This window comes from Rheinheimera muenzenbergensis (assembly GCF_036984005.1).
Classification (GTDB): domain Bacteria; phylum Pseudomonadota; class Gammaproteobacteria; order Enterobacterales; family Alteromonadaceae; genus Alishewanella; species Alishewanella muenzenbergensis.
The window spans coordinates 57,672-146,440 of record NZ_JALAAR010000011.1; the positions used below are offsets into that span (position 1 = coordinate 57,672).

The 88,769-nt window shown below is 48.8% G+C and carries 90 protein-coding genes, 1 tRNA gene, 1 pseudogene and 2 riboswitches (1 of these 94 only partly in view); of the genes and pseudogenes, 43 read left to right on the forward strand and 49 right to left on the reverse strand.

All coding sequences use genetic code 11. The features are described from left to right. Together MN202_RS13500 and MN202_RS13505 are read right to left on the reverse strand one after the other, a co-directional pair. A protein-coding gene (locus MN202_RS13500) for a thiol:disulfide interchange protein DsbA/DsbL (RefSeq protein WP_335736655.1) crosses the window boundary here: on the reverse strand, nt 1-443 show its 5' portion. It extends 178 nt beyond the left edge of the window; the window shows 443 of its 621 coding nt (coding positions 1-443); it begins with the start codon at nt 441-443; the stop codon falls past the left edge of the window. 38 nt (nt 444-481) lie between these two features. Continuing rightward, nucleotides 482-1,366: a LysR family transcriptional regulator gene (locus MN202_RS13505; protein WP_335736656.1), complete on the reverse strand. Its 885-nt coding sequence runs from the start codon at nt 1,364-1,366 to the stop codon at nt 482-484. Nucleotides 1,367-1,671: 305 nt separating this feature from the next. On the opposite strand from MN202_RS13505, the gene MN202_RS13510 reads away from it, so the two are divergent. The 4 genes from MN202_RS13510 to MN202_RS13525 all read left to right on the forward strand — a co-directional run bounded on the left by MN202_RS13510 (nt 1,672) and on the right by MN202_RS13525 (nt 6,500). Further along, on the forward strand, nt 1,672-2,790 hold the full coding sequence (locus tag MN202_RS13510) for an S-(hydroxymethyl)glutathione dehydrogenase/class III alcohol dehydrogenase (RefSeq protein WP_472511571.1): 1,119 nt from the start codon (nt 1,672-1,674) through the stop codon (nt 2,788-2,790). A gap of 205 nt (nt 2,791-2,995) precedes the next feature. After that, a complete protein-coding gene (gene fghA / locus MN202_RS13515; RefSeq protein ID WP_335736657.1) occupies nt 2,996-3,856 on the forward strand; it encodes an S-formylglutathione hydrolase in 861 nt (286 codons plus the stop codon). Between the two features lie 206 nt (nt 3,857-4,062). Further along, on the forward strand, nt 4,063-4,476 hold the full coding sequence (locus MN202_RS13520; RefSeq protein WP_335736658.1) for an HIT family protein: 414 nt from the start codon (nt 4,063-4,065) through the stop codon (nt 4,474-4,476). Between the two features lie 23 nt (nt 4,477-4,499). Further along, nucleotides 4,500-6,500, forward strand: coding sequence for a bifunctional metallophosphatase/5'-nucleotidase (locus tag MN202_RS13525; RefSeq protein ID WP_335736659.1), 2,001 nt, complete (start codon nt 4,500-4,502; stop codon nt 6,498-6,500). 46 nt (nt 6,501-6,546) lie between these two features. Here the strand turns inward: MN202_RS13525 and MN202_RS13530 are convergent, their stop codons facing one another. From MN202_RS13530 to MN202_RS13550, 5 genes are all read right to left on the reverse strand, one after another. Next, on the reverse strand, nt 6,547-6,909 hold the full coding sequence (locus MN202_RS13530; RefSeq protein WP_335736660.1) for a hypothetical protein: 363 nt from the start codon (nt 6,907-6,909) through the stop codon (nt 6,547-6,549). A gap of 43 nt (nt 6,910-6,952) precedes the next feature. After that, complete coding sequence (locus MN202_RS13535) at nt 6,953-7,327, reverse strand: hypothetical protein (RefSeq protein ID WP_335736661.1); 375 nt, start codon at nt 7,325-7,327, stop codon at nt 6,953-6,955. Nucleotides 7,328-7,362: 35 nt separating this feature from the next. Next, the gene (locus MN202_RS13540) at nt 7,363-7,731 is read right to left on the reverse strand and encodes a hypothetical protein (RefSeq protein ID WP_335736662.1); all 369 of its coding nucleotides are present in this window, start codon (nt 7,729-7,731) and stop codon (nt 7,363-7,365) included. Continuing rightward, nucleotides 7,728-8,786: a hypothetical protein gene (locus MN202_RS13545; protein ID WP_335736663.1), complete on the reverse strand. Its 1,059-nt coding sequence runs from the start codon at nt 8,784-8,786 to the stop codon at nt 7,728-7,730. The genes MN202_RS13540 and MN202_RS13545 overlap by 4 nt, the downstream gene beginning before the upstream one ends. A 104-nt stretch (nt 8,787-8,890) precedes the next feature. Further along, on the reverse strand, nt 8,891-9,319 hold the full coding sequence (locus MN202_RS13550; RefSeq protein WP_173500669.1) for an Lrp/AsnC family transcriptional regulator: 429 nt from the start codon (nt 9,317-9,319) through the stop codon (nt 8,891-8,893). Nucleotides 9,320-9,486: 167 nt separating this feature from the next. Between MN202_RS13550 and MN202_RS13555 the strand changes: the two genes are divergently transcribed. The 4 genes from MN202_RS13555 (at nt 9,487) to MN202_RS13570 (ending at nt 13,469) form a co-directional block, all read left to right on the forward strand. Continuing rightward, on the forward strand, nt 9,487-10,692 hold the full coding sequence (locus MN202_RS13555) for an aspartate aminotransferase family protein (RefSeq protein WP_335736664.1): 1,206 nt from the start codon (nt 9,487-9,489) through the stop codon (nt 10,690-10,692). Between the two features lie 3 nt (nt 10,693-10,695). Then, entirely contained in the window at nt 10,696-11,724 is a 1,029-nt protein-coding gene (gene astA / locus MN202_RS13560; protein ID WP_335736665.1) for an arginine N-succinyltransferase, read from the forward strand. Nucleotides 11,725-11,768: 44 nt separating this feature from the next. After that, nucleotides 11,769-12,572, forward strand: coding sequence for a DUF1338 domain-containing protein (locus MN202_RS13565; protein ID WP_335736666.1), 804 nt, complete (start codon nt 11,769-11,771; stop codon nt 12,570-12,572). A 135-nt stretch (nt 12,573-12,707) separates the two neighbouring features. Next, complete coding sequence (locus tag MN202_RS13570) at nt 12,708-13,469, forward strand: substrate-binding periplasmic protein (protein ID WP_335736667.1); 762 nt, start codon at nt 12,708-12,710, stop codon at nt 13,467-13,469. Nucleotides 13,470-13,474: 5 nt separating this feature from the next. On the opposite strand, the gene MN202_RS13575 is transcribed toward MN202_RS13570, so the two are convergent. Then, nucleotides 13,475-14,149 carry a hypothetical protein gene (locus MN202_RS13575; protein WP_335736668.1) on the reverse strand — a complete coding sequence of 225 codons (675 nt, stop codon included), beginning with the start codon at nt 14,147-14,149 and terminating at the stop codon, nt 13,475-13,477. A 221-nt stretch (nt 14,150-14,370) separates the two neighbouring features. Here MN202_RS13575 and MN202_RS13580 point away from each other — a divergent pair, with 221 nt between their 5' ends. Beyond that, entirely contained in the window at nt 14,371-15,810 is a 1,440-nt protein-coding gene (locus MN202_RS13580; protein WP_335736669.1) for an FG-GAP repeat domain-containing protein, read from the forward strand. A 57-nt stretch (nt 15,811-15,867) separates the two neighbouring features. Here the strand turns inward: MN202_RS13580 and MN202_RS13585 are convergent, their stop codons facing one another. Further along, entirely contained in the window at nt 15,868-19,041 is a 3,174-nt protein-coding gene (locus MN202_RS13585) for an amidohydrolase family protein (RefSeq protein WP_335736670.1), read from the reverse strand. A gap of 147 nt (nt 19,042-19,188) precedes the next feature. On the opposite strand from MN202_RS13585, the gene MN202_RS13590 reads away from it, so the two are divergent. From MN202_RS13590 to MN202_RS20605, 4 genes and pseudogenes are all read left to right on the forward strand, one after another. Continuing rightward, nucleotides 19,189-19,434: a DUF1289 domain-containing protein gene (locus tag MN202_RS13590; RefSeq protein ID WP_335736671.1), complete on the forward strand. Its 246-nt coding sequence runs from the start codon at nt 19,189-19,191 to the stop codon at nt 19,432-19,434. 9 nt (nt 19,435-19,443) lie between these two features. Beyond that, nucleotides 19,444-19,995, forward strand: coding sequence for an MgtC/SapB family protein (locus tag MN202_RS13595; protein WP_335736672.1), 552 nt, complete (start codon nt 19,444-19,446; stop codon nt 19,993-19,995). A 59-nt stretch (nt 19,996-20,054) separates the two neighbouring features. After that, a pseudogene (locus MN202_RS20600) lies at nt 20,055-21,056 on the forward strand (cation:proton antiporter domain-containing protein); the annotation flags it as partial. A gap of 147 nt (nt 21,057-21,203) precedes the next feature. Next, the gene (locus tag MN202_RS20605) at nt 21,204-21,605 is read left to right on the forward strand and encodes an NAD-binding protein (protein WP_418334480.1); all 402 of its coding nucleotides are present in this window, start codon (nt 21,204-21,206) and stop codon (nt 21,603-21,605) included. A gap of 54 nt (nt 21,606-21,659) precedes the next feature. On the opposite strand, the gene MN202_RS13605 is transcribed toward MN202_RS20605, so the two are convergent. Both MN202_RS13605 and glpK read right to left on the reverse strand, forming a co-directional pair. Further along, nucleotides 21,660-22,031 (reverse strand): DUF3718 domain-containing protein, encoded by a 372-nt coding sequence (locus MN202_RS13605; protein WP_335736674.1) that lies wholly within the window; start codon nt 22,029-22,031, stop codon nt 21,660-21,662. A 120-nt stretch (nt 22,032-22,151) separates the two neighbouring features. Continuing rightward, a riboswitch (cyclic di-GMP riboswitch) is annotated at nt 22,152-22,244 on the reverse strand. 110 nt (nt 22,245-22,354) lie between these two features. Beyond that, entirely contained in the window at nt 22,355-23,851 is a 1,497-nt protein-coding gene (gene glpK / locus MN202_RS13610) for a glycerol kinase GlpK (protein WP_335736675.1), read from the reverse strand. 87 nt (nt 23,852-23,938) lie between these two features. Between glpK and MN202_RS13615 the strand changes: the two genes are divergently transcribed. After that, complete coding sequence (locus tag MN202_RS13615) at nt 23,939-24,265, forward strand: DUF1840 domain-containing protein (RefSeq protein WP_335736676.1); 327 nt, start codon at nt 23,939-23,941, stop codon at nt 24,263-24,265. Nucleotides 24,266-24,273: 8 nt separating this feature from the next. Here the strand turns inward: MN202_RS13615 and MN202_RS13620 are convergent, their stop codons facing one another. Genes MN202_RS13620 through MN202_RS13645 form a run of 6 tightly spaced genes read right to left on the reverse strand, consistent with a single transcriptional unit; the run spans nt 24,274 to nt 31,412 of the window. Beyond that, nucleotides 24,274-25,596 (reverse strand): sensor histidine kinase, encoded by a 1,323-nt coding sequence (locus MN202_RS13620; protein ID WP_335736677.1) that lies wholly within the window; start codon nt 25,594-25,596, stop codon nt 24,274-24,276. Continuing rightward, nucleotides 25,577-26,902 (reverse strand): sigma-54-dependent transcriptional regulator, encoded by a 1,326-nt coding sequence (locus MN202_RS13625; protein ID WP_335736678.1) that lies wholly within the window; start codon nt 26,900-26,902, stop codon nt 25,577-25,579. The genes MN202_RS13620 and MN202_RS13625 overlap by 20 nt, the downstream gene beginning before the upstream one ends. Nucleotides 26,903-26,905: 3 nt before the next feature. Beyond that, nucleotides 26,906-28,099: an ABC transporter permease gene (locus MN202_RS13630; protein WP_335736679.1), complete on the reverse strand. Its 1,194-nt coding sequence runs from the start codon at nt 28,097-28,099 to the stop codon at nt 26,906-26,908. A gap of 5 nt (nt 28,100-28,104) precedes the next feature. Beyond that, nucleotides 28,105-29,403 carry an ABC transporter permease gene (locus tag MN202_RS13635; RefSeq protein WP_335736680.1) on the reverse strand — a complete coding sequence of 433 codons (1,299 nt, stop codon included), beginning with the start codon at nt 29,401-29,403 and terminating at the stop codon, nt 28,105-28,107. A gap of 10 nt (nt 29,404-29,413) precedes the next feature. After that, the gene (locus MN202_RS13640) at nt 29,414-30,112 is read right to left on the reverse strand and encodes an ABC transporter ATP-binding protein (protein WP_335736681.1); all 699 of its coding nucleotides are present in this window, start codon (nt 30,110-30,112) and stop codon (nt 29,414-29,416) included. 31 nt (nt 30,113-30,143) lie between these two features. Beyond that, nucleotides 30,144-31,412: an efflux RND transporter periplasmic adaptor subunit gene (locus MN202_RS13645; RefSeq protein ID WP_335736682.1), complete on the reverse strand. Its 1,269-nt coding sequence runs from the start codon at nt 31,410-31,412 to the stop codon at nt 30,144-30,146. A gap of 707 nt (nt 31,413-32,119) precedes the next feature. On the opposite strand from MN202_RS13645, the gene MN202_RS13650 reads away from it, so the two are divergent. Beyond that, entirely contained in the window at nt 32,120-32,554 is a 435-nt protein-coding gene (locus tag MN202_RS13650) for a DUF6491 family protein (protein ID WP_335736683.1), read from the forward strand. Nucleotides 32,555-32,692: 138 nt separating this feature from the next. Here MN202_RS13650 and MN202_RS13655 read toward each other — a convergent pair whose 3' ends face one another. From MN202_RS13655 to MN202_RS13695, 9 genes are all read right to left on the reverse strand, one after another. Continuing rightward, nucleotides 32,693-33,697, reverse strand: coding sequence for an ArsA family ATPase (locus tag MN202_RS13655; RefSeq protein WP_335736684.1), 1,005 nt, complete (start codon nt 33,695-33,697; stop codon nt 32,693-32,695). Continuing rightward, nucleotides 33,688-33,960, reverse strand: coding sequence for a cory-CC-star protein (locus MN202_RS13660; RefSeq protein ID WP_335736685.1), 273 nt, complete (start codon nt 33,958-33,960; stop codon nt 33,688-33,690). The genes MN202_RS13655 and MN202_RS13660 overlap by 10 nt, the downstream gene beginning before the upstream one ends. Further along, nucleotides 33,957-35,642 (reverse strand): carbon starvation CstA family protein, encoded by a 1,686-nt coding sequence (locus tag MN202_RS13665; protein ID WP_335736686.1) that lies wholly within the window; start codon nt 35,640-35,642, stop codon nt 33,957-33,959. Before MN202_RS13665 ends, MN202_RS13660 begins: the two co-directional genes overlap by 4 nt. 95 nt (nt 35,643-35,737) lie before the next feature. Then, entirely contained in the window at nt 35,738-37,615 is a 1,878-nt protein-coding gene (locus MN202_RS13670) for a GGDEF domain-containing protein (protein WP_335736687.1), read from the reverse strand. A gap of 73 nt (nt 37,616-37,688) precedes the next feature. Further along, nucleotides 37,689-38,042, reverse strand: coding sequence for a YdbL family probable chaperone protein (locus MN202_RS13675; protein ID WP_335736688.1), 354 nt, complete (start codon nt 38,040-38,042; stop codon nt 37,689-37,691). A gap of 10 nt (nt 38,043-38,052) precedes the next feature. Next, on the reverse strand, nt 38,053-38,241 hold the full coding sequence (locus tag MN202_RS13680; protein WP_335736689.1) for a YnbE family lipoprotein: 189 nt from the start codon (nt 38,239-38,241) through the stop codon (nt 38,053-38,055). Further along, nucleotides 38,238-40,802 carry an intermembrane phospholipid transport YdbH family protein gene (locus tag MN202_RS13685; protein ID WP_335736690.1) on the reverse strand — a complete coding sequence of 855 codons (2,565 nt, stop codon included), beginning with the start codon at nt 40,800-40,802 and terminating at the stop codon, nt 38,238-38,240. Before MN202_RS13685 ends, MN202_RS13680 begins: the two co-directional genes overlap by 4 nt. 169 nt (nt 40,803-40,971) lie before the next feature. Next, nucleotides 40,972-42,675: a M28 family metallopeptidase gene (locus MN202_RS13690; RefSeq protein WP_335736691.1), complete on the reverse strand. Its 1,704-nt coding sequence runs from the start codon at nt 42,673-42,675 to the stop codon at nt 40,972-40,974. Between the two features lie 123 nt (nt 42,676-42,798). Continuing rightward, nucleotides 42,799-43,401 (reverse strand): hypothetical protein, encoded by a 603-nt coding sequence (locus MN202_RS13695; protein WP_335736692.1) that lies wholly within the window; start codon nt 43,399-43,401, stop codon nt 42,799-42,801. 101 nt (nt 43,402-43,502) lie between these two features. On the opposite strand from MN202_RS13695, the gene MN202_RS13700 reads away from it, so the two are divergent. Together MN202_RS13700 and lysC are read left to right on the forward strand one after the other, a co-directional pair. Continuing rightward, nucleotides 43,503-43,772, forward strand: coding sequence for a DUF3081 family protein (locus MN202_RS13700; RefSeq protein WP_335736693.1), 270 nt, complete (start codon nt 43,503-43,505; stop codon nt 43,770-43,772). A 178-nt stretch (nt 43,773-43,950) separates the two neighbouring features. Continuing rightward, nucleotides 43,951-44,123: riboswitch (Lysine riboswitch) on the forward strand. 105 nt (nt 44,124-44,228) lie between these two features. After that, entirely contained in the window at nt 44,229-45,581 is a 1,353-nt protein-coding gene (lysC, locus tag MN202_RS13705; RefSeq protein WP_335736694.1) for a lysine-sensitive aspartokinase 3, read from the forward strand. 173 nt (nt 45,582-45,754) lie between these two features. Here lysC and queC read toward each other — a convergent pair whose 3' ends face one another. Next, nucleotides 45,755-46,411: a 7-cyano-7-deazaguanine synthase QueC gene (queC, locus tag MN202_RS13710; RefSeq protein ID WP_335736695.1), complete on the reverse strand. Its 657-nt coding sequence runs from the start codon at nt 46,409-46,411 to the stop codon at nt 45,755-45,757. A 112-nt stretch (nt 46,412-46,523) separates the two neighbouring features. Here queC and queE point away from each other — a divergent pair, with 112 nt between their 5' ends. Together queE and MN202_RS13720 are read left to right on the forward strand one after the other, a co-directional pair. Continuing rightward, a complete protein-coding gene (gene queE / locus MN202_RS13715; protein ID WP_335736696.1) occupies nt 46,524-47,189 on the forward strand; it encodes a 7-carboxy-7-deazaguanine synthase QueE in 666 nt (221 codons plus the stop codon). Beyond that, a complete protein-coding gene (locus tag MN202_RS13720; protein WP_335736697.1) occupies nt 47,190-47,600 on the forward strand; it encodes a hypothetical protein in 411 nt (136 codons plus the stop codon). Here the strand turns inward: MN202_RS13720 and MN202_RS13725 are convergent. Further along, nucleotides 47,591-48,169: an LON peptidase substrate-binding domain-containing protein gene (locus MN202_RS13725; RefSeq protein ID WP_335736698.1), complete on the reverse strand. Its 579-nt coding sequence runs from the start codon at nt 48,167-48,169 to the stop codon at nt 47,591-47,593. The genes MN202_RS13720 and MN202_RS13725 overlap by 10 nt on opposite strands. A gap of 76 nt (nt 48,170-48,245) precedes the next feature. On the opposite strand from MN202_RS13725, the gene MN202_RS13730 reads away from it, so the two are divergent. Next, entirely contained in the window at nt 48,246-49,436 is a 1,191-nt protein-coding gene (locus MN202_RS13730) for a DNA recombination protein RmuC (RefSeq protein ID WP_335736699.1), read from the forward strand. Between the two features lie 60 nt (nt 49,437-49,496). Then, the gene (locus MN202_RS13735; protein ID WP_335736700.1) at nt 49,497-50,261 is read left to right on the forward strand and encodes a substrate-binding periplasmic protein; all 765 of its coding nucleotides are present in this window, start codon (nt 49,497-49,499) and stop codon (nt 50,259-50,261) included. Here the strand turns inward: MN202_RS13735 and MN202_RS13740 are convergent. Genes MN202_RS13740 through bepA form a run of 4 tightly spaced genes read right to left on the reverse strand, consistent with a single transcriptional unit; the run spans nt 50,258 to nt 53,082 of the window. After that, nucleotides 50,258-50,677, reverse strand: coding sequence for a DUF2069 domain-containing protein (locus MN202_RS13740; RefSeq protein WP_418334468.1), 420 nt, complete (start codon nt 50,675-50,677; stop codon nt 50,258-50,260). The genes MN202_RS13735 and MN202_RS13740 overlap by 4 nt on opposite strands. A 1-nt stretch (nt 50,678) precedes the next feature. Continuing rightward, complete coding sequence (gene wrbA, locus MN202_RS13745) at nt 50,679-51,257, reverse strand: NAD(P)H:quinone oxidoreductase (RefSeq protein ID WP_335736701.1); 579 nt, start codon at nt 51,255-51,257, stop codon at nt 50,679-50,681. Further along, the gene (gene arsC, locus MN202_RS13750; RefSeq protein WP_335736702.1) at nt 51,257-51,601 is read right to left on the reverse strand and encodes an arsenate reductase (glutaredoxin); all 345 of its coding nucleotides are present in this window, start codon (nt 51,599-51,601) and stop codon (nt 51,257-51,259) included. The genes wrbA and arsC overlap by 1 nt, the downstream gene beginning before the upstream one ends. Before the next feature lie 32 nt (nt 51,602-51,633). After that, complete coding sequence (gene bepA, locus MN202_RS13755) at nt 51,634-53,082, reverse strand: beta-barrel assembly-enhancing protease (protein WP_335736703.1); 1,449 nt, start codon at nt 53,080-53,082, stop codon at nt 51,634-51,636. A 214-nt stretch (nt 53,083-53,296) separates the two neighbouring features. On the opposite strand from bepA, the gene MN202_RS13760 reads away from it, so the two are divergent. Beyond that, the gene (locus MN202_RS13760) at nt 53,297-54,376 is read left to right on the forward strand and encodes an AI-2E family transporter (RefSeq protein WP_335736704.1); all 1,080 of its coding nucleotides are present in this window, start codon (nt 53,297-53,299) and stop codon (nt 54,374-54,376) included. A gap of 7 nt (nt 54,377-54,383) precedes the next feature. Here the strand turns inward: MN202_RS13760 and MN202_RS13765 are convergent, their stop codons facing one another. The 4 genes from MN202_RS13765 to MN202_RS13780 all read right to left on the reverse strand — a co-directional run bounded on the left by MN202_RS13765 (nt 54,384) and on the right by MN202_RS13780 (nt 58,719). After that, entirely contained in the window at nt 54,384-56,432 is a 2,049-nt protein-coding gene (locus MN202_RS13765) for a TonB-dependent receptor family protein (RefSeq protein WP_335736705.1), read from the reverse strand. 4 nt (nt 56,433-56,436) lie between these two features. Beyond that, complete coding sequence (locus tag MN202_RS13770) at nt 56,437-57,540, reverse strand: PQQ-dependent sugar dehydrogenase (RefSeq protein ID WP_335736706.1); 1,104 nt, start codon at nt 57,538-57,540, stop codon at nt 56,437-56,439. 173 nt (nt 57,541-57,713) lie between these two features. After that, nucleotides 57,714-58,178, reverse strand: coding sequence for a thioredoxin-dependent thiol peroxidase (gene bcp, locus MN202_RS13775; protein WP_335736707.1), 465 nt, complete (start codon nt 58,176-58,178; stop codon nt 57,714-57,716). Nucleotides 58,179-58,191: 13 nt separating this feature from the next. Beyond that, nucleotides 58,192-58,719, reverse strand: a complete 528-nt coding sequence (locus MN202_RS13780; RefSeq protein WP_335736708.1) for a glycine cleavage system transcriptional repressor — start codon at nt 58,717-58,719, stop codon at nt 58,192-58,194. Between the two features lie 183 nt (nt 58,720-58,902). On the opposite strand from MN202_RS13780, the gene dapA reads away from it, so the two are divergent. The 13 genes from dapA to MN202_RS13845 all read left to right on the forward strand — a co-directional run bounded on the left by dapA (nt 58,903) and on the right by MN202_RS13845 (nt 72,759). After that, the gene (gene dapA / locus MN202_RS13785; RefSeq protein ID WP_335736709.1) at nt 58,903-59,787 is read left to right on the forward strand and encodes a 4-hydroxy-tetrahydrodipicolinate synthase; all 885 of its coding nucleotides are present in this window, start codon (nt 58,903-58,905) and stop codon (nt 59,785-59,787) included. A gap of 65 nt (nt 59,788-59,852) precedes the next feature. Further along, nucleotides 59,853-60,905, forward strand: a complete 1,053-nt coding sequence (bamC, locus tag MN202_RS13790; RefSeq protein WP_335736710.1) for an outer membrane protein assembly factor BamC — start codon at nt 59,853-59,855, stop codon at nt 60,903-60,905. A 63-nt stretch (nt 60,906-60,968) separates the two neighbouring features. Beyond that, the gene (locus tag MN202_RS13795; RefSeq protein ID WP_335736711.1) at nt 60,969-62,024 is read left to right on the forward strand and encodes a DUF2066 domain-containing protein; all 1,056 of its coding nucleotides are present in this window, start codon (nt 60,969-60,971) and stop codon (nt 62,022-62,024) included. Next, nucleotides 62,024-62,719 (forward strand): DnaA regulatory inactivator Hda, encoded by a 696-nt coding sequence (gene hda, locus MN202_RS13800; RefSeq protein ID WP_335736712.1) that lies wholly within the window; start codon nt 62,024-62,026, stop codon nt 62,717-62,719. Before MN202_RS13795 ends, hda begins: the two co-directional genes overlap by 1 nt. A 112-nt stretch (nt 62,720-62,831) precedes the next feature. Beyond that, on the forward strand, nt 62,832-63,812 hold the full coding sequence (gene pheS, locus MN202_RS13805; RefSeq protein ID WP_335736713.1) for a phenylalanine--tRNA ligase subunit alpha: 981 nt from the start codon (nt 62,832-62,834) through the stop codon (nt 63,810-63,812). Nucleotides 63,813-63,827: 15 nt separating this feature from the next. Beyond that, complete coding sequence (gene pheT / locus MN202_RS13810; RefSeq protein ID WP_335736714.1) at nt 63,828-66,215, forward strand: phenylalanine--tRNA ligase subunit beta; 2,388 nt, start codon at nt 63,828-63,830, stop codon at nt 66,213-66,215. A 2-nt stretch (nt 66,216-66,217) separates the two neighbouring features. After that, nucleotides 66,218-66,514 (forward strand): integration host factor subunit alpha, encoded by a 297-nt coding sequence (locus MN202_RS13815; RefSeq protein ID WP_335736715.1) that lies wholly within the window; start codon nt 66,218-66,220, stop codon nt 66,512-66,514. A gap of 146 nt (nt 66,515-66,660) precedes the next feature. Next, nucleotides 66,661-67,602, forward strand: coding sequence for a YbgA family protein (locus tag MN202_RS13820; protein ID WP_335736716.1), 942 nt, complete (start codon nt 66,661-66,663; stop codon nt 67,600-67,602). A gap of 1 nt (nt 67,603) precedes the next feature. Beyond that, complete coding sequence (gene phrB, locus MN202_RS13825; RefSeq protein ID WP_335736717.1) at nt 67,604-69,046, forward strand: deoxyribodipyrimidine photo-lyase; 1,443 nt, start codon at nt 67,604-67,606, stop codon at nt 69,044-69,046. Further along, nucleotides 69,036-69,482 carry a nuclear transport factor 2 family protein gene (locus MN202_RS13830; protein WP_335736718.1) on the forward strand — a complete coding sequence of 149 codons (447 nt, stop codon included), beginning with the start codon at nt 69,036-69,038 and terminating at the stop codon, nt 69,480-69,482. Before phrB ends, MN202_RS13830 begins: the two co-directional genes overlap by 11 nt. Before the next feature lie 33 nt (nt 69,483-69,515). Then, on the forward strand, nt 69,516-70,772 hold the full coding sequence (locus MN202_RS13835; protein ID WP_335736719.1) for an NAD(P)/FAD-dependent oxidoreductase: 1,257 nt from the start codon (nt 69,516-69,518) through the stop codon (nt 70,770-70,772). Continuing rightward, nucleotides 70,772-71,521, forward strand: a complete 750-nt coding sequence (locus tag MN202_RS13840) for a DUF1365 domain-containing protein (protein WP_335736720.1) — start codon at nt 70,772-70,774, stop codon at nt 71,519-71,521. The genes MN202_RS13835 and MN202_RS13840 overlap by 1 nt, the downstream gene beginning before the upstream one ends. Further along, nucleotides 71,518-72,759, forward strand: a complete 1,242-nt coding sequence (locus tag MN202_RS13845) for a cyclopropane-fatty-acyl-phospholipid synthase family protein (RefSeq protein WP_335736721.1) — start codon at nt 71,518-71,520, stop codon at nt 72,757-72,759. Before MN202_RS13840 ends, MN202_RS13845 begins: the two co-directional genes overlap by 4 nt. 43 nt (nt 72,760-72,802) lie before the next feature. On the opposite strand, the gene MN202_RS13850 is transcribed toward MN202_RS13845, so the two are convergent. Continuing rightward, on the reverse strand, nt 72,803-73,639 hold the full coding sequence (locus MN202_RS13850; RefSeq protein ID WP_335736722.1) for a CvfB family protein: 837 nt from the start codon (nt 73,637-73,639) through the stop codon (nt 72,803-72,805). Between the two features lie 132 nt (nt 73,640-73,771). On the opposite strand from MN202_RS13850, the gene rlmF reads away from it, so the two are divergent. Both rlmF and MN202_RS13860 read left to right on the forward strand, forming a co-directional pair. After that, nucleotides 73,772-74,704, forward strand: coding sequence for a 23S rRNA (adenine(1618)-N(6))-methyltransferase RlmF (gene rlmF, locus MN202_RS13855; RefSeq protein WP_335736723.1), 933 nt, complete (start codon nt 73,772-73,774; stop codon nt 74,702-74,704). 26 nt (nt 74,705-74,730) lie between these two features. Next, nucleotides 74,731-75,018 carry a hypothetical protein gene (locus tag MN202_RS13860; RefSeq protein WP_335736724.1) on the forward strand — a complete coding sequence of 96 codons (288 nt, stop codon included), beginning with the start codon at nt 74,731-74,733 and terminating at the stop codon, nt 75,016-75,018. Nucleotides 75,019-75,034: 16 nt separating this feature from the next. Here the strand turns inward: MN202_RS13860 and MN202_RS13865 are convergent, their stop codons facing one another. Continuing rightward, nucleotides 75,035-76,552: a DUF3413 domain-containing protein gene (locus tag MN202_RS13865; protein ID WP_335736725.1), complete on the reverse strand. Its 1,518-nt coding sequence runs from the start codon at nt 76,550-76,552 to the stop codon at nt 75,035-75,037. A 6-nt stretch (nt 76,553-76,558) separates the two neighbouring features. Then, complete coding sequence (locus tag MN202_RS13870) at nt 76,559-76,783, reverse strand: YejL family protein (protein ID WP_335736726.1); 225 nt, start codon at nt 76,781-76,783, stop codon at nt 76,559-76,561. A 70-nt stretch (nt 76,784-76,853) separates the two neighbouring features. On the opposite strand from MN202_RS13870, the gene yejK reads away from it, so the two are divergent. Next, entirely contained in the window at nt 76,854-77,903 is a 1,050-nt protein-coding gene (yejK, locus tag MN202_RS13875) for a nucleoid-associated protein YejK (protein ID WP_335736727.1), read from the forward strand. Here the strand turns inward: yejK and MN202_RS20610 are convergent. From MN202_RS20610 to MN202_RS13895, 5 genes are read right to left on the reverse strand one after another with little or no spacing between them, the layout of a single operon-like run. Continuing rightward, entirely contained in the window at nt 77,851-78,045 is a 195-nt protein-coding gene (locus MN202_RS20610) for a DUF2897 family protein (RefSeq protein WP_418334475.1), read from the reverse strand. The two genes, yejK and MN202_RS20610, sit on opposite strands and share 53 nt — an antisense overlap. Further along, on the reverse strand, nt 78,042-78,728 hold the full coding sequence (locus tag MN202_RS13880; protein ID WP_335736728.1) for a M15 family metallopeptidase: 687 nt from the start codon (nt 78,726-78,728) through the stop codon (nt 78,042-78,044). Before MN202_RS13880 ends, MN202_RS20610 begins: the two co-directional genes overlap by 4 nt. Then, entirely contained in the window at nt 78,725-79,864 is a 1,140-nt protein-coding gene (dapE, locus tag MN202_RS13885; RefSeq protein ID WP_335736729.1) for a succinyl-diaminopimelate desuccinylase, read from the reverse strand. Before dapE ends, MN202_RS13880 begins: the two co-directional genes overlap by 4 nt. Further along, on the reverse strand, nt 79,861-80,214 hold the full coding sequence (locus tag MN202_RS13890) for an ArsC family reductase (RefSeq protein WP_335736730.1): 354 nt from the start codon (nt 80,212-80,214) through the stop codon (nt 79,861-79,863). Before MN202_RS13890 ends, dapE begins: the two co-directional genes overlap by 4 nt. 22 nt (nt 80,215-80,236) lie before the next feature. Next, complete coding sequence (locus MN202_RS13895; protein WP_335736731.1) at nt 80,237-80,716, reverse strand: PTS glucose transporter subunit IIA; 480 nt, start codon at nt 80,714-80,716, stop codon at nt 80,237-80,239. Between the two features lie 529 nt (nt 80,717-81,245). Between MN202_RS13895 and yfbV the strand changes: the two genes are divergently transcribed. Beyond that, nucleotides 81,246-81,692, forward strand: coding sequence for a terminus macrodomain insulation protein YfbV (gene yfbV, locus MN202_RS13900; RefSeq protein ID WP_335736732.1), 447 nt, complete (start codon nt 81,246-81,248; stop codon nt 81,690-81,692). A 25-nt stretch (nt 81,693-81,717) separates the two neighbouring features. Here yfbV and xthA read toward each other — a convergent pair whose 3' ends face one another. Next, nucleotides 81,718-82,524 (reverse strand): exodeoxyribonuclease III, encoded by an 807-nt coding sequence (xthA, locus tag MN202_RS13905; protein WP_335736733.1) that lies wholly within the window; start codon nt 82,522-82,524, stop codon nt 81,718-81,720. A 121-nt stretch (nt 82,525-82,645) separates the two neighbouring features. Between xthA and MN202_RS13910 the strand changes: the two genes are divergently transcribed. Continuing rightward, nucleotides 82,646-83,350 carry a M48 family metallopeptidase gene (locus MN202_RS13910; protein ID WP_335736734.1) on the forward strand — a complete coding sequence of 235 codons (705 nt, stop codon included), beginning with the start codon at nt 82,646-82,648 and terminating at the stop codon, nt 83,348-83,350. 245 nt (nt 83,351-83,595) lie between these two features. Beyond that, entirely contained in the window at nt 83,596-84,324 is a 729-nt protein-coding gene (gene deoC / locus MN202_RS13915) for a deoxyribose-phosphate aldolase (protein WP_335736735.1), read from the forward strand. Here deoC and MN202_RS13920 read toward each other — a convergent pair. Continuing rightward, nucleotides 84,321-85,952: a response regulator gene (locus MN202_RS13920; RefSeq protein WP_335736736.1), complete on the reverse strand. Its 1,632-nt coding sequence runs from the start codon at nt 85,950-85,952 to the stop codon at nt 84,321-84,323. The two genes, deoC and MN202_RS13920, sit on opposite strands and share 4 nt — an antisense overlap. Before the next feature lie 129 nt (nt 85,953-86,081). Next, nucleotides 86,082-86,166 (reverse strand) — tRNA-Tyr (locus tag MN202_RS13925). Nucleotides 86,167-86,289: 123 nt separating this feature from the next. Between MN202_RS13925 and MN202_RS13930 the strand changes: the two genes are divergently transcribed. Continuing rightward, entirely contained in the window at nt 86,290-86,760 is a 471-nt protein-coding gene (locus MN202_RS13930) for a VC2046/SO_2500 family protein (protein WP_335736737.1), read from the forward strand. Between the two features lie 18 nt (nt 86,761-86,778). Here MN202_RS13930 and MN202_RS13935 read toward each other — a convergent pair whose 3' ends face one another. Then, nucleotides 86,779-87,159, reverse strand: a complete 381-nt coding sequence (locus MN202_RS13935; protein WP_335736738.1) for a YchJ family protein — start codon at nt 87,157-87,159, stop codon at nt 86,779-86,781. A 171-nt stretch (nt 87,160-87,330) separates the two neighbouring features. After that, a complete protein-coding gene (locus MN202_RS13940; protein WP_335736739.1) occupies nt 87,331-87,888 on the reverse strand; it encodes a hypothetical protein in 558 nt (185 codons plus the stop codon). 57 nt (nt 87,889-87,945) lie between these two features. On the opposite strand from MN202_RS13940, the gene MN202_RS13945 reads away from it, so the two are divergent. After that, nucleotides 87,946-88,647: a DUF3581 family protein gene (locus MN202_RS13945; RefSeq protein ID WP_335736740.1), complete on the forward strand. Its 702-nt coding sequence runs from the start codon at nt 87,946-87,948 to the stop codon at nt 88,645-88,647. The last annotated feature ends 122 nt before the right edge of the window (nt 88,648-88,769 follow it).

Here is an 88,769-nt window from a genome sequence, read left to right on the forward strand (position 1 = left end):
ACGATCATACTGTCAAAATGGCCGTCAAATTGCTGTGCTTCTGTGCCGATACTGGTAAACAACTGTTTAATATCTGCGCGGTTTTGCGGTGGCTTACGTTGCTGATGGATCTGGTTGAACAAAGCCGCGGCAAAAGCGTTTTCCACTTTTAATAAAGTGGCTGTAGCGTGAGCGCGTTGCACAGTCGCAGCCATATTTCCGCCTAAAAAAGATACCGGTACTTTGTGCAAGGGGGTGTTAGCCGGCAGTGCCTGTTTTAACTCGGCAACTATGGGCTCAAAATTGTAGCAAAACGGGCAGTAGTACGAAAAATACTCCACCACCTGTGCAGTTTCACTTTTAGCCGTGTTAAGCAGCTGGTAATGCTGGTCTTGTTTAAAGCTGTCGTTGGCAAAACTAAGACTGCTGGCCAGCAGAAGTATGGTTGATATGAAAAACTTCATCGTTTATCCGCTAAAGAGTTATGTTAACTAAAACGCTATCACAGTGCTGCTGCTGAGCCAAGTTTCGCCGCCAGATAATCGACCAGCACCCGCACTTTTGCCGACAAATGCCGGTTTTGCGGATAAAGCGCCCAGATACCGTCATCTGGCTGGCGCAGCTCGTTAAGTACTGCCACCAAGTCGCCGCTTTGTAATTTAGTCCCGACATAATAATCCGGCAGCTGCACCAGACCTAAACCTTTTAATGCGGCGTCCATTAATGCTACGCCGCTATTACAAAGAATACGGCCCTGAGGCTTAAAGTGCACTACTTTGCCGTGCTGCGTAAAACGCCACTGCGCTACGGTGCCGGTTAAGCATTGGTGCCGTGCAAGCTCAGTCAGGTTTTGCGGTGTACCGTTTTGTGCCAGATAAGCCGGTGACGCCACCACATATTGGGTGCGGCTTGCCAGCTTGCGTGCGATCAGGCTGGAGCTTTCCAGTGTGCCCAGGCGGATAGCTAAATCGAAGCCGCCCTGAACTAAATCCAGTTTGTTGTTGGTTAGCTGTAAATCCAGCTCAGTGTCGGGGTATAGCTGCATAAAATTATGCAGCAAAGGGGCAATGCGGGTTTCACCGTAAAATACCGGCGCGGTAAGTTTGATTTGGCCGCGTGGCGTGGCTTTTAAGTTGGCTAAGGTGCGATTGGCTTCTTCTAAACTGGCGACTAAATGCCGGCAATGCTGTAAATACAGCAGGCCTTCTTCGGTTAGGCTAACACTGCGCGTGCTGCGATACAGCAGTTTTATCGCTAAACTGGCTTCAAGTTCGGCAATATTACGGCTTACCTGCGCCACTGAGATGTTTAGTTGCTTTGCGGCTTTGGTAAAGCTTTGCAGCTCCGCCACCGCGACAAATTCGCTAATGCCAATCCACTGTTTCATTTAAACCTTCTTGTATTAAATCGGCTTTGCTGAAGCAAGGCTGCAGTCCCGAAACTGCAGTCTAAGGCAGCGGTTAGAACCCCGTTCTGGTTGCCACAGAGTGTCAGCGCGAACGAGTTGCTGTGGCAAGCAAGGGCGGGCGTTGTAACGCAAGCTGCCGTGCTTTTCGCCTGCATAGTTTTGCAAATATGAAAAACTGATTTGCATTTTAGTGGCATTCATACTGATATGGCAAAAATAAAAATCAGGTTACACTTGCTGGTAACAGATTTTTGCGCTGTACAAACGACAAAAAGGACAACCTGATGCAAATGACCAAAACACGCGCCGCTGTGGCCTGGGGCCCCGGCCAGCCATTATCGATTGAAGAAGTGGATTTAATGCCACCGCAAAAAGGCGAAGTGCTGGTTAAAATTATTGCCACCGGCGTGTGCCACACCGATGCTTTTACGTTGTCGGGTGAAGATCCTGAAGGCATTTTTCCGGCCATTTTGGGCCATGAAGGTGGCGGTATTGTTGAAGCTATAGGCGAGGGCGTAACCTCGGTTGCGGTGGGCGACCATGTTATTCCGTTGTACACCCCGGAATGCGGCAAATGTAAGTTTTGTTTATCCGGTAAAACTAACCTGTGTCAGGCCATTCGTGCCACCCAGGGTAAGGGTTTAATGCCCGACGGCACTACGCGTTTCTCCAAAGACGGCAAGCCGATTTATCACTATATGGGCACCTCGACGTTTTCTGAGTACACCGTGCTGCCGGAAATTTCACTGGCCAAAATTAATAAAGCCGCTCCGCTGGAAAAAGTGTGTTTGCTCGGCTGTGGTGTAACCACCGGTATGGGCGCGGTAATGAACACCGCTAAGGTGAAAGAGGGCGACACCGTAGCTGTTTTTGGCTTAGGCGGTATCGGTTTATCTGCCATTATCGGTGCGGTAATGGCCAAAGCCAGCCGTATTATTGCCATTGATATTAACGAAAGTAAATTTGATATCGCCACCAAACTTGGCGCTACAGACGTTATTAATCCGAAAAAATTCGATAAACCAATTCAGGACGTTATCGTAGAGATGACTGACGGTGGCGTAGACTTCTCGTTTGAGTGTATCGGTAATGTCAACGTTATGCGCTCGGCGCTGGAGTGTTGCCATAAGGGCTGGGGTGAGTCGGTTATTATCGGTGTAGCCGGTGCCGGCCAGGAGATTTCGACCCGGCCATTTCAGCTGGTTACCGGTCGGGTTTGGCGCGGTACCGCCTTTGGTGGCGTAAAAGGCCGCACTGAGTTGCCGGATTATGTTGAGCGTTATTTAAACGGCGAATTTGAGCTGGATACCTTTATTACCCATACCATGCCGTTGGAGCAGATCAACGACGCCTTTGATTTGATGCACGAAGGTAAGTCGATTCGTACGGTAATTCATTTTTGATAGCGTTTGCCGGTAATTAAGCAGAAGAGGTTGGAATCCCGATGGCGCAGCCACAGAGTGTCTGAGCCCTGCCGAAGGTAGTAGGGCGAGTTGCTGTGGCGAGCACAGCGGGAATTGCAACCGTATTCTTGCACAGTGAAAATACTCTGTGGCGACCAGCACGGGGTTCTAATCCTCTCTATTATAAATCTGAAGGAAACCCACTATGTCGGCATCCGGAACAATGAAATTAAACAAAGTGAGTGAACAGCTTTGCTTTGGTGGCAAACAAATCCGCTTTACCCATACATCAACAGCACTTAGCTGTGAAATGCAGTTTTCGGTGTTTTTACCGCCGCAAGCAGAAACACAACCCGTGCCGGCACTGTATTGGCTGTCAGGGTTAACCTGTACGGACGAAAACTTCTCTGCTAAAGCCGGCGCGCAGCGTATTGCCGCAGAGCTTGGTATAGCGCTGATTATGCCCGATACCAGCCCGCGCGGTGAGGGGGTGCCGGATGATGAAAACGGCGCTTACGATTTTGGCCTCGGCGCCGGCTTTTATGTCAATGCCACACGAGAGCCATTTACTAAGCACTACCGCATGTACGACTACATTGTTAACGAACTGCCACAGTTGCTGGAAGCCGAGTTGCCACTGTCGGACAAACGCGCTATCAGTGGCCATTCGATGGGGGGGCATGGCGCTTTAGTCATTGGCTTGCGTAACCCGCAGCGTTATAGCAGCATTTCGGCGTTTTCACCGATTTGTAATCCGGTAAATTGCCCTTGGGGTATTAAAGCTTTTAGCGGCTATTTAGCTGATGATAAAAGCCAATGGCAGCAATATGATGCATCTGTATTGTTAGCTATAGCGCAAGATCCGCTGCCGTTATTAGTTGATCAAGGCAGCGCCGACAGCTTTTATCCTGAGCAATTGCGTACCGACAGTTTAATTGCGGCGGCGAAGCAAAGCGCTGCGCCGGCTGAGATCCGCCTGCAGGCGGGGTATGACCATAGCTATTATTTTATCGCCAGCTTTATTGAGCAGCATCTGCGGTTTCATGCGCGGTATTTGTGCAGTTAAAACGCTTTGCTGCAACACCCGCCCTGGCTCGCCACAGCAACTCGCCCTAATGCCTACGGCAGGGCTCAGACACTCTGTGGCGACCAAAACGGGGTTCCAGCCCGCGTTTGCGTACTAATGCGTTCCGTCAAAAGCTGGTTTAATATCGTCAAGTACTGGCATAATCGGTTAAGTTTGCTGTATTGGCCCGCATTAAGGAGAACTGCATGAGCTACGATAACAACAATATTTTTGCCAAAATTCTGCGCGATGAAATCCCCAGTTTTAAAGTGTACGAAGACGACTACACGTTAGCCTTTATGGACATTATGCCGCAGGCCGACGGCCATACCCTGGTGATCCCGAAATTTCAGGCTGAGACGCTGTTAGATATTCCGGCAGATGAGCTTAGCCATACCATGACCACAGTACAAAAAGTGATGTCGGCGCTCAAATCAACCCTTGGCGTTGAAGGCGTGGTGCTAATGCAGTTAAACGGCGCTGCTGCAGGGCAGACAGTACCGCATTTGCACTTTCACTTAATTCCGGAGCATTTATCTAAATTATCCGGCCATGGTGCTGCAATGGGCGATATGGAAAAAATAAAAGCGCTGGCAGAAAAAATCCGCACGGCACTTTAACCGGCTTTACACAGGTTTTATTTATGCGATTTAGCTCTTCACTACTGTTTTCTGCGCCGTTTTTTTCTGCATTGCTGCTGGCCGGCTGCAGCGCGTTGCCTTCATCATCAACATCAGCAGAGCCAGGCTTAACGCTGAGCCTTATTCATATTAACGACACCCACTCGCAGTTTGATGCCAGCCCAGCCGGTGTAAAGGACGCCGCCGGCAGGCCGATTTACACCTATATTGGCGGCCATCCGCGCTTGTTAACCCAGGCACAGCAATTGCGGCAGCAGGCTGTGCAAGATGGCGTGCCGGCGCTATTTTTACATGGCGGCGATGCCTTTAAAGGCAGTGCCTATTTTGAGCTGTTTGAACAGCGCATTAATATCGATGTGCTAAATCGGATGAATATCGATGCCATGGCGCTGGGCAACCATGAGTTTGATATTGGCCTGACCAAACTGGCAGACTTTGTCGACAAGGTAAACTTTCCTGTGCTGGCCGCTAACGTTGATACCAGCGCTGAGCCGTTGTTGGTAAACAGCCAAAACCTGAAGCCTTACAGCTTATTTGTACTGGATAACAACCAACTGAAAGCTGTGGAGAGTGTTGATGCCGCAGCAGAGCGTGAACTGGTGGCAGTATTTGGCCTGGCGCTGGAAGATATGCGTGCCATAGCGCCCGATACCGGCGCGATAGTATTTAACAATGAAGTGCAAAGTGCACAACAAACCGTAGATATGTTAACTGCAAAGGGTGTTAAGTACATTATTGCGCTAACGCATTTGGGCAATCAGCGTGACCTGACACTGGCCGCTGCGGTTAACGGTATAGATGTTATTGTTGGCGGCCACTCGCACAGCCTGCTGGGTGATTTTCGTCACTGGTATTTAGGCAATCAGCGGCCCTATGCTGAGCTGGTAATAAATTCTGATGGTAAAGGTAAAACCTGTGTGGTGCAGGCAGGGCAGTTTGCTCAGGCCGTGGGTCAGGCAAGGCTTAAGTTTAACACCGGCGGTGAGCTGCTAAGCTGTGCCGGACAAAATACCTTACTGGCTGGTACAGACTATTTCCGCTCGGCACTGCGCAATGAACCCAGCCGTATTGCCGCAGCTGAGCAAGCTGCGACAGAGCGTTATGTTGCCGGTCTGCCGCGCACAGCCATTGTTGCCGAAGATGCGGCGCTGCGCGCTGTGCTGGATAGCACTTATTTGCCGGCGGTACAGCAAGCTTATGGTGCGGTGATCAGCAGCACCGAAACCGAAGTACCCCATGTACGCCTGCCCGGTAGCGGCGGCAGTGATAAGCATGGCTCGGCACTGGCAGGGCATATCGCCGATGCGATGCTTAACTATGTCAACCAAACTGCAGTACAAAACCTGATGAAACGGCCGGTGCAGCTGTCATTAGTTGCAGCCGGTAATATCCGTGCGCCGTTGGCAGCAGGTGAAGTGCGCGAAGGTAATATTCGTCTGGAAGTGCTGCCGTTTGATACGCCGCTTAGTGTGCTGAGCATTAGCGGTGCAGATTTACGCATGTTACTCACCGATATTATCAGCCAGTCGGTAGTTGCCGGGGCCCATACCGGTAAGTTTCCTTATGTTGCCGGTATACGTTATGTGGCAAAACAAACCGGCCCGGCTACCGCAGAGTTAACCACGCTGGATATCAAACAAGACGGCAGCTGGCAAGCCGTTGAGCCGCAACAACGTTATAGTTTGGTCACCACCAGTTATCTGGCCGATGGCAATGACGGCTGGCAGTTGTTACAACAATTGCAAGCAGAGCACAGCGACCGGTTGGATATTATCCTGCGCCAGCAGCACGTAGCGCTGTATCCGGTAACACGGGTTGAAGCTACAAAAGATAGCAGCGGTGGGCGTGCTTTCAGTGCCCGTTATCACAATGTCGCGACTTTGCCTTGTAAAACCGAAAGCGTAGATTGCAAAGTAGCTGCGCAGGCATTTATCGAGTATCTGCAGGCCAAACCAGATCTATGGCAACAAAAGCGCGAGCCAACGGTAACTTTGGAAAGGTGACGAAAATGAGGGCAGAGTAGTCTGCCCTTCAAGTTGCATGTTTTAGTTATAGCAGTTCTATATAAAGCACACTAAATACAGCCAATGTCAGCCAAGATCCCATCATCCAGGCCGCTAATATCCGGTCACGTCTTGTCGAGAGCTGTTTTAACAAAAAGGGGTCAATAAACATAGCATGCTCGCCCCAAATCGAGGCCGGCAAAATAAGCTTTATTGCGTAAGTGGCGACACGCCAGCCGGGGCCATCCCATTCACTGATCGTTTCTTTGTTTAGTGCTCTTAGCTTTTTTTCCAGCGGACGCATGCCAAGCTGTGCGAAGACCAGCCAGGATGCCGCAGCATTGAACATTAGAACAATGCCAAAAATAGTGGCAAAATCTAACGAATTATTTAACTCAGCGTCTGGCACTAGCAGCGACTTCTTGCGCATTGTGGAGTGATGTAACAGTTTCTCATTCAATAAACAACGTAAATCCAATCGCCATTGCAATTGCAGTTATCCAAGACAACCAGAACCATATTGCTCGCTGTTTATCAGCCGAGGTTGCAATTTTATGTAACAGATAGGGGTCTAAAAACATGTTGTAGTTACCCCAAATGTGTGGCGGTAATACAAGTTTTATCGCATAGGTTGCTGTACGCCACCCCGGCCCATCCCAGTCACTGATATTATCACTTTTTAACTCGCGTAATTTTCTCTCCAGCGGTCTCATGCTGCATTGTGCAAAAGCAAGCCATGAAATAGCAGCGTTTAGCAGCACAAAAAGACCAACTAATAAGTACAGTAATTCAAAGTCTGAGTGGTTAATGCCTTCTGCCATCGCCATTTAACTCGTAAGTTGGATAGCTTTCATTGTATAAGTTATGAAAATGTCTCAGCGTACCAAATGCATACAATAACGAACAAAAGACCTGACAAGATTAACCAAAATGCAAGTGTCTTGTCTTTAGTCGTAGCTAACTCTTTAAGTACGTAAGGATCAATCAGCATCGTATTTTTACCCCAAAATGATGCTGGCAGCACCAGCTTAATCGCGTAGGTAACCACGCGCCAGCCCGGCCCGTCCCACTGACTGATCGAATCTTTATTCGCCGCTTTTAACTTCTTCTCTAATGGCCGCATACTCAGGTGCGCGAATATCAGCCAAGAGAGAAAAAAATTGATCATAAATGCAAACATTAAGATGGTCGCTAAGAACAAAATATCGTCAGAGGTGAACTCTGAAATCATCTTCTACCCCTGGTCGAATAATTTGCACTTCGATCGTAAATGACACCAGCGCCTGTTTTTGCTGCCGAATTAACGTATTTAGCTGAGTAGTAACCTGCTGCTAATGCAGTTAAGCCTGCTCCGGCTAGAATAACCCATCCAGCAGGCGTCCAGCCCAATGCAATACCTACTTTTGTCATTGCCGCTGCAGTAGATGCGAAAGCAATTTGTGCTGTATATGCGCCCGCAGCAGTACTGGCACCGAAACCGGTAATTTCTTGTACTGCAACTCGATGATAATCTTGTCCTTGCTGTTTTGCATCTGCAACATTGTAAGCTCTGAGTCCTGCATCAATTAGGATTACACTGTTTCCAAGATATTTTGCTCGTCTGGACATGTTGCGTAAAGTTTTAACATCAGTCGATTTGGTCACTTCAAGTTTGGTAACAGTAGATTGGTTTAACCTGCCAGACATAGCGATATTAGTGCCACGTTTCGCACTAGCGATAGCGCTTCGGGCTCTTGGGGATTTGAAGTTAGCGAGGTGTCGCTTAAGTTGATATTCAAAGGTTTGTTGTAGATTGCCGTGATGAGCTTTCGCAATTTGTTCAAGGCGTCGTATTTCAACATTGGTTGCGCCTTGTTTTCTGGCTTCGTATATCTTCAGTAATGCTTTTTCATACTTAGACATGCTTTCCATCAAGCCATTTCTGCTTGAGGCAAGTGTGCCAGCCAGCGCACCACTTAATGTTGAGCCATCTTCTTTTAAGTATGGATAAATATGCTCGTCGTACATCGCAGCCAGTGCTAGCGTATTGTCTGAACCAATGCTTTCGACGGTATGACCGATAACTTCACGCTGTTGCTGCGGAATAGTGCACATTTGGCTGTAAAAATCGTGGGTGTCCGCCTGACTGCCATTTAGCATATATGGCTGATAGGGCTGTAGAATATCGGCCACTATGCTTCTGTTATTACGATAAAACTGCTGTTGCCAGTCTTTATCGGCAAACGCTGAATTGGCAAACAGCGTATTAGTGTGTTGTGGGCGGGTATTTAACAGAATTTCAGCCATAACCATGTCCTTATCGGTAAATTGAGCTGATTTTAAAACCTGGCTATAACTGCAGCAAGATATATTTTACATATTGTTATCTATATGTTGCTTAATTACTCACGTTAACGTTTAAACTTGGTTTCTAAAATTACCGAGGAATTGGTACGCTCTACGCCGTCTAAATTGCCGATGTCATCCAGAATATGGCTGAGTTGCTCGGTACTTTGCGCCTGCACTATGGCGATAAGATCGTACTCGCCGCTGATAGCATACAGCGCCGAGACCTGGGCAATTTGCTTTAGCTCAACGTTAGTTTTGGCGGTGAGTTTTTGCCGCACTTTAATGCTGACATGGGCCGACACCAGTGAGGCCAGATAGTCCTCGCCATAGTCAACCGAGTAGCCTTTAATCACGCCACTTTGCTCGAGCTTGGCGATGCGGGTTTGTACCGTCGAGCGGGATAAGTCGAGCATCCTGGCCAGGTCAGAAATACTGGCGCGGGCATGGTGTTTTAGTACCGCTAATAGCTTTTCATCTTCCTTGCTTATCATTTTGCTAAGCCTTTACGTTAAATTGCTAAGTTAAGCTTTAAAATTGCTGATAATGATACTGCAATATGACGATAGCGGCCAATATAATAGGGTTAATTTTATCAGGACCTGCCACTGGATATTTTTAATAAAGGCAGGCCATGTCTACAGCAACAGTGAGGTAGTTTATGCAGGTTTCAAGAAGTGTTTTTGATGACGTTATGGTACCAAACTATGCACCATCGAAAATTATCCCGGTAAAAGGTGAAGGATCCCGGGTGTGGGATCAAAACGGCACAGAATTTATCGATTTTGCCGGTGGTATAGCGGTTAACTGTTTAGGCCATTGTCATCCGGCGTTAGTTACTGCACTTAAAGAGCAGGCCGATAAACTGTGGCACTTATCTAACGTCATGACCAATGAGCCAGCCCTGCTGTTAGCCAAAGCGCTGGTGGATGCCACCTTTGCTGAGAAAGTCTATTTTGCCAACTCTGGCGCTGAAGCTAACGAAGCGGCATTAAAATTGGCGCGTCGCTTCGCCAAAGATAAATACGGCGAGCAGAAAAACCAGATTATCGCCTTTAAGCAAGGCTTCCACGGCCGTACTTTCTTTACCGTTACCGTCGGTGGCCAGCCGGCCTATTCAGACGGTTTTGGTCCAAAACCTGAAGCCATTGTACACGGCGAGTTTAATAACCTGGACAGCGTAAAAGCGCTGATCAATGCCAATACCTGTGCGGTTATGGTAGAGCCGGTGCAGGGTGAGGGCGGTGTAATGCCGGCCACGGCTGAATTTATAAAAGGCCTGCGTGAGCTGTGTGATCTGCACAATGCACTGCTGATTTTTGATGAAGTACAAACCGGCGTCGGCCGCACAGGCGAGCTGTATGCCTACATGGGTTATGGCGTCACGCCAGACATTTTAACCACAGCCAAGGCGCTCGGTGGTGGCTTCCCTATCGGTGCCATGTTAACCACCACTGACATTGCTAAGCATCTGGTTGTCGGTACGCACGGTTCAACTTATGGCGGCAACCCGCTGGCTTGCGCCGTTGCCTTAGCGGCAGTTAACACGGTAAATACGCCGGCAGTGCTCTCTGGTGTTAACGCTAAAGCAAAGCTGTTTAAAGACGGCTTAAATAAAATTAATGAAAAATACCATGTGTTTAGCGAAGTGCGCGGTGCTGGTTTATTAATTGGTGCGGTGTTAAACAGTGACTATGCCGGTAAAGCGCGTGACGTTATGTTAGCGGCAGCTGATCAGGGCTTAATGGCACTGGTTGCCGGTACCAGCGTAGTGCGCTTTGCACCGTCACTGGTTATCCCTGATGCTGATATTATCGAAGGCTTAGCCCGCTTTGAGCGCGCAGTAGCTCAAATAGTGCAGGCCTAAGCCATGTTAGTGATCCGGCCGATAACGGCAGCGGATTTTGCTGCACTGAAGCAAATTGCTATTGAATCCGGCGCAGGTTTTACCTCGCTGCCGGTAAACGATGCGCGCTTAAAGCAAAAAATTGACCATGCCGAGCACAGCTTTGCCGCTGACGTAGACGGGCCTGGCGATCAGGGCTATTTATTTGTGCTGGAAGATAGCCAAACCGGTGAAATAGTCGGTACTACCGGCATTGAAGCCGCGGTGGGGTTAAGCACGCCACTGTATCACTTTCAGCAGAACACGGTTATTCACCATAGTGCTGAGCTTAACGTGTTTAACCAGTTAAAAACCCTGACACTGTGCAATGACTACACCGGCGCCTCAGAAATTTGCACCTTGTTTTTGCGCGAAAGCTACCGGCGCAACCACGCTGGCCGGTTTTTATCCAAAGTGCGGTTTTTGTTTATGGCCGAATACCCACAGCGTTTTAGCGACCGGGTAATAGCGGAAATGCGTGGTGCGGCAGACAGCGATGGCCAGCCACCATTTTGGCACTGGCTGCAACAGCTGTTTTTAACCATAGATTTTCCCACTGCCGATCACTTGATTGGTGTGGGTAAAAAAGCCTTTATTGCTGAGCTGATGCCCCGTCATCCGATCTATGTCGGTTTGCTGCCCGATACGGCTCAGCAGGTAATTGGCCAGGTGCACCAAAACACCAAGCCAGCCCTGAAAATGCTGGAAAATGAAGGCTTTGCCCATCGTGGCTATATCGACTTGTTCGATGCAGGTCCAACGGTTGAAGCGCGGCTAAGCCAGATCAAATCGGTGGCAGCCAGTAAGAAAGTTAAAGTTAAAATTGCCGATGTGCAAGGTGAGCAAACGCTGGCAGTGGCCAATACCGAACTGCAAGGCTTTCGTGCCAGCTTTGGTAAGAACGCCCGGTTTGATGCAGAGCAGCAGCTGTTGCTGCTCAGCGCGGAATTTGCCGATACACTGCGCCTGCACGATGGCGATATGGCAAGATTTATAGTGTTGGATAAGGCCTGAGGGCCAAACAAGTATTAACCGGTAAATGTTAAGGCGGATTAAAAATGCATACTGATGTAAAAGTGTTGTTTGCCAACCTGTGGCAAGACTATGTAGCGGTGACCCCTTCTGCCAAACAAGTACACCAGTTACTCGGCAGTTCGCAGCAGGATGATGTGATTAACGATCATATCGCACTGCGTACCTTTAACCTGGAAAAGGTCGGTTTGGAAAAACTGGCAGCACACTTTAAAGCACTGGGCTATGAAGAGTGTGGCGAGTACCATTTTGAAGCGAAAAAACTGTACGCCAAGCACTATGAGCACCCGGATCGTACTTTGCCAAAAGTATTTATTTCTGAATTGCTGTTAGATAAGTGCTCGGCGTATTTGCGCGACACCATCACGGCGCTGGTTGAGCAAATTCCAGCTGAAGCGGTAACGGCTGATAATTTCTTGTACAGCGGCACCCACTGGCAGGTAAGCCAGGCAACATACGAGCAGCTACTGGCCGAAAGCGAATACGCCGCCTGGGTAGCGGCCTGGGGTTACCGTGCTAACCACTTCACGGTAAGTGTAAATGACCTGCAAAGCTTTGCGACATTAGAGCAGGTGAACCATGCGCTGAAAGATGCCGGCTTTTTACTTAATACCTCGGGTGGCGAGATTAAAGGCACACCACAGGTGTATTTAGAACAGTCTTCTACGCTGGCAGATTTACATCAGGTTCAGTTTAGCGATACGGTTGCCACTATCCCCAGCTGCTTTTATGAGTTTGCCCGCCGTTACCCAATGAGCAACGGCATGCTGTACACCGGCTTTGTTGCGGCGTCAGCTGACAAAATATTTGAAAGCACTAATGCCCGTTAATCGGGTCCGTTAGTACGCAGGTTCTGCCATCAAGGTCAGCTTAGTGCTGACCTTTTTTATTACAAAAACTCAGCGCTTGCTGCATTGCAGTGGCAGCGCTATAGTCAAGTTAATTGTTAACAGGAGCAAGAGATAATGCAATTATCCGGCAAAGCTTGCCTGTTAATATTGTTGTGCAGTTTTACCGTATCGGCGCAGCAGGTGCCGTGTCAGCTTAGCGTACGATTGGAATCCGATCAGCAAAGCACAGCTGCAGGCTCACACAATGACACCAGCACCTCCCGGCAATCTTATGCTTTGCTTAGTGCATTACTGGCTAAAAGTGGCTGTCAGGTAAAGATGCAGGCACTGCCGGCAGGCAGAGCAATAAAAATGCTGGAAGATGGCTCATTAGGCGTTATGGTTGGCATGTCAGAAACCGCTGAGCGGGCCCGTTTTAGTTACTTTGTCGGGCCACATCATATAGAGCGCATGGTGGTAGTGGGACGGCGCGAATTGCAGCGCAGTGTCGCTGATTTGTATCAACTGCTTAGTTGGCCCGGGTTGATATCAGTAGCCGAAGGCGCCTATTACGGACCGAAATGGCAACAACTGCTGCAACAACAGGAAGGGCTACAACAGCGCTTATTTTACGCCTCTGGTAATCAGCAAAAACTGGCTATGTTGGCGTCTGACCGGGTTGTGGCAACCCTGGAAGATGAAGCTATTATCGATGAGCTATTACAACAAAAAGACCTGGCGCAGCGCTATGTGAAACTGTTTGTACTACATGAAAACCCGGTGTATTTCGCCATTAGCCGCCAGGCCATTTCCAGTGATTTATACCTGCAACTGCAAAAGCACTGGCAACACATGTTGCAAAGTGGCGAAGTAGACAACATCAAGCAAAACTTTTAATCCGGTTAATTAATTACAATTGCTGCTGTTGCATAGTTGAGGATTACTCTTAACTCCTTAGTACCATTAAACATAACAGGTTGCGCCACTATTGAAATAGCGGGGCCATTTTCAGGAAATGATTTTTTGAGTAAATTTTCAACGTCTACACTATCTTCATATGTAATTGCCGCAGCGCAAACTATATCATTGCAGTTGAAGGCATAGACAGAAGCGTTAAAATTGTTCTGCCTGATTGACTCACTGATACTGTCTTCAAACTGATTGTGGATCGTAAATGATTCAGCATCATTTTTTTCCAACGAATTAATTACATCGTAAAAATCCTTTGTCGCCATTAACGCTGAGGCAGCCTGTTGTGATACCCCATCGACACTGCTAATGCTGGCAATAAGTTTGGCAAGGCGTTCATCTTCATCGGCATAATGATGTCCAAGATTTTGGTTTAAATCTTTTTTATTAGGATTAGTGTGTTGCTGGCTTGCGGTTACTTTTTTATCCGAATTTAACTCAATAGCATTAACGACGTTGGCAGACGTCTGTTGAGATGGATCTTTGACAGGCAGTAAAGTTGTGTCCTGTTGCACTACCTGACTAGCAGAAGGACGATCAAAGGTTTTTATTGCACCAACGGTAACAACGGCGATACAAATCAAGGTGAAGGCCAGCTTTTTAACCATATCTCTAACTCTACAGACTGAAGAAACGTTGCTGCTGCAGTGTGCTGTTATGTTTTTGAAATGTCAACAAAGTGTTTCTTTTTGACGCTTTAATTCTCATTTAGCAGCAAAGTGGCGAAGTAGACAACATCAAGCAAAATCTTTAACCTGCAAAGCAATGAACCAAAAGCGTTAATTGTACGTTAGCTTTGCAATGCGCCTTAAACAGGGAAGTATTTTTAGTGAAGTTCGCAGCCCGTTATCTAGTCTTGTTGTTGTGCAGCCTAGCCTGTGCCGATGCAGCTGAGTTGAAAAAAGTCAGTCTGCAACATCCGCCTAATGGCGATATGCTGCTATTGGCTGAGAGCAAGCAACTGTTGGTGTCTGGTTACAGCCAGTTTGCCCGTTGGCTGAGCCTGGTTGATTTAACCGATTACAGCAGCCGGATGCTGCCGGTTCCTGATGATGCGCAGTTTTTTAGTGCTGCAAGGTTGGCAGGGCAATCTGCAGCGCAACTGGTTTTTCTTGGCCTTGGCGGTGTCAGCCGGTTAGCTGAAGATGGCAGCTATGCTGAGCGCATTGTGGCGGCAGAGTCGTTATATCGGGTATTGGACCAAAACCGCTTGCGCAGTGCAGACTTTGTCATAAATCTTGGCTCTGGCTTAAGTGATTTTATCGTTGCCGATTTTCAGCACACTCATTTATATCGGCAGCAAACTGACGGTAGTTTTGTGCATTATGCCCTGCAGATCCCGGCATTTATGCAAAGCTGGCGCAGCAGCCCGGACTATAGCCCGCGTAAACACTACATTGTGGATGCAAATATGGACGATAAGCAGGATTTGCTGTTCGTCTGGCAAGGTAAGTTTCAGGCCTTTTTACAACAAGCCGATGGCAGCTTCAGTACTCAGCCCTTAGTGCTGCCCTGGCCGGTAACGCTATCTACTGAGCAAGAAGCCGATCAGCGTAATGACGCCGGGCGCAGCTACAGTGGGCAGCATATTGATAGCTTGCGTGAAATTACCGATATTGACGGCGACGGTCTGCCGGATTTGGTGGTTAACCGTGAACAATTGGCCGATGCACTGGAGCGTAACAACAGCTTTAGGGTGCATTTTGGCATCAAATCTGACACTGGGCTGAGCTTTTTGGCAGAGCCCGGCACTGTTATTACCACCGATACTTCGCCGATAGATGTGGTAATAGATGATTTTAACGCCGACGGTCGTAAAGACTTTTATATTCCCAGCACCCATTTTGGTGTCGGCACAATAATCCGGGTGTTATTACGCGGCAGTGCCAACCTGGATATCGATTTTTATTTATTAAATGAGCAACGCCGCTATCCGGACCAGGCCGATTTTCGCCAGCAGGCGACGATAGATGTCAGTATCGGCAACCTGCGCTACGATATGCCGTTGTTTCAACTGGTTGATATTAACGGCAATGGACTTAAAGCTTTATATATAGGCGAGGGGCAAGATCAGCTTAAAGTGTATCAACATGACAAGAAACGTTTGTTCAGCCGGCGCAGTGAAAAACTAAAACTGGATTTACCACGCGATGCGCGTAAGGTCAGAGTGCTGGATCTAACCGGCAATGGCAAAGAGGATTTACTGCTGCCATTTGATACACAAGAGGCCGAGCCGCTGCGTAATCAGTTACACCTGTTGTTGCACTAGTCAATGCTGCTAAAAAGCGGGAGCGAAAGGCCGCTCCCGCTTACAGAGTTTACACTGTTAGCGTGGTTCAAACTCAAAAGGCGCGCGTTTACGTTCACGCAAGCCAATTTCATTCATGCTTTGCGCATCGAATAAACGACCGTTTACCATGGTATGGCTAACTTTGTCGCTAACGCGGATGTCTTCAAGCGGGTTACCGTCTATCACTATTAAGTCGGCCAGTTTACCCACTTCAACAGACCCCAGCTGGTGGTCCATGCCAAAGGTTTTTGCCGGGTTTATGGTGGCGGTTTTTAACGCGTCCAGCGGGCTCATACCGCCCTGAGCAAACATCCATATTTCCCAGTGGGCACCTAAGCCTTCGCGCTGGCCATGGGCGCCGATATTGGCGACGACACCAACTTCACTGAGTTCTTTGGCGGTTTTTACGACATTAAAATGGTTGTAGTGACTGTCCGGCGCCTTAGGGCGGCGCATACTGCGTGGTGCCAGCTCGTCCATAGGCACATAGGTGCGCAGTTTCGGGTGTTTCCATACTTCGGTTTTATCGTACCAGTAGTTTTCGCCCCAGATCCCGCCGTAAGCAACGTTAAGTGTAGGTGTATAAGCCGTTTTGCTGGCTTGCCACAGTTGCTTAATGTCGTCATACACTTTGGCTGCTGGCAGTGCATGCTCAATGGTGGTGTGGCCATCGACGATCATGGTCAGATTGTGCTGCATTAGTGAGCCACCTTCCGGTACCACCATCATATTTAGCTCGCGCGCGGCCTGTATTACCTGTTGGCGCTGGTTACGCCTTGGCTGGTTATAGCTTTTTACGCTAAAGGCGCCGGCTTTCTGTAAGCGTTCAAGGTGAAATTTAGCATCATCCAGGCTGTCGATATGCGAGGTGTAACCGGCACCTTCAGCGCCATACAAAATAGTGCCGGTAGAGAAGATACGCGGCCCGGCAATACGACCGGCCAGTTGCATTTCACTGGCGGCAAATACTTCACGGGTGTCGTTAGACGGGTCGTGAATGGCGGTTACACCAAATGCCAGTGAGGCATAATTTTGCCAGTTTTGTTGTGGTATTAACTGGTTGCTGCCCTGGCTGCCATGCGCGTGAGCGTCAAACAGGCCCGGCATTATCGTTTTACCCGTAATATCAAATACTTTGGCATTGGTTGGCACTGCAACGTCGCCACGTTTACCGACGGCTTTAATTTTGTTGTTTTCTACCAGTACCACGCCATCCTGAATAACTTCGTCGCCGTTCATGGTAATAATCTGGCCGCCAACAAAAGCGACGCTACCACGTGGTATATCAGCCGGGGCGCTAAAGCCCAGGTTTATGCCGTTTTTGGCGGCAAAATCAGTGTTATCGCTAAAGTCGAACAAGCCATTAATGCCGGCATGATACAGCTCCGGGCCCAAGCTCCAGTACAGATGACGGCTATCGCCACTCCAGCTAAGGTATTCACCGGCGCGTACAGATAGCTGTTTTACCGGCAATTGCTTGTCGGTGCCGCTGATATCAATGGCACTGCCGCGTTCAGTAAAAGGCGTAACAAAGACTTTAAAGCGGTCGGCAAATGCCAGGTATTTACCGTCGGGTGACAATTTAAACTCGGTGCCAAATTTGGCGGTGTACAGGGTTTGCTGACTATGTTTGGTTAAATCAATACGAATAAGGCTGGGGGCCTTGCCGTAGTCCATGGCGTATACCGCGTCATTAGCGGCGCCAAACATAGGTGCGCGGCCATTACGGCTGATAAGCTCGGGCGTGCCGCCTTTGCTGCTTATTTTGTACAGGCCGGTGTTTAATGACCATTGCCGCGGCAACAGACTACCTGCACCGGCTTTACGGTAAACCACCGTTTTGCCATCCGGGCTGAAAACCGGCTCGACATATTTTCCCGGCTCGCTGGTGAGTTTATTGATGCGGCCGTTACGTAAATTGAGAATATTTACTGCGCCCTGAGCATTGTCATTCCAGCTGACATACACCAACTCTTTGCCATCGCGGGAAAATTGCGGGTAAAACTCAAAGTCAGTGCTTTGCTTGGTTAAGCGCCGCGGTTTAGGGTTAGTGACATCAGTAATATACAAATGGCCCAGCGCAGTAAATACCGCTTGTTTGCCATCAGGCGATACCTGCACGAAGCGCAGCATTTTGGTATCGAACTGGTCTTTATCGATATCCTGTTTTACCCGCACTGCGGTTTGAATTTGCTTGTCAGTTGTTACGCTAAACGGAATGGCTGCGACTTTTTTATCGGCCAGGCTTATTCGCTTAATCTCGCCGCCGGCCCAAAACAGCAGGCCTTTATTATCCGGTGTCCAGGCGAGGGTTGGGTAAACGCCATGAATGGCCCAGGTTTCCTGCATGTCGCGGTCTAAACCATCATACAATTTAATATGTTCGCCACTGGTTAAATCATATAAAAACAGCGTGCTCTGAAAATCTACCCGGCGGATATAAGCCAGGTATTTGCCATCCGGCGACGGTGTAGGGCGGATGGCGCCACCTGCGCCGTCCAGCACCACTTCCCATTTGCCGCTTTCACGTTCAAAGCGTTTAATCTTATAAATACCGCTTTCGGAGTCTTTGCTGTAGTGAAAGGTTTTGCCTGGCGTGTCATCCTGTGAAAAATAGATATATTTACCGTCGGGCGAAAACGCCGGTTCGCCTAAATCTTTTTGATCATTTGGCCGCTCGGTTAACATAATGCCGTTGCCGCCGGTTTTATGATATTGCCAGATTTCACCGGCACCTAAAGAGCGGCTGGCCGTAAAGTGCTTACGGGCGACAATAAATTCACCATCCGGGCTCCAGGCCGGGCTATTTAACAGGCGGAATGTTTCGTTGGTGACGGCGCGTGGCTCAGTGCCATCGGCATTCATTAACCAGATATTATCGCCACCGCCTTCATCGCTGGTATAGGCAATATATTTGCCGTCCGGGCTAAAAGTTGGTTGCATCTGCCAACCTATGTCGCCGGTCAGTTGTGTTGCTTTGCCGCCGGTTATCGGCATGCTGTAAATATCGCCCAGTAAATCAAAGACAATGGTTTTACCGTCCGGGCTCAACGCCAGGTTCATCCAGCTGCCTTGAGATACATTAATCGTTACCGATTCAAACTGGCCTTGGGGGGCATTTACGTCCCATTTAGCAGTTTTATCTGCTTCTGCCTGCAAAAAAAAGCTGCTAACAGCCAATGCCAGCAAGCCAGGGCTAAAGGTTTTCATATTTGGGTTCCTGTCAGTTATGTTGCTATTTTTATTGTCGTTGGTATGTTTTGCCAGCAGAGTGACATAAACTGGCGGCCGAGTTAAGTTTTTCGCTTTATTGTTGCGTCAGAATTCAGGCAAAAGCCGATAAAACAGGAGAAACGAGTGGTTGAATCACCTTGTGTGGCATGTTGCCGGTTAAATGCCGATAAGCTGTGTGTTGGTTGCTATCGTCATATCAGTGAAATAGTTGACTGGAACAGGCGTACAGATGAGCAAAATGCCGCTATATTACAAAAGGTTGCTAAGCGCAAACAACAGGCCGGGTCGACGGACATCAGCATGACTGACACCAGCCCGATAACTCAGGCAGAGTGGCTAGCGGCCAAGCAGGCAGCGCGCACAAGCTGAGGATCTTTTATGCTGGACTGGCAGGTAATTTTCGACATTCGCCCCTTCGCCTGGACCGAGCTTGGCACGGCGTTATTGTGCGGTTTTATTATCGGGTTGGAGCGGCAATTGCGTGGCAAACCGGCTGGCATTCGAACATCGATTCTTATTGTGATGGGCACCTATGTGTTTATTGCCGCGTCTATGTCGGTTAACAGCAATATGACAGATCCATCGCGGATTATTGGCCAGGTCATTACCGGTGTTGGTTTTCTTGGTGCCGGTGTGATGTTAGCTCGCGATGGTATGGTGCTTGGCGTAACGTCAGCTGCTACCATTTGGGTGTTGGCCGCTGTAGGTGTCTGTATCGGCATTGGCCAGGATCTGGTCGCTATAAAATTGTCTGTACTAGTGGTGTCTGTACTGGTGGGGATCGATATTTTGGAGAACTCATCGTCTGCCATGCGCCGTGGCGTGCATCGTACTTATAACGAATGGCTGCACCGCAACAATGGTAGCTTGTTTGGCCGGCGCAAGAATGATCAACAACAGGTAAAACAAGATATTGATGATCCACATTAATAACAGTACGCAAATTACTGAATAAACTCATAACTCAACACTAACAATGGGATTTGTGAATGCTTGAAGCAGTTTGGATTGGCTTTGCTTTTTCGTTGGGGCTAGTAGTTCGCGCCATTGGTTTACCGCCGTTAGTCGGCTATTTGCTGGCAGGCTTTGTGATCTCGGCTTCGGCGGCTGAACTGAATTTACCGCCAGAGGGGCCGTCAATCATTCATCACGTTGCCCACTTAGGTGTGTTGCTGTTGTTATTTACTGTCGGCTTAAAGCTTAACGTGCGCAGTTTAGGCAAGCCTGAAGTGCTGGGCGGCAGTATGCTGCATTTCGCCTTGTCGATTATATTAACCCTGCCGGCAGTATTGCTTATCTTTGACGTTAGTTGGTATCAGGCCTTGATGCTGGCTGTTGCGCTGGCATTTTCCAGTACCGTGCTGGCAGCGAAAGTGCTGGAAGGAAAGCGCGAAATTCGGGCTTTTCATGGCCGGGTAGCCATAGGGATCCTGATTATGCAGGATTTACTGGCGTTGCTGGTAATGAGTCTGGCCAATGGCACTACACCATCGCCCTGGGCGTTGCTGGTGTTTGCGTTGCCGCTGTTGCGGCCATTGCTGTATAAACTGCTTGATGCCAGCGGCCATGAAGACTTACTGATTTTGTTTGGTTTATTGCTGGCTTTGGTGATAGGGGGCAAGGGCTTTGAATTGGTAGGTCTGAGTTCTGAGCTGGGCGCATTGGTGTTTGGGGCGATGTTGGCTAAGCATGCCCGGGCCGGCGAATTATCAAAATCGTTGTGGAGTATCAAAGAGTTTTTTCTGGTTGGGTTTTTCCTGCAAATTGGTATCGATGGCTTACCGGACGCAAATGCCTGGTTATTTGCCGGCGTGATGTCGTTGTTGTTGCCATTGAAGGCCATACTATTCTTCCTGTTATTGATCCTGTTTAAACTGCGGGCGCGCAGTGCTTTTTTAACCAGTATCAGCCTGACCAATTACAGCGAATTTGGTTTAATTGTCGCCAGTGTGGTGTTACCCGAGTGGCTTATTCCGCTGGCGCTGACGGTGGCTATTTCTTTTGTTATTTCAGCGCCGCTAAATCGCATGGCGCACCCGCTATATGAGCGGTTGTGTAATCGTCTATTAAAATTTGAACGCAATATTCATCATCCGGACGAACAACCGGTATCGCTGGGTGACGCTGAGGTGCTAATTATGGGGATGGGGCGCACTGGCAATGCGGCTTATCGCTATTTAAAAAGTAGCCGCAATATTATTGCTATGGATTCAGATCCGGCCAAAGTACTGGTACACCAGAAAAAGGGCATTAATATTTTTTATGCTGACGCCGAAGATCAGGTGTTTTGGCAGGGGCTGGATTTTGGCAAAGTTGAAGCGGTGATACTGAGCATGAATGATGTCGAAGCCAAGATGATTGCCGCGAAAAAGCTACGGGATGCCGGTTTTAACGGCTTTATCGTCTCGCACAGTATGCATGATGATGAAGCACGTAACATTATCGCCGCCGGCGCCGATCAAACCTACTTAACCATGGCAGAAGCCGGTGTTGGTATAGCCGAGCATGTTAAACAACATTGCTTTACTGTAAAAGCCTGAGCTACAAACAAACAAGGCGCCAAAAGGCGCCTTGATAACGAATTTGCAGCTAACTTAGCTGGCGCTACGCTCTTTGATAGCATTGATGATTGGTGATGCAGCAAAACCATTGCTGGTAGCCCACTCGATGTCGCCTGACGCGGCAACCTGGCTGCCTGGTAACTGGCTGATGATAAAACCAGCAGCGTCTGCAGCATTGTGCTTAATAGCGTGGCGAACTAATGGTAAACCGTCACATACGATACCGTCGTATACGTTACGCAGACGTAAGCGGTTGTCAGACAGGGTTTTACGCAGGCTGTTTTTGCTGTCAGCAGCTACATAAGAACAGATAGACTGAGCTAATTGGTCGTCTGCAGCAGCAGGAGCGCTGATAAATGAAGTGGCGGCAATAACAGTAGCTAAAGTGATTAATTTTGCTTTCATATTCGAGCTCCAAAATGTGAGTTAATTTACAATCATTAATGCAATCAAAATTGCAGAACACGAAAGGACATAAGGCATGTCGTTTAACTCTGACAGAGCAGAATAAACATCGCACTTAGCGACGGCAGCCCAGCTATCGTAGATGCCTTACGGCAACCCTTAGACCTGAAGCTTTGCGTGTACACCCTTTCGGATGACTTGCCTTTCGAGCGTGCGCATTCTAGTTAATGCTGGTTTTTTATGCAAGCTTAATTTTTGCTGAATTAAATATATTTTTAAATTAAGTGGTTAGACCAATGCTGGCATCAGCCGTTATTAGGCTGTCAGTCCAGCGAAAGCTTTATGCTTAGCAGGCTGCTTACCAAATGCTGCCAACGCTGATGCAATTTGTCGGCGTCAGCTTTTGCCAGCACAGGGCTAATTTGATAGTCACTGCGCCACACTGTTTGCATAGCACTGACATCCGGATAAATACCCAGGTGCAGCGCAACCAGAAATGCCGCGCCCATGGCGGTGGCGTCGGTGGTTTGACAACGCAGAACCTGTTTTTGCGTTAAGTCGGCCAGAGCCTGCAAAAACCAGCGGTTGGCTGTCATGCCGCCGTCTACCCTCAGTTGCTGTACCGTAAGACCATCTTGTTGTATGGCCTGTAATAAATCGCAGCTTTGATAGGCCACGCTTCGCAGCGCGGCAGCGGCTATTTCTGACTTACCGCTGTCGCGGCCCATGCCAAACAACGCCGCTTTAACTTCGGGTTGCCAGTAGGGTGCACCTAAGCCGGTAAAGGCTGGTATTAGCAGCTCGGTTTGCTGATAACTGACACCTTGTGCCAGGGTTTCGCTGTCGGCTGCTGTACTAATAATACCCAATTGATCCCGCAACCACTGTACGGTAGCACCCGCCATAAAAATGCTGCCCTCAAGGGCATAGGTGGTGCTGCCGTTTAAGCGCCAGGCTACGGTGCTTAGCAGTTTATGCTGGCTGCTTAATACCGTCGGGCCAGTGTTTACCACAGTAAAACAGCCAGTACCGTAGGTGCTTTTGCTCATACCTGTTTCAGTGCAGGCCTGGCCAAGCAATGCAGCTTGCTGATCGCCTATCATGGCCAGAATGGGCACCTCTGCAGCCAGCACATCAACTGCCGTCACGGCGAAACTGGCAGCATTGTCTTGCACGGTTGGCAATATAGCCGCCGGGATATTAAACATTTTAAGCAGTTCATCGTCCCAGCACTGGCGGTGAATATTAAATAACAGGGTGCGGCTGGCGTTACTGGCATCAGTAGCATGCACTTTTCCGCCACTTAGCTGCCACAATAAATAGCAATCGACAGTACCAAAGCACAGCTCACCACGTTCGGCCTGCTGACGTGCGTTGGGCACGTGCTGCAATATCCAGCTAAGTTTGCTGGCAGAAAAATACGGATCGGCCAACAGGCCGGTTTTTTGTTGCAATAATGGCTCTAAACCGGCATCTTTTAGCTGCTGGCACTGAGCTGCAGTGCGTCTGTCTTGCCAGACAATGGCAGGGTACAGAGCCTTACCGGTAGTTTTATGCCAGACTAAGGTGGTTTCGCGCTGGTTGGTAATGCCAATGCCGGCTAGATCGCTGGCACTGATACCCGCTTTGTACAGTACCTTGCGGATACAGCTAACAACACTTTGCCACAGCTCAGTGGCGTCTTGCTCAACCCAGCCTGAATGAGGATAGCTTAGTGTTAATTCCTGTTGGGCACATGCCAGCTGTTGCAGTGTGGCATCGTAAATAATAGCGCGACTGGATGTGGTGCCCTGATCAATAGCCAGAATATATTTTGCCATGGCGTAAGTTTTTAACGTTATGCTTAAGTTATTGTTCAGCCTAGCAGTAAACTGCAACGCTGCCTATAAGCAAAGAAGGAAGCCGGAATGATTGTCACTTTTAAATCCAAAGCCAGCGGCGATTTAATTTATTTTAAAGATATTGCCTTAAAGCTACTGCAATTGATGGGGCGCGATGACAAAGTGCCCTCAGCGCTGTACGCCGAAGATGTGGGCAGCGCATTAGCATTGTTGCAGCAAGGATTAGCCGCCATTGCCGCTACCGAGCGGGCTAAGGCAGAGCAAGCCAATACTGATATTGCGGACCAACCGCATGCTGGTAAAGAACGGGTTAGTTTGCAGGTGCGCGCTGTGCCTTTGCTGGAGATGCTGCAAAAAGCGCAGAAGAAACACTGTCCGGTGCTGTGGCAATAGCGGTTAAGTTACACGTTAGCAGTTAAGGGCAAGCGCAGGCTAACTTCAAGGCCCGGCGGATTATTTCGCAAGCTGATACTGCCGCCATGGGCTTCAATAATGTCGCGGCATAAGGTTAAGCCGATACCTGAGCCGCCGTTTTTACTGGTGTAAAACGGCACCAGTGCATGTTGTAATTGTTCATCACTCATGCCGCCACCTGCATCTTGCAAGGTGATGATTAACTGCTGCGGGCTTTCGCTAAAGGCTAAGCTGATCAGGTCAGGTGCGGAGCCGGATTCATGGGCATTTTTCAGCAAGTTCAGCAACAACTGTTGCAATTGCTGATTGTCGGCTCGCCAGTCTTGTTGTGGCAGCTCTCCGATAAGTTCAAACTCGTATAAATCCTGCAACTGGTTTACCAGCCGTGGCCAGTTTACCGGGCTGAAGCTGGGGCGGGGTAACTTGGCAAACTGAATATAGGCCTGAACAAACTGATTAAGTGCCAGGCTGCGTTCGCTTAGTGTGCTAAACAAGCCGGCCAGTTCGGTTTGTTGTAACTGTCTGGCACGCTGTTCACCCGAGTATGCCAGCGACGACAGCGGCGCCAGAGTGTTATTTAACTCATGCCCAATGACCCGCAACAGCTTTTTCCAGGCGGTAAGTTCTTCGCGCTGTATTTCGCGCGTCATCGGTTTAAGCAAGTACAAATGGTGCAGCTTTTGGTTTAACTGAAACTGACTGAGGGACAGATGCCAGATACTGTTGTCGCTCAGGTGCAGCAAACCTTGCTGCTGACCATTGATAGCGGTGGCCAGTTCGGGCACCCGGGTACTGACAGTGTCGAGTTTGCTGCCATTCAGCGGCCGGCCGGCATTGAGCAACTGCCGCGCGGCCGGATTGCTCATAAGTACGGTTTCTTTATCATCTGTCAGCAGCAGTGCCGTAGGGCTGCTTTGCAAAACGGTATCCAGCAGCAGTTCACGTTGGTATAGCGTTGCCCGTTCGCTGCGCAGCTGTGCGGACATATGAGTTAAACTGTGTGCCAGCGGTTGCAGTTCGTGCACGGTCAACTGATTCGCACTGGTATTAAAGCTGCCGTCCTGCAGATTTTGCGCATGCAGATTAAGCGCCTGAATTTCTATGATCAGCGGTTTAACAGCCCATTGCAGTAGCATCGCAAGCACTATGCCGGTGCAACAAATCGCCAGGCTGATTGCGGTAGCCGGGCCTGTAAGGCTAAGTTGTACGGCAAGGCCGAATAGGGTTAGCAGCAGGCACAGTAGATTTAACCGGCTTTGGCTGCCCGGTTTAGGCAACGAAAAACGGTGCTTAGGGCGCGTCAATGCCATAGTGCTCCATACGCCGGTATAAGGCCTGGCGGCTGATCCCCAGTTGTTTAGCCGCCCGCGATACTACGCCGCCGGCCTGCAGCAGGGCTTGCTGCAGCGCAGTGCGGTCTATATCGTCCAGTGCTCTTTTAGCTGTTGCTACCGGCTCGGTCAGTCCAAGATCAGCCGTGACGATTTCGTCACCGGTGCTTAATAACAGCGCACGCTGACAGGCATTTTGCAATTGACGCACATTACCCGGCCAGCTGTAATTTTGCAGCACTTGCTCCGCCTGCTGACTTAAAACCTTTTTACCGGCCAGAAAATAACGTGCCAGCGGTAAAATATCATCCGGCCGCTCAGCCAAAGCTGGCAACGCCAGCTGCACCACATTAATGCGGTAATACAAATCCTGGCGGAATTCGCCGCGACTGATGGCGGCTGTTAGATCGCTGTTGGTGGCGCTGATAAGCCTTACATCGACTTTGCGCGTCACACTTGACCCTAAACGCTCAAACTCGCCGGTTTGCAGTACCCGGAGCAGTTTAGCCTGGCCGGCCAGCGATAAATTGCCAATTTCATCCAAAAACACCGTGCCGCCGTCAGCGGCTTCAAAACGGCCAATGCGGGTTTTACTGGCGCCACTGTATGCGCCGGCTTCGGCACCAAAAAGCTCAGCCTCCATCAGGTCGGCGGGCAAGGCTCCCATGTTAACTTTAATAAAGGCGCTGTCTTTACGCGGTGAATTGCCATGCAGCACATTGGCTATGCCTTCTTTACCGGCACCGTTGGGGCCGGTGATCAGTACAGCAGCATTGGACGGAGCCAGTTGCAGTGTCATTTGCAGCAATTGTTGCATCTGGCTACTGGCAAACACCAGGCCGCATAAGTCTTTACCGGCAAAGGCTGCCTGGCGCTGTTGCTCAGCGCGTTGTTGCTGTTCGCTCAGTTGTTTTAATTTCAATGCATTAGCAATGGTGAGTAGCAAACGTGCGTCGTCCCACGGCTTGGCAATGTAGTCGGTAGCCCCGGCTTTTATCAGCTCGACCACCATTTCCAGCTGGGTCCAGGCGGTCATTAACACGATAGGTATCTGCGGGTATTGCTGGCGCAGCTGATAAAACAGTGTTTTGCCTTGTTCACCCTGCATCTGGCCGGCGCTGAAGTTCATATCCTGCAGAATAAGATCGACAGTGTCGGCAGCTAATAGCTGCCAGGCCTGTTCAGCCGAAGTGGCACAATGCACCTGGTAACCCTGCAGCGCAAACAGTGTTTGCAGGGCCAGGCAGATTGGCTGATTGTCATCGATAACCAATAATTTCAGCATAGTTTATAAGGCTTTAGTCGCACTGGCTGGTGATATCCGCGTTGCAATGGCGGCAGGATACCATGTTGCCAGAGTGACACAAAGCAGTAGCACCATCATTGTAACTAATGGCAGATACCAGTTTAGCGCTGGTATTGAAATAACCTGAGCCAACGCCTGATTTAGCCAAAGTGCCAGTGCGACACCTAAGATGGCACCTAAAGCCGTACACAGCCAGTTTTCACTGAGTAACTCCAGTAAAATTACGCTTTTGCTGGCACCCAGTGCACGCTTAATGCCAATTTCCTGTTGCCGTTTTAACGCCTGAAAATGGGTGCTGCTGTAGCTTGACACCATAGTCACCAGCAGCATTAACGCACTTAAAATCGTTAACAACATCGCCAGGCCATATTCGTTGCGATATAAACGCTGATGCTGCTCTGCCAGGGTGCGGATATGAAAGATTTCGATATTAGACTCAACTTTTTGCAATACACTGGCCAGCTGTTGTCTTACAGCTTCGGTCTGCGCAGGAGTAGTGCGCAGTAAAATGCTATAGCCCCAGTCAACACCGTAGGGCGGTGCAACCTGTACGCTGTTGTACATAATATGGTCACCACTGCGCTGGCCGTAAAAGTCGCTGATAACCGCTGCCACCCGCCCGCGACTAGTCTGTTGGCCCTCAGCTGGTGTACCGGCAAACAGTTTGTCTGCCAGGCTTTGGGTTAGCACCACATCCGGGCTAACCGGGGCGTCCAGCGATACTGAGTGTTGCGGCAGTTCGCCCTGCAGCACCTGGCTGTTTAGCACGTTAAAGAAGTCCTTCGAGACAAAGTACATCGGCACCGTCGAAACATTGGTACGTTCTTGCTGCTCAGACACATAGATATTGCCGTTGTTACCGCCCTGCAGAATAGCTGACTGGTTTGAATAGGCCGCAGCGATAACACCTGGAATAGCTTGCACCGCACTCAGTTGGCGATTTAACAGATCTGCCAGTGCTGGATACACCCGTAGCGGTGCGGAAGTGGGTTTTAGCTGCACCAGTAATATATTATCCAGATCTAATCCAGTGGGCTGGTTAAGCTGCTGCCGGGTTTGTTGCGCCAGCAACACGCTGTTCAACAGTAGTGCTAATGTCATTGCCAACTGCAGTAACAATAACGTGGTCACCACTTTACGGCTGAACAGCACTTTAAATAGTAAATAAAATGACATGGCAATTATCCCTTTAGCTGCTGATTTAATGTACCAAATGAGGCGCGAAGTGATGGGTAAAGCGTAACCAGATAGCTACAGACAAAGGCGATAGTTAATAGACCGACCAACAGTGGTATATCCCAGCTGGAAAACAGCCGGTTACTTGGTAACAGCTGAATCATCAGTTTGATGCCTGCATAACCCGTTAATAAAGCGCCAAAAATGGTAAATAAGCCCATTAACAATACATCGGCCAGCATCTGCAACTGCAGTTGGGCCCGGCTAGCTCCCAGCGCGCGGCGTAGGCTAAATTCGTACTGATTACTTAAATAGCGGTTTAATGATAAGTGGCTGGCATTGAACAGACACACCAGTAAAAACAGCAGTGTGACTAAAGCAAACGCCTTAATATCGCTGCTTTCGCCGCCAAAGTAACTCACGATGTCACGCATAGCGATTAACTGGTTGTTTGGCTCTGATGGATGGCGGCCGGCGGCTTTTTCGTCTGCTACCAAATTGGTCATAAACTGCTGATAGGCCTGGTGCTGTTCTGCGGTATCCAGTTGCACCCAATACTGTAGCTGGTGCAGTGCTCCGGTACGGCCCTGAGTACTTAATTGGCGATAGTCGGTATCATCAAAGGTTTGTGACTGGCTGTTTGACAAATAATTCATGTCGTAGCCGGTTTCCAGCGGCAGATAAATATCATCCGCTTCACTTAGATGATTGCGATTGTTGGCGTCATACAATCTCGGCAGCATTTGCCAGCTGTCGAGTACGGCGCTGACGGTGACGTTGCGATCATCCAGTAATAGTTTTTCGCCGATAACGCTTGTACGGCCGAACAGCTTTTCAGCGCTGGCTTTCGTTAAAATAACCTCATGGCGCGCACTGTTATCCGGCCAGATACTGCCATGTAACAGTGGCACGTCAAACAGGCTGAAAAAGTCACGCTGGGTAATACGGATACTTACTGGTAACGGCGCTTGCGCAGCAGTTAAGCGCACATAGCCATCCGCGCTGTACATAGCGGCAGCTTTGCTTGGGATACCTGATTGACTGAGTTTTTCGATATTGCTGTAGCTGAGCACGCGAGGCGGTTTGCAGTCGCTGCACTCATAAGGTGCCATTAATGCCATCGGAAAAAACAGCTTGTCGCTTTTATGCGGCAGTGGGTCGCTGTTTAATTGATAGTAAAAAGTAGCATTGGCAAAAAAGACGCCCAGCCCCACGCTTAATATAAAAATGGTTAGCGCATAGGGCAGCGGGGCGCGCTTGATGCCTTTGAGACTGACTTTGAGATAATAAATAAACTGTTCCATTTGTATACCCTTATGCGCTATGCGCCGCCAGCGGTTCATACAAGGTGCTGTCGTGCAGCTGACCGTCGATGATCTGAATATTGCGCCCGGCGCGGCGGGCCTGATCCGGGTCGTGCGTGACCATTAAAATGGTACAGCCTTGTTGGTTTATCTGTTCTAGCAGCTCCATTACCTGACGTGCCATTAACGAGTCGAGGTTGCCGGTAGGTTCATCGGCCAGCAAAATGCGCGGCTGGCCAGCAATGGCGCGGGCAATCGCCACCCGTTGCTGTTGGCCGCCGGATAATTGTCCCGGCAAATAGTCACGCCGGGCATGCAGGCCGACCAGTTCCAGTGCTTGCTCAATACGTTGTTTACGTGCACCAGCCTTTAAACCGCGGTAGCGCAGTGGTAGTTCGATATTGTCATAAATGCTGAAGTCTTTAATTAAATTAAAGCTTTGAAAAATAAAACCAATTTTTTCATTGCGCAGCTTTGACAGCGCAGCGTCGCTCAGGCCTGTTACTGACTGACCATCCAGCAGATAGTCGCCACTGTCAAAACTTTCCAGCGTGCCAAGAATATTCAGCAGGGTAGATTTACCCGAGCCGGAAGGCCCGGTCAGGGCGGCAAACTCACCCTCATTTACCTGCAGGTTAACGTCGCGCAGCGCATGGGTTTCAATAAGTTCGGTGCGAAAAATTTTGCTGAGGTTATTTAACGTAATCATTTGTAATCCTTGTATTTATTATCCGCAGTTATTAGTTCAGGTTAACCCGGTTTTCATTTTTAAAATCGCTGAGGTTAGAAATAACCCATTGTTCGCCTTCAGTGGCACCATTGAGTATTTCGACCCATTGCACTGACAGCGCACCCAGTTCGATATTTTTGCGCAGCGCCTGATTGTCCAGCACCTGATAAGCCTGGCGGCCGCCACCAGAGCTGACAAAGTCGCCGCGGGCTATTTTCAGCACATCGGTTTTATGCTCTAAAATTACCCGTGCTGTTAAACGCTGGCTTTGACGCAGGGTGGTGCTGTCGGCCTGGGCAAAGCGCACCCGTGCAGTAACCTGGTTATTGCGCACCTCAGCCGCTATGGTACTGACTGTGCCGCTGAGTTGCTGATTACCTATGCTCACGTCGACTTGCTGACCGGCAGCCAGATCGCGGGCATAGCTTTCCGGAACTGCAAGTTCTGCTTCGTATTGGCTTAAATCTATGACGGTAAGCAGCGCCTGACCCGGCAACACGTGGCTTTGCTGCTCGGTAAGCCAGTTCCCCAGCTGGCCGGTGACCGGCGCGGTGATATTCAGAGCCGCTACTTTACGCTGTAGCTCGTCTACCACCAGCTGCTGGCGGTGAATATCCTGCTCACGAGAGCTCTGCTCAAAGCTCAGCTTATCTTTTGCCAATTCGACTTTACGCTTGGCGTGATCAAACTCAAGCTCGGCTTTAGTGAGGTTATCTTTGGCGATATCAAAATCCAGCTGGCGGATCACGCCCATCTCGATTGATTGCTTCGCGCGTTCAAGTTCGCGCCTCGCAGCCAGTAAATTTACCTGAGCATTGTTCATTACCTGTTCGATATCCAGCTGCTGCTCCCGTGCCGCCAGCACTGCGCGCTCAGCTTCACTTTGCATACCGGCCAGCACCGCTTGCTGTTGCTGTAAATCGTTTTGCAATGCCGGGCTGGTAATGGTGGCGAGTAAATCGCCCAGCGTAACGGCTTCGCCGGGTTGCTTAAATAACTGCACCTGGCCGGTTTCCTGGCTATACAGGGTAGGGGCACTAGCGGCGACAATCCGGCCCTGAACTGCGATATCGCGCACTAAATCACCGCGTTGCACAGTAGCCAATTGCAGCTGATTACGTGGCAATACTAAGCTGGCGCTTTCACCAAGTGATAGTGATAACGCCCATGCTAGCACTACCACAGTAATGCTGATAACAGTGGCTGGCAGAAAACGGCGCAGTCTGGTTTTTGCCGGCCGTTGCATTATCTTGTCTTGTTGCTCTGTACCCTGAATCATTTGCACTCCTTTAACCTTGGTAACAACTGGCTATAGCAGCTTTAATGCCAAAACTTAAGTTATTGGAATACAATGATAAAATGAAATTTTACTACTTAGTTCTAGTGTCCGCGGACAGTTTAAGTGTCCGCGGCTAAGTTGCGGACAACTAACGTTAAAACATTCGTTTAAATCAACGTCAGAGGATGGAAACTCATAGTTCCGCAAAACCGCGGCGTCGATTGCCGCATGAGAAGGAAGCAAATCGGAATTGGTGCTGGTGTTAACCTATACAGCTTAGCAGTACTGCTATTTACCAACGGCAATGGCTTAATTGGACGCCATTTTGAACAATAAGATGCAACCTAATTGTTACTAATTATCTGTATTTGTTTGGTGGCGCCTGCATAAAAGACATTATATATAAACAATTATTTTGCAATGTTAGCCCGGCAGCGTATACACTCTTGAAGGTGATTTACCCAAACTTGTTACTAGTTGCTAAGATATTGTCAGAGCTGTATGTCGGCAACAGAAGACAAAAGGGAATCCATTGGATTGCATCATCTGACATTTTTATATCGATGCTTATTGTGCTGATTAGCGCAATTTAGGGTCTGCAAAAATGCAGTTGGGCGACAAGTTTGCTTTCACGTAAGAGACTACTACCCTTATCTGAAAAGTAACTACAATCTGTTTAATAACTCCAATTAAAAAAAGGGAATAATATGAAAAATGTATTGGTTATTACTTTAATGTCAGCGGTACTGATGGGTTGTACGTCAACAACTAGTATGTCATTGAAAGAAAAGGATGAAGTCTATTCTAAATATGTGGCAGATGAAAATTTATCTGCAGAAGATAAAGTGAGTGGCTTTAAGCTAAGTGGCTGGAAGTCATTGTCTGATAGCTATCTGATTGTGACAGCTGCGCACAACAAAGATTACCTGATAGAAACCAAAAGTACCTGCTTTGGTTTAAACAATCAGAGTGAAATTAAATTAAATCGTTCTTCTGATTTCGCTATCAGTATAGTAGGTGACTCAATTTCTTCTGTAGACGAAACTACCGGCAAGTGTTTTATTAGTTCAATTTACCCTATTACCAGAGAGCAACGTCAGTATCTTGTGGGTGTAGGTAGAACTGCAAAAAGTGAAAGTTAATAGCTATCAGCCTAAACGCTGTAGATAGCTAAAACTGCATTTCTGGCCGCTTTTGCGGCCAGTGTTAATCTGCAACGTCACCCTCTGTTGTCTGCTGCGTAATTTCCGTCAGTTTAATCCTGTTAAGTGTTAAACCAATTATAAACCGGCCTGTTCAAGCAGTGTTGCCATATACTGCAAAGCCGTCAATCCCTGAATATCTGTCTCTTGTAGCGGTACTTTATAGCGCGGCAGTGCGGCAAAATCCTGGGCAATTTGCTGCAAATGTATTTTTTCCTGGCTGCGTCTGGCGGCAAGAAAATCGCCATCTGCGCTGTCTGGCAAAATCCGGTTTACGATTAAGCCGGCTAACGGCAGGTTTTCCTGTTGCAGGCTTTGTACCGCACGGCTGGTTTCCAGGATCGGCAGTTTTTCCGGCGTTAGCACAAACAGCAGCGCTGTGCGGCTGTTGTCGGTTAGCACCTCGCGGGTACGTTGCAATAAACGCTGGCGCGTTAACAAGGTTTCAGTAATGGCTTTGCTGCGGGCGTCCATGCCGGCGGTAGCGTTGAGGTTTGGCTCGTCAAAAGGGCTGTCAACATCGCGTCCGGCTTTGGGGGTTAGATGGCCCAGTACATCACCGAGCTTCTCAGAGCGTTGATTGGCTTTTAATAAGCCCAGGGTCCAGGCGGCCATAGCTTCTGGCAGGCTGAGTAAGCGCAGCGTATGACCGGTGGGGGCGGTGTCAAAAATAACCAGATCATAGTCGGTTAGTCCCAGCTCCAGCACATTGGCAATCCGCTCCAGCATGGCGGCCTCCTGTGCGCCGGGCGATTGGCGGGTAAGGCGCATCTGGCGTTCAATTTCAGTAAACATTTCCGGCCGGGTAAAGCGTTTTAACTGGGCGGTTACCCGGGCCAGATGCTGCTCAACTTCACGGTCCGGGTCGAGCTCCAGGCCGTCAACATTCGGCGCTAAGCGGGTAATGTTATCGCCAATTTCCCGGTCAAAGGCATCAGCCAGACTGTGCGCCGGATCGGTCGACACTAACAATACTTTTTTACCGCGAAAGCTTGCCAGCAAGGCCAGCGCCGATGAGGTAGTAGTTTTGCCAACACCACCTTTGCCGCCAACCAGCAGCACACGTTTATCGGTTAACAGCATTTAATGTTGTCCAGCGGTGAATGCTCCATGCCCATGCGGATATGCCAGTCATGAAAACGTTCTATCAATAAGGGTTGTAACTCGAGCGTGTAGTAACTGGCCGGATTGGGAACACCCATCATTTCAGAGAAAATCAGCAGCATAAAAACATCATCCTGCTCGCGCTTAGCGCGCGCTATCGCACTGCGATAGGGCGCGTTGTAGGCTTCTTCTGCGTAAAAGCTGGCTTTTTGGTACCAGGCTTTAAACTTGTTTAAACTCATCTTTCTTGTGCAATGCTATTAGTTTTATTGGCTTTAATTTGCTTGGTTAATGCCGAACTGCATTCCAGCGAGACCAATATCGCCGCAACCAGCACGACTAAGTCCATGGTAAACAGGAACCAGTCGCCTTTGTCGTAAAAGCTCTTTAGCTGAATAAGTAAGCCAAGTGTGGTCATGATCAGCAAAAATACCAGCGGCGCTAGCGTATACCACATAGGCCGGCGCAGTTTTACTAACATTACCGTAATAACTAACAGGGTTAAGCCTGCCAGTAACTGATTAGTGGTGCCAAACAGTGGCCAAATCAACATGCCACCAGAGCCGTCACCACCGGCACCAAAGGCCAATAGCAGGCATGAGCCAACTGCTAACAAGGTAGCCGGGGCGGCCTTTTGCATCCAGCCGATGTTATAAATGCTGCCCCATTCCTGAAAGATGTAACGTTGCAGGCGTAAACCGGTATCCATAGTAGTACCGGCAAACAGCACGACCATTACCGTTAACAGAGTTTGCGACAGTACAGTGTCTAAGCCAACACCGGCTTGCAGTATGTTAGCGCCGCCATTAATAAACGCTGATACGCCGCCCTTACCAAAGCTGCTGTAAATTGCCTGCCAGTCGGCCAGTGTTGCAAAGCCGGCGGTGGCGGCAATTATGGCAGCCAGGGCCAGTGAACCTTCGCCGACAGCGCCAAAGTAGCCAACAAAGCGCACGTCAGGCTCTTTATCTAATTGCTTAGAGGTAGTACCGCTGGATACCAAACCGTGGAAGCCGGAAATAGCGCCACAGGCGATGGTAACGAACAACAGGGGGATCAGCGATGGCGTACCTTCAGGCACGTTGGTATTAAACGCCGGTGCGACCACATCGGGGCCGGAAATAAGCACGGCGCCGTACAGCAGAATTAAACCAATAAATAGCTGAATGCCATTAATGTAATCACGCGGTTGCAGCAGCATCCATACCGGCAGTAATGAAGCTATAGCAGCATAAACAAATAACAGAATAATCCAGCTTTGATTATCGCTAAGTGGCCCCACCATTTCCGGCAGAGCCAGTGGCAGCATAGGGCCGGCGTATATCATGGCATACAGAGCTATTACGCCCACGACGGTAACCAACAGCAAGCTCATATTCTTACGGTAAATAAGCTGGCCAATAATAAGAGCTACCACGATAGCGCCCCATACCGGTAAGGTGGCGCTGGGGAAATTAATCAGCTGATTGGAAATAACCACGGCAAATACCGCATTTACCATCAACAATACCAAAAAAATTACGATCATAAAGATACTGCGGGCGCGGTTACCGACAATATCACCGGTTAGTGCACCTATCGATTTAGCTTTATTGCGGCTACTGGCCCAGATGGCGCCTGCATCATGTACACCGGCGAAGAAAATAGTACCAAACACCACCCATAAAAAGGCCGGTACCCAACCCCAGATCACCGCGATGGCCGGGCCGATTATCGGCGCTGCGCCGGCGACAGAGGTAAAATGATGGCCCCATAAAATGTACTTATTAGTGGGCACATAGTCGACACCATCCTGCATTTCATGCGCTGGCGTTCTAAAGTTTGGATCAACTTTAAAGATCTTTTCGCAGATAAACTTAGAGTAGACAAAGTAACCCAGCGCCATGGCGCCAAGCCCCATTAACATCAGAAAAATGGCATTCATGTTTTTGCCTCAGTTGTCATTGATTTTATTATGCTTAGGGTCAGCCAAGCATAGTACAAAACCATGGCCACAGAAGGTATTAGACTAAAGTCGCGCTAGTCTTTGAAATGCGTTTGGTCCCGGCCGGCTGCTTTGGCCTGGTACAGCGCATCGTCGGCCCGTGCCAGGCTAACGTTCAGTGCTTCTTCGGCCCGGTATTGGCTAAAGCCGATACTGCAGGTAACCCGCATTTTCTTGGGCGTGTCGGCAAACTGAATGTCGGCAACAGCCTGGCGTAACCGTTCTGCTATAACAAAGGCCGCCTCTTTATCGGTATCCGGCAATACGATTAAAAATTCCTCGCCACCAGTGCGGCCAAAATGGTCCTGGGCACGCAGCATTGCCGATACTGTCATGCACATTTGTTGCAGTACAGTGTCACCGACATCGTGGCCGTATTTATCGTTAACTTGTTTAAAATGATCCAGATCCAGAATTAAAAAACACAGCGGTTGGGCGGTATCCAGTGCTTTAACCCGCTCTTGTTCGGCCTGCATCATAATACGGCGCCGGTTGGCGATATTGGTTAACTCGTCGGTCATGGCTAACCGGTGCAGCTTGCGGTTGCGCTTTTTCAGCGAGATTGCAAAACTGAATAAAATAACAAACAACAGGGCAATCAGGCTGAGTGCTGCATATTGCCAACGCTGCGCCAATTGCAGGGTGCTGACATGCTGCTCGGCCAGTTTTTTTTCGCCTTCCAGTTGTCTGGTGCGCTCTAACTGCCGGTCCGAGTCGAACTGAAAGCGCAGTATATTACTCTGCTGCTCGCGGGCGCGTTGCTGCTGTGCCTTATTCTGCGTTATAAACTGCGTCAGCAGGCCGTAGGCTTGCTGATAGTTGCCGGCAGCAGCTTCGGCCGGTGCTCTGGCGGCATACAGCATTAACATATAACGGGGATTGTTTTCTGCGCTCAGGTATTGCTGCGCTTCATCAAAACGTTGCAACGCCGCTTGCGGCTGTTGTAGAGCATTGAGTGTCTCGCCGTTGTACATCGCAAGCAAACCTTTGTAACTGGCCAGCGTGGATAAGTCGGGCGCATTCAGCACAGCCAGTTCAGCTTGTGCCTCTTGCGCTAACGCCATAGCTTGTGGGTACTGCTGTAACAGATTGTAGATCCATACCAGATTAACCTTAGTGTAACTCTGCCATAGCGGCTCTTGAATTTGTTGATACACCTGCATTGATTGCATAAACAGGGCTAAGGCCTTGTTGTATTGTCCCAGTTCGGCATGCGAGTACGCTTTTTCGTGCATAATCAAAGCGTGGCGAAATTGCTCGCTGTCGGCGCTAAATTCCTGCTCTGCCTGTTCAATATAACTAAGCGCATCCTGGTACAACCCCATGCGGCGGTAAGTTGCAGCAATTGACAGCACTAAATCGCTGATATAAGGCTTGTAACCCAGGCCACGTTGTAGCTGGTAAGCTGTCGTATAATGCTGCATTGCATCGGCATAGTTACCGGTGTAAGACGCCAGATCGCCAAGTAGAGCCAGGCTTACAGCAATGCTCAGCGGGTTTTCACTGGCTTTGGCGGCTTGGTGGGCAAGCTGCGCGCTTTGCTCCGCCAGATTGCTATCACCAGCCTGGCTGAACAGGTAGAAACGGCACATATAATAGTCGGCAAGTGCGGCCTGATCATTGCGCTGTTTAGCGTGGGCTATTTTAGTGTCGCTATAGGCGAGGCCTGCCGTAGGATCACCGGAATAACCCAGCTGGCAGCGTAAACGGTCAAGCCGGTGCTGGCGCTGTACATCATCTGGTGGTAACGCCGCTTCAAGCTCGGCCAGTGCGGCTTTATAATCAGCAAGACTAAAAAAATAACGCTGGCCGCTTTCAATTTGCTGTACCAGTTGATCGAACTGCGCCGGAGCGGCAGTTAGCGCACAACTGAACAAAAACACGGCGCTGAATATGATTTTATTCAAAGACATATATTAACCACTAAGCAAGACAGTATCAGCATAGCTGATACTGTGCGACCCAGATGGAATTTATTTTGCACGTTCAGCGTTTTTGCACCCAGTTGCCATCAAGCAGAATAAAATGGCCGGAGCTGGTACGCTCTATGGCTTTTTTACCGGCCATGGCTTCGACATCGGCAACGGCAATATTGTTTTGCTGGGCCAGCCTGGCGTATTCAGCACGACGGGCATCATTAATTAGTTTTACAATATCCGCGGCATCGTTACTGTTTTGCACTACACCCAGGTAACCGTTAGCTTGCTCGCCGACTAAGCCCTGTGCTTTAGCATTACCCAAGGCCGCCATAGCTTGTTGTAAATTCATTGCCAGTACCGGCAGGCTTAATGCGAACAGGGCTGGTAACAGTAACATGTTAATCTGTTTTATTAATTTCATCATGGGCTCCTTAGAACAAACCGCTGTCATCGCTGAACAATTCGTCCAGTTGCTTATCGACCTTGATATAAATTTCATGCTGAATTTTTACATTCAGGTTAATGTTGATCGGTTCGGCTGGCAATGCTACCTGCACCTTGGGCGTGCAGGCGGGCAGCAACAGTGCCAGCAATACCGCTGTGCTCAGTTGTTTTATCATGGTTGTGCTCCATTGGCGTGCTTGGCGCCTTGCTGTTGTATGCGTTGTTGAACTCGTTGTTTGATTTTGTCACTGATTTGGCTGCTAAGTTGCAAACTGGTGATAAGCGCCGGTATATCTTCCTCCAGATTAATATTCAGATTAATCGCCCGGCCGGCTTCCAGTGCCGGATTTTTTCCTTGCAGATTAAGCGCTAAAACTAATTTGCCGTTGGTATCATAGTTAACCTGGCTCGACAGCACTGAATAATGAAAATCGTCCAGTGCGTCCAGTACGACCTTCATTCCGGGGTTACTGGCCGCCATACTCTGTGCTGTGGCTGGCCGGTACTGCAGTTTGCCACCCGGGCTGTCAGCTGCAAGGGTTCCGGCTGTTACACTGGCACCCCTGCGGCCCAGTAGCAGCGGTATGGTGCCTGAAATGCGGCCATCACCGGTTAAATCTGTGCTCGGATGTTGCTGCAGGATCTGACTGATATCGATTTGCTGCAACTGAAGTTGCAGTTGCTGCTCGGCCAACGCCAAATCCAGAACTTGGGGTTGCATCATTACCTGGCCACCCATAGCTTGCAGTTGCAACTGTTGTATGTCCAGTTTGCCGGCAGTGACATCGTTTGTGCTGGCATTGTACTGAGCACTTAACATTAAGGGGCCGGCAACAATACCATGCTGAATTTCAGCAATGGTGGCATCAGTTGTTGTCAGTTGCAGCTGCTGCTCCTGATACTGCAATTGTAAGCTGGCCGCCAGCTCATTAAACAAGCTGCGATCATAAATACCGTTGATACCGGATAAGCCCAATTGCGCTGTAGCGCTGACTGCCGGCAGCAGTGTGAGTTCGCCTGATGCGGACAGTCGGCCGCGGTTAAATTCCAACAAAGCCGGCCAGGCGCTAAATGTTGCCGCCACCGGGTTACCGGCCAGCAAAAAGCTGTCGTCTAACTGCCAGTTCAGCTTTGTCAGCTCAGGTCTGTACTGCAGCTGGTGCTTGAGGCTAAGGTTGGCACTGTTGCTAAGCTTGCCGTCAATAAGTAGTGCGGTTGTCTTACCGCTTAACTGCGCTTGCCATTGCCAGGCCAGCGGTTTTAGCTGCGCATGTATCAGCTCGCTGGCATTAATATTAAGCTCCGTTTGCAGCTTAACACTGCTGAAGTTGCTGTCGCCGCTAAAGCGGCCGCTGGCGGCTGTCATGCGGATATCAGCTGCCTGTATAGCGGACGTTTGCAACCGGGCAATGCTGGCATCAGTGCTCAATAGCTGAAGCTGCCACCGATCTGCCAGCCAGTAGGCGTTAAATTTGCTCTGCAGCCTCAATCCAGCCAGGTTTGTGTCTGAGTCGGGGCTTAGCTGTTGTTGCGATAAAGCCAGGCTGGCATTTTGCATAGCGGCACTCAGTGGTGGGGTAAGGTTAAGCACGGCATCAGCGTTGAAGGCCAGAGCTGTATCGCCCTGGCTGCTTAAGCTGACACTGATTGGCAAAGCCGTAAGTTGGCTCTGGCCGTCGCCATCGGCCGTTAAATTGATGTGCAGCTGCTCTGCGGCCAGGCCATATTGCCTGACCTGTTGCGGTAACTGCGGTTGGTGCAGTGTCAATTGTGCATTAAGCTGATATCGGCTTAATTCGCCTTGTTGCAGACCAAGCTCTGCCTGCACTGTACCCTGTAACTGGCCTATCCCCGGTAAGGTTATTGCTGAGGGCAGCTTGGCGTTCAGTTGCCAGTTGCCGCTGGCCTGCGTGGCAAGGCTGGCCAGATCACTGTTTGCCGGCAATTGCAATTGCCAGTTGCTGTGTAGCGATAGTGGCGCTGTAAATTGTGCTAAAGCCGTGGGCGGTATTTCAACTTGCCACAGCTGCAGTTGCTGTATTAACCAGGGCGAGGGCGGCGCAATATCCAGCGACAGCTCGCCGTTGGCTTTAATGTCATTTTGAGCGCTTATTTGCTGTTGCAGTTGTAACTGGACGCTGTTGTCCACTGCAAGCCTGGTATTTAGCAATGGCAGTTGTTGCTCGGTGCGATAATCGCCGTCAAGGGTTAGCCGAATTATTTCCGGGCTGTTGCTGTCGGCCAGCTTTAGCTGATATTGCAATTGTTGTGTGGTAGTAACCAGAGAGACCGATAGCAAATAGCGACAGGAATTACCGTCACAAGGCAGCTGCAGTTTAAGGTTGTTTATGTCGAGTTGCTGCGGCAAGCTGGCGGCTAGTTGCGCATTATCAGGCAATTGCTGCGACCTTACCGGGGCAGGTTCGCTATCGGGCGTAGCCGACGGCCAATCTAACAAGCTGATCGCGCCGCTGCCAACCTTTAGCTGGCTTAGTTTCAAGCTCTGCCATTGCCAGTCCAGACTGAGATCCTTGAGTTGTACGTCGATGGTGGGGTTGTCTAGTGTAAAACTGACGCTGCTAAATGTTATCTGGTGCAGACCAAGGCTGTCGATCTGATATTGCAGGTTTTGCAGCGGTAGCGCGGCCAGTGTTTTTTGCAGGTACCACCAGGCGCCGGCTACTAACAGCAGTAACAGTGCTAAGCCTGTAAACAGTGTTTTATGCCACCTGCGCATTAAGGTAATCCTTTAGGTTGTTAAGTCGACACTAAACTGAAGCTACTGAATAGACAATGAATATACCATGTTGCCGCAGTCTGTGTTGCTGCGGCATAAAAAAGGGCAGCTTACGCCGCCCTGATATTTGCCGTTGCTATTTTACTCAGCACTTAGCACTTAGCATAAGTTACTCTTTACGGGCTGCGGCAGAAGCATCGCGCAGTGCACGGAACTCGTTGCCTTCGTTCCAGTTTGGCCAGCTACGGCTATTGGCTAACTCGTTACCGACCTGATAAAACAGGAATAAGTCTTGCTGTGCGCCGCGTAAGTCCCAATTGTCATTCCATTCGTCACCGACTTTGTGGTAGCAGCATTTATTGTATTCAGCACGCTGTGCTTTGCCCCATTCTTCGCCATGCTCAAAGTGATCATTACCACCTTTGGCGTATAAAATGGGCACGCCTTTTTTCGACAGGTTAAAGTGATCTGAACGATAGGCAATACCGGCTTGTGGGTTGTGCTCGCGCACCGCATAGCGACCTTGCTGTTTGGTGTATTTGATTAAAATATCTTCGGCATTGTTATTACCCAGACCTACAATCACCATATCTTTCATCGGGCCGTAGACATTCATCACGTCCATATTGATACCGACAACTGTTTTCTCCAGCGGGAATACCGGATTAGCCGCATACCAGGCCGAACCTAACAAACCACGCTCTTCTGCGGTTACCGCAACAAAGACTACCGAACGCTCAGGCTGTGTTTGCTGGGTAAAGTACTCAGCCAACGCTAACAGGCCACCGGTGCCGGAGGCATTGTCTTGCGCGCCGTTAAACACTTTGTTATTAGGGTTAGAAAAATCCATGCCCAGATGGTCCCAGTGTGCCATATACAACACATACTCATCCGGATACTTGCTGCCTTCGATGTAGCCTACCACGTTACTTGAGGTCAGCTCGCGCAGGTTGTTTTTCACGCTGACAGACGCTTTAGCATTTAGCGGGATAGGGGCAAAGTCTTTTTGCAGCGCTTTTTTATGCATTGTAGCCAAATCGGTGCCGATATTGGCAAACAGCTTTTCTGCTGATTCAGTCGTCACCCAGCCTTCAACCTTGGCGCGGTCCATGTTTTTGTTTTCATTGATTAAATCAAATTTAATCGGCGAGCCGTGCGCTACCACACCCCAGCCATAGCTGGCGGCGTCGGTTTCGTGAATGATCAGCGCCATCGCCGCACCCTGACGGGCTGCTTCTTCAAATTTATAGGTCCAGCGGCCATAATAGGTCATGGCGTTACCGTTAAAAAGCGCCGGGTCCTGGGTAGCGAAGCCGGGATCATTGACAAACATCACCACGGTTTTGCCTTTAACATCCAGACCTTCGTAGTCGTTCCAGTTGTATTCCGGAGCCACTATGCCATAGCCAACAAACACCATTTCGCTGTCAACAACATCAACTTGCTCAGTTACTTGGGTAGTCCAGGCAGTCATGTCGTCGCGATAGTTAAATTGAGCCGGCAGTTTGTCGCCCGTTAAGGTCATTGCAGACACTTGCACCGGATCAATTTGCACCAGTGATACCGGTTGTTTATAGCTGTCAGCGTCGATTGGTTTTAAACCAATACGGCGGAAATTATCTTCTAAATAGGCTACGGTTAGTTCTTCGCCTTTGGTGGCCGGGGCGCGGCCCTGAAACTCGTCGGAGGCCAGAGTTTTAATATATTCGCCTAAGCGCGGATTAACCTCAGTCAGCGTTAACTCGTTTTGTACGGCAGCGCTTTGCGGTGCTGCGGTCGTTTTGGTTTCGGCGGGTTGTTCAGTGCAGGCCGTTAGCATAGTGCCGGCAGCCAAAGCGCTGGCAAGCAGGGTAAACCTGGAAAGGGTTGTCATAGTCACTCCGTGGTTTTTATCGTTATTGGTGTCGCTGTAGTCTCAGCGTTCAGTGTTACTGGCTAGCTATCTTAACGCAGCTAAAAACCGGCGACCAGTATAGTGGTCGCGGCTTAACGGTGATTAATCCTGATAGCCCCAGGGCGTTGGCGGTAAAGCCACCGGTTTGGTTAAATCAAAATCAACGCGAAATTCGCGGCCGTCGCGCACCAGACGGTAAGTAAAAGTTTGCGGGTAAATGTACATTTGCCAGGTGTTACCGTTAGAGGCGGGTATACCCTGGCTGACAAACAGCTCTTTAGAGTATTGATCGGCCGGGAAGCTTTGTACTGTCGGCCAGCCGGCATCAATTGTATGGCCGCCATACATAGTTGAGTCATCATGGCTGCCGTCTTTATTGCGGTGGTCGTGTTTCAGGCTTAACCCTGAACCGGTTTTAGTGATAATCCAGGTGCGGGAGTGATTGTCACCGACATGGAACGGGATCTGTAATTGGCTGTCAGTACATTTACGTACATGCATGACCAGACGACCTTCAAAGCCGGAGCTTTTAGGGTTGTCTATTACAACTTTACCCTCAAAGGCTTTACCACAGTGTGCGCGCAGGTTATTAAAATAGGCGTCCTGGCTGGCAATGGACACCAGCGGTGCCGGTTGCACTATAGTAGCGGCTGCGCCAGCAGAAAAACTCAACGCGAAAGCGGTGGTAAGCAAAGTTGTGTGCATAAATGTCACCTTATTGTCTTTATAATACCGCCGGACTATAACCTTTGCGCCTGATGGCTGCAAACAGGTGTTAGTCTTAAGCAAACAACAGGAGCTTACAAATGCAAAATGAACTGGATGGTAAATTTTTACTGAGTGTGTTTGGCAAAGTAGAGCAACATGGCATTGCCGTTAATAACGAACTGGGTGCCGGTTTTACACTGGATGGTGTTACGGTGAACTCTGGTTTTGATGGTTATGAAGTGTATTTGACTGATGGTAAGGTGCAGTTAACACTGGGGTTTCATAACAAATGGCATAGTGATGCCGCCAATGAAGCGGATATGGATGCCTTTGTCGCCCAGCTGAAAAAAATTAACCACAACTACTAATTTATTTCACGCCTGCTAAGGATTTGTTCAGCTTAAACCGCTACCATAGGGCGCAAATATAAGCGCTGGCAAACGCGACAGCGGGTGTGAGCGGCAGAACATTTCTGTTTAGACGGCTAAAAGGCTATTGCTTGAATGGCAAAAACAGGTTAAGGTGTCGCCCGTCAATCATATCTGATAGACCAGAAGAGGTGCGTTAGCCAGGTAGTTCAGGACAGATGTCTATACATCGTAGCCTGAATGAGGGGGACTAATGCCGAGGGAGCTGCCGTTATAGAGCAGTAGTTCCCGGTCGTTAAGGCTGAATCCTTACGACTGTCACCTGAATTTCGGTGGAGAGCTTCTGGCCTTTGTTAACTACAGTTTACAGAAATACAGAAGCAATCTGTGCCATTCTCGTTTTGCTGTTAGCAAATGCCATGCTCTGCTTATTATGTTTTATAAGGAGAGGCACCCTTGTCCAAACTTATTGTTGCAAAATTCGGCGGCACCAGTGTCGCAGACTTCGATGCGATGTCGCGCTGCGCTGACATTATTTTATCTGAACCTGCCATTCGTTTAGTAGTTGTCAGCGCCAGTTCCGGCGTAACCAACCTGCTGGTTGATATTACCAAACACACCGATGTTGCCGAGCGCTACAGCTGTTATCAGGGCATTGAGCGTATTACGCTCGCGGTACTTAACCGCCTGCAGCAACCCGATGCGGTTGCTGCTGACATCGAGCAGCTGCTATCAGCGTTAAAAGAGCTGATAGAGCAAAGTGGAGCCGTGTATAGCGCAGCACATAAAGATGAAATTCAATCTTTTGGCGAACGTTTAAGTTCAGTACTGTTTGCTCAGGTATTGCGTGAGCGCGATGTCGCCGGTTTATGTTTTGATGCCCGCCGCGTGCTGCGTACCGACAGCCGCTTTGGCAAAGGTGAGCCGCAAATAAACCAGATCAGCGAGTTAGCAGCGCTGCATTTACAACCCTTACTGGCTGACAATGTGGTGGTTACCCAGGGCTTTATTGGTGCTGATGACGTAGGCCAAACCACCACGCTGGGCCGTGGTGGCTCAGATTACAGTGCTGCCTTACTGGGCGAAGCTCTTAATGCAGCAGTAGTACAAATCTGGACCGATGTAGTCGGCATTTTTACCACTGATCCCCGTTTAACCGAGCAGGCGCGCTGCATTAAAGAAATCAGCTTTGATGAAGCCGCTGAAATGGCGACCTTTGGCGCCAAAGTATTGCACCCGGCTACCTTGATACCGGCAATGCGGCGAAATATTGGTGTGTTTGTCGGCTCCAGCCGCGAGCCTGAAGCAGGCGGTACTTGGATAGCGAAAGAAGTAACCGAACGTCCGCCATATCGTGCTATCGCGCTGAGAAAATCGCAGACCCTAATCACAGTAAAAAGCCCGGCCATGTTGCATGCGGCCGGCTTTTTAACCCGGGTGTTTGATATTCTAAGCCGGCATCAGATTTCGGTTGATTTAGTCACCACCTCTGAAATCAGCGTGGCGTTAACCCTGGACGAAGGCGGCATGACCAGCGCTTTTAGTGCCTCGGTAGAGCCGGCGCTTAGCGAGCTGCGTAGCTTTTGTGAAGTGTCGGTAGAGCAGGGATTAAGTCTGGTCGCCGTTATTGGCAACCATTTGCACAGCAGCAAAGGCATTACCGGCGATTTATTTAACACCTTGGAGCGCATTAACATGCGGCTGATTTGCCACGGTGCCTCTAAACATAACCTGTGCTTTTTAGTGCAGGATGCCGATGCACCCGGCGTGGTAAAACAACTGCACCAGAATTTATTTAGTGCAGCCTGAAAACAAAAAGCTTGATTTATCATAAAGATAATTTAAGTGAGAATCGGTTTGCCCTAAGCCAACCGTTGAAGGCATGGATGCCTGAATCGAGCCCCCAGGGATGGGTTCACGGCGTGTTGGCGTGGGCAAACCGGTTCGTGTGAAACAACCGGTCCGATTGTCTATTAGTGTGCCTATTCGTAGGGTAGTGGGTCGGTGGTGTTATTCAACGTAAAGGCTTCAAGTCGTTCCTGGCATGAACCACACTTACCGCAGGCTTTTTCCCGGCCGTTGTAGCAGGTCCAGGTTTGGCTGTAGTCCAACCCCATGGCCAGGCCATCGGCAAGAATTTCAATTTTAGTTTGTGCTAAGTACGGGCTGACAATATCGACCGGCTCGTAGTTGGCAATTTGGCAGACATCATGCATTTTTTGCACAAATTCGGGCCGGCAGTCGGGGTAAATAAAGTGGTCGCCGCTGTGTGCGCCGTAATACACCTGATTGGCACCAATAGACACCGCATAACCCACTGCTAATGACAGTAAAATCATATTACGGTTTGGTACCACGGTTGACTTCATATTATCGGCGGCGTAATGCCCTTCCGGGATGTCGATATTGTCGGTTAACGAAGAGCCGGCTAAAAGCTGGTTAATAGCAGAGATATCGACAATTTTATGTTTTATGCCCAGCTGCTGACACACTTGTGCCGCGCACTGCAATTCTTTGACATGGCGCTGGCCGTAATTGAACGACAAGGCATAAACATCATGGCCGGCCTGCACCGCTTTGTGTAACACGGTGAAGGAGTCCATCCCACCGGAATAAATCACCACAACTTTGTTCGGCATAGCAGGCTCTCTCTTGTATAATACAACTCAAATTTCGCGATTTGCCCGCCAGTCTTGGCGGGGGCGCGCATTGTACAGTAATTCAGCCACAGGCTAAAGGGCAAAGCACAGAGTGTATAAAGTTAACGAGGTATTTGAAACCATTCAGGGGGAGGGCAGTTTTACCGGCGCGCCAGCCATTTTTATCCGTTTACAGGGTTGTCCGGTAGGTTGCAGCTGGTGTGATACTAAACATACCTGGGAGGTGAAACAGCCTTTGCGTCAGCCGCTGGGTGATATCGTGATAAAAACGGCTGAAACAGAACATTGGGCCGCGGTAGATGCTGCAGATTTATTAGCCTTGTTTCGCCATGAAGGTTATCAGGCTAAACATGTGGTGATCACCGGTGGTGAACCCTGTATGTATGATTTAAACCCACTGTGCAATGCCTTACACGCTGCTGGTTACAGCAGTCAAATTGAAACCAGCGGTACCTTTGACATCAAAGCACCGCTGCAAACCTGGGTTACTGTATCACCGAAAGTAAATATGGCCGGTGGCTACAAGGTTCTGCAAAGTGCGCTGGACAGAGCCAACGAGATAAAGCACCCGGTAGCGATGGAAAAACATATCGACGAGCTGTTGCAGTTATTGCAACATACCGATACCACAGCTAAGCTGATTTACTTACAACCCATAAGTCAGCAACGCCGGGCAACCGAGCTTGCTATAGCGCAGTGCAAAAAACACAATTGGCGCTTGAGTGTGCAGGTGCATAAATATTTGGGGATCAGCTAAATGCAAACAATAGAGCGGTTTTTTCAGAACTATGCCCAGGCTTATATTTCTGCTGAACTGGCGCAATTTGAACATTTGGTGGCAACACCCAGTTTATTGCTTGCCGGCGAACACAAAACCTTGCTGACAGACAGTGACTGCCTGCATCAGCATGTATTGACGACAGTGCAGAAATACCGCTCATTAGGTGTTGTGCACGCCGACTTTGTTTTGCAGCATCAACTGCGTTTATCAGATCAACTGCAATTTGCCAGTTTGTACTGGCGCTTTTATGACACTAACAATGCTGTGTTATTTACCTGCCATACCTCTTATACCCTGCAAAAACGTAATGATGTGTGGCAGGTAGTAGCCATTATTCTGGATGATGAGCAGGCCGCTTATAACAGAGTAAAAAGTGCTCAGGCCTGATGAGATAGCCAGGCCTGTAAACTGTTCAGGCAAGGCGTTGAACTGCTCTCCAGTGCCAGTTGCTGTTTCAGCGCTGGCTGCATTGGCAATATTTCCAGATAGCGCGACGCCAGCCAGTTAGCATCACGGTATTTAGGGTTGGGATACAACTGGCGCAATGCCGGATAGTGTTGCAACAATTTTTCCAGCTGTTGCACCAGGGGTTGATACTCGGCCACTAAGTCTAATGCCGGCCAGCTATCAAGTGCTGTAACCTCGGCGACATGCAACTGATCCGGCTCTTGCCAGCGCCGTACAATTTTTACCTTTTCTATACCGCTTATGGTAATTCCCAATAAGCCGTCTTCTAATTGTTCAAAATCTTCAATTTGCACCCGGGTAGCCAGTGGCAAAATGCGCTCGGGATCTTTTTGTCCAACATAGGGATTAAGTTGCGCCATGGCAAAATTACGTTTGCCGGCGCTGGCCTCGCTAACCAGACGTACATAGCGGGGCTCAAATACCCGCAAACGCATGCGGCCTTCAGGTAAAATAAAGCTGTTTAACGGAAATAGTGCCAGTTGCTGCATAGTACTGCTGATAAAGTTGTATAGTTGCGCTTTATACGCACTTTAAAGCGTACTGGTTTGCTCAGACAGAGGTTTTATGACGACAGAATATTGGTTTTATCTGCTTAGTGGTTTAGTCGTGCTGAATTTGGTGCTGCTGGTGTGGTTGTTGTCAGGCCGGGCTGATGTTGGCAAATTATTAAATCAGTTTAAGCTTGAGCAGGTGCAACAGCAGGGACAGCTACAACAACAATTGCTGGAGCAATTGCACAGCCAGCAGCGGCAGTTGCAGCAACAACAACAGGATCATCTGTTGCAGTTATTGCAAAAAATTACCGATACGCAACAGGCCGCCCGTTTTGAATTAAGTAAAAATTTGCAGCAGCAGGCGATTATGCTGGCCGAACAGGTAAAACAGCTGACACTAAGTATTGATCAGCGTTTAAAAGATATAGCCGGGCAGGTAGAAAAGCGCTTAAGTGACGGCTTTGAAAAAACTAACCAAACTTTTACGGACATCGTAAAACGGCTGGCGTTGATTGATGACGCGCAAAAGAAGATAACAGAGCTATCGGGTAATGTGGTCAGCCTGCAGGAAGTGCTGGCTGATAAACGCTCGCGCGGCGCCTTTGGTGAGGTACAGTTAACGGCGCTAATTCGTAACGTTATGCCGGAGCAACATTTTTCGCTGCAACATACGTTGAGCAACGGCCGTATAGCCGATTGCATGTTATTTTTACCCAAACCCAGTGGCGATATTGCCATTGATGCTAAGTTTCCGCTGGAAAGCTATAAAAAGATGACCGATCCGCAATATGGCCCTGAAGAGCGCAAACAAGCGCAGCGCCAGTTTAAAGTGGATATTAAAAAGCATATTAATGATATTGCCGACAAATATATTATTGCCAATGAAACGGCCGACGGCGCCATAATGTTTTTACCGGCCGAGGCTATTTTTGCTGAGCTGCATGCCTATCATGCCGATATCGTTGAAGAGGCTTACCGTCGCCGGGTTTGGCTAACGTCACCGACTACGTTAATGGCCGTATTAACCACAGCGCGCAGTGTACTAAAAGATGACGCTACCCGGCGCCAGGTGCATTTAATTCAGGAGCATCTGATTAAGCTGGCGGAGGATTTCGATCGCTTTCGCGGCCGGTTTGACAACCTGGCTAAACACATCGATCAGGCTGCCGTAGATGTAAAACAAATTCATACTTCGGCACATAAAATCAGTAGCAGGTTCAGCCAGATAGAAAAAGTGGAATGGCTGGAGCAAAGCGACTAGGCTGATGGTTAGCGGATAGCCAAAATCGCAACACTAGCAGTGTGCAGCAAGGAGCCAGTTATGCGAAGTCATTGCTTGGTATTGTTATTCTGGGCGCAGTGTCTAGTTGCGGCTGGCCCTGAGCCTATCCGCGCTGTAGTTAGTGAAACCAATACGCCTCCCTATGCTATTTTTAATGCCGCTAAAGAGTTACAAGCCGGTTTAAGCAAAGACATTATCGATGAACTGGGGCTTAGCCTGGGTAGAGCTGTGAGTTACCTGAATTTACCCCGCAGCCGGGTCGAGCTGTGGTTACAGGATGGCAAAGCCGACTTAGCTTGCTTTCTCAGCCCGGATTGGGTACCCGATCCCGACAGCTTGCATTGGACCGACCCCTTGTTTAGCACTCAACAGTTATTGGTGCGCCGTAAAGACAACACTATTATTACCGCTGTACAGCATTTAGCCGGTAAACGGGTAGGCACTACCCGGGGCTTCACTTACCCAGAGCTTGAACAAGTATTCCGCCTGGGTGATGTGATCCGGGATGATGCCCACTCGCTGGAAAGTAATCTGCTGCGCCTAAAGCAGGGGCGGTTAGATGTCGTGATGACGGTAGACTTGTCGTACCATTTTTACCTTAAAACCACCGGCGATGACAGTTTTGCCGCCGATCCGTTGTGGTCGGAACCGCCAGCGGTTTATTGTGCTTTAAGCCGGCATAACCCACAGCAAAGCGCTGTACTTAAAGCCGGTTTTGCCCAGCTGGTGCAAAGCGGCTTTATTCAGCAGCGTCTGGCATTTTATATGGGCAGCGGGCAACACACAGTGATGCCGGCAAATTAACGTCTGGGATCATCTTTTAATTTCGGAATTTTTAAGCCCAGTTCGCGTCCCCGGTTTCTGGCGTAATAAGTACAGCCAATAAACATCAGACTGGCCAGCAACAGCTCTGTCAACGCCAGTAACTGTCGTACACCGTCACTGACCCATAAATGTGTCAGGCTATGCAGAAAATAAATCATCACAACAAAATTGGCCCAGGCCAGTGTATAGGCGTGGCCTTTGATGATGCCGTATAACGGAAACCACAGTGGCACCCAGAGCAGAGCCAGCAAAACCAGTGGATTACCCAGTTCTGGTGGAGCCAGATACAGGATCCACAGCGGCTGCAACAGCAACAGGCCGAAAAAACCTAACCGCCCCAGCAATAAAAAACGCGCGGTCTGCGCTGACATTGGCACGACATTACTACTTTGCATGCTATTCCCGTTGTAGTTTAAGTTGTGTACTGAGTTTGGCCAGGCGTTTGCCAAAGGCTATCGCCAGCCGCTGCTCTTCAACGCTAAGTTTGTTATCGGCAAAATGTCCACTGACGTGGCTGGGGCCGTAAGGCGTACCGCCGCTGCTTGTCTGATGCAGTTCCGGCTCGCTGTAAGGAATACCGGTTAGCAACATGCCATGATGTAATAACGGTAAACTCATGCTCAGGAGTGTGGCTTCGTTGCCTCCGTGCAAACTGCCGGATGAGGTAAATACGCCGGCCGGTTTGTCAATCAGATCGCCCCGCAACCACAGGCTGCTGGTACTATCCCAAAATGCTTTTGCCTCGGCGGCCATATTGCCAAACCGCACCGGGCTGCCAAAAGCCAGGCCGTCACAGTCAGTCAGATCCTGCAGGCTTACCTGCGGATGGCGGCCACCTGGTTCGCCTTGCAGTGGCGCAATACACCGTACAATAGCCGTAGCTTGCGCTTGTTGTACACCTATAGCGATTTTATCGGCCAGGGCGGCAACAGCGCCGTGGCGCGAATAATACAAAATAAGCACATTGGCAGCCATTATAAAATGGCCAATACATTGCTGGCTGGCCGGCCTATAGCGGCTTTGTTGCCATTTACCACTATAGGGCGTTCAATTAGTTTCGGTGTGTTAAGCATGGCGGTAATCAACTGCTGCTCGGTCAGGGCTGTGTTATCTAGTCCCAGGGCGGCATACTCCGGCTCTTTGCTGCGCAGCAGCTGGCGCGCGCTAATGCCTAGCAAGCTTAATAATTGGCGCAGATCCTGCTCGGTTGGCGGTGTTTTCAGATATTCGATCACTTCAATTGAGCTACTGTGCTCTGTGAGTAAGGCCAGCGTTTCGCGGCTTTTTGAACAACGTGGGTTATGGTAAATCTTTAACATTAGGGGTCCTGTATATTAGCGAATACCGCATGTTACATACGGCGCAGACGGTCAAATTCTGTTTGTAGCTGGTTCTTCTTCGCTTCCAGCCGCCGGCTTTCTAATTTGTCTTCCGCTGCTAAATGATTTAGCGCTTCGTTCAGATCGTCAATAGCTTTAGGGTAGTTAGCCAGCTGATAACTCAAATCGGCCCGGGCTTCATAAAATCTGGCCAAATCATCTACTGCCTTGTAAGCCTCAGATAGCAGATCATAGGCAAGAATGCTGTCGTTTTTGTAATACAGCAGGCTTTTTAGCAAATGTATTGCTAAGCGGTTAGCGCCGGACTTCAACGCCACATTGGCATAGTTAAGTGTGACCACCAGATTATTTGGCCGCAATAAATATTGTTGCTCTAACATGTCCAATGCCGCCGGATAAGCTTTGCTGCCGAGCAGAATGTCGGTGTAGACATCAATAAAATACAAATTGTGTTCGTCTTTTGCCAGCAGTTGCTCAATCAATGCGCGTGCTTTGTCGTATTGCTCGGTATCCAGTAATGTCACGGCCAGGCCATATTGGTTGGCTTTAGTGTTGCCGCCGGGTTCACTAAGTTTTTTACGGAACAGTTGTTCTGCATCTTTGCTGTTGTAGTGGTAGCGCGCCAATATTCGGGCTTTAGTTAGGGTGAAATCCTGACTGTCTGGGATAAAACGCTGCTGAAATTGCTCAGCCCTCAGTCGGGTATCGCTAACCCGGCTTTGTGATAACGGGTGAGTTTGCAAAAACGCCAGTTGTTGGTTTACAAAGCGGCTTTGCTCGGTAAGTTTGCGGAAAAACTCTGGTACCGCATAGGGATCGAAACCGGCTTCGGCCAATATCTGCATACCTATACGGTCGGCTTCCTGCTCGTTGCCACGGGTAAAGTTGATAGCGCTTTGCTGCGCAGCGCCCTGAGCCGCCATCATCGCCGCCATGCCGGCCTCAGGATTAACTGTTGCCAATACAATGGCGCCAAGCACACCGGCCAGTGTTAGCGGCGCGCGCTGATTTTGTGCTTCAACAAAACGGGCAATATGCCGCTGGGTAACGTGGGCGATTTCATGCGCCATTACGGAAGCAAATTCACTTTCGCTGTCTGCAACGGCCAAAGTACCGGTATGCGAGACTATGTTGCCGCCTAAGGTGGCGAAGGCATTGATGTTTTTGTTGTTTACCCAGTAAAACTTAAACGGAAACTTGACATCATTGGCACGCGCAACCAGACGATTGCCCAACGCATTGATATATTCATCAAGCAGTGGATCATACACCATCGGCAGGCTGCCACGGGTTTGACGCATCATTACGTCGCCCAGCTGTTTTTCTTTTTCCGGTGTAATAGTGTTAAACGCATTACCGCCCAGATCGGGTAGTACAGCAAAAGCCGGGCCTGAGTTAAGCTGGATACCTGTAGCTAACAGGCAAAGTGCCAAAGGTTTTGTTACTGCAGAGAATCTCATGTCAAAAACACCTGACCCTGTTTTAATGTTTGGTGTTACCGTTAATGCAGACTTTGTCTGGTTTTAGGCTGATTAGTTCCATTAGCAAAGCCGTGCTAATTTAGCATATATTTTGCTGCACCAGAGAGTTAAGCCGCAAAATAGCCATTATCTTAGGTATACTTGTAGCTGTTTTCGCCAGTTGGCACTTTTTTATAGGTTGGAGTTTGTACTCATGCTGGATTGGTTAAAAAAATGGTACGCCAATAAGTTTTCTGATCCTCAGGTCGTGACACTGTTTTTATTGCTGTTGATTGGCTTTATGGCCATTTACTGGCTAAGCGGAATTTTGGCACCGGTGTTGGTGGCCATTGCGTTTGCCTATTTACTGGAGTGGCCTGTTGTGCGCCTCGGCAAGCTTGGTTTATCTCGCGGTGTCAGTACCGTTTTGGTGGTGGCGGCTTTTATTGGTGTGGCGACGTTAACGCTGATGTGGCTGATCCCAATAGTCTGGTATCAGGGGCGCAATCTGCTGCGGGACTTGCCGCAAATGATAGAGCAGGGCAAAGCTTATTTACTGGAGCTGCCGGCATCGTTTCCTGGCATGGTCAGTGTGGAGCAAATTAACATACTAATGCATTCCGTTGACGAGCGACTGATGAAGTTTGGCACTAACATGCTGCAGTTATCGCTGGCCTCGATTGTCGATTTAGTCGCCTTGCTGATTTATCTGGTACTGGTGCCGTTGATGGTATTTTTTATGTTAAAAGACAAGGCGCAATTAACCAGTAGTTTTGCGCAGTTGTTGCCAACCGAGCGCAAATTGATAAGCCAGGTATGGCATGAAATGAATGTGCAAATTATGAATTATATCCGCGGTAAAATACTGGAGATCCTGATAGTAGGTGCCTGCAGTTACGCGGTGTTTGCTTTGTTCGGTTTAAATTACCCGCTGCTGCTGGGCGTTTTGGTTGGTTTGTCGGTGTTAATTCCCTATGTAGGCGCGGCTGTAGTCACCTTGCCGGTCGCTTTAGTGGCGTTTTTTCAGTGGGGGCCGACCGCTGAGTTTGGTTATTTAATGCTGGCCTACGGTGTTATTCAGGCGTTGGATGGTAACTTACTGGTGCCCTTGCTGTTTTCTGAAGCGGTAGACCTGAACCCGGTATTTATTATTATTGCCGTGCTGTTTTTTGGCGGGTTGTTTGGTTTCTGGGGCATCTTCTTTGCTATACCGCTGGCATCTCTGGTTAAGGCAACCGTTAATGCCTGGTCTAGCAGGGTGCACCCGCACGCTGAATTAACAGAGCCACAGTAACTGCCGGCTACCAGTAAAAGCCGGCGTTAATGCCGGCGCTAAGCTGCCGCCCCGGCGCCGGTTCAAAAGCGCGGCCGTTACCCTGGTTGACAATGACTGAACCGACATAGGCTTTATCCGCGATATTATCGAGCGCCAGCCAGTAATCCAGCGTAAGCTGTTGCCATTGCTGGCTGTGGCGCGCGCTAAGTGAGAATGTCAGTGCAGACGGAGCCGCATCGCTGTTGGCATCGTCCAGATACACCTTGCTGCGGTACTGGCTGTGTAAGCTAAATTCGGTATCGCGTAGTGCCGCCTTGTCTTGCCAGGGCCGGTAACTAAGTTGCCACTGCAGCTGACTGCGTGCTACGCCGGGTAAGCTGTTACCCTTAAGTTGTGCATCGGCAAATTGTGCCGATAAATAGTGGCCACTAAGCTGATGACGCAGTTGGGCATTTTGCCGCCAATCCAGTTGCAGCTCTGCACCGTAGCGCTCTGTTTTAGCGGCGTTGCGGTAACTGGTGCGGCCGCCAACAGAGTTATCTACCAATAATTCGTTGTCGGTTGTGGTGCTAAAGATGCTGACACTGCCGGTAAAAGTGTTGCCTAACTGTGTTTTAATGCCGGCTTCCCATTGCTGATTGGTGCTGGCATCCAGCGCCAGATTTACACCAGTGCCATCGCTGCGATAGGCAATTTCTGCCAGTGTCGGGCTTTCAAAACCTTGGCCGGCGCTGACAAACAGGCTGATATCACTATTAAGCCGGTAACTTAGGCCCAGTGCCAGTGCCTGATTGTAGAAGCGCTTATTACCGCTATCGTCCGGGTTGGCGGCATTGATAAAGCGGTCAACAATACTAAGCGTCAGCTCACTGTAACGCCAGCCTCCTTCAACGTGCCAACGGTTTGCCGGTTGCCAGTTAAAGCGAATAAAAGCATCTTGATTATCGGCACTGTCAGTTTGTTCACGGCGCAGTTCGCCACGCTGACCAAAGTCATTCACGTAGCCCTGGCGCTCGTCATCACTGTTTACGAAACTGGCGCCAGCAACCAGCTGATAATTGTCCGCCTGTAACAGGCGAAAATGACCGTTTATGCCGCGGAACTGCCGTTGCAATGCGACTTCACCACCGGCAGAGGTGGGCGCTTGTCCGCTAAAAGCTAGCCGCTGCGCGATTTCACGCTGGCCAACCCAGGAACTAAGCTGCCATAAACCGCTTTGCTGATAATCATTCAGGCTGACGCTAAGCTGACGCTGGCGACTGTTTTTTTCGGTATCAAACAGCCTGGCGCCGCTGTGGGTTTGTTGCGGGTCTTGCAGCCAATCGGTAACAGATAGCCCTTGCGGGTCTTGTAATTGCGGATCTCTGGCATAATCAATTCTGGCGGTTAATTTGGCCAAACCAGCTACCGATGTGCGGTACAATATTTGCGCTTGCTGCTTTGTAGCGGCTGAATGTGGCCGGTAGCCGTCGGTGTTAAAACGTTTTAGGCTGGTGCTCAGGCTGCTGTCGCCCTCTACCCAGTCAGCGTATAGCCGGTATTGCCGGTGTTGTTCACTGCCGGCGATAGCAAAACCGGCACCACTTTGCGCCGGTGTGCGGCTGTAGAGTGAAATAACCCCGCCGGCAGCATTGCCGTATAGCGCAGCCAACGGGCCTTTTAATACTTCGACCCGTTCAATATTGTCGAGCAATATTGCCGACAACTGGCCCTGACCATCGGGTGTGGAAATAGGGATGCCGTCCTGCTGCAGATAGATAGAGCGGATGCCAAAAGCACTGCGACTGCCAAAGCCGCGAATACTCAGACGGGTGTCCTGAGCGAAGTTAGCTCTGCTGTCAGCTTGCACGCCACTGATACTGTCCAGCAAGCGCGCACTGTCGATCAGTATGCCGCTGTCGGGAAGTGTGGCCAGCTCTATTGCCGCGGCACTGTTTAACCAGGCTTGTTGCTGTGCTGCACCACTGACTACAATAATTTCAGTTTCTTCTGCCAGCAGGCTGTTGCTGAATACCAGGGTTAACAGCAGCGCCGGCATAACCGGCCGGCTGCTGGATAAATTGCGTATTTTCAAGGGGTTATTTCGTAGGGCTGAGGCGCAGGATCTGGCCGTCAGAGCTGTCAGTTAGCAGGTAAACCGCACCATCAGGCCCTTGCTCAACATCGCGGATGCGCTGGCCAATCATAATGCGTTCTTCATGGCTTACGGTATTGCCGTTTAGCTCCAGGCGCACTAACTGGCCGAATTTTAGCGAGCCTACCAGCATATTGTTTTTCCAGCCGCTGATAAGGTCTGCCGCATAAAACATCATGCCGCTGGGAGCGATAGAGGGCACCCAGTAATGCAGCGGTTGCTCCAGGCCGTCTTGTTTGGTTTTACCAATGACACCACCGCCATATTCTTCACCATAGGTAATAAGCGGCCAGCCATAATTTTTACCGGACTGGGCAATATTGATTTCGTCGCCGCCCTGCGGGCCGTGCTCATGCGTCCACAAGGCACCCGTGGCCGGATGTAAGGCCGCACCCTGAATGTTGCGATGGCCATAGGACCAAATCTCAGCTTTGCTGTCGGGTTTGCCGCTAAAAGGATTGCCTGCGGCGGCTGAGCCGTCGGTGTTTATCCGTACTACGGTACCAATATGGTTAGCCAGGTTTTGGGCTTCCTGGCGCTGGTTGCCGCGATCGCCCATAGTGATAAATAACTGCCCCTGTTGGTCGAATACTAAACGGCTGCCAAAATGGTGACGGCTATCTACTTTCGGCAACTGGCTAAAAATGACACTGACATTCGCCAGTGTATCGCCTTTAATCACAGCACGGGCAACGGCGGTACTGCTGCCGCCTGTACCCGGCTCGCTAAAACTGAAATAGACGGTATTGTCCTGGCTAAAAGTAGGCGATAGGGCGACATCCAGCAGACCACCCTGACCACTGGCGGCAATAGCAGGTAACCCCTGCAGTGAGGTTTTAGTTTTACCGTCGGCGCTAACATGTAGCATGCCGCCATTACGCTCAGTCACCAGCATGCTGCCATCCGGCAAAAAGGCCATTCCCCAGGGGTGTTTTAAACCAGAAACTACAGGATCTAAATTTAACGATACTTTTTCAGTCTGTAAGGTATCGGCTTGCGTTTGTAAAGCCATCGACACCAACGTGGCCAAAACAAGTTTTTTTATCATCTGTAGCTCCGTATTATTATTTATCTGCTGGTGCTAACCATAGCAAGTTTTACCTGCTGATAGTGCATGACCCGACCAACAGCCAGCGCGCTGAGATAATTAGCTGGCGGCATCAAGCCGGGTCGCTTCGCTGGGGGGCTAAGCCAGTTAGCTTGCAAAGCTAGCTAAAATAGTCAGTTTAGATAGTCCAGAACTACCTGATGGTGATCTTTGGTTTTAAACTTATCAAAAACCTGCTCGACGCTGCCATCTTGTGCAATTAAAAAGCTAATGCGATGCAGGCCGTCATACACTTTACCCATAAACTTCTTTTCGCCCCAAACACCATAGGCCTCGGCTACCTGGTGATCTTCATCGGATAACAAGGTGAAATTCAGCTTGTCACGCTCGGCAAACTTTGCCAGCCGTGCAACAGCGTCAGTACTAATACCCAGCACTCTAACGCCTTTGGCGCTAAGTTCAGCGTTAGCGTCACGCAGCGCACAGGCTTGCACTGTACAGCCTGGCGTCATGGCCTTGGGGTAAAAATACACTAAGACGCGTTGTTGTGTTAACAGTGTGGATAACTGCACAGGATTATTGTCCTGGTCGTGCAAAGTGAAATCTGGTGCTGTTGCACCCTGGCTCAGATAGTTCATTAACTTCTCCGTCTCAGGTTTGGGCATGAAAACTGCCGGATAAATTCATTTGTTGCAATAACGCCATCACATCAGCTTCCAATTGCTCGGGTTGCTCACCTTCGGGCAATTCCAGTGTCATAATGGTATGCATCTGCGCTTCAGTTTGCTCGACCGCTAACTTACTGGCCGATTGCAGCGAGCCGATATAAATACTGCGGCTGGCCAGTAAACCGGTAATGGTGCCAAGGGTGCCGACGCGGTCGGGGCCGGTATATTCCAATACATAGTGTGCTGCAACGGCTTTGCGTTGATGGGCACTGGTACGTTTGGTCATAGTCGTCAGATCAAGTTCTAACCCTAGCCCCGGTAATAAATGTTCAATCCGGCTTATTGCGGCAACATCTCCGGAAAGCAGCATGATAAAGGTAAATTCACCACCGAAAATAGCCATCCGGCTGTCAATAATGTTGCAGTTGCAATCGGTAACCAGACGCGCCAGTTTACTGACGATACCGGTACGATCCGTACCAATGGCGGTGACGACAAGTTGTTGAGGCATAATTTGAAAACCCAGTGAACATCGATTTGTAGGCAGCGCAATAATCGCCGGCCAAAAGTGTATCATACCGCCAGATTAAGTCATCCGTTTGTCGAAATGACGCCGATGGCTCAGCCGACTTGTGTTTAGGCGGGCGTCTCTTTAACATAGGCGCCCTTATATCAAAACAGGGCTGCTTAAAAGATGTTCAGAGGAAGTTGGGTTGCGCTTATTACACCGATGACAGAGCAAGGGCAAATTGATTATGCTGGCCTGCATCGACTGGTGGATTTTCATCTGGAAAACGGCACTGCCGGCCTGGTGTTGATGGGCACTACCGGCGAAGCAGCAACCATTTCGTTTGACGAACAACTGGATGTAATCCGTGCGGTTATTGCCCAGGTAAAAGGTCGCATAGCATTGGTTGCCGGCAATGGTGCAAATGACACTGCTGCGGCAGTAGCCAAAACCAAAGCATTAACCGAACTTGCCATTGACGGCTTTTTAACCGTTACCCCGTACTACAATAAACCCACACAGAAAGGCTTGATATTACATTATCAGGCGGTGGCTGCCGCCACCGATAAAGCGGTACTGTTGTACAATGTTCCCGGCCGCACTGGTGTCGACATGTTGCCAGAGACCGTGGCAGCCCTGGCGCAGGTCGACAATATTGTTGGTATTAAAGAAGCAACCGGCAGCATGACCAGGCTGAGTCAGTTACAACAACAATGTCCGCCAGACTTTTTGTTGTTAAGTGGTGATGATGCCAGCGCAGCTGAGTTTATGTTACAAGGTGGCCAGGGCGTGATATCAGTAACCACTAATGTGGCGCCAAAAGCCATGGCAGAGCTATGTGGTTATGCACTTAGTGGTGATGCACAGCAAACCCGGCAGCTGGATGCCACTTTGCAAGCGCTGCACCGCGACTTATTTATAGAATCTAACCCGATCCCAACTAAATGGGCATTGAAAAGAATGGGTCTTATAGACAGTGATATGATGCGTTTACCGCTGACGCAACTGGAACCAATTCATTTTGATGTAATCGAACAGGCATTATCGCAGGCTGGCATAGCGCTGTTATGATAGTCAGGACTGCAAAGAACAAAGCTGTAGCCACAGCTTTGTGCCGCCAAATCAGGAGTAGTAAAGTGCAATATTGGGTTAAGTGTAGTGTGTTAGCCAGCGTGATGCTGTCGGGATGTTCGTTATTTCAATCAGAACCGCAGCAAAGTGCAGAGCAAAGCCGGATGCAGTCTTTGACCGTGCCGGCCGGATTACAACAACCGCGCCAGCCTGGTGAGTTTGATATTCCGCCGACAACGGCAACGGGGCAGGCAGATAACCGCTCGCCGGTATTGGTGTTAGCAACAGCGGCAAGTAGCAGGGTAGAAGAAGGTGAGCGGCAAAGCCGGGTATGGTTTGACCGTACCGAAGCGACTGGCGACTTAGTGCCTTTTTTACAGCAGGTATTGCAGGCACAGTTTACCGTTCAGGGTGTCGAATTGACACCACAAGATGAACAAGCGTTGGTGTATCACACCGGCTGGATAAGCCGCACTAACGAAACCGGCTTTTGGTTTTGGAAGGCAAGTGAAACAACCGAACAAGCCCGGTTTGAAATACGCATTGAACCGAAAAGCCATGGCCGTTCAGCCAGCATGTTGGTAAGCATGCTTGAACATCAGTACTTTACGCAAACTGCCAGCCTGGGTAACAATGACGTTAAGCGCCAGGAAGTTGCCTTACTTAACCAGGTAATTGACCGGGTTGGCAAAGAGGAAATTGTTTTTGCCATCGCGAACAAAAACAAGGCACCGGACGTTTCACTTGAGCCGGGTATGGATGCCGACGGTAACCCGGCGTTGCTGACGACACAAACACTGGATGTAACCTGGTCGCAGCTTGAGGCCTTGTTCGGTGAATTGGACTTAACCGTTACCGATCGCAACCGCTCAGCTTATACCTATTATTTAAACTATGAAAAATCCGAGCCGGGTCTATGGTCTAAATTGTGGGGCTCAAATGATAAACCGGTATTACCTGTTGCTGCAGGCGAATACCAGTTAGTGTTAAGCCGCAGCAGTAATTTAACGGCGTTAAGTTTACGTGATAAAGACGGTGCTCAGCTGGATGCCGAAACGGTGCTGGCATTACATCAACCCTTTGTGCAAGCCATACGTCTGGCACAGATTGATCTGTAACCTATTCGTTGTGTCTGCCACCTCAGGTGGCAATGCACAACAGCTGGCCGAAGGATTTATGCCATGAAAAGCCTAACTCAAGTTGTGCTGCTGTCTGTAGCAATGCTGCTATCGGCTGCATTGCCTGCCGGGCAGATTGATAATTTGTATCAGGCTGACGTTGCAGCAACGGCAAAAGTGGCTGACTGGCAACAGGACGCCTTTCGCCAGGTGCTGGCCAAGGTATCTGGCCGGGAAGACATTCATCAGCAGCCGCAGATTGCCGACGAGCTGAGTCGGGCCGCCGGTTACGTAAAACAATTTGAAGCCGTACGCAGCAATGACGGTAACCGGATGCGTGTACTGCTGGATGCCGGCAAAGTTAATCAGTTACTGCAGCAAAACAATATCGCCGTTTGGGGGGCTTTACGCCCTGATATCCTGATCTGGTTAGTTGAGCAACAGGGCGCTGAGCGCCAGTTTGTCCGCAAGAGCGCGCAGCAGTTTAATCAGGCATTGCAGCAGGCTTTTACGCAAACCGCCTTGCCATTGTTGTTGCCACTGTACGATATAGATGACTTACTCAGTCTGACAGAAACGGATGTCTGGGCCGGGTTCTGGCAACCGGTTAATCAGGCCAGTGCGCGTTACAATGCCGACGTGGTGATAGCGGCCACCATTGAACAACTGCCGCAGGACAGTGGCACCAGCTATAGATTGAGTTGGCAGCGTAACGAAAATGGCCGGATCCTGAGGGACGAAGTCAGCGCCACCGATGCAGATACCTTGATGCAGACGTTTGCCCGTAAGTTGGCCCAGCAACTGGCTGCCAGCTACGCCACAACGCTGTCAGAAACACCGGCACAATTTATGTTGCAGGTGTCAGGCTTAACCGATCTAGCTGCGATAGTGCAGGTGCAAAAGCTGCTGCGCCAGGTCGTTGGCGTGTCTGGGGTCACCATCTCGGCTTATCATAATGGTTCAGCCCGCTATACCCTTGAAAGCGGTGTCGATGCGCAGGGGCTGTTAAGTGCGCTGCGATTTAATCCGCAGTTGCGGATGCAGCAACTGCCTGTAGCCGTCGAGCTTGATGCAACCGCAGTACCTGTGCTGGCAACGCTGGAGTATACAAAGCTCTGATGCAGCCATTGCAATATACGCTGGCAGTAACCTTGCCGGAAGATGAAACGCTGGACAGCTTTTATGCGGCAGGCCAGTCTGCGGCCGTGGCCTTTTTAAAGCGCTATTTATTGTTGCCGCAACAACAGCGGCCGGTGTATTTGTTTGGTGCTAGCGGCAGTGGCAAATCGCATTTGTTATATGCCAGCTGCGTGCAGGCGCAGGAGCAGGGGTTAACCAGCCAGTTGCTGACACTGGATGATTGCCGTAGTTTAAGCCCACGCCTGCTGGATGATTTGGAGCAGCTGGATTTAGTTTGCCTGGATAATATTCAGGCGATAGCCGGCGAGCTAAGCTGGCAGACGGCGGTGTTTGATTTATACAACCGTATGCAGGAGCAAGGCAAGGCGCTGGTGATAGTGGGTAATGAGCCACCACCGATGCTGGGTTTACAATTGGCTGATCTGGTTTCGCGGTTACAAGCTTGCACGGCGTTTCAGCTGCGGTTACTCACTGACGACGATAAACAAAAACTACTGCAACAAAAAGCCCGTTTACGCGGTATGGATTTGCCCGATGAAGTGGCGCGTTACCTGTTAAACCACCAGGACCGCGACATCCGCGCACTGGTATCAACTCTGGACAAGCTGGATAAAGCCAGCATAGTGCATCAGCGCAAGCTAACTATTCCCTTCCTGAAAGAAATTTTGCAGTAAAACCGCGGCAAATTGTCGAAAAAATGCCACAGTGGCCTGCGTTTAGCCGTTATTCTGGTGTATCATTAGCGGCTTTGACATCCTGTAAATACCAGCTGGTTTGAGGACACAGATGAACCTGACAGCAATATTGGACAACGCCTTAGCGGCTGTTGCTGAGGCCAATGATATTTCTGCTTTGGAAACGATCCGAGTAGAATTTTTTGGCAAAAAAGGCAGCATTACTGAATTATTGAAATCGCTCGGCGCTATGGATCCGGAACAGCGCAAGCAGGCCGGCGCTGAAATTAACGTTCTGAAACAAAAAGTGCAGGACGTGCTGAATGAGAAGCGCGACGCACTGCAAAACGCGCAACTGGCAGCTAAACTGGCGCAAGAGCAAATTGATGTTACCTTGCCTGGCCGTACCCTGGAAACCGGTGGTTTGCATCCGGTTACCCGCACTATAGAGCGGATAAATGCTTTTTTTGCCGAACTGGGTTTTGAAGTTAAACATGGTCCTGAAATTGAAGATGATTTTCATAACTTCGATGCACTGAACATACCCGAGCATCATCCGGCGCGGGCAGATCATGATACGTTTTACTTTAATCCAAAACTGATGCTGCGTACCCAGACCTCTGGTGTGCAAATTCGCACTATGGAGCAGCAACAGCCGCCGCTGCGCATTATTTCGCCGGGCCGGGTGTATCGTAATGACTATGATCAAACCCATACGCCGATGTTCCATCAGGTTGAGGGCTTAATGGTCGATACCAAGGTTAGCTTTACTGAGCTAAAAGGTATCCTGCACGACTTTTTGCACAACTTTTTTGAAGAAGACTTACAAATCCGGTTCCGGCCGTCGTTTTTTCCGTTCACCGAACCTTCTGCTGAAGTAGATGTAATGGGTAAAAACGGTAAATGGCTGGAAGTCCTAGGCTGTGGCATGGTGCATCCCAATGTTTTACGTTCTGTCGGTATCGATCCTGATGTTTACAGTGGCTTCGCCTTTGGTATGGGCGTTGAGCGCCTGACTATGTTGCGCTACGGTGTCACCGATTTACGTGCCTTCTTTGAAAACGATTTACGTTTTTTAAAACAGTTCAGATAAGTGGAGTTTAGCTAGATGAAATTCAGTGAAGCCTGGTTACGGCAATGGGTTAACCCAGCTATTGATAGCAACACCTTATCTGAACAGCTGTCGATGGCCGGTTTGGAAGTTGATGGCATTGAGCCGGTGGCCGGTGTGTTTAGCGGTGTTGTGGTAGGTGAAGTGGTCGAGTGTGGCCCGCATCCGGATGCCGACAAACTGCAGGTAACTAAAGTAAACATTGGTACTGACGAACTGTTAGACATTGTTTGCGGTGCGAAAAACTGTCGTTTGGGTTTAAAAGTAGCGGTAGCCACTGTCGGTGCTGTGTTACCCGGTGACTTTGTGATTAAAAAAGCCAAGTTGCGTGGCCAGCCGTCACACGGCATGTTGTGCTCGTTATCTGAGCTGGGTATGGCAGATGCTTCTGATGGCATTATCGAGCTGCCACAGGATGCGCCTGTTGGCCAGTGTATTCGCCAGTACCTTGAGCTGGACGACCATATTATTGAAGTTGATTTAACACCAAACCGTGCTGATTGTCTGGGCATAAAAGGTCTGGCGCGTGAAGTAGGGGTGTTAAATAAGCTGGATGTTTGTCAGCCGGTCATCACGCCGGTTGCGGCCAGCCTTAGCGATAGCAAAGCCATTACACTTAGTGCGCCTGATGCTTGCCCGCGTTATTTAGGCCGGGTGGTGCGTAATGTAAATGTTAACGCACCAAGCCCGCTGTGGCTGACCGAAAAGCTGCGTCGCTGCGGTGTACGCAGTATTGATGCGGTGGTGGATATTACCAATTTTGTACTGTTGGAACTTGGTCATCCAATGCACGCTTTTGATTTGGCAAAAATTGACGGCGATATAAACGTACGTCTGGCGGCAGAAGGTGAAAAACTGGTGTTGCTGGATGAAAGCGAAGTTACGCTTAAAGCCAATACACTGTTAATTGCCGATAGCAGCAAAGCCTTGGCCATGGGCGGTATTTTTGGCGGTTTACACAGTGGTGTGACGGCGCAAACAAAAGATATCTTTTTAGAAAGCGCGTTTTTTGCACCGCTGGCGATTGCCGGTAAAGCCCGGCAATACGGCTTGCACACTGACGCATCGCACCGTTATGAACGTGGTGTCGACCCGCAACTGCAGCACACAGCAATGGAGCGGGCGACCGCGTTATTATTGCAGATCTGCGGTGGTGAGGCAGGTCCTGTTATTGAAGCCGTGTCAGAACAACATCTGCCTAAGGTTGCCGTGATCAGCCTGAGCGAAGCTAAATTAGCGCGTATATTAGGTATCACTATTGCTAAGGATGATGTAACGGCTATTTTCAGCCGCTTAGGTCTTAGCGTGGCACAAACTGCGGAAGGTTGGCAGGTAACGGTGCCGGGTTACCGGTTTGATATCAATATCGCCGAAGATTTGATTGAAGAAGTCGCGCGGGTGTACGGTTACAATAACATTCCTAATGTTGCCCCTCAGGCTAGCTTGGCGATGCGTAAATTCCGCGAAGCTGAATTAAATGTACAACGCTTGCGTACTGTGTTGGTTGACCGCGGTTATCAGGAAGCTATTACCTACAGCTTTGTTGATCCTAAAGTACAGCAGCAGTTGTTTCCTAATCAGCAGGCGCTGGTGTTACCAAACCCAATTTCGGCTGATATGTCGGCAATGCGGCTGAACCTGTGGCCAGGATTGCTGCAAACAGTGCAGTATAACCAAAACCGCCAGCAAAGCCGGATCCGTTTGTTTGAATACGGTCTGAAATTTATTCCGGACGCCGATGCCGAAGGCGGCGTACGCCAGGTCGCCGTGATCGGCGGTGTAATTGTTGGCAGTATGCACAATGAACACTGGAATATGGAAAACCGCAACGCCGACTTCTATGATATTAAAGGCGATGTTGAAGCCTTGTTGGCGCAAACTTCGGCTGTGGATCAGTTCCGTTTTGTCAGTGCACAACACAGTGCTTTGCATCCTGGCCAAACCGCAGCGATTTACCGGGCAGAACAACAGGTTGGTTATATAGGCGCACTGCACCCGGAATCTGAGCGCAAGCTTGGCATTAAAGGTAAGGCCTACCTGTTTGAACTGGAGGTTGCTGCGCTTGGTTTGCGCGACATTGTGCAGGCGCGTGAACTATCAAAATATCCGGCAAATCGTCGTGATTTAGCAATTGTAGTAAAAACAGACGTGCGTTTTGCCGATGTTGCTGCTACGATTAGAAAAGTTGGCGGAAATCAACTAGTTGACCTAAAATTGTTTGACGTATACACAGGACCGGGTGTGGCAGAGGGTTTTAAATCGTTGGCCATAGCTCTGACCCTGCAGGATTTAGCGCGTACCCTGGAGGATAAAGATATCCAACAGTTGGTAAATCAAGTAGTTAGCGCGCTTGGAGAAGAGTTCAACGCAACGTTGAGGGATTAAGAATGGCGCTTACCAAAGCCGATTTAGCAGAACGTCTGTTTACAAAATTTGGTGTTAGCAAACGCGACGCCAAATTGATAGTGGAGGCTTTTTTCGAAGAGATCCGCACAGCACTTGAAGCGGGAGATCAGGTTAAATTATCCGGCTTTGGCAATTTTGACCTGCGGGTTAAAAACGAGCGGCCGGGACGTAACCCGAAAACCGGCGAAGATATCCCTATTTCGGCGCGCTGCGTGGTGACATTCCGACCGGGACAGAAGTTAAAGTCGCGGGTAGAACTGGGTACCAGCAAAAAGTAAGCTAAAATGGCTGAATAGTTAAAAACGGCAAGTTGTGTAAACAGCTTGCCGTTTTTTTATGCAATCAGTTCAGCGCGTTATTTATTTTCGATCCAAACTCCGGATACAGCTGTATAGGTAGTATCAAGAACTGGATGTACCTAACGATGACGATAAAAATTGGGATCAGTAGTTGTTTACTCGGTGAAAAAGTACGCTTTGACGGTGGTCATAAAGGCTCTGCTTTTTGTATGCAGCAATTGTCTGAACACGTGCGGTATATACCGGTTTGCCCTGAAATGGCAATAGGCATGCCTGCACCCCGTCCAGCTATCCGATTACAACAGCAACACAATAATCAAATTCATCTGGTGCAGAGTAACGACAATAGCATTGATCATACTCAGGCAATGCTGGCGTTTTGCGACACTAAATTGCCTGCTTTGTCGGCGTTAAGTGGTTATATCGTCTGTGCCAAGTCGCCCAGTTGTGGCATGGAGCGGGTACGGTTGTTCGACGCTAAAGGTCAGCAATTAGGAAAACTGGCCGTCGGGTTATATACGCGTCAGTTAATGCAGAAGTACCCGTGGTTACCGGTAGAAGAAGACGGCCGTCTGTTTGACCACGCCTTAAAAGAGAATTTTATCTGCCGTGTGTTTAGTTGTTACGACTATCAGCAAACGATGCAGCACGGTTTTAGCGTAGGTAAATTGGTGGCATTTCATAGCCGTTACAAGTTTTTAGTGATGGCGCATAGCCCTACGGCTTATCGCGAACTGGGCCGGCTGGTGGCCCATGCAAAATTTTTTGCTGCAGAGGAGTTGCAACAGCGCTATTTATTGCAGCTGATGCAGGCGCTGAAAAACATTGCTACGCGTAAGCAACATACCAATGTGTTGCAGCATCTGCAGGGTTTTCTAAAACATGGCTTAGCTGCGGAGGCAAAGCAGGAGCTGTCTGATTTGATCCACCGTTACCGGCAGGGTTTTGTGCCGTTATTAGCCCCACTTACTTTGTTGCAACATCATTTGAAACAGTTGCCTAATGCCTATGTCAGTAACCAACGTTATTTTGCCCCTTACCCGGAAAACCTTGGGTTGAGGGCCTGATATGCACGCATTAAATGTCGTATGGTTACGCAATGATTTACGTTGCTATGATAACGCAGCATTAAGCAGTGCTGTTGAAGATGCCAGCAAAAGCGGGGCAGCGGTAATGGCACTGTATATTGCCACGCCAAAAACCTGGCAATTGCACGATATGGCTGCGATAAAACAAGATCTTATACGCCGTCGTGTACTGCAGTTACAACAGGAAATGGCGGCGCTTAATATTCCGTTGCTGGCAGTGGAGGGCAGCAGCTACCAGCAGGTGGACGTTGTTTTTACCGCATTGTGCCGCCAGTTTCAGTTAAAGGTGTTTGTGCAGACCGAATACGAGTTGCGTGAGCAACAACGCGATGCCGCGATAGAGCAGTTAGTGTTGGCAAATATGGGGCAATTTATCCGTTTTGATACGCAATGCCTTATGCCTCCGGGCACTGTCCGTACCCAGCAGGGTGACTATTATAAAGTCTTTACGCCGTTTAAACGCAGCTGGCTGGCACAGTTGCAACAGCAAGGTGTGCGATGCTGCGCGCGACCAGCCATGTTACCGGCAAGCAATCTGCAGTGGACGCAACAGGTTATGACTGACTTGCCGGCGATGAAAGAGGCTGATAATAGTTCGCAGCAGTGGCCGGTCGCTGAAACACAAGTGTTGCAGCTGATGCGCAATTTTTGCCGCGACAAAGTGGCTGACTATCAACAATTACGTGACTATCCGGCAATTGACGGTACATCCAAATTGTCAGCGTATCTGGCTATAGGTGTTGTGTCGGCGGCGCAGTGTGTCGCCCGTTTACAGTTAGAGGCAGCCGATAGCTGGTTGCAGGAGAAATCTGGCGCCGCGGTCTGGTTATCCGAACTTATCTGGCGTGAGTTTTACAAGCACATCCTGGTTGCTTATCCCAATCTGATCAAGCATCAACCCTTTCAGGAGGATACGGCCGCTATTCGTTGGCGCAATGATACTACACTGTTTAATGCCTGGTGCCAGGGGCAAACCGGTTTTCCTATCGTGGATGCCGCTATGCGGCAACTGAATCAAACCGGTTGGATGCACAACAGGCTGCGAATGATCAGCGCCAGTTTCCTGGTGAAAGATTTACATATCGACTGGCGTTGGGGCGAGCGGTATTTTATGTCGAAACTGATCGATGGTGACTTTGCTGCCAACAACGGCGGTTGGCAATGGGCGGCCTCCACCGGCACCGACGCGGCACCCTACTTTAGGATTTTTAACCCGGTAAGCCAAAGCGAAAAGTTTGATCCAAAAGGCGATTTTATTCGTTATTACCTGCCAGAACTGGCAGCTTTACAAGGTAAATTGCTGCATTGGCCACATACGACGGGCGGCATTAAAGCTTATTGCAAACCTGTGGTTGATCATGCTGTCGCGCGCAAGCTGACACTGGCGCTTTTTGCAGAGGTAAAACAAAAAAATGAGCACTAACGCGACACCACGCATCAGCGCATTTTTAGCGTTCTATAACCAATTGTCAGGCAATACCCTGCAATCACTGGCTTTGGTCTATCACCCACAAGTGACATTTATTGATCCGGTACATGAACTTCAGGGCTTAACCAGCCTGAACAACTATTTCGCCAATGCGTATGCACGATTGCAGTTCTGTCAGTTTGATGCTCAGCATCAAATGGAGCAGGGCGACGAAGGGTTCGTCAGCTGGCGGATGCAGTTTATCCATCCGGCCATCAGTAAAAGCAAAACCATACAGGTTGATGGTTGCAGCGTACTACGCTGGCAGGACGGCTTAATTATTTATCATCGCGATTACTACGATTTAAATGACATGGTTTACCGCCACCTGCCGGTTTTAGGCTGGCTGACCGGCAAAATTAAACAACGCATGGCTAATACGCACGCTTGAGCGTGTAGCAACACAATTAACTGAAGGATAAATATGCGTATAGCAGTAGTGGGTGGTGGTATATCGGGCATGATGGCCTGGTATTTATTAGATAAACAACATGACGTTACCCTGTTTGAGGCAAACGCTTATCTTGGCGGCCACACAGCTACAGTCGATGTAGAAGTGCAGGGGCAGACTTATGCAATAGATACTGGTTTTATAGTATTTAATAACTGGACTTACCCGGTTTTTAACCGTTTTATTGCCGAGCTGGGTGTGGCGCAACAGCACACCACCATGAGTTTTTCCGTAAAAAACAGTGCCAGTAACCTCGAGTACAATGGTAATACCTTAGCCAGTTTGTTTGCCCAGCGCCGTAATTTATTCCGGCCTTCGTTTTGGTTGATGTTGTTGGATATCATGCGTTTTAACAAATTAGGCAAAAAGTTACTGGCTGAAGACAGTGCCGATCTGGATTTGTCATTGGGCGACTTTTTACACAAACATGGCTTTGGTGAGGCCATTAAAGATAACTATTTATTGCCGATGGGGGCCGCTATCTGGTCTGCCGGTCTGGCCGATATGCCGGCATTTCCGCTGCGGTTTTTTCTGCGTTTTTTTAATAATCATGGCTTACTCAATGTAACAGACCGGCCTCAGTGGTCTGTGATTAAAGGCGGTTCAAAACGTTATGTTGAGGCGCTGCAAGCTAAGCTTGGGGCTGAAAAAGTGAGGTTGCAACAAGCGATAACGGCAATAAAACGTGATGAGCAAGGTGTAATGCTGCATTTTGCTGATGGTAGCTCAGCGCAGTTTGATAAGTTGATCCTGGCTTGCCACAGTGATCAAGCGCTAAAGCTGCTTGGCGACGGTGCTACTGATGCTGAGCGTGCGGTATTAGGTGGTATTGCCTACCAGCAAAATGAAGTGGTGTTGCACACTGATATCCGGCTATTGCCGAAACGCCCGCGGGCCTGGGCGGCCTGGAATTATAATCTGGATGCAAATATTAATGACCGGGCAACGCTAACCTACAATATGAACCTGTTACAGGGTATAGAAGCACCGGTGACCTTTTGTGTCACCTTAAACAACAGCAAGGCTATTGCGGCGGATAAAATTCTTGGTGTTTACCAATACAGCCATCCGGTTTACAACCATTACACGCTGGCCGCTCAGCAACAACGTGACAGAATAAACGGCCAACAGCATACCTATTTTTGTGGTGCCTACTGGTATAACGGTTTTCATGAAGACGGCGCCCGCAGTGCGGTTGATGTCGCTGCGCTATTGGGCGTTGACTACTAATGCGCTTGGGCCATGCGGTATATCAGGGCGAGGTTGGCCATTTACGGCGCTCACCTCGTCAGCATGGCTTTAGTTATTCACTGGCATTGTATTGGCTTGACTGCGATATGCTGGATGAAAGCGCTCTGGCGCTCCATGGTATCTGCTATGAGCGTTTTGGTGCCTTAAGTTACCGTCGCCGTGATTACCTGGCCGGTGCTGACAATATGCTTAGCGCGGTATCTGCCAAGGTTGCACAATTGGGTGGCACGATAGTGCCGGCCCGGGTATTTGTACTTACCCCTTTAGCCAATTGGGGGCTGTACTTTAGTCCGCTGACACTTTATTACTGCTTTGATGACAACGACACTTTTTGCTATTTGTTAGCTGAAGTGTCTAACACGCCATGGAATGAACGGCATTACTATCTGCAAACCATTATCGCCGGCCAACAACGTTACCAGCATGCTAAGGCGTTTCATGTTTCGCCGTTTAACCCTTTGGCAATGCAGTACCACTGGCAAATCAGCACGCCAGATACCAGCTTACGTTGCAGCATTAGCAATACTAAGCATGATAAACAAATCTTTAGTGCCTGGATAAATTTAACCCGGAAGCAACTTACTGCCAGCTGGAAGAAACGCTGGCTGATCCGCCAGCCATGGCAAAACGTACAGGTGGTATTGCGTATTTACTGGCATGCACTGAAATTGTTGCTTAAAGGCGTTCCTGTGCATGCTCACCCTAAGTCAAAGGATACAAATGCATGACAATGAGTCTGACTGAAAGCTCGGTATTCGACAATCTGAGTTGGTTTGAGCGGCTGTGCCGCAAGTTTGCGCTGGATTTTATCAGCCAGCTGCAACATGGCGATATTACTGTAGTAGAAGGTAACCAACGGCTGCGTTTTGGTGACGAACAGGCTCAACTTAAAGCTGTTATTACCGTTGTCGACCCGGCATTTTATCAAAAGATGGTGCTGGCAGGCTCTGTCGGCGGTGGTGAGGCTTATATTTATGGCTGGTGGCGCTGCGACAATCTCACGGCTCTGGTGCGTATTTTTGCGCTGAATTTAACTACGCTGGATAAGCTTGATTCAGCCATTACCCGGCTGGGACGGCCTTTTTTAAAGCTGTTGAACTGGCGTAATCGCAACTCAAAAGCCCAGGCCAGAAAAAACATTGCTGCTCACTATGATCTGGGCAATGACATGTACCGGCTGTTTCTTGATGACAGTATGATGTATTCCAGCGCGGTGTATCCGTCTGCTGATGCTGATTTAGCCAGCGCACAGCAACATAAATTACAGCTTATTTGTCAGCGGCTGCAGCTAAAAGCCAGCGATCATTTGCTAGAAATTGGCACCGGATGGGGCAGCATGGCTATTTATGCCGCCCAGCATTATGGCTGTACTGTAACGACCACGACAATTTCACAGCAGCAGTACGACTACACTAAGGCGCGAATAGAGGCGCTGGGTTTACAAGACAAAATAAACTTGTTGCTAAGTGACTACCGCGATTTAGACGGGCAATACGACAAACTGGTGTCAATTGAAATGATCGAAGCGGTAGGAGAAGACTACCTGGATACCTATTTCGCCAAATGTGCCAGCTTGTTAACGCCGGACGGTTTGATGGTGTTGCAGGCTATTACTATTGTTGATCAGCGTTATAACCAATACGTACGTGAAGTAGACTTTATCAAACGTTATGTCTTTCCCGGTGGTTGTCTGCCATCCATCCATCGTATGACAGACGCAATTAGCCGGAAAACCGATTTGGTGGTGCGCCATCTGCAAGACATTGGTTTTGACTATGCGCAAACGTTAAAAGATTGGTGTGATAATTTTATGCATGCCCGTGATAAGGTACACCAACTGGGGTATGACGATAACTTCGTCCGCTTATGGCAGTTTTATTTGTGCTATTGCGAAGGGGGTTTTCGCGAACGTGCCACCAGCGCTGTGCATCTGGTGCTGTCGAAGCCAGACAATCGTAGCGTTTAGTTGCACGCAATAAAAACGCCGGTTAAATACCGGCGTTTTGCTGTTAGGTTTGCGGCACCAAAATAATACCATGTTCGCTTATAACAATTTTTTTGTCTTTGTATAAGCTGCCTATGGCTTGTTTGTAGGCTTTTTTGCTGACGCCGAAGGTCGCATAAATTTGTTCCGGCGAGCTCTTATCGGTTAAAGCAAGCTTACCGCCGTTTTGCTGTAACTTCTTGATAACCTGTTCGGTAAGCTCCAGTGCTTGCTTATAAGTAGTGGAGTTTAAACGCAAATCGATTTTGCCATCATCCCGTACTTTTACGATATAAGCTGGCATTCTTTCGCCGCGGCGCAGTGGCTTAAAAACTTCGTTCTTGTACAATACGCCCCAATGCTGGTGATTTACTACGGCTTTATAACCAATGTCGGTCTGCTCGCTGATAATAATATCAACTTTATCTCCGGCGTTATAACTGGCTGGCGTTTTATGTAAGTGGCGATCCAGCTTGCTGGACGCGACAATGCGGTTACTGTTATCCACGTAACAGTACACCAGATACTTCTGGCCTTCTTTTAGAGGAATTTGTTGCTCGCTAAAAGGCACCAGCAGATCTTTTTTCAGCCCCCAGTTAACAAAGGCGCCTACTTTAGTGCTGGCAACCACCTGCAACTGCTCCACTTCGCCAACTTTTATTTTCGGTTGCTCTGTAGTAGCAATGAGCTGATCTTCCGAATCCAGATAGAGGAACACATCCAGTTCTCGGCCAATTTCCAGGCCGGCGGGTGCTACATTGTTTGGTAGCAGGATTTCACCCCAGCTTAAGCCATCCAGATAAAATCCAAATTTAACCTGCTTTTTTACCGCTAAACGATTAATTTTTCCAAGAGCCAGCATGCGACTTCCATAAAATTGCCCGACGGGCCGTTACAATGGCGCTATTGTAGCGGTTTTTTTGTTGAACTGCTTTATATTAGCCCCGACATGATAAACTTACCGATGTTATTCTTTGCTGAGGCCAATTATTAAGTGTCATCACAATCTTTATTACACCCGCGTAATATCCATCAGGGCCGGTACAATTTTGCGGCTTTGATTAAAGCCTTGCCTGCGCTGGAAGCGGTTATCTGCACAAATCCGTCTGGTGAAGCTACCATTGACTTTAGCGATAATAACGCCGTAATTCTGCTTAATCAGGCCTTGCTGGCATGCTACTACAAAGTGCAGTTTTGGCTATTGCCACCAGGTTATTTATGCCCACCGGTACCAGGCAGAGCAGACTATGTGCACTATCTGGCGGATCTGCTGGCCCGCAGTTTTGACAACGTACCTAAGGGAAGGCAGATTGCCTTGCTGGATATTGGCACCGGGGCCAACCTGATTTATCCGATCATCGCCAGCCAGAGTTATGGCTGGCAGGTATATGGTAGTGATACGGATCCGCTGGCGGTGAAAACGGCTAAGGTTATTGTCGCCAGTAATCCAGCACTACGCTCACAGGTGCAGGTTATTCAGCAACAGGGCAATGCAATGTTCAGTGGCGTGATCATGCCGCAGCAGCGTGTTCATCTGACGATGTGTAACCCGCCATTTTTTGCCTCACAACAGGAAGCCGAAGCGGCCAGCCGCCGTAAATGGGTTAATCTTGGTAAGGCTGCGCAGGGGCAGCAGCGTAATTTTGCCGGCCAACAGCATGAGCTCTGGTGCCCGGGCGGTGAATTGGCTTTTATCAATCAGATGATTACTGAAAGCCAGTTATTTAAGTCGCAAGTCTGTTGGTTTACTACTTTGGTTTCGCAACAGAAACATCTGGTGCCACTACAAAAGCTACTGCGAAGCGTTGGTGCTGTGCAAACTGAAGTTATTGAAATGCGCCAGGGCCAGAAGGTGAGCCGTATACTGGCCTGGAGTTATCTGAGCGCCGCGCAACAGCAGCAGTGGCAGACCGATGCAGTATTATAGTTGTGCGGCAAAGAAGGGACATTAATATGGACTGGCGGCAATGGTTAGACGTAAAACAATATGAATTTTTACTGCAATGGTTTATGCGCCGGCAACGTGAACTGAAGTTAGCTGAGCTAAATGAGCCCTTAGCCTATGACGGTTTTAGTATGTACGACCAGTTGTGTCAGCAACTGCTAAAAGAAGCTGCAATTGCTTTTATTGAGCAGTTTTCGCAACCTGCACCGCCAATAGCACTGACTAATATGTTACATCTGGCTGAACTGGAACTGGCCGGCAGGCCAGTAAAACAGCCTAAACTAGCGCTTCACTAACCCGCTGCGCTACCGCTTATTCAACCTTGGGTTGTTCTATACGCTTTAAAGCATCGATCAGCATTGGCAAGTCAAGTTTGTCATTCAACGGTAATAAGGTACCGGCAGACCACACCCCGTAACTGCCATCGGCATGTAACAGCACCATCTTGTCCTTCTTAAAACTAATCACCGTATCGCCGCTGATATTAAGCTTGGGTAACGCTTTAGGCTGTAGCAGGTTGTCACCCAACCATTGCCCGTTTGCAGCGCAGCCAGCTTGTGCCAGTAATGTCGGCAGCCAGTCCAGATGTTGAGTAACCTGATGTGGCTGCAACTGGCGCAGCGCTGCCCAGTTTGACCACACGGCCGCTGGTGCTAATGAAAACTTAGTGTGAGCTGAGGTCAGTGACAGCACTACTAACTGGGGATATTGCTTATACTGCTGCCAGTGCTGCTCTGGCTGGTTATCAAAAATAATGGCGAATTGTGCTGCAGCTTGTTCTGTTAGCCAGGGCAGCTGCCCGTTAGTGGTGCCTGCTGCTGCACTGACAGAAACTAAGTCTGTTGACAACTGCGTCAGCCAGGCCGGCGAGCTGCTAAGTACTGCTGCTGACGTCGCATCAGCATAAAATTTACCATATAACAGGTTTAACAAGGCTTCTTCGTTATTGTTAGGGGCAAAATGCTGTGGCAGCGGTTTTAGGTTAGCCGCTGATAACCACTGTTGCTGTTGCTCAGATAAGCGCTCTACTACTATCAGTGCCGTTGCCGGCCCAACAGCTTTGGTGCACTGAGCCAGCTGGCCAGCGATAGCCGTATCATTCAGTAACAATGTGTCCAGTTGCAGCTGTGAGCGATTGGTTAAATCAACTAACTGATGTCTTGCCAGCAAGGTTTTTGCCGTTGCCGGATAAGACAGCGGTAGCACATTGTCCTGTTTGGTTACGTCGTAATTGAAATTGGCATCGGCATAAATATGTAATAGATGGCTAAGCATAAAACTGCCGATAAACAACCACAATAAGGGCTTGGCAATGCCGGATTGTTTTAAGCGTTCAACTTTTTTCCAGCAGTAGTTACTTAATGTAAGTTGCACTGCTAGTAACACAGCGCCGACGCTGACTACGATTAACACAAAATTACGCAGATTTGTCACTATCTGCTGTCGCAATAAGTCTATTGCTTGATCATAGGATGCACTGCCCACGTGATAGCCAAGGCTGGCATAAACATAGGCATCAAAGATCAGCACAATAAAGGCCAGGCTGGCAATAGTGGCAGCCAGCCCGCGCACATGGCGCTGATAGGGAAAAATTAACGACACCGGAAAGATAGTCAGGATAAAAAACATAAAGCATAAAAATGCGGTATGTCCAAGCCAGTTTAATATTAAATACAATACGCCAACCAGCGTTTGCGGCATGGGTTCGGCTAACCAGTACACGGTCGTGACCGTTAACGCCAACAGAATATTAAAAAAGCTGAACCAGTGTCCCCAGTTCAGCAACCGATTGACCTTTTTTACCAGCGACAGGTTATTTTCCAGCACCATAATTGCTTAGTTTGCCTTGCTGTTTATTGCATCAGTCAGCGCCTGATTAAAGTGCTTAACCACGTCGGCGCGTTGTGCTGCAGGTACGCTGCTATTAACAACATGGCTAATGGCGTTGCCCAGGCACATCAGGCTAAGTTCAGTGGTGGCATTGTCGGCATGCAACACATCGAGTAGCTGATTAACCAGCTTTTCAATTTGAGCAGTGGAATACTTTGATACAATAGGCATGAATTTTCCGCAAATAATATGGTTTAAACAGGTAGAATAGTATCAGAATTCATTTTAAACAGGAAAAGTTATGTCAGTAGATGTACAGCAGTTGGCGATAAACTATCTGGAGCTGGACGAGCAGGGACAAAGTAAAGCACATTACCGCTCATCACTGGTTGAGCCTACTGCCGCTGTCGCACATTTAGTTGAGCAATTGCATCTGGCGTATAACGGTAAACCCGCTAAAGGCTATGCAGCCTTTAGTACGGAGAAAGATCCTCAGGTAGCTACAGTGCTGCACGACTGGCAAAAGCAAAATAGTGATTTTGGCGTACTGGCCAATACCGCCACTGCTGTATTGGAGCAACAATTACAAGCACACCAACTACCGGAAAGCGGTTATCTGTTGGTATGTCATTACCGCTACCTGGCAAGTGATTATTTGCTGTTTTGTCTGCTGGGTAGTAAAGATCACTTCTCGTTGTCTGAGCAGCTTGAACTGGCAACATCACGTCATCTGGATATTGCCAGAATGCAGCTGGCTGCACGGATTGACTTGACGGAGTATCAAAGTTTACCCGAGCAGGGCAAGTACATCAGTTTTATCCGTGGTCGTGCCGGGCGTAAAGTAGCTGACTTTTTTCTCGACTTTCTCGGTTGTGCCGAAGGTACCGACGCCAAAGCCAACAGTAAAGTGGTGCTGGCGTCGGTAGAAGAGTATTTTACCGCGGCCGAATTTGACAGCAGTGAAAAAAACGATGCCCGAAAACAAGTTTTCAGCTATTGCGAAGAGCGTGCTAAAGCCGGGCAGGATGTGGTGTTGTCTGAGTTATCTGCTGTGATAGATGAGCAAGAGCAACAAGGATTTCTGCGCTATTGCCAGGAGCAGCAATTGCAGGTAGCTGAACAGTTTCCCGTCGAAGTAAAAGAATTAAAGAATCTGGTGAAGTTTGCCGGTCAGGGAGCAGGACTGTCGATTAGCTTCGAGCAAAAGTTACTCGGTGACAGAGTACAATATGATGCGCACAGTGACACTATTCTGATTAAAGGTACGCCAGCCAATTTACGCGACCAGTTGCAGCGTTTTATTCAGGGATATTCAGCTTTTGATCGCAAGTCGGCTGCTGAGCCGGAGTAACGCTTACAGCTGGCGGCTGTTGAGCGGGAGGCTGAGGTTTCACGTTGGGCATTTTTATACCGGCGGCGTGTTTGAGCAGCATAATATTGCTAATCACCACGCCAAAGGCCAGCACTAATGCCCAGAACAATGGCCAGTTCATTGCGCAGCGTCGCAAATATTATTGACATACTGGCTGACAATACTGTCCAAATGTTGCAACACTAACGATTGCCCGGCAATCGGATGACGCTCAATACAGTGCTTCAGTAGTATTGGCGTCATTTGAGCCTGGTACTGTTGTGCCACGGGCCGGTAACTCAAATGCCAGGGTTCAGCGGCAACGCCGCCCTGATATTCGCGATAGGGTAAAAAAAAGCCAAAATCGGCTGCATTTCTGCAAAGCCACTGATATAGCCGATAAAATGGACCATCGTGCTGGTATTCAGCCGGTTCAAGTTGTGGCTTGTAGTCGGCGGCGACAGCGGCGGCATCGTATACATCCAAATCGGTTCCCCAGTGATGCCGGCTGGCGCCGGGTAAGGCCGAGTAGAGCAGTATAGCGTCAAGTTTAGCTTTACCGGTTAAGCTGCTGATATCCACCAAATGGCCATCCTGATGATATACGGCTCTATTGCCACTAAACTTGGCTTGCCAAATAGCGCTCTGGCGCTGGTAAGATCGAAAAGCCGAAACAATTTTCAGCTCAATACCGGCAGCTTTTGCTGCCTCACAAAGCGCGATAAAAGGCTCGGCGACATCTTTATGCAGCATAAAGCCGTCTGAGCGCTTCAGCAGGTGCTGCTCGCTCAGACCAGTCAGTATGTCACGGCTTACAGCAGTCATAGGCTCAGTTCTAGTTGCTCCAGTACGGCTTCATACATTTTTGCCAGTTGTTCCAGGTCTGTTACTGAGACACATTCGTTTATTTTGTGAATAGTCGCATTGCAAGGGCCAAGTTCGACAACCTGAGCACCTGTCGGTGCAATAAAGCGGCCGTCAGAGGTACCGCCGCTGGTTTCCAGCCGTGTGTCAAAGCCCTGTACCTGACGAATGGCGTTAACTGTTGCTTCTACCAGTGAACCTTTATCAGTCAAAAACGGTAAGCCGTTTAACGTCCAGTGCAGGGTGTAATTCAGGCCGTGGCGGTCAAGTAGTGCGATAACGCGCTGCTGCAACTGCTCGGCAGTACTTTCGGTGCTATAGCGAAAGTTAAACATCACATCCAACTGACCTGGGATCACGTTTGATGCGCCGGTACCGGCATGAATATTAGCAATCTGAAAACTGGTTGCCGGAAAAAAAGCGTTACCCTGATCCCAGTGTTCAGCTGCCAGCTCGGCCAACGCAGCCGCGGCTTTATGTACCGGGTTTTCCGCCAGTTGTGGGTAGGCTACATGACCCTGAATACCTTTGACGCTGAGTTGACCGGTCAAAGAGCCACGCCGACCATTTTTAACCACATCACCGGCTTTTTGGCTGCTGGAGGGCTCGCCAACTACACACCAGTTGATTTTTTCATTGCGGGCTTCAAGTGTTTCGATAACCCGCTTTGTTCCATTAATAAAAGGGCCTTCTTCATCACTGGTGATAAGGTAGGCTATATCAAACTTAGGTGTCGGGTAACGTTGTAAAAAGCGTTCAGTTGCAACCACCATGGCGGCCAGGCTGCCTTTCATATCTGCAGCGCCCCGGCCGTAAAGGGTATCGCCCACTATGGTTGGCTCAAACGGTGGCGTATGCCATTGTTCAAGTGGGCCTGTAGGTACAACGTCGGTATGCCCGGCGAAACAAAATAGCGGTTGGCCGTTACCTTTGCGCGCCCACATATTTAAAGTGTCGTCGAAGTGCATCACCTCAATATTAAACCCGACAGCACTCAGGCGAGATGCCATCAACTGCTGACAACCTGCATCTTCGGGCGTTACAGAAGGGCGCGAAATCAACGCTTTGGCTAGATCAATTACGTTGCTGGTCGTCATGCGGCTGATCCAAAAATTTGTTGATATATTTCCGGCTTAAAGCCTAACTGGTGTTCACCCTTGTGTACCAGCAAAGGGCGTTTAATCATTGCTGGCTGTGCCAACATCAAAGCCAGTGCTTTTTGCTCAGTCAAATCGCTTTTATCACTGTCATCGAGCTGGCGAAAGGTAGTACCCCGGGTATTGAGCAGTTGCTGCCAGTGGCAAGCATCGGCAAATTGCTGCAGTAACTCCATACTCAGGCCATCGCTACGGTAGTCGACAAATTGATAACTGATCTGGTGTTGCTCAAGCCACTGCCTGGCCTTTTTAATAGTGTCACAGTTTTTTATGCCATAAAGTGTTGTCATAATCTTTTATTCTTTTAATAGGTTATATATTTTTTTGCAGCACCAGCAAAGCATCAACTCCGGCTGTTACTGCGCGTTGGCTGGTCGATATCTCATTTACAGACTGAGGTGGACTGATCATCACTGTAGCGTAATTTTTCTGGCGCCGGTTTGCCGGCAAGTCGAATGCCAATATCGGTTGTCCGGCAACAACGTTGAATACATTGGTTTGCCACTGAGCAATATTCCTGCTGTGCATTTCGCAACCTAACTCTATAGCCAACGTTAAGCCGCTGCGATGCTTAATAGTGATGCGCCTGTGGTACAGCAAACTTAACTCACAGACTCCGTTAAAAGGCGCAAGCAGTGTACCTTGCGTAAGTTGGATACACAAAGCGGCGGTTAAGACATTTGCGTTATATAACAGATCCGGATGTGATGTTATTGGCAAAACGTAACCAGTTAACGGGCTGCTGATAGCGATACCGTCGCCGGTAGACAGGGTACTGTGCCATGTAATCATTAGGTGCGCTCTGCGTGGCAAACTGAGCCCAATGCTAATCCATTTTTATGCAATGGCTCAAGCCCGATCGGATCAGCATAAGTATGACAATACTATGATGCTTTTATTGTTTAGCGATTAATTTTGCATGAAAGCAGCATTTTTTAGTATTAAATCTATTAACATTCAGGTTTTTATCGATATTTACTGGGTTGCAGTTGTCCACAGATTATGTGGATAACTTTGTGCGCAATAGGGGTTGATGTCTTTATCTATTTGAATTGAAATATTAATTTGTTTGGCATGAAATTTGTTTACTTCAGCTGGCGCTGTGATTTTAACCAAAGCAGAAAAAATATCACTTTTAGGCAAAAATAATCTGCTGCTGGCAGAGTTAATATTAAAAAACACGGATCATCGCTGTTTTTACTCAGTAAAGTGTATTTTACGCTGGCTATCTGTACAGCCCAATCAGAGCTCTGATGGCAGCTATACGTAAAATAGTGTAAGTTGTGCTATGGTTTTCTGGTAACCGCTTATGGAGTTCGTTATGCAGTATCCACTTTACGCCACCGTACGTGCGGGCAGAGAATACAGTAAACAGTGGCCCGAGCAGGCCGAGCTTAATAGTTTGTTTGTTGACAGTAAGGTCATACTGCTGACCTCTTTAACAGCGCGCGTTATGCCTCTGTCTGCTCTGTGTTGTGCGGCGATACAATACTGGTTTTTGGGTGTTGAGTTTGTTCCGCAAATACTGGCGATGTGTTTGTTGTTGGCGTCGTTGCCGTTACAAGGCTGGTATTGGTTGGGAGTGCGCTCTGCCACGCCGTTGCCACCTGCAGTGGCTGCCTGGTATCAACAAGTCAGACAGAAGATGCTGCAGCAGGGCATTGAGCTGGCCGCGATAAAAGCGCCAGGCTGTTATCGTGATCTGGCGCTACTTTTACGTAAAGCTTATCAACAATTAGACAAAGCTTTTGTCAAAGAATGGCTTTGAATAGCGCCATGCTAACATCGTCAGCTTAATTAAATACTGACCAAACCGGTGCGTGATCAGAAGGCCGGTCAATGCCGCGTAATTCGTAATCTATACCACTTTCAATGCAGCGCTGCGCAAGGGGTAACGTCGCCATTATTACGTCTATCCGCAGGCCGCGGTTGTCGTCAAAGCCTTTAGAGCGATAATCGAACCAGCTATATTGTGCAGTGACGTCTGGGTGTAAAGTGCGGAAGGTATCAGCCAGCCCCCAGTCTTTTAAGCGTTGTAGCCAAGCCCGCTCTTCAGGCAAAAATGATGTTTTACCCTCACGCAACCAGCGTTTGGCATTGGCTTCGCCAATTCCAATGTCGAGATCTACCGGGGAAATATTAATGTCTCCGATAACAGCCAATAACTCCTGCGGTTGATGATGCTGAAGTAAAAATTGTTGTAAGTCGACATAGAACTTGGTTTTTGCAGGGAATTTAACCGGATGACCCCGATTTTCACCTTGTGGGAAGTACCCATTTAAAACAGTGATTGGCTGGCCATCTGCCATAGTAAACCTGCCGATAAGCATCCGTCGCTGTGCGTCTGCGTCATCCGTCGGAAAACCATACTGCATATCAAGAGCCGGCGCTTTGCTGAGAATAGCGACACCGTAATGGCCTTTTTGGCCAAAGTGATATACGTGATAGCCCATTGCCTGCACTGCGGCTAAAGGAAATTCGTCGTCATGAACTTTAATTTCCTGCAAACCAATAATGTCAGGTTGGTGCTTGTCTATTAAGGCTTGCAACTGATGTAATCGCGCACGAATGCCATTGATATTAAAAGAAATAATTTTCATGCTGTCATGTATCCTTAAACGGGTTGGTGCGGCAAAGTGATTGGATCATAACACTTTATTAGCTGCTGTGGCACAATGGCAAGTTAAGTGTCATACAACAGACAGCCATCGGAGTAGCCAATTGTCAGCTTTAGTTGTAGAGAGTGGGTTATTTAGTTACTGCGTGTATTACAGTGCCAGAAGACGCAGTGTGGCGTTGCAAATTAAGCAAGGCAAATTGATAGTGCGGGCTCCGCTTGGCTATAGCCTGGTAGACGTCAAAACGTTGGTAGAGCAAAAGCAACCCTGGATTTTAAAGCATTTACATCAAAGCAGCGCACAAGTTAAGCCCGATTGGCTGGCGTTGCAGCAAGTACCACTGCTGGGCACGATGCTGACACTGGAAGTGCACCGGGCAGTCAGTTCCTCAATTGAGCTGTGTAATGACAAATTGGTCGTCACTGTATCCCGCCGTACTCAGGCGAACAATTACAACAACCGAGTGCTGAGCTTGCTGCAGCAGTGGTATAAAACTCAGGCGTTGAGCTGGTTTATGGCTCGAACTGATTACTGGCAAGGTAAGATGCAGTTACAGGCAAAAGATCTGGTTATTGGAAACTGGCGCACTAAGTGGGGCTACTGTAAAAATACCGCTCAGTTAGGCTTTAATTGGCGCTTAATGATGGCGCCGGATTGGGTTGCTGACTATGTTGTGGTGCACGAGCTTGCCCACCTTAAGCATTTAAATCATTCGAATGCTTTTTGGCAGTTGGTTGGGCAGCATTATCCTCAGGTACAACATGCAAAAATCTGGCTCCGGCAACATCAACATCAGTTAGAGCTGTAAAAAAAAGCGCCGGTACTAAGACCGGCGCAAACACTAGGACATCAAAACAGGAGAAAACAAGGACTATTTGCAACTACTGCAAACTAGGACTTTAGCTAGGCAAATAAATTCAAAATATTTTCAATTATTTTTTCAGTGTTGTGATTTTGCTTTTATAGCTGCATTTGGTTTAAGCTCGCTACCTTCAACAGCTCGCTATAATAACCAGACAGCCTTTACGGCTGCGTATTCTATGGACTGCCACTATGACAACTATACTGCGCTTGCAACAGCTGGCTAAATTACTTGATATAACCCGTTTGCAGGATAACGAAACTGCACAGACTTTTGCGCATTGGTTACAAACCGTACCTGACATACGCGCTGCAGCATATTGCGTTTATCCACAGTATTTAGCCGCACTGCAGCAATGGCCAAAGCGGAACTGCAGCATGGCGCTTGCCACTGTGGTTAATTTTCCAGCCGGAGATCTGGCGGTAGATCAGGTTTGTGAGCAAATTTTGCAAGCTAAGTTGCAGGGGGCGACAGAAATTGATTGCGTGCTGCCATATAAAGCCCTGCTGCGCGGCGAGCATGGCTGTGTTAAGAACTTTTTATATGACGTACGTCAGGCTTCGTCACAGCAGTGTCTGAAAATTATTATTGAATCCGGCGAACTGGTTACGGCGCAGCAAGTCGCCAGAGCGACCGAACTTGCAATAGAAAGCGGCGCAGATTTTGTTAAAACGTCGACAGGAAAGGTGCCAGTTGGGGTGACTGAAGAAGCCGCCCGCATCATGCTGACTGTGATTGCAGCTGCAGAACGCCCGGTTGGTTTTAAAGCGTCCGGCGGTGTTCGTCATATCGAGCAGGCATTATCGTTGATACAGTTGTATGAAGACATTACCGGCGAAATTGCCACCAGCCAACATATGCGCATTGGAGCCAGTACTTTAGCTGACGAAGTAGCAAAGCAGATTTCACACGCAAATTAACGCCGAAGCTCGTCACGTAGTTTGTCAAATTGTTGCAGTAGTTCTTTGTAACGAGCGCGGTGATGTTCGGGTAGAGGCATGTTATCGACGATGCGGAAGGTCTTTTTGCAGCGTTCGAATAGTTCTGTTGATTTACGTTTTTTCTGGCTGTGCAGCAATTGGATTGATGCCTGGATCAGGTTAAGTGCACAGCCGGTATTCATAGGGGCAAGCTCAAGAGCCGATTCAAATTGTTTTACAGCAACGACAAAATTACCTGCTTTATAGCTTTGAATGCCGGATTTATTTAACTCACCGAATTTATGCTGTTTTTGGTCGAGAAAGTTTTTCTGATCGGCGAATAACGTTTTAAGCAGCGGGTTTTTCATCAGCTCAGCGGGCAATAACTTGCCAAGTGTTGCCGCTTGTTCATACTCCCCAATTTGATTAAGCAGAAAAATAGTGTCTGGTAACAACTGATGTTGCTCGGGTAACTGTTCTGCTACTGCTGCATAGGTTCTTTTTGCTTGATACTGTGCACCATGTAACGACTCTAACCTGGCCTGACACAAATGTTCGAACAGTTCAAAGTTAATCTCGCGGGTCATGCTTTCATCGCGCTTAACTCGTTGCATTGCCAATGATACTTCTTGCAGATAGCGGTTTCTTTGCGAAGGGTCTTCTGTACGCACTGCGGCATCTATAGTGCTTCGAATGTAATTTAACAGGTGAACGATGTCTTGCTTGATAGAACGACGGGTAATCTCGTATAGCTGTTTGCTGGCCTGCACCTGTTGCGGAATATTATTCAGTTTGCGAGCTATATCAATGAGTAAGTACTGGCGCTGCATGTTGTAGGGGGCTATTTCTGCAGCAGACAACACACTGCTAAGCGCTGCATCTAACTCGCCTGTCTCCTGATAACACTGCGCCTTGATATCATATGCTTCGGCAAAGTAGCGGTTATCCGCGATCGCTTCTTCACATAACAGTAAGCTGTCGGCAAAACGTTGTTGGAGAAAATAAATTTTTGCTTGTAATAATAAGGCCCAGCCGCTACGACGTTGCTGCAATGCCTGTGTAAGAATATGTTCTGCTTTATCAAGCTGTTCGAGTCTGATTAAATTTTCTACCAATACCCGTTTGCAAAACTGCTGATAGCGACCTTCCTGACTGACTTCTTGCTGACATAACTCAATAGCCTTTTCCGGCATGTCGTCAAACAACGCCTGATATAAATCAGCTAGCTGAGTTTTTTTGCGTTGTATTCGTTGGATACGACTACGCAATACGCTTTGCGAAAAGGGTTTAACAAGGTAATCATCTGGTTCCAGCTCAACCGCACTCATTACCATTGGAACGGAATTTTCACCGGTTACCAGCATAAAAATACAGTGTGGTGGCAGTAACTTTTTCTCTCTTAAGTCTTCCAGCAGTTGTTTACCGTTTTTGCCGATACCTAAATGATAATCCACAAACAAAATATCGTAGCTTGCCATAGCACACTTAGCGAGTGCCTGTTCACCCGTTGGCGCAAAAGCGACATTAGTCGCTCCCATTGAATATAGGATGCCTTTGAACATAAGCTGAAAAGCGCGTTGATCGTCAACTATTAAAACGCGTTGATTTTCTAGCGTTTTGTTATCCATTTACACCACATACAGTTAGCAAACTACTGCCTAAGTGTCGGAAATAACTAAACACTTAGCAAGAGAAATGCTGCTAATTTATGAACTAGTTGAAAAAATGGCTAATGCAGGAAGGTTACGCAGATAGAATGGTGGAGGGGGAAGGATTCGAACCTTCGAAGGCAGTGCCGGCAGATTTACAGTCTGATCCCTTTGGCCACTCGGGAACCCCTCCACGAGTGGACGGCATATTATCAAACTCCCTTTTTATGTAAAGCCATTTACTAAACTTTTTTGTCTGACTGCCGATATTTCCGCCAAGAGAACATTTTTAGCAATCAATTAATAGGGCATGACAATGGTCATTAACGAATGGCAACTCCATGGCAAATTAAATCGTGCCTTACAAAGCTCGCAGCGGGCCGATTTTGCCATGTACCTCGCCTGGCTTACGCCAGCGGTTGATGAGTCGGCAGAGTTTTGTACACCAGAAGCGTCCATTGAGCATGAAGAACAAAATTTACGGCTACGCTTTGCTGTACAACCAGCGCGACCTTTTGCTCAAACTGAGTCTGATATTGAGTTAATGCAACAACACAGTGTCGCACTGCAGGATGGCGGCTTAGCGCAATTAAAGTTAACAACGTATCTGAAGCCGCCGCCGTTATCTCAGTATGACGATAAAAGCCGCTTGGCTGACGAACTATGGCAAAGCCTGAGTTTGCATAGCCGCAGACGTATGCAGCAATCGATACCGGCTAAACCGGATGTCAATCCGGCCGGGCTTTATGAAGTATTGCAACAGCTACATGGTATGAATGCGGCTTAGTGGTGTAGTCTAGGTGAGCTAATTTCCCGACAGTCTGTGCTGATGACACTGTTTAAACTTTTTCCCACTGTTGCAAGGACACAGCGCATTGCGCTCTATTTTAACCGGCGCGGTATCCGTCATCACACCGTCAACATAATACCAAGCATCTTCAAACAGAAATCTTGATCGCTCTGTAAATTCATACACCACATTCTGTTGCATGTAGCGAACATTGAAACTGACGTAGCCCTGCGGAATACTTTGCTCACATGACAGCACTTTAAGGCCGATAAAATGACTACTATTCGCAAAAGCAGTCAAGGCCGCTTTAGGGTTATCAACGCGGCAGGAAGAATGGTAGGTGCGGTAAATATAGTCAATATCCCGCACGCAATAAGCGCTGTAGCGTGATCGCATTAATTGCTCACAATTTACTACCTTGGCTAAACCATTCAGAAAAGGCTGACAGCAAAACTCAAACGCTTGTGTTGAACCGCAATAACATAACATGTTGAAATTTACTTACCGCTATAAAAGCGCTGATTTTAACCCAGGTTACTAAACTTGTCGTCTGAGTATGCCATAAAGCTAATGCGCAATTTGTGATTGATGTAGTTGTTCATATTGATAAAACCAGGTGTTGTTGCTGAGGGCCAATTTACGACAAGTGTCCAAATGCTGTGCATCTAATTGGCTGGCGAAGTTGATAACAACCTTACAACTGGCAGAACTCAGTGCTTGCATAATAGTGCCGGGCAAATCGCTGATTTGTTTTTGGTGCACGACCAAAACATTGTTTAACGATAACTGGTGTTGTTCTGCCCACGCTTTATTGGGGACATAACTGGGAGCAATCAACAGGATCCAACCTTGCTGGTGCTGATGCTGCTTAAAAAGCTGCAACAAACTATGCCCTGTGCTATTAACTGATACAGTATTGCTATCGGCCACATTAATTATTCTGAGTAAGCGGCCGTCGCTATAAGTTGCTTTAGTAGAATAGTGGTGTGCGTTGTCAGATAAGCGATTGTACATATCAGCCTCTACATGTTTATTTGTACAGTGTATGGATATACAGTAGTTTTCCGATGTATAAAAAGCAAGCATATTTTGCTTTAAATTATATCTTTTTACTGGCTGGACCATTGCTGCTGTAATTTTGAGTAGAATAGCCGGCCTGTATCGGAAGAGAGCTCGTGATCGATGTTGCTAGAAAAGTACGTTAACCAAAGTAGTGAAGGTTTTAGTTTTAGCCGTAAGCAGGCTTGTGAGTTTGCCAAGCAGGTCGCGACAGATTTCAATCCTATCCATGATGAAGATGCCAAGCGCTTTTGTGTCCCAGGTGATTTGTTGTTTGCTTATTTACTTACCCGTTATGGTGTTACTGAACAACTAAGTTGCCAGTTTGCCGGTATGGTTGGGGCCGACGTGATGTTGCAATGCATTGAAGAGGATAATCTGATCAATATTTGTGACCATCAGGGCAAAGTATATTTGTCGTTGCAGCGCAGTGGGGCTTGTCAGCATGATCTTGCTGTAATTGAACCTCTGATCCGCGATTACGTGAAATTTTCCGGCCAGAATTTCCCTCATATATTGCAACCTCTGATGCAGAAGCATCAAGTGATGATTAATCCGACAAGACCACTTGTTATCTACGAGAGTATGGCATTGAGCTTTAACCGTCTACCAACGCAAAAAGTTGAGTTGTCGCTAACTAACTCTTCATTAATAGTAGAAGGTAAACGCGGCAATGTGTTACTCGAGTTTTCTTTGACGGAGCAGGGCGAACAGATAGGGAATGGACAGAAACGCATGATCCTCAGTAATCTGATGTCGTATGACGAGGCTCAAATGGAAGAAATGGTAGCTGAATACGATAGTCGTAAGGTTGCAGTGTGGTAAAAACGCGCAGTTTGTTTGTTTAAGCAGCGGTTGAATAGTTTTTTAAAATAACCGCTTGCGCCTGTTTAAAAACGCCCTATAATGCGCGCCATGCCACGGGGCGCTGCACTTAGCAGGCTTCG

Coding starts and splice junctions, on each gene's coding strand:
- MN202_RS13505 (WP_335736656.1), bottom strand. CDS start 1,366: ATGAAACAGTGGATTGGCATTAGCGAATTTGTCGCGGTGGCGGAGCTG.
- MN202_RS13510 (WP_472511571.1), top strand. CDS start 1,672: ATGCAAATGACCAAAACACGCGCCGCTGTGGCCTGGGGCCCCGGCCAG.
- fghA (WP_335736657.1), top strand. CDS start 2,996: ATGTCGGCATCCGGAACAATGAAATTAAACAAAGTGAGTGAACAGCTT.
- MN202_RS13520 (WP_335736658.1), top strand. CDS start 4,063: ATGAGCTACGATAACAACAATATTTTTGCCAAAATTCTGCGCGATGAA.
- MN202_RS13525 (WP_335736659.1), top strand. CDS start 4,500: ATGCGATTTAGCTCTTCACTACTGTTTTCTGCGCCGTTTTTTTCTGCA.
- MN202_RS13535 (WP_335736661.1), bottom strand. CDS start 7,327: ATGGCGATGGCAGAAGGCATTAACCACTCAGACTTTGAATTACTGTAC.
- MN202_RS13540 (WP_335736662.1), bottom strand. CDS start 7,731: ATGATTTCAGAGTTCACCTCTGACGATATTTTGTTCTTAGCGACCATC.
- MN202_RS13545 (WP_335736663.1), bottom strand. CDS start 8,786: ATGGCTGAAATTCTGTTAAATACCCGCCCACAACACACTAATACGCTG.
- MN202_RS13550 (WP_173500669.1), bottom strand. CDS start 9,319: ATGATAAGCAAGGAAGATGAAAAGCTATTAGCGGTACTAAAACACCAT.
- MN202_RS13555 (WP_335736664.1), top strand. CDS start 9,487: ATGCAGGTTTCAAGAAGTGTTTTTGATGACGTTATGGTACCAAACTAT.
- astA (WP_335736665.1), top strand. CDS start 10,696: ATGTTAGTGATCCGGCCGATAACGGCAGCGGATTTTGCTGCACTGAAG.
- MN202_RS13565 (WP_335736666.1), top strand. CDS start 11,769: ATGCATACTGATGTAAAAGTGTTGTTTGCCAACCTGTGGCAAGACTAT.
- MN202_RS13570 (WP_335736667.1), top strand. CDS start 12,708: ATGCAATTATCCGGCAAAGCTTGCCTGTTAATATTGTTGTGCAGTTTT.
- MN202_RS13575 (WP_335736668.1), bottom strand. CDS start 14,149: ATGGTTAAAAAGCTGGCCTTCACCTTGATTTGTATCGCCGTTGTTACC.
- MN202_RS13585 (WP_335736670.1), bottom strand. CDS start 19,041: ATGAAAACCTTTAGCCCTGGCTTGCTGGCATTGGCTGTTAGCAGCTTT.
- MN202_RS13595 (WP_335736672.1), top strand. CDS start 19,444: ATGCTGGACTGGCAGGTAATTTTCGACATTCGCCCCTTCGCCTGGACC.
- MN202_RS20605 (WP_418334480.1), top strand. CDS start 21,204: ATGGGGATGGGGCGCACTGGCAATGCGGCTTATCGCTATTTAAAAAGT.
- MN202_RS13605 (WP_335736674.1), bottom strand. CDS start 22,031: ATGAAAGCAAAATTAATCACTTTAGCTACTGTTATTGCCGCCACTTCA.
- glpK (WP_335736675.1), bottom strand. CDS start 23,851: ATGGCAAAATATATTCTGGCTATTGATCAGGGCACCACATCCAGTCGC.
- MN202_RS13615 (WP_335736676.1), top strand. CDS start 23,939: ATGATTGTCACTTTTAAATCCAAAGCCAGCGGCGATTTAATTTATTTT.
- MN202_RS13620 (WP_335736677.1), bottom strand. CDS start 25,596: ATGGCATTGACGCGCCCTAAGCACCGTTTTTCGTTGCCTAAACCGGGC.
- MN202_RS13625 (WP_335736678.1), bottom strand. CDS start 26,902: ATGCTGAAATTATTGGTTATCGATGACAATCAGCCAATCTGCCTGGCC.
- MN202_RS13630 (WP_335736679.1), bottom strand. CDS start 28,099: ATGTCATTTTATTTACTATTTAAAGTGCTGTTCAGCCGTAAAGTGGTG.
- MN202_RS13635 (WP_335736680.1), bottom strand. CDS start 29,403: ATGGAACAGTTTATTTATTATCTCAAAGTCAGTCTCAAAGGCATCAAG.
- MN202_RS13640 (WP_335736681.1), bottom strand. CDS start 30,112: ATGATTACGTTAAATAACCTCAGCAAAATTTTTCGCACCGAACTTATT.
- MN202_RS13645 (WP_335736682.1), bottom strand. CDS start 31,412: ATGATTCAGGGTACAGAGCAACAAGACAAGATAATGCAACGGCCGGCA.
- MN202_RS13650 (WP_335736683.1), top strand. CDS start 32,120: ATGAAAAATGTATTGGTTATTACTTTAATGTCAGCGGTACTGATGGGT.
- MN202_RS13655 (WP_335736684.1), bottom strand. CDS start 33,697: ATGCTGTTAACCGATAAACGTGTGCTGCTGGTTGGCGGCAAAGGTGGT.
- MN202_RS13660 (WP_335736685.1), bottom strand. CDS start 33,960: ATGAGTTTAAACAAGTTTAAAGCCTGGTACCAAAAAGCCAGCTTTTAC.
- MN202_RS13665 (WP_335736686.1), bottom strand. CDS start 35,642: ATGAATGCCATTTTTCTGATGTTAATGGGGCTTGGCGCCATGGCGCTG.
- MN202_RS13670 (WP_335736687.1), bottom strand. CDS start 37,615: ATGTCTTTGAATAAAATCATATTCAGCGCCGTGTTTTTGTTCAGTTGT.
- MN202_RS13675 (WP_335736688.1), bottom strand. CDS start 38,042: ATGAAATTAATAAAACAGATTAACATGTTACTGTTACCAGCCCTGTTC.
- MN202_RS13680 (WP_335736689.1), bottom strand. CDS start 38,241: ATGATAAAACAACTGAGCACAGCGGTATTGCTGGCACTGTTGCTGCCC.
- MN202_RS13685 (WP_335736690.1), bottom strand. CDS start 40,802: ATGCGCAGGTGGCATAAAACACTGTTTACAGGCTTAGCACTGTTACTG.
- MN202_RS13690 (WP_335736691.1), bottom strand. CDS start 42,675: ATGACAACCCTTTCCAGGTTTACCCTGCTTGCCAGCGCTTTGGCTGCC.
- MN202_RS13695 (WP_335736692.1), bottom strand. CDS start 43,401: ATGCACACAACTTTGCTTACCACCGCTTTCGCGTTGAGTTTTTCTGCT.
- MN202_RS13700 (WP_335736693.1), top strand. CDS start 43,503: ATGCAAAATGAACTGGATGGTAAATTTTTACTGAGTGTGTTTGGCAAA.
- queC (WP_335736695.1), bottom strand. CDS start 46,411: ATGCCGAACAAAGTTGTGGTGATTTATTCCGGTGGGATGGACTCCTTC.
- MN202_RS13720 (WP_335736697.1), top strand. CDS start 47,190: ATGCAAACAATAGAGCGGTTTTTTCAGAACTATGCCCAGGCTTATATT.
- MN202_RS13725 (WP_335736698.1), bottom strand. CDS start 48,169: ATGCAGCAACTGGCACTATTTCCGTTAAACAGCTTTATTTTACCTGAA.
- MN202_RS13730 (WP_335736699.1), top strand. CDS start 48,246: ATGACGACAGAATATTGGTTTTATCTGCTTAGTGGTTTAGTCGTGCTG.
- MN202_RS13735 (WP_335736700.1), top strand. CDS start 49,497: ATGCGAAGTCATTGCTTGGTATTGTTATTCTGGGCGCAGTGTCTAGTT.
- MN202_RS13740 (WP_418334468.1), bottom strand. CDS start 50,677: ATGCAAAGTAGTAATGTCGTGCCAATGTCAGCGCAGACCGCGCGTTTT.
- wrbA (WP_335736701.1), bottom strand. CDS start 51,257: ATGGCTGCCAATGTGCTTATTTTGTATTATTCGCGCCACGGCGCTGTT.
- arsC (WP_335736702.1), bottom strand. CDS start 51,601: ATGTTAAAGATTTACCATAACCCACGTTGTTCAAAAAGCCGCGAAACG.
- bepA (WP_335736703.1), bottom strand. CDS start 53,082: ATGAGATTCTCTGCAGTAACAAAACCTTTGGCACTTTGCCTGTTAGCT.
- MN202_RS13760 (WP_335736704.1), top strand. CDS start 53,297: ATGCTGGATTGGTTAAAAAAATGGTACGCCAATAAGTTTTCTGATCCT.
- MN202_RS13770 (WP_335736706.1), bottom strand. CDS start 57,540: ATGATAAAAAAACTTGTTTTGGCCACGTTGGTGTCGATGGCTTTACAA.
- bcp (WP_335736707.1), bottom strand. CDS start 58,178: ATGAACTATCTGAGCCAGGGTGCAACAGCACCAGATTTCACTTTGCAC.
- MN202_RS13780 (WP_335736708.1), bottom strand. CDS start 58,719: ATGCCTCAACAACTTGTCGTCACCGCCATTGGTACGGATCGTACCGGT.
- dapA (WP_335736709.1), top strand. CDS start 58,903: ATGTTCAGAGGAAGTTGGGTTGCGCTTATTACACCGATGACAGAGCAA.
- MN202_RS13795 (WP_335736711.1), top strand. CDS start 60,969: ATGAAAAGCCTAACTCAAGTTGTGCTGCTGTCTGTAGCAATGCTGCTA.
- hda (WP_335736712.1), top strand. CDS start 62,024: ATGCAGCCATTGCAATATACGCTGGCAGTAACCTTGCCGGAAGATGAA.
- pheS (WP_335736713.1), top strand. CDS start 62,832: ATGAACCTGACAGCAATATTGGACAACGCCTTAGCGGCTGTTGCTGAG.
- pheT (WP_335736714.1), top strand. CDS start 63,828: ATGAAATTCAGTGAAGCCTGGTTACGGCAATGGGTTAACCCAGCTATT.
- MN202_RS13815 (WP_335736715.1), top strand. CDS start 66,218: ATGGCGCTTACCAAAGCCGATTTAGCAGAACGTCTGTTTACAAAATTT.
- MN202_RS13820 (WP_335736716.1), top strand. CDS start 66,661: ATGACGATAAAAATTGGGATCAGTAGTTGTTTACTCGGTGAAAAAGTA.
- phrB (WP_335736717.1), top strand. CDS start 67,604: ATGCACGCATTAAATGTCGTATGGTTACGCAATGATTTACGTTGCTAT.
- MN202_RS13830 (WP_335736718.1), top strand. CDS start 69,036: ATGAGCACTAACGCGACACCACGCATCAGCGCATTTTTAGCGTTCTAT.
- MN202_RS13835 (WP_335736719.1), top strand. CDS start 69,516: ATGCGTATAGCAGTAGTGGGTGGTGGTATATCGGGCATGATGGCCTGG.
- MN202_RS13840 (WP_335736720.1), top strand. CDS start 70,772: ATGCGCTTGGGCCATGCGGTATATCAGGGCGAGGTTGGCCATTTACGG.
- MN202_RS13845 (WP_335736721.1), top strand. CDS start 71,518: ATGACAATGAGTCTGACTGAAAGCTCGGTATTCGACAATCTGAGTTGG.
- MN202_RS13850 (WP_335736722.1), bottom strand. CDS start 73,639: ATGCTGGCTCTTGGAAAAATTAATCGTTTAGCGGTAAAAAAGCAGGTT.
- MN202_RS13860 (WP_335736724.1), top strand. CDS start 74,731: ATGGACTGGCGGCAATGGTTAGACGTAAAACAATATGAATTTTTACTG.
- MN202_RS13865 (WP_335736725.1), bottom strand. CDS start 76,552: ATGGTGCTGGAAAATAACCTGTCGCTGGTAAAAAAGGTCAATCGGTTG.
- MN202_RS13870 (WP_335736726.1), bottom strand. CDS start 76,783: ATGCCTATTGTATCAAAGTATTCCACTGCTCAAATTGAAAAGCTGGTT.
- yejK (WP_335736727.1), top strand. CDS start 76,854: ATGTCAGTAGATGTACAGCAGTTGGCGATAAACTATCTGGAGCTGGAC.
- MN202_RS20610 (WP_418334475.1), bottom strand. CDS start 78,045: ATGAACTGGCCATTGTTCTGGGCATTAGTGCTGGCCTTTGGCGTGGTG.
- MN202_RS13880 (WP_335736728.1), bottom strand. CDS start 78,728: ATGACTGCTGTAAGCCGTGACATACTGACTGGTCTGAGCGAGCAGCAC.
- dapE (WP_335736729.1), bottom strand. CDS start 79,864: ATGACGACCAGCAACGTAATTGATCTAGCCAAAGCGTTGATTTCGCGC.
- MN202_RS13890 (WP_335736730.1), bottom strand. CDS start 80,214: ATGACAACACTTTATGGCATAAAAAACTGTGACACTATTAAAAAGGCC.
- MN202_RS13895 (WP_335736731.1), bottom strand. CDS start 80,716: ATGATTACATGGCACAGTACCCTGTCTACCGGCGACGGTATCGCTATC.
- yfbV (WP_335736732.1), top strand. CDS start 81,246: ATGCAGTATCCACTTTACGCCACCGTACGTGCGGGCAGAGAATACAGT.
- xthA (WP_335736733.1), bottom strand. CDS start 82,524: ATGAAAATTATTTCTTTTAATATCAATGGCATTCGTGCGCGATTACAT.
- deoC (WP_335736735.1), top strand. CDS start 83,596: ATGACAACTATACTGCGCTTGCAACAGCTGGCTAAATTACTTGATATA.
- MN202_RS13920 (WP_335736736.1), bottom strand. CDS start 85,952: ATGGATAACAAAACGCTAGAAAATCAACGCGTTTTAATAGTTGACGAT.
- MN202_RS13930 (WP_335736737.1), top strand. CDS start 86,290: ATGGTCATTAACGAATGGCAACTCCATGGCAAATTAAATCGTGCCTTA.
- MN202_RS13935 (WP_335736738.1), bottom strand. CDS start 87,159: ATGCGATCACGCTACAGCGCTTATTGCGTGCGGGATATTGACTATATT.
- MN202_RS13940 (WP_335736739.1), bottom strand. CDS start 87,888: ATGGTCCAGCCAGTAAAAAGATATAATTTAAAGCAAAATATGCTTGCT.
- MN202_RS13945 (WP_335736740.1), top strand. CDS start 87,946: ATGTTGCTAGAAAAGTACGTTAACCAAAGTAGTGAAGGTTTTAGTTTT.